The organism is Phycicoccus sp. Root101 (assembly GCF_001426245.1).
Lineage (GTDB): Bacteria > Actinomycetota > Actinomycetes > Actinomycetales > Dermatophilaceae > Pedococcus.
Map to the genome: position 1 here is coordinate 1 of NZ_LMCM01000010.1, position 111,953 is coordinate 111,953.

General features: G+C 71.7%; 111 protein-coding genes and 1 tRNA gene (1 of these 112 running past the window's edge). 68 read left to right on the top strand and 44 right to left on the bottom strand.

The window, feature by feature from the left end; genetic code table 11:
* Positions 1-238: 238 nt before the first annotated feature.
* The 3 genes from ASC58_RS16855 (at position 239) to ASC58_RS16865 (ending at position 2,645) form a co-directional block, all read left to right on the top strand.
* A complete protein-coding gene (locus ASC58_RS16855; protein WP_200947859.1) occupies positions 239-1,087 on the top strand; it encodes an NAD(P)-dependent oxidoreductase in 849 nt (282 codons plus the stop codon).
* Between the two features lie 47 nt (positions 1,088-1,134).
* Positions 1,135-1,326: a hypothetical protein gene (locus ASC58_RS16860; RefSeq protein ID WP_056920139.1), complete on the top strand. Its 192-nt coding sequence runs from the start codon at positions 1,135-1,137 to the stop codon at positions 1,324-1,326.
* 140 nt (positions 1,327-1,466) lie between these two features.
* A complete protein-coding gene (locus ASC58_RS16865; RefSeq protein WP_056920140.1) occupies positions 1,467-2,645 on the top strand; it encodes a serine hydrolase in 1,179 nt (392 codons plus the stop codon).
* Here ASC58_RS16865 and ASC58_RS16870 read toward each other — a convergent pair.
* Positions 2,642-3,463, bottom strand: a complete 822-nt coding sequence (locus tag ASC58_RS16870) for an MBL fold metallo-hydrolase (protein ID WP_056920141.1) — start codon at positions 3,461-3,463, stop codon at positions 2,642-2,644. The genes ASC58_RS16865 and ASC58_RS16870 overlap by 4 nt on opposite strands.
* A 30-nt stretch (positions 3,464-3,493) precedes the next feature.
* Complete coding sequence (locus ASC58_RS16875) at positions 3,494-3,886, bottom strand: hypothetical protein (protein WP_157598560.1); 393 nt, start codon at positions 3,884-3,886, stop codon at positions 3,494-3,496.
* A 72-nt stretch (positions 3,887-3,958) separates the two neighbouring features.
* Between ASC58_RS16875 and ASC58_RS16880 the strand changes: the two genes are divergently transcribed.
* The 4 genes from ASC58_RS16880 to ASC58_RS16895 all read left to right on the top strand — a co-directional run bounded on the left by ASC58_RS16880 (position 3,959) and on the right by ASC58_RS16895 (position 6,713).
* Positions 3,959-4,285 (top strand): rhodanese-like domain-containing protein, encoded by a 327-nt coding sequence (locus tag ASC58_RS16880; protein ID WP_056916016.1) that lies wholly within the window; start codon positions 3,959-3,961, stop codon positions 4,283-4,285.
* 6 nt (positions 4,286-4,291) lie between these two features.
* The gene (locus tag ASC58_RS16885; RefSeq protein ID WP_056920143.1) at positions 4,292-4,807 is read left to right on the top strand and encodes a DUF3806 domain-containing protein; all 516 of its coding nucleotides are present in this window, start codon (positions 4,292-4,294) and stop codon (positions 4,805-4,807) included.
* 145 nt (positions 4,808-4,952) lie between these two features.
* A complete protein-coding gene (locus ASC58_RS16890; RefSeq protein ID WP_056920144.1) occupies positions 4,953-6,164 on the top strand; it encodes an ATP-binding protein in 1,212 nt (403 codons plus the stop codon).
* A 6-nt stretch (positions 6,165-6,170) separates the two neighbouring features.
* Positions 6,171-6,713: a GNAT family N-acetyltransferase gene (locus tag ASC58_RS16895; protein WP_056920145.1), complete on the top strand. Its 543-nt coding sequence runs from the start codon at positions 6,171-6,173 to the stop codon at positions 6,711-6,713.
* Between the two features lie 57 nt (positions 6,714-6,770).
* Here the strand turns inward: ASC58_RS16895 and ASC58_RS16900 are convergent, their stop codons facing one another.
* Positions 6,771-7,715 (bottom strand): aminoglycoside phosphotransferase family protein, encoded by a 945-nt coding sequence (locus ASC58_RS16900; RefSeq protein ID WP_235529298.1) that lies wholly within the window; start codon positions 7,713-7,715, stop codon positions 6,771-6,773.
* Between the two features lie 140 nt (positions 7,716-7,855).
* Here ASC58_RS16900 and ASC58_RS16905 point away from each other — a divergent pair, with 140 nt between their 5' ends.
* The 5 genes from ASC58_RS16905 (at position 7,856) to ASC58_RS16925 (ending at position 11,386) form a co-directional block, all read left to right on the top strand.
* Positions 7,856-8,137, top strand: a complete 282-nt coding sequence (locus ASC58_RS16905) for a DUF427 domain-containing protein (protein WP_056916011.1) — start codon at positions 7,856-7,858, stop codon at positions 8,135-8,137.
* A 95-nt stretch (positions 8,138-8,232) separates the two neighbouring features.
* Positions 8,233-8,853, top strand: coding sequence for a DUF421 domain-containing protein (locus tag ASC58_RS16910; protein ID WP_082553420.1), 621 nt, complete (start codon positions 8,233-8,235; stop codon positions 8,851-8,853).
* 144 nt (positions 8,854-8,997) lie between these two features.
* Complete coding sequence (locus ASC58_RS16915) at positions 8,998-9,609, top strand: hypothetical protein (RefSeq protein WP_056916010.1); 612 nt, start codon at positions 8,998-9,000, stop codon at positions 9,607-9,609.
* Positions 9,606-10,367, top strand: coding sequence for a hypothetical protein (locus ASC58_RS16920; RefSeq protein WP_056920146.1), 762 nt, complete (start codon positions 9,606-9,608; stop codon positions 10,365-10,367). The genes ASC58_RS16915 and ASC58_RS16920 overlap by 4 nt, the downstream gene beginning before the upstream one ends.
* Positions 10,368-10,375: 8 nt before the next feature.
* Complete coding sequence (locus ASC58_RS16925; RefSeq protein WP_056920147.1) at positions 10,376-11,386, top strand: HEAT repeat domain-containing protein; 1,011 nt, start codon at positions 10,376-10,378, stop codon at positions 11,384-11,386.
* Between the two features lie 20 nt (positions 11,387-11,406).
* On the opposite strand, the gene ASC58_RS16930 is transcribed toward ASC58_RS16925, so the two are convergent.
* Together ASC58_RS16930 and ASC58_RS16935 are read right to left on the bottom strand one after the other, a co-directional pair.
* Entirely contained in the window at positions 11,407-12,030 is a 624-nt protein-coding gene (locus ASC58_RS16930) for a methylated-DNA--[protein]-cysteine S-methyltransferase (protein WP_056920148.1), read from the bottom strand.
* Positions 12,027-12,515, bottom strand: coding sequence for an RNA polymerase sigma factor (locus ASC58_RS16935; RefSeq protein WP_056916007.1), 489 nt, complete (start codon positions 12,513-12,515; stop codon positions 12,027-12,029). Before ASC58_RS16935 ends, ASC58_RS16930 begins: the two co-directional genes overlap by 4 nt.
* A 125-nt stretch (positions 12,516-12,640) precedes the next feature.
* Between ASC58_RS16935 and ASC58_RS16940 the strand changes: the two genes are divergently transcribed.
* The 5 genes from ASC58_RS16940 to ASC58_RS16960 all read left to right on the top strand — a co-directional run bounded on the left by ASC58_RS16940 (position 12,641) and on the right by ASC58_RS16960 (position 17,298).
* On the top strand, positions 12,641-13,477 hold the full coding sequence (locus tag ASC58_RS16940; protein WP_056916006.1) for a glycerophosphodiester phosphodiesterase family protein: 837 nt from the start codon (positions 12,641-12,643) through the stop codon (positions 13,475-13,477).
* A gap of 44 nt (positions 13,478-13,521) precedes the next feature.
* Positions 13,522-14,001: an ATP-binding protein gene (locus tag ASC58_RS16945; protein ID WP_082553421.1), complete on the top strand. Its 480-nt coding sequence runs from the start codon at positions 13,522-13,524 to the stop codon at positions 13,999-14,001.
* A 93-nt stretch (positions 14,002-14,094) separates the two neighbouring features.
* Entirely contained in the window at positions 14,095-14,997 is a 903-nt protein-coding gene (locus ASC58_RS16950) for a DUF5926 family protein (RefSeq protein WP_056916005.1), read from the top strand.
* 12 nt (positions 14,998-15,009) lie between these two features.
* Positions 15,010-15,753 (top strand): glycosyltransferase, encoded by a 744-nt coding sequence (locus ASC58_RS16955; RefSeq protein WP_056920149.1) that lies wholly within the window; start codon positions 15,010-15,012, stop codon positions 15,751-15,753.
* A 15-nt stretch (positions 15,754-15,768) separates the two neighbouring features.
* Positions 15,769-17,298, top strand: a complete 1,530-nt coding sequence (locus ASC58_RS16960) for a hypothetical protein (protein WP_056920150.1) — start codon at positions 15,769-15,771, stop codon at positions 17,296-17,298.
* On the opposite strand, the gene ASC58_RS16965 is transcribed toward ASC58_RS16960, so the two are convergent.
* Positions 17,237-19,444 carry a hypothetical protein gene (locus tag ASC58_RS16965; protein WP_056916002.1) on the bottom strand — a complete coding sequence of 736 codons (2,208 nt, stop codon included), beginning with the start codon at positions 19,442-19,444 and terminating at the stop codon, positions 17,237-17,239. The genes ASC58_RS16960 and ASC58_RS16965 overlap by 62 nt on opposite strands.
* A gap of 41 nt (positions 19,445-19,485) precedes the next feature.
* Here ASC58_RS16965 and ASC58_RS16970 point away from each other — a divergent pair, with 41 nt between their 5' ends.
* Both ASC58_RS16970 and ASC58_RS16975 read left to right on the top strand, forming a co-directional pair.
* A complete protein-coding gene (locus tag ASC58_RS16970) occupies positions 19,486-20,967 on the top strand; it encodes a glycosyltransferase 87 family protein (RefSeq protein WP_235529299.1) in 1,482 nt (493 codons plus the stop codon).
* A complete protein-coding gene (locus ASC58_RS16975) occupies positions 20,964-21,923 on the top strand; it encodes a D-2-hydroxyacid dehydrogenase family protein (protein WP_056920151.1) in 960 nt (319 codons plus the stop codon). The genes ASC58_RS16970 and ASC58_RS16975 overlap by 4 nt, the downstream gene beginning before the upstream one ends.
* Positions 21,924-21,935: 12 nt before the next feature.
* Here ASC58_RS16975 and ASC58_RS16980 read toward each other — a convergent pair whose 3' ends face one another.
* Positions 21,936-22,556, bottom strand: coding sequence for a TMEM165/GDT1 family protein (locus ASC58_RS16980; protein ID WP_056916000.1), 621 nt, complete (start codon positions 22,554-22,556; stop codon positions 21,936-21,938).
* A gap of 42 nt (positions 22,557-22,598) precedes the next feature.
* Here ASC58_RS16980 and ASC58_RS16985 point away from each other — a divergent pair, with 42 nt between their 5' ends.
* Together ASC58_RS16985 and pheA are read left to right on the top strand one after the other, a co-directional pair.
* Positions 22,599-23,012 (top strand): DUF4446 family protein, encoded by a 414-nt coding sequence (locus ASC58_RS16985; RefSeq protein ID WP_056915999.1) that lies wholly within the window; start codon positions 22,599-22,601, stop codon positions 23,010-23,012.
* Between the two features lie 2 nt (positions 23,013-23,014).
* Entirely contained in the window at positions 23,015-23,965 is a 951-nt protein-coding gene (pheA, locus tag ASC58_RS16990) for a prephenate dehydratase (RefSeq protein ID WP_056920152.1), read from the top strand.
* 123 nt (positions 23,966-24,088) lie between these two features.
* Here the strand turns inward: pheA and zwf are convergent, their stop codons facing one another.
* Positions 24,089-25,591 (bottom strand): glucose-6-phosphate dehydrogenase, encoded by a 1,503-nt coding sequence (gene zwf / locus ASC58_RS16995; RefSeq protein WP_056920153.1) that lies wholly within the window; start codon positions 25,589-25,591, stop codon positions 24,089-24,091.
* Positions 25,592-25,736: 145 nt separating this feature from the next.
* Here zwf and efeU point away from each other — a divergent pair, with 145 nt between their 5' ends.
* Genes efeU through efeB form a run of 3 tightly spaced genes read left to right on the top strand, consistent with a single transcriptional unit; the run spans position 25,737 to position 29,009 of the window.
* Positions 25,737-26,594 carry an iron uptake transporter permease EfeU gene (gene efeU, locus ASC58_RS17000; RefSeq protein ID WP_056920154.1) on the top strand — a complete coding sequence of 286 codons (858 nt, stop codon included), beginning with the start codon at positions 25,737-25,739 and terminating at the stop codon, positions 26,592-26,594.
* A 19-nt stretch (positions 26,595-26,613) separates the two neighbouring features.
* Positions 26,614-27,747: an iron uptake system protein EfeO gene (efeO, locus tag ASC58_RS17005; RefSeq protein ID WP_056920155.1), complete on the top strand. Its 1,134-nt coding sequence runs from the start codon at positions 26,614-26,616 to the stop codon at positions 27,745-27,747.
* Entirely contained in the window at positions 27,744-29,009 is a 1,266-nt protein-coding gene (gene efeB, locus ASC58_RS17010; protein WP_056920156.1) for an iron uptake transporter deferrochelatase/peroxidase subunit, read from the top strand. Before efeO ends, efeB begins: the two co-directional genes overlap by 4 nt.
* On the opposite strand, the gene ASC58_RS17015 is transcribed toward efeB, so the two are convergent.
* From ASC58_RS17015 to ASC58_RS17030, 4 genes are read right to left on the bottom strand one after another with little or no spacing between them, the layout of a single operon-like run.
* Complete coding sequence (locus ASC58_RS17015; RefSeq protein WP_056915993.1) at positions 29,002-29,691, bottom strand: phosphatase PAP2 family protein; 690 nt, start codon at positions 29,689-29,691, stop codon at positions 29,002-29,004. The two genes, efeB and ASC58_RS17015, sit on opposite strands and share 8 nt — an antisense overlap.
* Before the next feature lie 55 nt (positions 29,692-29,746).
* Entirely contained in the window at positions 29,747-30,442 is a 696-nt protein-coding gene (locus ASC58_RS17020) for a phosphatase PAP2 family protein (RefSeq protein ID WP_056920157.1), read from the bottom strand.
* Positions 30,379-31,089 (bottom strand): phosphatase PAP2 family protein, encoded by a 711-nt coding sequence (locus ASC58_RS17025; RefSeq protein ID WP_235529300.1) that lies wholly within the window; start codon positions 31,087-31,089, stop codon positions 30,379-30,381. The genes ASC58_RS17020 and ASC58_RS17025 overlap by 64 nt, the downstream gene beginning before the upstream one ends.
* Positions 31,089-32,201, bottom strand: coding sequence for a diacylglycerol kinase family protein (locus ASC58_RS17030; RefSeq protein WP_056915991.1), 1,113 nt, complete (start codon positions 32,199-32,201; stop codon positions 31,089-31,091). Before ASC58_RS17030 ends, ASC58_RS17025 begins: the two co-directional genes overlap by 1 nt.
* Before the next feature lie 48 nt (positions 32,202-32,249).
* Between ASC58_RS17030 and ASC58_RS17035 the strand changes: the two genes are divergently transcribed.
* Positions 32,250-32,807: a DinB family protein gene (locus ASC58_RS17035; RefSeq protein ID WP_056920422.1), complete on the top strand. Its 558-nt coding sequence runs from the start codon at positions 32,250-32,252 to the stop codon at positions 32,805-32,807.
* Here the strand turns inward: ASC58_RS17035 and ASC58_RS17040 are convergent.
* Positions 32,782-33,420 (bottom strand): LysE family translocator, encoded by a 639-nt coding sequence (locus tag ASC58_RS17040; RefSeq protein ID WP_056915990.1) that lies wholly within the window; start codon positions 33,418-33,420, stop codon positions 32,782-32,784. The two genes, ASC58_RS17035 and ASC58_RS17040, sit on opposite strands and share 26 nt — an antisense overlap.
* Positions 33,421-33,494: 74 nt before the next feature.
* Between ASC58_RS17040 and serS the strand changes: the two genes are divergently transcribed.
* The 8 genes from serS to ASC58_RS17080 all read left to right on the top strand — a co-directional run bounded on the left by serS (position 33,495) and on the right by ASC58_RS17080 (position 41,623).
* Positions 33,495-34,760 (top strand): serine--tRNA ligase, encoded by a 1,266-nt coding sequence (gene serS / locus ASC58_RS17045; protein WP_056920158.1) that lies wholly within the window; start codon positions 33,495-33,497, stop codon positions 34,758-34,760.
* A gap of 104 nt (positions 34,761-34,864) precedes the next feature.
* Positions 34,865-35,065 (top strand): hypothetical protein, encoded by a 201-nt coding sequence (locus tag ASC58_RS17050; protein WP_056915988.1) that lies wholly within the window; start codon positions 34,865-34,867, stop codon positions 35,063-35,065.
* Positions 35,066-35,087: 22 nt separating this feature from the next.
* The gene (locus ASC58_RS17055) at positions 35,088-36,299 is read left to right on the top strand and encodes an alpha-hydroxy acid oxidase (RefSeq protein ID WP_056915987.1); all 1,212 of its coding nucleotides are present in this window, start codon (positions 35,088-35,090) and stop codon (positions 36,297-36,299) included.
* 10 nt (positions 36,300-36,309) lie between these two features.
* Positions 36,310-37,104, top strand: a complete 795-nt coding sequence (locus tag ASC58_RS17060; RefSeq protein ID WP_056915986.1) for an HAD family hydrolase — start codon at positions 36,310-36,312, stop codon at positions 37,102-37,104.
* Positions 37,105-37,220: 116 nt separating this feature from the next.
* Positions 37,221-38,642, top strand: a complete 1,422-nt coding sequence (locus tag ASC58_RS17065) for a sensor histidine kinase (protein ID WP_200947860.1) — start codon at positions 37,221-37,223, stop codon at positions 38,640-38,642.
* A complete protein-coding gene (locus ASC58_RS17070; protein ID WP_056920159.1) occupies positions 38,639-39,364 on the top strand; it encodes a response regulator transcription factor in 726 nt (241 codons plus the stop codon). Before ASC58_RS17065 ends, ASC58_RS17070 begins: the two co-directional genes overlap by 4 nt.
* Before the next feature lie 106 nt (positions 39,365-39,470).
* Positions 39,471-40,370, top strand: coding sequence for an ABC transporter ATP-binding protein (locus tag ASC58_RS17075; RefSeq protein WP_369796255.1), 900 nt, complete (start codon positions 39,471-39,473; stop codon positions 40,368-40,370).
* Positions 40,367-41,623 (top strand): ABC transporter permease, encoded by a 1,257-nt coding sequence (locus tag ASC58_RS17080; protein WP_056920160.1) that lies wholly within the window; start codon positions 40,367-40,369, stop codon positions 41,621-41,623. The genes ASC58_RS17075 and ASC58_RS17080 overlap by 4 nt, the downstream gene beginning before the upstream one ends.
* A gap of 13 nt (positions 41,624-41,636) precedes the next feature.
* Here the strand turns inward: ASC58_RS17080 and ASC58_RS17085 are convergent, their stop codons facing one another.
* Positions 41,637-42,245, bottom strand: coding sequence for a hypothetical protein (locus tag ASC58_RS17085; protein WP_056920161.1), 609 nt, complete (start codon positions 42,243-42,245; stop codon positions 41,637-41,639).
* A 41-nt stretch (positions 42,246-42,286) separates the two neighbouring features.
* On the opposite strand from ASC58_RS17085, the gene ASC58_RS17090 reads away from it, so the two are divergent.
* Genes ASC58_RS17090 through ASC58_RS17100 form a run of 3 tightly spaced genes read left to right on the top strand, consistent with a single transcriptional unit; the run spans position 42,287 to position 44,786 of the window.
* A complete protein-coding gene (locus tag ASC58_RS17090; protein ID WP_200947861.1) occupies positions 42,287-43,243 on the top strand; it encodes a DUF2332 domain-containing protein in 957 nt (318 codons plus the stop codon).
* A gap of 31 nt (positions 43,244-43,274) precedes the next feature.
* Positions 43,275-44,102 carry an RNA methyltransferase gene (locus ASC58_RS17095; RefSeq protein ID WP_056915982.1) on the top strand — a complete coding sequence of 276 codons (828 nt, stop codon included), beginning with the start codon at positions 43,275-43,277 and terminating at the stop codon, positions 44,100-44,102.
* A 48-nt stretch (positions 44,103-44,150) separates the two neighbouring features.
* Positions 44,151-44,786, top strand: coding sequence for a VOC family protein (locus ASC58_RS17100; protein ID WP_056915981.1), 636 nt, complete (start codon positions 44,151-44,153; stop codon positions 44,784-44,786).
* A gap of 43 nt (positions 44,787-44,829) precedes the next feature.
* Here ASC58_RS17100 and ASC58_RS17105 read toward each other — a convergent pair whose 3' ends face one another.
* Together ASC58_RS17105 and purB are read right to left on the bottom strand one after the other, a co-directional pair.
* Positions 44,830-45,231 carry an MmcQ/YjbR family DNA-binding protein gene (locus ASC58_RS17105; RefSeq protein WP_056920163.1) on the bottom strand — a complete coding sequence of 134 codons (402 nt, stop codon included), beginning with the start codon at positions 45,229-45,231 and terminating at the stop codon, positions 44,830-44,832.
* Positions 45,232-45,430: 199 nt separating this feature from the next.
* On the bottom strand, positions 45,431-46,840 hold the full coding sequence (gene purB / locus ASC58_RS17110) for an adenylosuccinate lyase (RefSeq protein WP_056920164.1): 1,410 nt from the start codon (positions 46,838-46,840) through the stop codon (positions 45,431-45,433).
* A gap of 85 nt (positions 46,841-46,925) precedes the next feature.
* On the opposite strand from purB, the gene ASC58_RS17115 reads away from it, so the two are divergent.
* Complete coding sequence (locus tag ASC58_RS17115; protein WP_056915978.1) at positions 46,926-47,948, top strand: aldo/keto reductase; 1,023 nt, start codon at positions 46,926-46,928, stop codon at positions 47,946-47,948.
* Here ASC58_RS17115 and ASC58_RS17120 read toward each other — a convergent pair.
* From ASC58_RS17120 to ASC58_RS17160, 9 genes are all read right to left on the bottom strand, one after another.
* The gene (locus ASC58_RS17120) at positions 47,941-49,464 is read right to left on the bottom strand and encodes an LLM class flavin-dependent oxidoreductase (RefSeq protein WP_056920165.1); all 1,524 of its coding nucleotides are present in this window, start codon (positions 49,462-49,464) and stop codon (positions 47,941-47,943) included. The two genes, ASC58_RS17115 and ASC58_RS17120, sit on opposite strands and share 8 nt — an antisense overlap.
* A 23-nt stretch (positions 49,465-49,487) precedes the next feature.
* A complete protein-coding gene (locus tag ASC58_RS17125) occupies positions 49,488-49,877 on the bottom strand; it encodes a tetratricopeptide repeat protein (protein ID WP_056920166.1) in 390 nt (129 codons plus the stop codon).
* 123 nt (positions 49,878-50,000) lie between these two features.
* Positions 50,001-50,522, bottom strand: coding sequence for a low molecular weight protein-tyrosine-phosphatase (locus ASC58_RS17130; RefSeq protein ID WP_056920167.1), 522 nt, complete (start codon positions 50,520-50,522; stop codon positions 50,001-50,003).
* Between the two features lie 24 nt (positions 50,523-50,546).
* A complete protein-coding gene (locus ASC58_RS17135) occupies positions 50,547-51,467 on the bottom strand; it encodes a M56 family metallopeptidase (RefSeq protein WP_157598561.1) in 921 nt (306 codons plus the stop codon).
* Positions 51,468-51,514: 47 nt separating this feature from the next.
* Positions 51,515-51,934, bottom strand: coding sequence for a BlaI/MecI/CopY family transcriptional regulator (locus tag ASC58_RS17140; protein ID WP_369796256.1), 420 nt, complete (start codon positions 51,932-51,934; stop codon positions 51,515-51,517).
* On the bottom strand, positions 51,931-53,592 hold the full coding sequence (gene cydC, locus ASC58_RS17145; protein ID WP_056920169.1) for a thiol reductant ABC exporter subunit CydC: 1,662 nt from the start codon (positions 53,590-53,592) through the stop codon (positions 51,931-51,933). Before cydC ends, ASC58_RS17140 begins: the two co-directional genes overlap by 4 nt.
* The gene (gene cydD / locus ASC58_RS17150) at positions 53,589-55,190 is read right to left on the bottom strand and encodes a thiol reductant ABC exporter subunit CydD (protein WP_056920170.1); all 1,602 of its coding nucleotides are present in this window, start codon (positions 55,188-55,190) and stop codon (positions 53,589-53,591) included. Before cydD ends, cydC begins: the two co-directional genes overlap by 4 nt.
* Complete coding sequence (cydB, locus tag ASC58_RS17155) at positions 55,190-56,245, bottom strand: cytochrome d ubiquinol oxidase subunit II (protein WP_056920171.1); 1,056 nt, start codon at positions 56,243-56,245, stop codon at positions 55,190-55,192. The genes cydD and cydB overlap by 1 nt, the downstream gene beginning before the upstream one ends.
* A 61-nt stretch (positions 56,246-56,306) precedes the next feature.
* The gene (locus tag ASC58_RS17160; RefSeq protein WP_056915969.1) at positions 56,307-57,740 is read right to left on the bottom strand and encodes a cytochrome ubiquinol oxidase subunit I; all 1,434 of its coding nucleotides are present in this window, start codon (positions 57,738-57,740) and stop codon (positions 56,307-56,309) included.
* A gap of 152 nt (positions 57,741-57,892) precedes the next feature.
* Here ASC58_RS17160 and ASC58_RS17165 point away from each other — a divergent pair, with 152 nt between their 5' ends.
* Entirely contained in the window at positions 57,893-58,600 is a 708-nt protein-coding gene (locus tag ASC58_RS17165; RefSeq protein WP_056920172.1) for a gamma-glutamyl-gamma-aminobutyrate hydrolase family protein, read from the top strand.
* Here the strand turns inward: ASC58_RS17165 and galE are convergent.
* The 3 genes from galE to paaI form a co-directional block, all read right to left on the bottom strand.
* On the bottom strand, positions 58,588-59,604 hold the full coding sequence (gene galE / locus ASC58_RS17170) for a UDP-glucose 4-epimerase GalE (RefSeq protein WP_056915967.1): 1,017 nt from the start codon (positions 59,602-59,604) through the stop codon (positions 58,588-58,590). The two genes, ASC58_RS17165 and galE, sit on opposite strands and share 13 nt — an antisense overlap.
* An 80-nt stretch (positions 59,605-59,684) precedes the next feature.
* The gene (locus ASC58_RS17175) at positions 59,685-60,461 is read right to left on the bottom strand and encodes a peptidylprolyl isomerase (RefSeq protein WP_056920173.1); all 777 of its coding nucleotides are present in this window, start codon (positions 60,459-60,461) and stop codon (positions 59,685-59,687) included.
* Positions 60,462-60,561: 100 nt separating this feature from the next.
* Positions 60,562-60,984, bottom strand: a complete 423-nt coding sequence (paaI, locus tag ASC58_RS17180) for a hydroxyphenylacetyl-CoA thioesterase PaaI (protein ID WP_235529301.1) — start codon at positions 60,982-60,984, stop codon at positions 60,562-60,564.
* Between the two features lie 52 nt (positions 60,985-61,036).
* On the opposite strand from paaI, the gene paaN reads away from it, so the two are divergent.
* Both paaN and ASC58_RS17190 read left to right on the top strand, forming a co-directional pair.
* A complete protein-coding gene (gene paaN, locus ASC58_RS17185) occupies positions 61,037-62,800 on the top strand; it encodes a phenylacetic acid degradation protein PaaN (protein ID WP_056920174.1) in 1,764 nt (587 codons plus the stop codon).
* A gap of 17 nt (positions 62,801-62,817) precedes the next feature.
* Entirely contained in the window at positions 62,818-63,201 is a 384-nt protein-coding gene (locus tag ASC58_RS17190) for a phage holin family protein (protein ID WP_056920175.1), read from the top strand.
* Between the two features lie 227 nt (positions 63,202-63,428).
* Here ASC58_RS17190 and ASC58_RS17195 read toward each other — a convergent pair whose 3' ends face one another.
* Positions 63,429-64,163: a helix-turn-helix transcriptional regulator gene (locus ASC58_RS17195; RefSeq protein ID WP_056920176.1), complete on the bottom strand. Its 735-nt coding sequence runs from the start codon at positions 64,161-64,163 to the stop codon at positions 63,429-63,431.
* A 151-nt stretch (positions 64,164-64,314) separates the two neighbouring features.
* Here ASC58_RS17195 and hisC point away from each other — a divergent pair, with 151 nt between their 5' ends.
* Entirely contained in the window at positions 64,315-65,418 is a 1,104-nt protein-coding gene (gene hisC, locus ASC58_RS17200) for a histidinol-phosphate transaminase (protein ID WP_056920177.1), read from the top strand.
* A gap of 153 nt (positions 65,419-65,571) precedes the next feature.
* A complete protein-coding gene (locus ASC58_RS17205; RefSeq protein WP_200947862.1) occupies positions 65,572-68,874 on the top strand; it encodes a S8 family serine peptidase in 3,303 nt (1,100 codons plus the stop codon).
* A 107-nt stretch (positions 68,875-68,981) separates the two neighbouring features.
* Here ASC58_RS17205 and ASC58_RS17210 read toward each other — a convergent pair whose 3' ends face one another.
* Positions 68,982-69,422: a hypothetical protein gene (locus ASC58_RS17210; RefSeq protein WP_056920179.1), complete on the bottom strand. Its 441-nt coding sequence runs from the start codon at positions 69,420-69,422 to the stop codon at positions 68,982-68,984.
* 79 nt (positions 69,423-69,501) lie between these two features.
* Here ASC58_RS17210 and mgrA point away from each other — a divergent pair, with 79 nt between their 5' ends.
* The 4 genes from mgrA (at position 69,502) to ASC58_RS17230 (ending at position 74,560) form a co-directional block, all read left to right on the top strand.
* Complete coding sequence (mgrA, locus tag ASC58_RS17215; RefSeq protein ID WP_056915959.1) at positions 69,502-70,548, top strand: L-glyceraldehyde 3-phosphate reductase; 1,047 nt, start codon at positions 69,502-69,504, stop codon at positions 70,546-70,548.
* Between the two features lie 277 nt (positions 70,549-70,825).
* Positions 70,826-72,037, top strand: coding sequence for a pyruvate dehydrogenase (acetyl-transferring) E1 component subunit alpha (pdhA, locus tag ASC58_RS17220; RefSeq protein WP_056915958.1), 1,212 nt, complete (start codon positions 70,826-70,828; stop codon positions 72,035-72,037).
* A complete protein-coding gene (locus tag ASC58_RS17225; RefSeq protein WP_200947863.1) occupies positions 72,037-73,011 on the top strand; it encodes an alpha-ketoacid dehydrogenase subunit beta in 975 nt (324 codons plus the stop codon). Before pdhA ends, ASC58_RS17225 begins: the two co-directional genes overlap by 1 nt.
* Before the next feature lie 22 nt (positions 73,012-73,033).
* Positions 73,034-74,560, top strand: a complete 1,527-nt coding sequence (locus tag ASC58_RS17230; protein ID WP_056915957.1) for a dihydrolipoamide acetyltransferase family protein — start codon at positions 73,034-73,036, stop codon at positions 74,558-74,560.
* Between the two features lie 77 nt (positions 74,561-74,637).
* Here ASC58_RS17230 and ASC58_RS17235 read toward each other — a convergent pair whose 3' ends face one another.
* The 7 genes from ASC58_RS17235 to ASC58_RS17265 form a co-directional block, all read right to left on the bottom strand.
* Positions 74,638-75,348, bottom strand: coding sequence for an ABC transporter permease subunit (locus ASC58_RS17235; protein ID WP_056915956.1), 711 nt, complete (start codon positions 75,346-75,348; stop codon positions 74,638-74,640).
* The gene (locus ASC58_RS17240) at positions 75,345-76,265 is read right to left on the bottom strand and encodes an ABC transporter ATP-binding protein (protein WP_056920180.1); all 921 of its coding nucleotides are present in this window, start codon (positions 76,263-76,265) and stop codon (positions 75,345-75,347) included. Before ASC58_RS17240 ends, ASC58_RS17235 begins: the two co-directional genes overlap by 4 nt.
* A 13-nt stretch (positions 76,266-76,278) precedes the next feature.
* Positions 76,279-77,190, bottom strand: a complete 912-nt coding sequence (locus ASC58_RS17245; RefSeq protein WP_056915955.1) for an ABC transporter permease subunit — start codon at positions 77,188-77,190, stop codon at positions 76,279-76,281.
* Positions 77,183-78,118 carry an ABC transporter ATP-binding protein gene (locus ASC58_RS17250; protein WP_056920181.1) on the bottom strand — a complete coding sequence of 312 codons (936 nt, stop codon included), beginning with the start codon at positions 78,116-78,118 and terminating at the stop codon, positions 77,183-77,185. Before ASC58_RS17250 ends, ASC58_RS17245 begins: the two co-directional genes overlap by 8 nt.
* Before the next feature lie 149 nt (positions 78,119-78,267).
* On the bottom strand, positions 78,268-79,962 hold the full coding sequence (locus tag ASC58_RS17255; RefSeq protein WP_056915953.1) for an MDR family MFS transporter: 1,695 nt from the start codon (positions 79,960-79,962) through the stop codon (positions 78,268-78,270).
* A 1-nt stretch (position 79,963) separates the two neighbouring features.
* Positions 79,964-80,500, bottom strand: coding sequence for a MarR family winged helix-turn-helix transcriptional regulator (locus ASC58_RS17260; protein WP_056915952.1), 537 nt, complete (start codon positions 80,498-80,500; stop codon positions 79,964-79,966).
* 142 nt (positions 80,501-80,642) lie between these two features.
* Complete coding sequence (locus tag ASC58_RS17265; protein ID WP_056915951.1) at positions 80,643-81,497, bottom strand: maleylpyruvate isomerase family mycothiol-dependent enzyme; 855 nt, start codon at positions 81,495-81,497, stop codon at positions 80,643-80,645.
* 26 nt (positions 81,498-81,523) lie between these two features.
* Here ASC58_RS17265 and ASC58_RS17270 point away from each other — a divergent pair, with 26 nt between their 5' ends.
* From ASC58_RS17270 to ASC58_RS17280, 3 genes are read left to right on the top strand one after another with little or no spacing between them, the layout of a single operon-like run.
* Complete coding sequence (locus tag ASC58_RS17270; protein WP_056920182.1) at positions 81,524-83,563, top strand: cytochrome c oxidase assembly protein; 2,040 nt, start codon at positions 81,524-81,526, stop codon at positions 83,561-83,563.
* Positions 83,564-83,570: 7 nt separating this feature from the next.
* Complete coding sequence (locus ASC58_RS17275; protein WP_056915949.1) at positions 83,571-84,371, top strand: carbon-nitrogen family hydrolase; 801 nt, start codon at positions 83,571-83,573, stop codon at positions 84,369-84,371.
* On the top strand, positions 84,368-86,227 hold the full coding sequence (locus ASC58_RS17280; protein ID WP_056920183.1) for an NHL domain-containing thioredoxin family protein: 1,860 nt from the start codon (positions 84,368-84,370) through the stop codon (positions 86,225-86,227). The genes ASC58_RS17275 and ASC58_RS17280 overlap by 4 nt, the downstream gene beginning before the upstream one ends.
* 130 nt (positions 86,228-86,357) lie before the next feature.
* On the opposite strand, the gene ASC58_RS17285 is transcribed toward ASC58_RS17280, so the two are convergent.
* Positions 86,358-87,683 carry an HNH endonuclease signature motif containing protein gene (locus tag ASC58_RS17285; RefSeq protein WP_056920184.1) on the bottom strand — a complete coding sequence of 442 codons (1,326 nt, stop codon included), beginning with the start codon at positions 87,681-87,683 and terminating at the stop codon, positions 86,358-86,360.
* Positions 87,684-87,812: 129 nt separating this feature from the next.
* On the opposite strand from ASC58_RS17285, the gene ASC58_RS21165 reads away from it, so the two are divergent.
* Together ASC58_RS21165 and ASC58_RS17290 are read left to right on the top strand one after the other, a co-directional pair.
* Positions 87,813-87,986 carry a hypothetical protein gene (locus ASC58_RS21165; RefSeq protein WP_157581435.1) on the top strand — a complete coding sequence of 58 codons (174 nt, stop codon included), beginning with the start codon at positions 87,813-87,815 and terminating at the stop codon, positions 87,984-87,986.
* Positions 87,987-88,114: 128 nt separating this feature from the next.
* Entirely contained in the window at positions 88,115-88,378 is a 264-nt protein-coding gene (locus ASC58_RS17290) for a DUF6458 family protein (RefSeq protein ID WP_056915946.1), read from the top strand.
* A gap of 300 nt (positions 88,379-88,678) precedes the next feature.
* Here ASC58_RS17290 and ASC58_RS17295 read toward each other — a convergent pair whose 3' ends face one another.
* A complete protein-coding gene (locus tag ASC58_RS17295) occupies positions 88,679-90,556 on the bottom strand; it encodes an acyl-CoA dehydrogenase (RefSeq protein ID WP_056920185.1) in 1,878 nt (625 codons plus the stop codon).
* Positions 90,557-90,704: 148 nt separating this feature from the next.
* On the opposite strand from ASC58_RS17295, the gene ASC58_RS17300 reads away from it, so the two are divergent.
* Together ASC58_RS17300 and ASC58_RS17305 are read left to right on the top strand one after the other, a co-directional pair.
* Complete coding sequence (locus tag ASC58_RS17300; RefSeq protein WP_056920186.1) at positions 90,705-91,232, top strand: hypothetical protein; 528 nt, start codon at positions 90,705-90,707, stop codon at positions 91,230-91,232.
* The gene (locus ASC58_RS17305) at positions 91,225-91,947 is read left to right on the top strand and encodes a uridine kinase (protein WP_235529302.1); all 723 of its coding nucleotides are present in this window, start codon (positions 91,225-91,227) and stop codon (positions 91,945-91,947) included. The genes ASC58_RS17300 and ASC58_RS17305 overlap by 8 nt, the downstream gene beginning before the upstream one ends.
* Here the strand turns inward: ASC58_RS17305 and ASC58_RS17310 are convergent.
* Both ASC58_RS17310 and ASC58_RS21170 read right to left on the bottom strand, forming a co-directional pair.
* On the bottom strand, positions 91,933-92,808 hold the full coding sequence (locus tag ASC58_RS17310; RefSeq protein WP_056920187.1) for a DUF3626 domain-containing protein: 876 nt from the start codon (positions 92,806-92,808) through the stop codon (positions 91,933-91,935). The two genes, ASC58_RS17305 and ASC58_RS17310, sit on opposite strands and share 15 nt — an antisense overlap.
* Positions 92,809-93,312 carry a hypothetical protein gene (locus ASC58_RS21170; protein WP_157598563.1) on the bottom strand — a complete coding sequence of 168 codons (504 nt, stop codon included), beginning with the start codon at positions 93,310-93,312 and terminating at the stop codon, positions 92,809-92,811.
* A 145-nt stretch (positions 93,313-93,457) separates the two neighbouring features.
* Here ASC58_RS21170 and ASC58_RS17320 point away from each other — a divergent pair, with 145 nt between their 5' ends.
* From ASC58_RS17320 to ASC58_RS17335, 4 genes are all read left to right on the top strand, one after another.
* On the top strand, positions 93,458-93,763 hold the full coding sequence (locus ASC58_RS17320; protein ID WP_056920189.1) for a hypothetical protein: 306 nt from the start codon (positions 93,458-93,460) through the stop codon (positions 93,761-93,763).
* Positions 93,764-93,863: 100 nt separating this feature from the next.
* Positions 93,864-95,258 (top strand): NAD-dependent succinate-semialdehyde dehydrogenase, encoded by a 1,395-nt coding sequence (locus ASC58_RS17325; protein WP_056920190.1) that lies wholly within the window; start codon positions 93,864-93,866, stop codon positions 95,256-95,258.
* A gap of 1 nt (position 95,259) precedes the next feature.
* Entirely contained in the window at positions 95,260-95,775 is a 516-nt protein-coding gene (locus tag ASC58_RS17330) for a putative immunity protein (protein WP_056920191.1), read from the top strand.
* A gap of 24 nt (positions 95,776-95,799) precedes the next feature.
* On the top strand, positions 95,800-96,546 hold the full coding sequence (locus tag ASC58_RS17335; RefSeq protein ID WP_056920192.1) for an MOSC N-terminal beta barrel domain-containing protein: 747 nt from the start codon (positions 95,800-95,802) through the stop codon (positions 96,544-96,546).
* Between the two features lie 4 nt (positions 96,547-96,550).
* Here the strand turns inward: ASC58_RS17335 and ASC58_RS17340 are convergent.
* Positions 96,551-96,624: transfer RNA gene (locus ASC58_RS17340), tRNA-Gly, on the bottom strand.
* 94 nt (positions 96,625-96,718) lie between these two features.
* On the opposite strand from ASC58_RS17340, the gene ASC58_RS17345 reads away from it, so the two are divergent.
* The 3 genes from ASC58_RS17345 (at position 96,719) to ASC58_RS17355 (ending at position 99,468) form a co-directional block, all read left to right on the top strand.
* A complete protein-coding gene (locus tag ASC58_RS17345) occupies positions 96,719-97,966 on the top strand; it encodes a low temperature requirement protein A (RefSeq protein ID WP_056920193.1) in 1,248 nt (415 codons plus the stop codon).
* 99 nt (positions 97,967-98,065) lie between these two features.
* Positions 98,066-98,641: a dCTP deaminase gene (gene dcd / locus ASC58_RS17350; RefSeq protein ID WP_056920194.1), complete on the top strand. Its 576-nt coding sequence runs from the start codon at positions 98,066-98,068 to the stop codon at positions 98,639-98,641.
* 158 nt (positions 98,642-98,799) lie between these two features.
* Positions 98,800-99,468, top strand: coding sequence for a S9 family peptidase (locus tag ASC58_RS17355; RefSeq protein ID WP_056915935.1), 669 nt, complete (start codon positions 98,800-98,802; stop codon positions 99,466-99,468).
* On the opposite strand, the gene ASC58_RS17360 is transcribed toward ASC58_RS17355, so the two are convergent.
* Positions 99,465-100,922, bottom strand: a complete 1,458-nt coding sequence (locus tag ASC58_RS17360; RefSeq protein WP_056915934.1) for an aromatic amino acid ammonia-lyase — start codon at positions 100,920-100,922, stop codon at positions 99,465-99,467. The two genes, ASC58_RS17355 and ASC58_RS17360, sit on opposite strands and share 4 nt — an antisense overlap.
* Positions 100,923-101,010: 88 nt before the next feature.
* On the opposite strand from ASC58_RS17360, the gene ASC58_RS17365 reads away from it, so the two are divergent.
* The 6 genes from ASC58_RS17365 to ASC58_RS17390 all read left to right on the top strand — a co-directional run bounded on the left by ASC58_RS17365 (position 101,011) and on the right by ASC58_RS17390 (position 108,109).
* Positions 101,011-102,150: an ABC transporter ATP-binding protein gene (locus tag ASC58_RS17365; protein ID WP_056915933.1), complete on the top strand. Its 1,140-nt coding sequence runs from the start codon at positions 101,011-101,013 to the stop codon at positions 102,148-102,150.
* A gap of 9 nt (positions 102,151-102,159) precedes the next feature.
* Positions 102,160-102,807 carry an ABC transporter permease gene (locus ASC58_RS17370; RefSeq protein WP_056915932.1) on the top strand — a complete coding sequence of 216 codons (648 nt, stop codon included), beginning with the start codon at positions 102,160-102,162 and terminating at the stop codon, positions 102,805-102,807.
* Entirely contained in the window at positions 102,804-103,595 is a 792-nt protein-coding gene (locus ASC58_RS17375; RefSeq protein WP_056915931.1) for an ABC transporter permease, read from the top strand. Before ASC58_RS17370 ends, ASC58_RS17375 begins: the two co-directional genes overlap by 4 nt.
* Positions 103,596-103,644: 49 nt before the next feature.
* Positions 103,645-104,574, top strand: coding sequence for an ABC transporter substrate-binding protein (locus ASC58_RS17380; protein ID WP_369796257.1), 930 nt, complete (start codon positions 103,645-103,647; stop codon positions 104,572-104,574).
* 313 nt (positions 104,575-104,887) lie between these two features.
* Entirely contained in the window at positions 104,888-107,302 is a 2,415-nt protein-coding gene (locus ASC58_RS17385) for a LuxR C-terminal-related transcriptional regulator (RefSeq protein WP_369796261.1), read from the top strand.
* Between the two features lie 39 nt (positions 107,303-107,341).
* The gene (locus ASC58_RS17390; protein ID WP_162246872.1) at positions 107,342-108,109 is read left to right on the top strand and encodes a 1-acyl-sn-glycerol-3-phosphate acyltransferase; all 768 of its coding nucleotides are present in this window, start codon (positions 107,342-107,344) and stop codon (positions 108,107-108,109) included.
* 93 nt (positions 108,110-108,202) lie between these two features.
* Here the strand turns inward: ASC58_RS17390 and ASC58_RS17395 are convergent, their stop codons facing one another.
* Positions 108,203-110,500, bottom strand: coding sequence for a (Fe-S)-binding protein (locus ASC58_RS17395; RefSeq protein WP_056917315.1), 2,298 nt, complete (start codon positions 110,498-110,500; stop codon positions 108,203-108,205).
* Positions 110,501-110,749: 249 nt separating this feature from the next.
* On the opposite strand from ASC58_RS17395, the gene cysK reads away from it, so the two are divergent.
* Together cysK and cysE are read left to right on the top strand one after the other, a co-directional pair.
* A complete protein-coding gene (gene cysK / locus ASC58_RS17400; RefSeq protein ID WP_056915928.1) occupies positions 110,750-111,676 on the top strand; it encodes a cysteine synthase A in 927 nt (308 codons plus the stop codon).
* 17 nt (positions 111,677-111,693) lie between these two features.
* A protein-coding gene (gene cysE / locus ASC58_RS17405) for a serine O-acetyltransferase (protein ID WP_056920197.1) crosses the window boundary here: on the top strand, positions 111,694-111,953 show its 5' end (the start). Its footprint extends 340 nt past the window's final position; the window shows 260 of its 600 coding nt (coding positions 1-260); its start codon is at positions 111,694-111,696; the stop codon falls past the right edge of the window.

Sequence of the window (111,953 nt, forward strand, 5' to 3'; positions counted from 1 at the left end):
CCCCCGGACCCGCGGACCCGACGCTACGCCCGACAGCCGCGCCCCGGAAGAGTCCTCGGGAGGGCCTCAAAGCGACCGCTTGACAACAGAAGGGTGCCGGAGTGGGGAACCTGCTGATCGGCGGGCTTTCGCGCTGGCGGATAGCGTCGAGGCATGCGCGTAGTCGTCATTGGCGGTACTGGACACATCGGAACCTACTTGGCTCCCAGCCTGGTCGAGGCGGGCCACGCGACCCGTGGTGATCAGCCGGGGAACGCAGAAGGCGTACCGCGACGATGACCGCTGGCAAGACATTGAGATGGTCGTCTGCGACCGCGAAGCCGCCGAGCGTGACGGCACCTTCGGGGCCACGGTTGTCGACCTCAATCCCGACGCCGTCATGGACCTGACCTGCTTCACCCCCGACCAGGCACGTCAGCTCGTCGAAGCCCTGGACGGCCAGCACCTCATCCACACCGGCACCGTCTGGTCCTACGGCGCGAGCGCCTTGGTCCCGACGAAGGAAGACGCGCCCAAGCACCCATACGGCGAGTACGGCGTCAACAAGTTAGCCGTCGAGCAGTACCTCACGAGCCAGGACCGCGTCCGCGCCAGCGTCGTGCACCCCGGCCACATCTCGGGTCCGGGCTGGATGGCGATCAACCCGCAGGGCAACCTCGACCCCGGCGTCATCGACCGTCTCCGCGAGAACGGCTCCTGTCTGCTGCCCGACCGTGGCGGCGAGACGATCCACCACGTCCACGCCGAGGACGTCGCCGGCCTGCACCAGGCCTGCCTCGACCACCCGGACAAGGCAACAGGCGAGAGCTTCAACAGCGTCTGCACCGAGGCGCTCACCCTACGCGGGTACGCCGAGCTCGTCGCCCGCCACTTCGGCCACGAGCCCAAGCTCGAGTTCGCGCCGTGGGCCGAGTTCGGACAGCGCGTCCACGCCGAGGCAGCCCAGGCCACGATGGAGCACATCGGCCGCGCGCCCATGTTCTCGATGGCCAAGGCCAAGGACCTCCTCGGCTTCGAGCCGAAGCACAGCGTCGTCGACACGGTGCTGGAGTCCCTCGACGCCTGGGTCCCCACCAACCGCACCTGACAGGCTTAGGTCACCCGCCGAAAGACCACAGACACCAGGGAGATCCGATGGCCACGCCCGTGGACGGACGGCCCCCACTGCAGCGCGCGCTCGACGCCACCGCGGCCATGAAGCCCGGCACGTGGGAGAGCGTCGAGACGTTGGCGGTGCTGGCGATCGAGGCCAAGGACCTGCCCGACGGCCCACGTCTGCTGGCCTCGGCGCATACGGCGGCCGACGGGGCCAAGCCCGGCACCTAGGAGAGCATCCGGGCCCTGGCCTGGCTCGCGCGGGCCGACCGCGAGCTCGGCGACACCCCCAGCTGAGCCCACTCACACACCCGACCGCGGGCTCGACGACGCCGGACGCCAACGCCCGAGAGAGGCCTAGGGTCGCAACCATGACCAGCCCCGCCGAGCCGTACGTCGCCGAGGGCTTCGGCCCCGTCGCCGACGCGTTCCGCCGCAACTTCACCGACCCCGGCGACGGCGCCGCGGCTGTGACCGTCGTGCACCGCGGCCGCACGGTCGTGGACCTGTGGGGCGGCACCGACGTCGTCAACCAGCGGCCGATGCCCGCGGACGGGCTGATGATGGTCGCCTCGTGCAGCAAGGGCGTCACCGCGACCGTGCTGGCGATGCTCCTCGAGCGCGATGTCCTCGACCCCGAGGAACGCGTTGCGACCTGGTGGCCCGAGTTCGCCGCCGCAGGCAAGGACCACGTCACCCTCGGCATGGTCGCCTCCCACACCGCTGGCCTGCCCTACCCGCCGCTGGGCACCGGCCTGCAAGGCCTCGACCTGCACCGTGGGCCAGCCGTGACCGCGGCCCTGGCCGGTGCGACTCCCCTCTGGCAGCCGGGGACCGCGATGGCCTACCACCCGGTGACCTACGGGACGCTGCTCGACGAGATCGTCAAGCGCGCCAGTGGGCAGTCCATCGCCCAGCACGTGCGCACCCTCATCGCCGAACCCCTCGGCGTCGATCTCTGGATGGGGCTGCCGCCCGAGCTCGTCCCCCGCGTGGTGCCCGGCCTCTGGGAGCAGCAGAGCCCGATGACCCCCGACGACGACTCGGCGCCAGACCCAAATTCGTATGCTGCGCAGCGGCAGGCGTTCCTGCGCGAGAACCCGCCCATGGACCCCGACTTCGACGACCCCGACGAGGTCCGCGAGCACTACGCCGCCGAACGTCCCGCCATCGGTGCCATCACCGACGCCCGCGCCCTGGCCACGATGTATGCCGCGCTGCTCGGCCCCGTGGGCGGCGTCCGGCTCATCAGCAAAGAGACCCGGGCAACGGTGACCCGACCTCAGACCGACGGTGTCGAGACCCTGGTCGAGAGCGGCACGGCCGGCCCCGACATCCGGTTCGGCCTCGGCTACCAGCTGGCCTCGGCCAGCATGCCCGGCTTCGGCCCGACGTCCTTCGGGCACACCGGCGCCGGCGCTCGTCTCGGCATCGCCGACCCGGAGCACGAGGTCGGGTTCGGCTACGTCACCAGCCTGATGCGCAACATCGGCCCGGACGGCGACCCGCGCTGGAAGGCGCTCATCGACGCCATACGGGGCTGTCTCTAACCGTCGACCTGCAGGACGAAGTCGTCGAAGACATGGCGGCCGAGTCGGTCACCGACCTGCGCCACCGCCCGCTGGACGTCACGGAGCTGGTCGACGGTCATCTCCAGCGGCGGCTCGTCCGGCTGGAAAGTCGTGCGGATCGGGTAGTCGACGCCCGGAGTGGTGCTCATCTCGATGTGGCAGCCGACCACGTGGCTCACCGGGTGGGTGTCGGCGAACGCGACGAGCCGGTCGATGGTCTGCGCGAAGGCGACCCGGTCCTCGACGTAGAGCCTCCCCGGGTAGACCGTGTCGCCGGTCAGGAGGAACCCGGTCCGGGCGTCGAAGTACGTCACCGCTGCCGCGTCGTGGCCTGGGCTCGCGAGGCAGTCGACCACCCGACCACCGAGGTCGAGCCGGGCCGAGTGGTCCGGGTCCGAGGTCAGCCCGAGGAAGCCGTAGATCGACTCGCGGTCGGGGTCGACCACCGTGGTGTCGGGACGGTCGGCGAACTGACCGTCCCCCGCGACGTGGTCACCGTGCGAGTGCGTGTGCATTACCAGCAGCTCGTACCCGGGACGCGGATGGCGTTGCAGCCACTGGCCGACGAGCGCATCGACGATTTCGCGCAGCGGGAGCAGGGAGGCGTCGGCAGTGGCCCCGGTGTCCAGCAGCAGGGCGCGCTCGGCCCCGAACAGCAGGAACAGGAACGGCGCCTCGTAGTTGATCGCCTTGTTCTGCCGCAGGACCACCGTGGCGTCGTCGTGCCAGTGGACCTGCAGGTCGGGGTCGGTGTTGTGCTTGGCCGACTCGGACCCGTGGATCCAACGGACCTGCAACGGATCGGGGGTGGTCCACGGCGTCCGCGGTCAGGAGTAGGTGGGGCGGTCCGGGTGCTCGGGGTCGGCGGTCGCAGGGGCGGACGGGCGGTGAGCCGCAGCGGTCGCGTCCTCCTCGCCATACAGGAGCTGGTCCTTGTCGGTGATGATCGACAGCGGGGCGCCGCTGGCCTCGGTGAGCTGCTCGCCGAGCCGGTCGTAGGAGGTGGGCGGGAGCTGCACGCCGCCGGCCTCGAGGGCATCCTTGAGGCGCATGGCCAGGTCGGACGGGGAGGAGCCGTCGTTCGCCGCCTCACCCAGGGTGACGACGGTGCGGACGTAGTGGTCGAGCTGTTCGGGGCTGAGCGACTCGACGAACGGCGTGCTCAGGGTGATCGTGAGACCACGGTCCGGGGTGTGGCCGACAGGCACCTGTTCAGTCATGCGTCCGACCCTAGCCGCGGCCGCCCTGACATGCCTCGGCGAGCGTGGGGCGGCGGTGGCAGGATGGCGGCCATGAACATCCCCCAGGTGTCCGTGTCCGAAGTCGCCGACGACGCCGTCATGCTCGACGTCCGTGAGCAGGACGAGTGGGACGCCGGCCACGCCCCGGGCGCCGTGCACATCCCGCTGGGTGACCTCCCCGCCCGCCTCGACGAGCTGCCCGACACCGACGCCGGGACCCTCGCCGTCACCTGTCGCGGCGGTGGGCGCTCGGCCCGCGCCGTGGCCTGGCTGTCGCAGCAGGGCTTCGACGTGGCGAACGTGGACGGCGGCATGAAGGCCTGGGAGGCCGCCGGCAAGCCCCTGACCGCCGACTCCGGCACCGCGTCGGTCAAGTAGCCGACGATGGCCTGGTTCGGTCGCCGCAAGGACTCGGAGTCCGAGCCGGAGCCCGTGGGGGAGCTCGAGCTCGCCTCGGCCGGTGACCAGCTCGTCGACGACGGCGAGTCGCTGCGGCCGATCGTCAAGGGCCTCGGCCCCGACGAGAAGGCCCGCATCGACTCCGCACTCGCGGACCTCGAGGCGGAGGGCGTGGACGTCGACGACCTCTCCTCCCTGAGCGAGGGCCTCGACAAGGCGTATGCCGCGTGGGCGTCCGGCGACGAGGACAGCCGTCCCGACCATGCCGCCATCGTCGAGCGGTACGCCATCGGCATCGGCTCCCACCTCGACCGCAAGACCGACCTCGACTGGCAGGTGGTCACCGATGTGTTCGGCACCGACCTGTCGCTGACCGAGGGGTTCAAGGGGTCGTTCGTCGTCGTGCCGCACAACCTCGTGGCAGGACGGTGGATGCGCGGCGAGACCGGCTGGATCCCCGCGGTCGTCGGCCACATCATCCGCCGCCGCACCCGCCGCTGATCTGACCGACAGGGCCTCGATCACGGGGTATCGGTGAGTATCGCGATGAGGCTAGACAGCGGCATACGCGGGCATCGAGCGCGACACGATCGGCACGTATCCGCGCCTCTCGGGATATCCCTAGACACACGCATACCCTGCGATCGTGGACCCGATCCGTAACCCCTATGCCCCCGGCGCCGGCCAGCGCCCACCCGAGCTGGCGGGGCGCGACGAGCAGCTCCAGGCGTTCGACATCGTGCTGGAGCGGATCGCGCGAGGCCGGCCCGAACGCTCCATCGTCCTCACCGGCCTGCGGGGCGTCGGCAAGACGGTACTGCTCAACGCGCTGCGCTCGGCCGCGGTCCGCGCGCACTGGGGCACCGGCAAGCTCGAGGCACGCCCCGACCAGGGCCTGCGCCGCCCGCTGTCGGCCGCGCTGCACGTCGCAGTCCGCGAGCTCGGCCACCCGCAGGGCGACGACGTCGACCACGTGCTCGGCGTGATCAAGGCGTTCGCCCAGCGCGACTCCGCTCCCGGCGCAAAGCTCCGCGAGAAGTGGAACCCTGGCATCGACGCCCCCGCCGTCACGGGCCGCGCCGACTCCGGTGACATCGAGATCGACCTCGTCGAGCTGCTCACCGACGTGGGCGGGCTCGCCGCTGACGTTGGCAAGGGCGTCGCGATCTTCGTCGACGAGATGCAGGACCTCACTCCCGAGGACGTCTCCGCGGTCTGCGCCGCCTGCCACGAGATCTCGCAGTCGGGCCTGCCGGTGATCGTCGTCGGCGCCGGCCTCCCGCACCTGCCTGCGGTCCTGTCCGCGTCGAAGTCCTACTCCGAGCGCCTCTTCCGGTACCAGCGCATCGACCGGCTCGACCGCAGCGCGGCTGACCTCGCGCTCGTCGCGCCCGCCGAGGACGAGGGCGCCGACTTCACCCCCGAGGCCCTCGAGGCGATGTATGCCGCGACGGCCGGGTACCCCTACTTCGTCCAGGCGTACGGCAAGGTCGCCTGGGACGTCGCCCCGCGCACGCCGATCACCGTCGAGGACATCAAGGTCGCGGCGCCCGAGGCGGAGGCAGAGCTGGCGGTCGGGTTCTTCGGGTCGCGGTTCGAGCGGGCCACGCCGGCCGAGCGGGAGTACCTGCGCGCCATGGCCGATGCCGCGGTGGCGATGGTCGAGTCTGGCGAGGAGGTCGACGAGACCGAGTCGGTGCCGACCTCAGCGGTAGCGACCCTGCTCGACCGCAAGCCGCAGTCGCTGTCGCCGGCGCGGGACGCCCTGCTCAAGAAGGGGCTCATCTACTCGGGCGAGCGTGGCCGGATCGCGTTCACCGTCCCCCACTTCGGCCGCTACCTGCGCGCCACCGGCTGAGCGATCATGTCCGTCCTGCTGTCGACGGAGCGGCTGCTGCTGCGGCCCTGGCGGGTCGCGGAGGCGTTCGTCCAGCGGGAGCTGTGGACCGAGCGCGACCCGCGAGTCCCGCCGCACCGGCGCCTCAACAAGGAAGGCCACCCGACGCTCGCCGAGCTCGAGGAGTCGATCCGCACCGACGGTGTCTGGACGACCGGGCTGCTCGCCGTCGAGCGCCGGGTCGAGGGCGACGTCATCGGCTACTGCGGCCTGGTCCACTCCGGGCGCGGTTCCGAGGGTGGGGACGAGGGTGGGGACAAGGGTAGGGACGAGCCGGAGCTGGCGTTCGAGCTGCTGCGCCGCGTCCACGGTCAGGGCTATGCGACCGAGGCCGCACTTGCCGTCATCGAGCACGCCCGGGCCGACGGACACCAGCGGCTCTGGGCCACGGTCTGGGACTGGAACACCGCGTCGCGGCGAGTGCTGGCCAAGCTCGGGTTCACCGAGTCCGGGCGGACCGAGGTCGACCCCGAGCACGGCACGACCCTGTGGACCGTGCTCGACCTCTGAGCCCATGGGTGCAACGGGCCTGGGAGCTCTACGCGACCCTCGTGGAGCTGAGGAAGATCACCGACCCGTTCGCGTGAGGGCGCGGTGCTCGGCGACGACGTCCCCCAGGATGCGCAGGTTGGCGTCGACGTCCCGGTCCAGGTCCACCGCCGACTTCCACACGGCCCAGCCGCGCGCCCGTGCCCACGTGTCGGCGTCCAGCCCGATCGCGTCGCGGAAGACCTCGCGGGCCCGACCCGCCAGGAAGGTCCAGGCGATGACGAGGTCGCAGGCCGGGTCGCCGACACCGCTCGTGCCGAAGTCGATGACGGCTGCGAGCCGTTCGTCGCGCACGAGCAGGTTGCCGGCGGCGACGTCGCCGTGGAACCACACCGGGTCACCGGTCCACCGGGTCGTCAGTGCCGTCTGAAACACGTCGCGCGCGCCTGCCGCGAGGCCCCGTTCGAGGCGGCCGAACGCCTCCTCGGCCTCCTCGGCGTAGACCCCGAGGTCACCGCCGCGGTGGAACGAGTGCTCGCCGGCCAGGGGACCGCCTGCGGCGGGAGCAGCCCGCAGCGCCCCCAGGAAGTCGGCCAGATCCTGCGCGAACCGCGTCGACGCAGACCCCTCCGGGACCGTCGACGCCGAGGCGGTCGCCCCCTCGACCCACCGGCGCACCGACCACGGGTGCGGGTACCCCGGTCCCGGTCGACCGTTCGCGACGACCTCCGGGACCGGCAGGGGCAGGTATGGCGCCAGCACGGGAAGCCAGCGGGCCTCCTTCGCGACGCCCGCGACATACCGCTCGTGGGTGGGGAGGCGGACGGAGAGGTCCTCGCCGAGCCGGTAGGTGCGGTTGTCCCAGCCGTCGACCGGGACCGGCCGGACGGGCAACCCGGCCCACTGCGGGAACTGCTCGTCGACCAGCCGGCGGACCACGGAGGCGTCGATGCCTGCCCGGCCGTCGGGACCCGTGTCACCGGACGACATCGGCGGGGCGGACTGGTCCAGGCGGTCGGGCACGCAGTCCACCTTGGTGGGCGCGGCGACCCGGCTCAACCGGTTTGTTCACGGCCGGGGAACACGGTGGGGCTGTGCGAGGTTCGACCTGTCGACAGTCCGGCACTGCCGCGAGGGCCGTGCCACCAGCGAAGGAGCAGGGCATGCGCGCGATCTGGAACGACACCGTCATCGCCGAAAGTGACGACACCGTCGTCGTCGAGAACAACCACTACTTCCCGCGCTCCTCGGTGCGCGAGGACCTGCTGCAGGACTCCGACACGACGAGCGTGTGCCCGTGGAAGGGCACGGCGTCCTACCAGTCGATCGAGGTCGACGGGCAGGTCAACAAGGACGCCCTGTGGTTCTACCCCGAGCCCAAGGACGCGGCGAAGGAGATCACCGACCGGGTCGCCTTCTGGAAGGGCGTCACCGTCACGCCGTGACGGCCAGCTGAACGCCGGCTGAGCTCGGGGCCCGACTCCGGCGCGCGGGCCGCTCGACGCGATTACGTTGAGCGGGACCGACCCGAGGAGCCCCGATGATCGAGCACGTCCCCGCAGTCCTGAGCCACACCCTCGCCGCCGTGCCGACCGGGGTGGGGAGCGACCTGTTCGACCTCCAGATGCCGGTGCTGGAGAAGGTGATCCGCACCGTCGTCATCTACCTCGGCATCGCGCTGATCATCCGTGTCGCCGGCAAGCGCCTGATGGCGCAGATGAACTCGCTCGACCTCGTCGTCGTCCTGCTCCTGAGCAACGTCGTGCAGAACGCCATCATCGGTGAGGACAACTCGCTGGTCGGAGGGCTGATCGGAGCCGTGGTGCTCGTCGCGTTCAACGCCGTCCTCGACCACTGGTCGATGCGCAGCCCCCGGCTCGCCTGGCTGTTGAGCGGCAAGGCGACGCAGGTGGTCACGGACGGAGTGGTCGACCACCACCAGCTGCGCCGCCTGGGCATGACCGAGGCGGAGCTCACCAACTCGATCCAGCAGCAGGGCGCCACCACCCTGTCCGAGGTGCGCCACGCAGCGCTCGAGCCCGGAGGTTCGGTGACCGTCGAGCTGCGTCCGGACGCCCACACCGCGACCATCGCCGACCTGCGCCGGGCCGTCGACGCCCTCACCGCCCAGCTCCAGCAGGGCCGGCCGGAACGCCCGTGATGGCGCGCCTTCTGCGCGTTTGACCCCATACCGGTCGTATGCCGTGGCTGGACCCCGGATGCGTCCGTTCATGTATCAGGGGGGCACGGCCTCCGCTCCTCTCCCCGTCCGGTCACCCGACCGGGCACGGGGGAAGGAACAGGCATGACTGACATCAGGTTCGACGGGGACTGGATCCTCCTGGAGGGGGCCGTCACGAAGTCCGCGACAAGCGACTTCATGCTCGACACGGCGGGGCGTCGCTCGACGAACACGCCCTACCGGCGGGCGCTCGTCCACGACTTCACCGACGGGTTGACCGTCAACTGGGACCGGGACTACCCGGGGGGCGTCACCATCAACGACACCAAGACCCTCAAGGGGGCGACCAACGGCGACTGGATCGTCGTGCAGTCGCGGGTCACCCAGCACCTCGGCACCGACATCATGCTCGACGGTGGCGCCGAGCGACGCAGGACCACGACGATCTTCCGGCCGCGGGGCACCAAGTCCAGCCCGTACCGCCGCGCCCTGGTGCACGCCTGGGAGGACCAGCTCGTCGTCAACTTCAACCGCGACTACGTCGGCGGCGTCCTCATCGACGGCTCGGTCACGGTGCCGGGCTCGCTCTCGGTCGCCGGGCAGGACGTCGCCACCGTGCTGGCCTCGCTGCAGGCGCAGGTCACCGCGCTGACCGGTCAGGTCACGACGCTCACCACCCAGGTCACCGACCTGACGGCCCGCGTCACCGCGCTCGAGACGCCGGTCGGGCCATGACCGTCCTCTCGGTCCGGGAGGCCATGAACGCCATGGGGCTGGGAGGCGTGGGGAACCTCTCGGTGATGCGCGAGGTGATGGGGTTCTGGCAGGGCAAGGCGCCCAACGACCCGACGACGAGCACCCCGGTGGTCGTCAGCCTCGGGCAGGCCTTCACCGGCCTGAGCGGCCCCCACATCAACGTCAACATCATCAAGGTCGGGTACGACGTGCTGTCCGCCGGCGCTCTCGACACCGAGGAGGCCGCGGTCGACTACGGCATCCACCGGACCCGCCAGATCTACGGCGGGATCGGTCTCGGTGTCGGCCGGGTCGGCTACTACTGGATCACCGCGGCTGCCTCCAACGGGCGCGACGACCTCGGCAGCGACTCGGAGTCCGACACCCTGTCCGACGAGTGGAGCGTGCCGAACGACGGCCTCGACGTCTTCTGCGTCCGGACCATCACCTACGACAACGTCCTGGGCGTCTCACCGAAGCCCGGCGACTGCAGCAAGGGCGGCAAGAGCGACGGCATGATCGGCGGCGAGACCGGTCGGGGCGACCCCGACGGCTGGTCGCGCACGCTGGCGCACGAGATGGGCCACTACCTCGACCTGCCGCACAACCACGGCGACACCTGCCCGACGGCGACCACCGCCCGGGAGAACCTGATGGCCCAGACCCGGTGCTGCGTCACGACGCGCTCCTCGGTGCTCCTCACGAGCAGCCAGGGATCGACGATGCGTGGCCGGTGCCAGGTCAGGGCCGGGAGCTAGGAGCGACCATGCCCACCTACACACCCGTCGACCAGCGGCCGGACGCCGAGCTCGGCCGGTTGGCCCGGGCCATCCGGCCCGATGTCGCCAGGCAGAGCCTCGCGGTCCTCGCCCTGCGCGAGTCCGCGTCCCTGCCGGGCCTGTCCCAGGAGCTCGTGCTCGGTCACGGCGACGACCGCGTCAGGGCGCTGTCGGCCGTCATCCTCGGCCGGATCCCCGGTGCCGCGTCCCAGGAGGCGCTCCTCACCGCGCTGGGGGACCCCGAGCCGACCGTCCAGCGACGCGTCGCCCAGGCCCTCGGCCGGGTCGGCGACAGCCAGGCGCTCGAGACCCTCGCGCGCCTCCAGCCACCGGAGGACACCCCCGTCGGGAGGGACGTCCGTATGGCGCGCGTGCTGCTCAGCCACCGGCTGGGCGTCGCGGACAGCCTCGTCCAACCCGTCGAGATGAGCACCTTCACCCGCACGCGGGGGGTCCCGATCGCGTGGAAGACCCGGTCCCGGCTGGGCAAGGCGGCCGTGGTCGCCTCGGCCGAGCGGGAGCTGCCGGGGATCGCGTTGACCACCCGCAGCGTCCAGACCTTCACGTGCGGGGACACCCCGGGCGCGCTGGCCGTGGACGCGGGCCTGCGGGGGCAGGCGCAGGAGGGCCGCGACCTGTTCGCCAGTCCTCGCCTGGTCGGGGCCCTGCTGCGGGAGCGGGCCTGCTCCGAGCGCTACACGCTCGACGGGTACGTCCTCACCGACGACCGGGACGGCACGGGTGGTGCCGACGTCCACGTCTGGGTGGTGCGCCCGGACGGGACGGTCGTCCACGAGGGCCGGGCCACGGTCGAGGGCACCTCGGTGCGGTTCTCGGTGGACCGGTCGCAGGCGCCGTACGGGAGCCCGGTGCGCGTGAGCGGCACCTACGACACGGCGACCGGGGCGCTCTCGGTCGACGAGGCGATCGTCGGGCTGCCGAACGTGCGAGCGGCCCAGGCCGCCGCACCGTCACCCCAGGTGCCGGCCGGCGGCTGAGTGAGGGGGCAGCCGACCGGCTACCCGGTCGGCTGCCCCGTCTGCTGCGCTGTCGGCTGCCCGGCCTCGAGGTCGAGGAGGAAGCGCTTGGCGGCCAGCCCACCGGCATACCCGGTCAGGGAGCCGGACGACGCGACCACCCGGTGGCACGGGAGGACGACGCACAAGGGGTTGGCGCCGAGGGCGGCCCCGACGGCGCGGGCGGCCTTGGGGCGATCCACGCGCGCGGCCAGCTCGCCGTACGTCGCCTTCGTGCCGTACCCGACCGAGGAGGCGAGGGTGGGCAGGACGATCCGCTGGAAGTCCGACGCCAGTGCCAGGTCGGTGTGCAGCGTGAACCCGCGCGTGCGCCCGGCCAGGAAGTCGTCGAGCTGGCGACGCGCCTCGTCGAGCTCGCGGGGGTGGCGCAGCACCCGCGGGGAGACCTTCGACGCGAGCCGGGCCAGGACGACGTCCTCGTCCTCGGTGGAGGGGACGAACGTCGAGGCGACCAGAGCGCCAGAAGCGTTGCGGGCCAACAGCATCCGGCCGACAGCGGTGTCCTCGACGACGTACGACACGTCGCTGGGCTCGAGCGTCGGGGGTCGCAGGTCCGGTGTCCACCCGGTCAGGGCGGCGGCGGGATCGGTGGACAGGGTGTTCATGGCAGGTCCTTTCGCAGTGTCGCGAGGGCGTCGCTGACGAGGCGGCGGCTCATCGCGGGCGAACAGCCCAGCGCGGCCGCGATGGTGGGGTGGTCGAGGTCGGCGACGTACTTGAGCACCACGGCCTCCCGCTGCCGCGGTGGCAGGGCGTCGACCGCGGACCACAGCGGTCCGTCGGGCAGGTGGGCGTCGGCGGCCGGTGCTGCGGGTGTGCGGGTGACCAGCGACGCGGGGTCGTCGTGGGGGACGGCCCGGCGGCCGCGACCGCGGTGGGCGTCCATGGCGCAGCGGTGGGTGATGGTGAGCAGCCACCCGCGCAGGTTGGTCGCCGAGCGCAGCGACGGGTAGGCCGCCAACGCCTGGGTCCACGCCTGCTGGGCCACGTCGTCGCCGTCCACCGGCCCGGCCAGGGCGTGGGCGAGGCGGGCGACGTCACGCCAGTGCGCGTCGACGAGGTGCTGGAAGGCGGGGAGGTTCACAGCCATGGAACGCGCCACCCCTCCTCGGTGTGAGCCCTGCCTTGAGCCTGCCGGTGCGCCCGACGTGCGAGCCGCTGACGGGTCTCGTGGGTCACCGGCGCGACCGTGTCCGGGTATGGAACCATGGTGACGTGCTCGACGACGCCGTCTCCGCGCGGCCCGCTGCTGTCCCCCGGCGTACCCCGCTGGTGATCGCCCACCGAGGTTCGAGCCTCGCCGAACCCGAGCACACGCTCTCCGCCTACCGGCGCGCGATCGTCGAGGGGGCCGACGCGCTGGAGTGCGACGTGCGGCTCACGGCCGACTCCCACCTGGTCTGCGTCCACGACCGCCGGGTCAACCGCACCTCCAACGGTCGGGGCAGCGTCTCGACGCTGGAGCTGGCAGAGCTCGAGGGGCTCGACTGGGGTTCGTGGAAGGAGGAGCACCGCGGCGACCTCGAGATGCCCGACCGCGACCGCAACATGCTCCTCACGCTGCGCGCCCTGCTGACCATGGTCACTGCCAGCGACCACCCCATGGGGATGGTCATCGAGACCAAGCACCCGACGCGGTACGCCGGGCTGGTCGAACGGCAGCTCGCCAAGGTGCTCAAGGAGTTCGGGCTCGACGGGCCGAGGAAGCCGGGCGAGCACTGGGTGCGCGTGATGTCGTTCTCCCAGCTCGCGGTCCAGCGGATGCGCCAGCTGTGTCCGGACGTGCCGGCGGTGCTGCTCGTCGAGGACTCCGTGCCCCTGCGCTTCCGCGACGGGTCGTTGCCCCGAGGGGTCCACGCGGTCGGCCTCGACATCCAGATCGTCCGCAAGTGGCCGCAGACCGTCGCCCGCCAGCACCGCCACGGGCACGAGGTCTACGTCTGGACCGTCGACGAACCGGCCGACGTGCAGCTCTGCCTCGACCTCGGCGTCGACGCCATCATCAGCAACCACCCCGCCGCGGTACTCGACGCTGTGCGTGCAACTCGATAGTCTCCGTCCCTAATCGCCCGCAAACGATGGGATCTGGGCACGGCATGAGCGCAGGACCCCACCCCGACCGCCCCGTGCGGTCCGTCCCGGCTGCTGCCCGCAAGAGCAGCGGCACGGACTCCTCGCGAACCGTCCGCGTCCCGTGGCGTGCGACGAGCGTCGCCCAGGTGCGCCGGACCCTCGTGGAGGACCTCGAGTCCCGCGATGTCGAGTCCGACGTCGTCGACGAGGCCGAGATCGTCATCTCCGAGCTCGTGTCCAACGCCGTGCGTCACGCCCGACCCCTCTCCGACGGCAACCTCCGGGTGCACTGGAAGGTCAAGTCCGGGGTCGTCGAGGTCGAGGTCACCGACGGCGGTGGCGACAGCACGCCCCGTCCCGCTCCGCGCACCATCTGGGCCCCCTCGGGCCGCGGCCTGCGGATCGTCCGCTCCCTCGCCCACGAGTGGGGTGTCACCGAGGACCGCGCCGGCTGCACCGTGTGGGCATCGGTCGGCGGCCCGTCCCGCCGCCGCAGCCGCTGACGCCACGTCGTCCGGCCGCTCCACCCCCGACCCCGGCGCCCACACCCCGCCGCCCCGGCCCCGCGGCTCGGAGCGCCCACTAGGGTTTGCGCCATGGGTAAGGCATCACGCCGCCGCAAGCACGGCGCAGACCAGGGTTCCACCGACGCGGCACGCACGAAGGTCGCCCCCGCACCGTTCGTCGCCCGCCCCTTCGAGGGCCTGCCGAACGAGACCGACTGGGTGGCGATGCGCGAGATCCTCCCGGCCGCCACGGCATCGGTGTCGTTCGCGAAGGGCAAGGCCCCCGAGGGTTCCCCCACCGACGTGACCGTGGCGACCGTGCTGCCGATGGCCTGGCCGGGCCTGCACCGCGCCGACGGCACCGTGTTCTTCGGCACCCAGTCCGGGTCGGTCTCCGGCGACGCCTCCCGCGACCTGGCCCTGTGCCTGCTCGCCGCGGCCGCCGCCGAGCAGGGCACCCCGATCACCAGCACGCCCGCCGCCACCGAGGAGAGCCCGCGCCTCCAGGACCTGCTCGACCCCGCGACGCCGTTCGAGGTCACGGTCCACGAGGGCTTCGACTTCTGGGTCGGCGACAGCGAGCTCGACGACGACGCCAGGTCGTCGCTGGAGCGGGCCAACGAGTCGGTCATCCCCACGGTCAAGATGGACGCCGCCGCCTCGGCCTACTGGTGCCGGATCGGCGAGCGGACCCACATCCGCCTCGTGCTTCCCGAGGACGAGGACACCGCGACCGACGCCCTGGCCCGGCTGCACGCCGCGGGCGAGAGCGGCCTGGGTGACCCGACCCGCCTCCTCGGCGCCTTCCGTGCCTGCGGCCTGCTGGTGCCGGTCTGGGACCTCGAGCCCGACAAGACCTCGGCCGACTACGAGGGTCCCCTGGGTGACTTCATGACGCGCTACGCCAAGGCCGTCGCCTCGACCGACTCCCTCACCGCGGAGGAGCGCCGGGCGAAGTCCGGGCTGCTCAGCCGCCAGGTCACCCTCCGCTGACGGCTCGCTGAGATGACGTCCCCGGGGAACGCGTCCGGCGTCGCGACGCACGTCGCGGCGATCCTGCCCGCCAAGGACGAGGCGGAGCGGATCGGGGCCACGGTCGCGGCCGTCCGCGCCATACCGGGGGTGGACCTCGTCGTCGTCGTCGACGACGGGAGCAGCGACGCCACGGCGGAGCTGGCCGCGGCAGCCGGTGCCGAGGTGGCCAGGCACGCGCGCAACCGCGGCAAGGCCGCCGCGATGACCACCGGCGCTGCGTACGTCGCCCGCCACGAGGGCATCGAGGGCGGCGAACACCCGCGGCCGCTGCTGTTCGTCGACGGAGACCTCGAGGGCTCGGCCGCGAACCTCGGCGTGCTCGTCCCGCCCGTCCTCGAGGGCCGCGCCGACATGACGATCGCCACCCTGCCGCCGCAGAGGACCGCGGGGGGCGGCCACGGGTTCGTGGTCCGGCTGGCGCGCAAGGGGATCGAGGACCTCACCGGATTCTCCGCGGTCCAACCCCTGTCGGGTATGCGGTGCATCTCCCGGGCCGCCTTCGACGCGGCCACCCCGCTCGCCCGGGGCTGGGGGGTCGAGGTCGGCCTGACCGTCGACGTCCTGCTCGCAGGGCTCCGGGTCGAGGAGGTCCCCTGCGAGCTGCACCACCGGGTCAGCGGCAGGGACTGGCGCGGCCAGCTGCACCGGGCCCGGCAGTACCGCGACGTGGCCCTGGCCCTGGCGCGTCGTCGGGCGCGACGCGGCCTGCGCTGAACCACACTGCACCTCATGGGGAACTCGGTGCGCGCGCGGGCGGGTGCTGCCGCTGTCGCCCTGTCCTTCGCCCTGCTGCTCCTCGTGGGGGTCGCCGGCCCCAATGCGGCCAAGCCCGGCCTCGGACCCCGGGGGTGGGCGCCGGGTGACCTGGCGTGGGCCCCGTCACCGGCGCTGGTCACCGCCCTGCTGTGGACGGCATACCTGCTCGGTGGTGGCGGGGTCGCGCTCCGGCTGGTGACCGCCGGCCGGACCGCCGCAGCGCGGGCGGCCACCCACGCCGGGGACCACGCCGGGGACCGCGCGGGGACCCTCGGCGGGGCCCTCGCCGCACAGGCAGCCGCCCGGTGGCCGGGCTGGCGCTGGCCCCTGCTGCTGGCTGTCGGTGCCCTGCTGACCGGCCCCTTCGGGTCGGCCGACCACACGAACTACGCCGCGTACGGGCGGATCGCGGCCCAGGGCGGCGACCCCTACCTCACCGCCCCGGACGCCTGGCCCGGCTCCGACCCCGTGACCAGCGCGGTCGAACCGCCGTGGAGGGGGACGGTGAGCATCTACGGCCCGTTCGCGACCGCGCTGCAGGCGCTCGCCTCCCTGGTCGGCGGGGCCAACCTGCGCCAGACGGTGTGGGTGTGGCAGCTGCTGGTCGTCGTCGCGTGGCTGCTCGTGCGCTGGCTGCTGCTGCGGGCCGGTGCGGCGCAGCAGCGCGTCGACACGCTGTGGACGTTCAACCCCCTCGTCTTCGGCATCGGCGTCCTCGGCGCCCACGTCGACCTGCTGGCGGCAGCGCTGGCGCTGGCTGCGATCGTGCTCGCAGCGCGGAACCCGTGGCTGGGTGGGCTGGTCGGCGGCCTCGCGGTCTCGACGAAGGTGACGTTCGGCATCGCGGGGGTGGCGCTGCTGGTCGCGTGGTGGGGCCACGAGCGGAGCGGGTTCGCCCGCAGGGCCGTCGCCCTCGTGGTGGGTGCGGTGGTCGTCGTCGTGCCGCTGCACCTGTGGGCCGGGCCGCACGTGTTCGACCAGCTCGACCGGGCCCGGCGGTCCATCTCGCTCGCGACGCCGTGGCGGCTGGTGTTCGAGTGGCTCGCCGGAGGGCCGATGGCCGCGAGCACCGCCCGAGACCTGGTGTCGGTGGCCTCGGTGGTGCTCGCCGTGGTCTTCGTCGTCCTGCTCGCGCGGCTGACCCGCGGCCTCGCGCCCGACACCGCCACCGGGACGGCCGCGCGCTGGGTCGTCGTCCTCAGCGCCGCCTACACGCTGGCCGCGCCCTACTCGCTCCCCTGGTACGACCTGTTGGCCTGGGTCGCCCTCCCCGTGCTGGCACCGGGTGTCGTCGACCTGCTGCTGCTCGGCCGGCTCACGGCGATGGCCGTCGCCTACGTCCCCGGACGCGTGGTCGGGATGACGCGGACCGTCCAGGACCTCACCCTCGGGGTCCGTCGACGAGTGGTGCCGTACGCCGTGCTGGCCGTGTGGGGGTGGCTCACCCTCGCCGCGACGCGCGCGTCTTCGCGAGCGAGCGCGCCTCGTCCTCCAGCACCCTGACGCTGACCGCGATGATCAGGGGGACGGCGATGATCGCGCCGTTGGCCGGGATGGCCACGCCCGAGTCGTTGATCGCGAACCCGATCGTGAGCATGACGAGCAGTGCGATCAGCCCCGGACGCAGGGTGGGGCACGCCTCGTACGACCGCTCCAGGGCCCGCGAGCCCCACGAGGTGGGCCGGGCGAGGATGTAGATGACGAAGACGAGCGCGATGGGGACCAGCAGCGCCAGGCGGTAGTTGCCGAACAGGATCGAGATGTTCTGCTCGAGCTTGCGGCTGACGATGTCCCACGCGCCACCGGTGAACAGGGTGTCGAAGAAGCGGCCGAGGTGGGACTGGTTCTCCACCGCCCGCAGCGAGTCGATGAACCCGACGAGCAGGAACAGGCCGACGGTGACCCCACCGATGAGGGCGCCGCGCCGCCAGGTCATCCGGATGCCGAGGATCGCGAGGACGAGGTAGGCGAGGCCGGGCAGGAGGGCGGGTGGTCCGCCGCCGTCCGCACCCCACCCGGGGTAGCCGTCGACGACGACCGCGGCCAGGCCGATGACGAGGGTGGCCAGGGCGGCGCGTCGCTGCTCCCCGCGCTTGACGTAGTAGCTGGAGACCGCGATGCACAGCAGGAGCGCGGAGGTCGCGAAGAGCGCGAACGTCACGTTCCCCATGCCGTAGAACCGGCCGCCCACCACGGGCTGCAGGCCCATGAGCGAGGAGATCTGCAGGCGGCCACCGAGCATGACGTCGCCGCCCAGGACGAGCATCGTCGCCAGGGACACGACGGCCAGGGGGCCGGTCAGGCGCCGCCCCCACGGCCCGAGGAACGCGATCGCCGAGATGATCGCGACGAAGAGCCCGACCGAGGCGACGATCGCCAGCAGCGGCACGGGGAAGCGCCACCACGGGATGAGGTTGGCGAGGAAGGTCGAGGCCGGCACGGTCGACGCGACGATGGCGACCCGCCGGGTGATCCGCAGCAGGCGCAGGCGCAGCGCGGTCGAGCCGAAGTCGCGGCGCCACACGATGGCAGTGAGCAGGTAGATCGCGAGCTGCGTGTAGACGACCCCGTTGAAGAAGGTCGGCACCAGCGGGTGCACCTCGTGGCTCGCCTCGTCGAAGTCGACCAGCGCCCGCAGCCGGTCCCGCGCTGCCTCGGCGGAGTTCGCGCCGGCCGAGCCGCGGGTCAGGGTGGCCCCGCCGAGCGAGCCGGGCACCGGGACCGCGGCGGCGCTGAGCAGCGTCACGGTGAGGTCGGCCGACTGCACGAGGCCCGGCTGGCGGGTCGACTTCGAGGTGAGGGTGCCGGGTCCGTAGCTGGGGCCCTTGGCGGCGATGAGGCGCAGGCGCTCGCTCGACCCGGCGTCGGAGAGGCTGGCGACGATGACGTCCGACCCGCTCGGTGCCGCCTGCAGGACCTCGCCGATGCGGGTGTCGATGGCGCCGGCCTGCCGGGCGCGGTCGCCGGCCCCCTGCGGCGCGGCCTCACCCTTCGGCAGGTCCGAGGGGTCGCGCAGCGCGCCCACGTCGACGAGCGTCACCCGGCACGCGGACAGCAGCCCGGTGAGCTTCCCCGCGTCGTAGTCGGCGTAGCGCGGCACCGCGCCGGAGGAGTAGGCCGCGCCCACCCCGGCACCGGGCCCGACCGCCTGGACGCACTGCTTGTTGGAGGCGAGGGTCTCGCCGAGGGTGCCCAGCGTCGAGTCGAACTTCTTGTCGGTCGCCGACTTCACGTAGCCGTTCCAGCCGGGCACGACCCCGCTGTCGACGGTCGGCACGGGCGGGCACGGGTCGGTGGTGCTGCGGGCGCCGTTCTTGCCCGGCCCGTCGGCTGCGGCACGGTTGCCCGCCGAAAGGCTCAGCCAGCCGTCGATCGGGCAGGTGTTGGTGAACACCGAGCGCACCGAGATCGCTGCCGTCGAGCCGTCCCGCAGCAGCGACCACAGGGCGGGGGTGGACTTCTCGCTGACGTCGCTCCACGTGAGGCCGCCGGTGCCGACGAGGATGACGGGCTTCGCCGCGGGGAGCGGTGCCGCCGCCGAGAATGACGGGGCTGTGGTGCCGGCGGCGCTGCTGGTGGCGACGGGGACGAGCACGGCCGACACGGTGGCGAGCAGGCCGACGAGGCAGAGCAGGGCGCGGCGGGTCACCGGTACAGGCTACGGGTCGACACACGCGCAAGAATGGGGGCGTGACCACGACGACCCGCCCTGCGGCACCTCCCGGCAGCCGCGACGTGCGGTGGTGGTCGTCGTTGGCCCGTGCCGCCGGACGCCTCGGCTCCGCCGTCGCGGGCCCCGCGTCGCGCGCCGCCGCCCGGTATGCCGCGTGGTCGCCTGCCGTCCGCTGGTCAGTCGCCACCCTGGTGATCGCCCTGGCCGCCTCGATCCCGGTGCTGCGGTACCTCGTCTTCTGGCCGATGGACCAGTGGCAGGTCGACGTCGAGGTGTACCGCGAGGCCGGGGTGTCGATCCTCACCGGTCGGCCGGTCTACTCGGCGATGACCGAGGCGCCCCAGCTCCTGCCGTTCACCTACCCGCCGTTCGCGGCGATCATCGCGATCCCGTTGGCACTGCTGCCCTTCGGGGTGATCGGGTGGCTGTGGACCATCGCCCAGGTCGCGGCGACGACCGCCATCGTCTGGTACGCCGGGTGGCGCCTGATCCACCGCACCGGCTCCCTCGCCCCCCTCACCCTGGCGCTGCTCACGGCGCCGATGCTGTGGCTGCACCCGGTGTCCGACGGCCTGCGCTTCGGGCAGGTCAACGCGTTCATGGTCCTGGCGTGCCTGATGGACCTGCGCCGGCCGCGCCCGGGGGTGCTGCGCCGCATACCGCCGGGGGTCCTCGTCGGGCTCGCCATGTCGATCAAGCTCACCCCGGGCGTGTTCGTCGTGCACTACCTGGTCAACCGGCGCTGGAAGGAGGCCGCGACCGCGGTCGGCACCGCCGTCGCGGTGACCGTCGGGTCGTGGCTGCTGCTGCCCGAGGCGTCCTTCGCGTTCTGGGGAGGCGCACTGCAGGACCCGGCCCGGCTCGGCCCCAACGCCGGCACGTCCAACCAGAGCATCCGTGGGTTCCTCCTGCGGGTCGGGCCCGACGGCCTCGCCGGCAACGTCCTGTGGCTCGTCCTCGTCGCGGTCGTCGGGGTCATCGGCTACTCGCTGGCCCGCCGGGCGTACCGCGCGGGCGACTCGATCAGCGAGGTGGCCGCCGTCGGGCTGATGGCCGTGCTGCTCTCGCCCGTGGCCTGGATCCACCACCTGCACTGGATGGTCGTCGTCGTGTTCGCCGTCCTCGGTGCCGACCCGCTGCGCGACCGCCGACGGGTCTGGGCGGCGGCCGCGATCACCGGGTTCTTCCTCTGCCGGATGCCGTGGTGGGGGATCTCCTGGCTCAACCAGCGCAGCTGGCCGCAGTGGCCCGGCCGGATCCTGCAGAACGCCGACACGTTCGGGTCGCTGCTCGCCCTCGGCCTGCTCTGGTGGGCCCTGCACCTTCCGGCAGCAGCCCGTCGCTCCGACGCTGACGTGGGTGCCGGCGGGGCCTCTGAGGTGGGCACCGACGGCGCTGACGGCGCTGACGGTGCGGACCCGGGTCTCTACGGCGCCGACCTGGGCGCGGCCGGCGCCGGCTCACCGGCCAGCGACCGCTCGGCGGTGGACGCACGATGAGGGTCGCCGTGCTCGACGACTACCAGGCCGCCTTCGGCCAGCTGGAGGCAGCGCGCCGTCTCGCCGAGGCCGGCCACGAGGTCGTGACGTTCGCCGACTCGGTGTCGGGCCCGGCGTTGGCGGGACGGCTCAGCGGGTTCGACGCGGTCGTGCTGCTCCAGCAGCGCACGGCCCTGCCGCGTGAGGTCGTCGACCACCTCGACACCGTCCGCCTCGTCAGCCAGACCGGCCGCAACACCGGTCACCTCGACCTCGCCGCACTGGCCGAGCGGGGCATCACCGTGAGCGCCGGCGGTGCCGGGTCGGCGTCGACGACCGCCGAGCTGACCTGGGGCCTGATCCTCGCCTCGCTGCGCCACCTGCCCGCCGAGGTCGCCCGCCTCCGCGCCGGCCAGTGGCAGGGTTCGGTGGGCACCTCGGTCGCCGGGAAGACCCTCGGCATCTACGGTCTCGGACGGATCGGCAGCCAGGTCGCCGTCGTCGGCAGCGCCTTCGGGATGCGGGTGCTCTGCTGGGGTCGAACGGGTTCGCAGGAGCGCGCGCGGGAGGCCGGGTTCGAGGTGGCAGGGAGCCGCGAGGAGTTCTTCTCGTCGGCCGACGTCCTGTCGCTGCACCTGCCCCTCAACGACGACACCCGCGGCATCGTCACCGCTGCGGACCTCGCCCTGATGAAGCCGGGCGCCCTGCTGGTCAACACCTCGCGCGCCGGCCTGATGGAGCCGGGCGTCCTTGCTGCCGCCGTGTCCGCGGGACGCCCCGGCCGCGCCGCGGTGGACGTCTTCGAGGACGAACCCGTCCTCGACGCGTCCGACCCGCTGCTCGCCCTGCCCGCCGTGACGGCGACACCCCACCTCGGCTACGTCGAGTGGGACGTCCTCGACAGCCTCTACACCGCTGCCGTCGACCAGGTCCTCGCGTTCGCCGCCGGCGAACCGATCAACCTCGTCACCCCCTGACCCGGCCGGGCGTCAGCCGCCGAAGACGCCGGCGATCTCGAGGGCGGTGACGGCTGCGAGCAGGAGGCAGACCCCGCCACCGACGCGGCGGATCGTCGCGAGCTTCACCCGCGACAGCAGGACGCGACCGATGATCGTCGCCAGGCCGGAGATGGTGACCAGCGCGAGGAACGCACCCACGAACACCGAGATCGGGTCGTGGTAGCGCAGCACCAGGGTCGCCGTGAGGATCTGGGACAGGTCGCCCCACTCGGCGAGGAACAGCACCCCGAACGACACCCCGATGGCCTTGAGCCCGACCGCGGTGGCCGCGCCCTTGTGCGAGAACTCCTCCTCCGCCTCGGCCTCCTCCTCGTCGGCCTTGGACGCACCGCGCAGCAGCAGCACCCCGCCGATGAGGAACATCGCAGCAGCGAAGACCTCGACCGGGGTGCGTGGCAACCGGGCGAGCAGCCCACCCACCGAGACGGCCACGAGGGTCTGGACGAGGAACGCCAGCGACACCCCGATCCACACGAACAACGGCCGGAACCGGGTGGCCAGCACGAGGGTGGCGATGAAGGTCTTGTCGGGGAGCTCCACGAGGAAGATCGCGCCGAAGACGATGGCGGCGGTGACGAGGCTCAATTCCATATCGCGTCGACTGTATCGACGTCGCGCCAATACGCTTCCGGGGTGTCCGACTCCGCCCTGACCCTCGTCGCGCTGGTCGTCGCGGTGCTCGCCCTGGCCGTCGCCGCGCTCGCCGTCGCGCAGGCCGGTCGGGCCCGTGCCCAGGTCCGGGTCCTCGAGACCCAGCGACCCGTCGGTGCCGGCGACCTCGCGGCCCTGCGGGCCGACATCGCCCAGGCGCTGCGCCACGTGGCGGTGGTGCGCTACGACGCCTTCGGCGACATGGGCGGACGGCTGTCCTTCAGTGCGGCCGTGGTCGACGACCGCGGCGACGGCCTCGTCTTCTCCGCCATCCACGCACGCGGCGAGTCCCGCACCTACGCCAAGGGTGTCGTCGGTGGAGGCTCGGACGCGACCCTGACGCCCGAGGAGCAGCAGGCGCTCGCCGCTGCCCGCACCGGATCCCAGAAGGCCTGACGATGACCGAGACGACCGACGCCGGCTCCCGCACCTACGCCTACCTCGGGCCCGAGGGCACTTTCACCCAGATGGCCCTCGCCGCCTGGGCCCCGTCCGCAGGCGCGCAGCACCGCCCGTGCGGCTCGGTCGACGCAGCCCTCGCCCTGCTGCGGGCCGGGGAGGTCGACGGCGCGATGGTGCCGATCGAGAACTCCGTCGAGGGCGGTGTCAGTGCCACGCTCGACGCCCTCGCCAGCGGCGACCCGCTCGTGGTGGTCGCCGAGGTGCTCGTCCCCATCACCTTCGTGCTCGCCGCCCGCCCCGGTATGGCGCTCGCCGACGTCCGTGCGGTCGGCACCCACTCGCACGCCTGGGCGCAGGTCCGCGGCTGGATGGACGCGAACCTCCCCGACGCGACCTACGTCCCCACGCTGTCGACCGCCGCCGCGGCGGCGGGGCTGGTCGGGACCGCCGGCGAGCAGGCGGCATACCAGGCGGCGGTCTGCGCGCCGGTGGCGGCGAGCAACCACGGGTTGGAGGTCCTGGCCGAGGACATCGGTGACAACGCGGCGGCGGTGACGCGGTTCGTCCTCGTCGCGCGGCCGGGCGACCTCCCCGAACGCACCGGAGCCGACAAGACGACGCTGGTGCTGTTCCAGCGCGACGACCACGCCGGTGGCCTGCTCGAGCTGCTGGAGCAGTTCGCCGTGCGTGGGATCAACATGTCGCGCCTGGAGTCACGCCCCACGAAGGCGTCGATGGGCAGCTACTGCTTCTCCATCGACATCGAGGGCCACGTCCTCGACGAACGCGTCGGCGAGGCGCTGCTGGGGCTGAAGCGGGTCTGCGCGGAGGTGCGGTTCCTCGGCAGCTACCCGGCGGCCCACGGCACGGCGGTGCGCGTCACGCCGCACACGACCGACGAGGCGTTCGGCGAGGCCCGCACCTGGCTCCACTCCCTGCGCGCCTGAGCGCGCCACCCCGCCCCCACCCCATCCGCAAAGCGGGTGTCCTTCGGGAAACCCGGCACAAATAAGTCCCGTGTTGCACAACGACACCCGCTTTGCGCGAGTAAGCGCGAGCCGGGGGTGCGGTTACTTCTCTCGCCAGACGCGTTCGAAGGGCAGGCGCCAGGCGTGCGGGGCGATGAGCTGGTGGATGGCGTTCGGGCCCCAGGTGCCGGGCGGGTAGGACTTCACCTCGGGCGGGTTCTCCAGCAGCGGCGCGGACCGCTCCCACAGCGACTCGATGCCCTCGGCCGTCGTGAACAGGGTGTGGTCGCCGCGCATGGCGTCGAGGATGAGCCGCTCGTACGCCTCGAGGACGTCGCCGGCGCGCTCGGTCTCCTGGGTGGAGAACTGCATCGACAGCTTCTCCAGCCGCATGCCCGGCCCGGGGCGCTTGCCGTAGAACGACAGCGACACCTTGGACTCGTCGGCCAGGTCGAAGGTCAGGTGGTCTGGTCCGGCGTTCCCCACCCCGGAGTGCGCGGGGAACATCGACCGCGGCGCCTCCTTGAACGCGATCGAGATGATGCGCGCGCCCTCGGCCATCTTCTTGCCGGTGCGCAGGTAGAACGGGACGCCTGCCCAGCGCCAGTTGTCGAGGCCGCACTTGAGCGCGATGAAGGTCTCGGTGTCGGAGTCGCGCGGCACCCCGTCGAGGGCGGTGTACCCGGCGAACTGGCCGCGCACGACGTGCTGCGGCTCGATCGGCAGCAACGACCGGAAGACCTTGTTCTTCTCCTCGGAGATGGCCCGGGGCTCCAGCGCGGTGGGCGGCTCCATCGCCACGAACGCCATGACCTGGAACAGGTGCGTGACGACCATGTCCTTGTAGGCGCCGGTCGCCTCGTAGAAGTTGGCCCGCTGGTCCAGCCCGAGCGTCTCGGGGATGTCGATCTGGATGTGGTCGATGAAGTTGCGGTTCCAGATCGGCTCGAACAACCCGTTGGCGAAGCGGAAGGCGAGGATGTTCTGGGCCGCCTCCTTGCCGAGGAAGTGGTCGATCCGGAAGACCTGCCGCTCGTCGAACGTCTCGTGCACCTGGTCGTTGAGCGCGATCGCGCTGGCGAGGTCGGTGCCGAACGGCTTCTCCATGACCACTCGTGAGCGGTCCACCAGGTCGGCCTCGCGCAGCATCTTGATGACGGCGATCGCCGCCTTGGGCGGGACCGACAGGTAGTGCAGTCGCAGGGCGTTCGGGCCGAGGTGCTCCTCGGCGCTGGCCACGGCCGCGGCCAGCGGTCCGGGGCCGGCGGACTGCGGGACGTAGACGAGGTGGTCGTCGAAGGCATCCCACTGCTCGGGCGTGAGCCGGTGGCTGCCGAACTCCTCGACCGCCGTCCGCGCGAACTCGCGGAACTCCTCGTCGCTCATCTCCTCCAGCGACGTCCCGACCACCCGGATCGCCGGGGCGAGCTCGGAGGCGGCGAGGTGGGCCAGGCCGGGGAGCAGCTTGCGGCGGGCCAGGTCTCCCGTCGCCCCGAACAGGACGACCACGTGCGGGTCGGCCCGCTCCAGCGCTCCTCGCGAGGCCCGCGCGTCGGAGGCCGGGTAGGAGATCGTCTGCGCACTGGACGGCGTGGGGTCGGACACGTGCCGATACTCCCACCGCCACCGGCGCCGTGCACCCGGGTTCGGAGCGCGGGCCAAGGGGCGGGGACCGACTTGACGTCATGCCTTAGGGAAGGCTTACCTTAGTCTTAATACGCAACGTCCCCATGCCGGAAATCAGGTCACCGTGCTCGTCAGCAACGCGCTCATCGGACTCAGGGAGGGCCTCGAGGCCGCCCTCGTCGTCGTCATCCTCGTCGCGTTCCTCGTGAAGACCGACCGGCGGTGGGCCCTGCGGCAGGTGTGGACCGGCGTCGCGGTGGCGGTCGCCCTCTCGGTCGGCATCGGAGCGCTGCTCACGTATGGCACGCGCCAGCTCTCGTTCGAGGCGCAGGAGCTGATCGGGGGGACCGCGTCGGTCGTCGCCGTCGCCTTCGTCACCGCGATGGTCTTCTGGATGCGCACAGCTGCCCGCACCATCTCGGGCGAGCTCAAGGGGCGCCTCGACCAGGCCCTGTCGGTCGGTGGCTGGGCTGTCGCGCTCGTCGGCTTCCTCGGTGTCGGACGCGAGGGCCTCGAGACCGCCCTGTTCTTCTACGCCAGCGTGCAGACCGCCGGGGCCGGGACGACGCAGCCGCTCGTCGGGTTCGTCATCGGCCTCGCCGTGGCGGTCGCCCTTGGCGTCCTCATCTACCGCGGAGCCGTGCGGATCAACCTGTCGAGGTTCTTCCGGTGGACCGGGATCGCGCTCGTCGTGGTCGCCGCCGGCATCCTGTCCTACGGTCTGCACGACCTGCAGGAGGCAGCCCTCCTGCCCGGCCTGAACAGCCTCGCGTTCGACGTGAGCGGGGCCGTGCCACCCGACTCCTGGTACGGGGTGCTCCTCAAGGGCACGGTCAACTTCACGCCGAACACGACGTGGCTGCAGGCGGTCGCGTGGACCCTCTACACCGCCACGGTCCTCACCCTCTTCCTGCGCCCGCAACGCAGCGCTGCCGCCGCATCCTCCTCGCAGGCAGTCACCCCTGCCGCGACCGCACACTGACCCCAGGAGCACCCGCACCATGCGCACCCCCACCCTCACCGTCGCCCTCACGGCGCTCGTCCTGGCCGCGACGGCTGCCTGCAGCTCGGAACCGACGGAGGGGAACGCCGCCGTCGTCGGTGGCCCGATCACCGTCGAGGCGACCGACACGTCCTGCACGGTGGCGCGCACGAGGGCGGCCGCCGGCACCATCGAGTTCACCGTGCGCAACACCGGCTCCAAGGTCAACGAGTTCTACGTCTACGGCGAGGGCGACCAGATCCTCGGCGAGGTCGAGAACCTCACGCCGGGCCTGACCCGCAGCTTCCACGTCGAGGTCGCCACCCCCGGCACCTACCAGACCGCCTGCAAGCCCGGGATGAAGGGCGACGGGATCCGCGGCGACTTCACGGTCACCGGCGCGACCTCGAGCCAGGCGCCCGACGCCGCCATGGCCACTGCCGTCGCCGACTACCAGGAGTTCGTGTCGGCCCAGGCCGACGCGCTGCTGGCTCGCACCACCGAGTTCGTCGACCTGGTGAAGGCGGGGAAGGTGGCCGACGCGAAGAAGGCCTACCCGCTGGCCCGCGGTCCGTGGGAGCGGATCGAGCCCGTGGCCGAGTCGTTCGGCGACCTCGACCCGAAGATCGACGGGCGTGAGGACGTCGTCGAGGAGGGCATGCAGTTCACCGGGTTCCACCGTCTCGAGAAGGACCTGTGGGCGAGCGGCCTGCAGCCTGACACCTCGGTGGTGGCCGACCAGCTGCTCGTCGACGTGAAGGAGATCGTCGCGAAGGCCAAGGCCGTGACCCTCAACCCCCTCCAGCTGGCCAACGGCTCCAAGGCCCTGCTCGACGAGGTCGCGACCGGCAAGATCACTGGCGAGGAGGACCGTTACAGCCACACCGACCTCTACGACTTCGACGAGAACGTCAAGGGATCCAAGGCTGCGATCGACGCGTTGCGTCCGGTCCTCAAGGCTCGTGACGCCGCGCTCCTCGCGACGATCGACAGCCGCTTCGCCGCCCTCGACACGGCTCTGGACGCCCACCGCACCGACACCGGGTTCGAGTCGTACACCGCCCTGAGCCCGGCCGAGGTCAAGGCGCTCGCCGTGGCGCTGGACGCCGTGAGCGAGCCGATCTCCAAGGTCGCCGCCGTGGTCGCGAAGTGACCGACCTGACCCGACGCAGCTTGCTCGGCGTGGGTGCCGGGGCAGCAGCGCTGGGGGCCGTCGCCGGCGTCGGTGGCGCGTATGCCGCGCAGCGAACGGACGGGTCGGGTCCCGCGACTCCTTCGGTGGACGACCAGGTGGTCGCCTTCCGCGGGGAGCACCAGGCCGGTATCACCACCCCGGCGCAGGACCGCATGCACTTCGTCGCCCTCGACGTGACGACGACCGACCGCGACGAGCTGCGCGACCTGCTGAAGACGTGGACGCGGGCCGCCGAACGCATGACCGCCGGCGCCGAGGCGGCTCCGGGCGGGGTGGTCGGCGGGGGGCCGTACGGCGTGCCCGAGGACACCGGCGAGGCCTACGACCTCGACGCGGCGGACCTCACCATCACCATCGGGTACGGGCCTTCCCTGTTCGACGGACGCTTCGGTCTGGCGGACCGGCGACCGGAGGGCCTGCGCGAGCTGCCGGCCTTCGTCGGCGACGACCTGGACCCCGCACGCAGTGGTGGCGACCTGTGCATCCAGGCCTGTGCGAACGACCCGCAGGTGGCCGTGCACGCGGTGCGCAACCTCGTGCGCCTCGGGTTCGGGGTGGGGTCGGTGCGCTGGAGCCAGCTCGGGTTCGGCCGGACCTCGTCGACCTCACGCAGCCAGACGACCCCGCGGAACCTGTTCGGGTTCAAGGACGGGACGAACAACGTGAAGTCCGAGGACGGCGCCGCCCTCGACGACCACGTCTGGGTGCAGCCCGAGGACGTGCCGGGCGCCACCTCCTGGCTGGCCGGGGGCTCCTACCTCGTCGCCCGCCGGATCCGGATGCACGTCGAGGTCTGGGATCGGACGACCTTGCAGGAGCAGGAGCAGGTCGTCGGCCGCACCAAGGGCGAGGGTGCGCCGCTCGGCCAGAAGGCCGAGTTCGACACCCTCGACCTGACCACGCCGGGTGCCGACGGCCAGCCGGCCATCCCGGCCGACGCGCACGTCGCGCTCGCGCACGAGAGCCGGCTCGGCGGCATACGGATCCTGCGCCGGGGGTACAACTTCACGGACGGGTCGGACGGGCTCGGGCACCTGGACGCAGGGCTGTTCTTCGTCGCCTTCATGAGGGACGCGCACAGGCAGTTCGTGCCGATGCAGAAGGCGTTGGCCGCCAAGGACAGGCTCAACGAGTACATCGAGCACACCGGGTCGGCGGTCTTCGCGTGCCCGCCCGGGCTGACCGCCGACGAGCACTGGGGCCAGCGGCTGTTCAGCTGACGGCGGCCCTTGCGCGGTCGGTGACCTTGCGGCGGCTGGTGAACCGCCACCAGCCCCACGCCAGCAGCGCGCAGGCGATCCCGTTGAGCATCCCGACGGAGACGTCCGTGACGTGGTGCATGCCGCGGTAGAGGCGGGCGAAGGTCACGAGCAGCGGGAGGGCCAGGCAGACCACGGTCGTGAGGACCCGCAGCCACGTGCGCTCGATGCGCGCGGCGAGGAGGGCGAGCGAGAGGTACAGGGCGGTCGAGGCGCCGACGTGGCCGCTGGGGTAGCTCGACGTCGGAGGCGCCGGGTCGAGGTGGGGGACGGTGGGCCGCGGGCGTCCGACCACGAGGGTGGCCAGGACGAAGATGGTCGCCTGCAGCGAGATCGCGATGACGGGGACGATGCTGAACAACCAGTCGCGCGTGCGCCACAGCAGGATCAGGCTGATGAGGATGCACACCGCGATGACGTACTCGGTGTTGCCGACGTGCGACCAGAGCATCGTGATCTGGTTCCACGTGGGCGTGCGGTCCGAGGCCAGCGTCTTGTTGACCGACTCCTCGTCCTTGGACAGCCCGGTGAGTGGGCCGGTGATGAGCAGGCCGAAGCCCACGATCGCCCCCCACACGACGACGCCGGGCGCGATGGCCCGGACGAGGAGGTCGGTGAGGTTTTCCTTGTGAACGCTGGCCATGAGGCGAAGGTAGTGGCCCCGGTGCAGATCTGCGCGGGTCGTTCTCAGGGTCCGTTCAGGTGGCGAGCGCGGCCTTGGCCCGCCCGGTGGCGGTCTGCGTGCGGGTGGCCTTCCACCAGTGGAACGCCAGCAGGGCGCACGCGATGCCGTTGAGCATCGCGACGACGACGTCGGAGATGTGGTGGGCACCGCGGTAGAGCCGGGCCAGGCCGACCAGGACCGGCAGGACGGCGCAGACGCCGATCACCAGCCGGCGCAGGCCGGCGCGCTCGATCCGGGTGGCCGCCATGAGCAGCAACGAGACGTAGAGCGCCGTCGAGGCCCCGGTGTGCCCGCTCGGGAAGCTGGAGGTCGGCGGTGAGGCGTCCATCGGGATGGCCGGGGGCCGCTGGCGCCCGACGGCCATGGTCGCGAACAGGAAGATCAGGGCCTGCAGGGAGATCGCCACCAGCGGGACGACCGACCAGCGCAGGTCACGCGTGCGCCAGTACAGGATCCCCACGGCGACCAGGCAGATCGCGATGACGTACTCGGTGTTCCCCACGTGCGAGAACACCGCGCTCACCGGGTCGAGCGCATCGTTGCGGAACCGGTTGAAGTCCGCGGAGATGCGGTCCTCCTTGTGGTCGATCACCGCCAGCGGCCCGGTGATGAGCAGCCCGAGGGCGACCACCACCGCGAAGACGCCTACGCCGGGGACGACGGTCCGGGTGAGGAGGTCGCGGCCTTCTTGCCAATGAATCCGAGCCATGAGGAGAACGTAGTGCCCACGCCGAGGATCCACCCCGCGAGCACGTCCGACGCGAAGTGCACACCGAGGAAGATCCGGTCCAGGCCGACGAGCACCACCACGACGACGGCCACCGTGGTGGCCACGCGGCGCCCGGCGTGCGACAGCAGCGGCCACAGCAGGAACACCATCGCCGTGGCGATGATCGCGGCGTTGGATGCGTGACCCGACGGGAACGAGTACCCCGGGGCGTGCGAGATCGGGTCGTCGACGACCGGTCGGGCCCGCTGCACCAGGAGCTTGGCGTCCAGGGCGAGGTTCCAGCCGATCATCATGGTGACGAAGGCCCACAGTGCGCGGTTGCGCAGCTTCTTGACCAACCACGCCCACAGGCAGACGAGCGTCGCCGCGATGTAGAGCACCCACGGCTGGCTGATCGCCTGGAGCGCGATGAGCGCGTCCGCCGCGCCGATCGACCGCGTGATGTCGGTGGCCCGGTCGGCCATGGCCTCGTCGAAGCGGATGAGCGGGCCGAACTGCTGGCGCACGGCGAACCCGATGAGCACGAACGGCACCGCGAACAGCACCATCGCGATGACCCCGCGACCGAGCCGGGCCAGTCGGGTCCGGCCGCCGGAGCGCGACGGCGCCTGTGCGTGGCCCGCCATCAGTCGGGGGAGCCCACGCGGACGACGAGGGCGCCGGGGACGATCTCTGCGTTGACGGCGCGGGCCTTGCCGAGGACATCACCGTCGATCTGGACCTCCTGCGGGCGGTCGGCGCGGATGCGGATCGTGTCGTGGGTGTAGTGGTCGACGCGACTGTGGCCCTTGCGCTTCTTGGAGGCGAGGCGCGCGGCGACGGCGGCCCAGCCGACGACGCCCTGCGGGGACAGCACCACGGTGTCGAGCTTGCCGTCGTCGAGCTCGGCCTCCGGCATCAGCACCAGCCCGCCGAGGAGCTTGCCGCAGTTGCCGATGATGACCGTGCGCGCGCGACGGGTGAACTCCTCCTGGTCGTCGATCTTCATGCGGACCTTGAACTGCGGGCCGCGCAGGTTGCGGGCACCCGAGACGACGTAGGCAGCCGGACCGACCTTGGCCTTGAGCCCCTCGGGGGCGTCGGCCATGATCGCCGCGTCGAAGCCGAGCCCGGCCATGACGAGGAAGACGTGCTGGGCGGGCCGCTCGTGCTCGCCGGACTGGTCGATGGTGAGGCGGCCGACGTCGACGCGCTTGTTCTGTCCGGTGAGGGCGACCCGCAGCGCGTCCCCGAGGTCGTCGACGGGCAGGTCGAGGTTGCGGGCCAACAGGTTGCCGGTGCCCCCGGGCAGCAGCCCCATCGGGGTGTCGGTGCCCACGAGCACCTCTGCGACCGCGCGGACCGTGCCGTCGCCACCGAGCGGGCAGATGAGGTCGACCTGGCGCTCGAGCGCCTCGCGGGTCTGGCCCTGACCGGTGTCCTCGGCCGTGGTCTCGATGAACAACGGCTCGGTCCAGCCGAGGGCCTGCGACTCCTCGGTGATCTGCTTCTTCACCGCCGGCAGGTCGTCGAACTTGGTGGGGTTGATGATGATCGCTGCGCGACGCGTGGGTGTCTCGGACACGGTGCCCTCCGGGCGGAACTCGTTGCGGTGCGGGCGGCGCCCCCACCGGCGTCCTCGGTGGGCACCTCCGGAGCTGTTGACCCGCATCCCTGCCCAGCCGGCGATGCCGAGGGCGAGGAGGATGACGAGGACGATCGCCGCGAAGGCGATCCAGCCGGAGTGTTCGTGGAGCACGGGGCGACGCTACCGGCTCCCGTGGGCGTTCGCGTCTACGGTGTCGTCATGGGAGCAGCGGACGACGCGGTCGAGCCGGACACCAAGGACTGGACCTGGACGCTGGAGCGCGCCTGCCCCGAGTGCGGGTTCGAGGCGGCCGCCGTCGCGGCCGAGTCCGTCGCCGGGCTGACGGTCGAGCTCACGGTGCCGTGGCAGCAGGTGCTCGCCCGCGATGACGTCGCGAACCGTCCGGGCCCCGGGGTCTGGTCGCCGCTGGAGTACGCCTGCCACGTCCGTGACGTGTGCCGGGTGTTCGGAGGACGGGTCCGGCTCATGCTCGACGAGGACGAGCCGACGTTCCCCAACTGGGACCAGGACGAGACCGCCCTGGAGGAGGGGTACGGCGCGCAGGACCCGCTGCTCGTCGGGCGCCAGCTGGCCGAGGCCGCGGACGCGGTGGCGGCCTCGTTCGCCGGCGTCGAGGGCGACCAGTGGGCACGACGCGGACTGCGCAGCAACGGGTCCGCGTTCACGGTGGAGTCGCTGGGTCGCTACTTCCTGCACGACCTCGCCCACCACCTCGTGGACGTGGGGGCGGTCAGGCCCTGGTCGGGTGACCGGTGAGGGCGGCCGCCCCACCCATGACGAGGAAGATCGACCCGGAGACGTACTTCTGCCGCTCGACGGCCCGCGGGTGCCGGCCGAGCCACCGGCCGATGGAGCCGGCACTCAGGGCGTAGACGCTGTCGAACACGGCGCCGATGACGACGAAGACCGCCCCCAGCACGAGGACCTGCGACCAGATCGGGCCGGCCTCGCGGTGCAGGAACTGCGGGAAGAACGCGACGAAGAAGACCGCAGTCTTCGGGTTGGAGATGCCGACGAGGAACGCGTCGCCGAACGCGCGGCCGGTGTTCGTGACCGGTGCCCGGTCGAGGGCGAAGTGCCCCTTGCTGCGGAACTCCCGGACCGCCAGCCAGACGAGGTATGCCGCGCCGGCGTACTTCACGACGGAGAAGGCGAGCACCGACGAGCTGATGACCGCGGACAGCCCGAACGCCGTCGCGACCACCATCACCGCGGTCGCCGTCTCGATGCCGGCCATCGACGCGACGGCCAGCCGACGGCTGCCGTGGCCGATGCCGCGCGAGATGAGGAACAGCATCGCCGGCCCCGGCAGGAGGATCAGCGCGGTGGCGGCGACGGCGAAGGCACCCAGGGTGGCGGCGGACGGCATACGGGAAGGATGGGCGGGGAGGGCGTCGGGAGGCAACGGAAAATCGGATGGCGGACGCTCGGTAGGCTGACGCCGTGATCGACATCAAGCTCCTGCGCGAGGACCCGGACCGCGTCCGCACCTCGCAGCGCGCCCGTGGTGAGGACGAGGGGATCGTCGACGCGATCCTCGCTGCCGAGCAGACGCACCGCTCCTCCCTGACGGAGTTCGAGCAGCTGCGCGCCCAGCAGAAGTCCCTCGGCAAGCAGGTGGCGCAGGCGCAGGGTGACGAGAAGCAGGCGCTGCTCGCGCGGACCAAGGAGATCTCGGCGCGGGTCAAGCAGCTGCAGGCCGACGCCGACACTGCTCAGGCCACCCTCGGCGACCTCATCCGCCAGATCGGCAACATCGTCGAGGACGGCGTGCCCGTCGGCGGCGAGGACGACTACACGCTGCTCGAGACCGTCGGCGAGATCCCGGAGTTCGACTTCGAGCCCAGGGACCACCTCGCCCTCGGTGAGTCGCTCGCGGCCATCGACATGGAGCGCGGCGCCAAGGTCGGCGGCTCGCGGTTCTACTTCCTCACCGGTGTCGGTGCTCGGCTCGAGCTGGCGCTGCTCAACATGGGCATCGCGCAGGCCGTCGAGCACGGGTTCACCCCGATGATCACGCCGACCCTGGTCAAGGCCGACGTGATGGCCGGGGCCGGGTTCATCGACAAGCACGGCGACGAGGTCTACCGCCTCGAGGCGGACGACCTCTACCTCACCGGCACCTCCGAGGTGGCGCTCGCCGGCTACCACGCGGACGAGATCCTCGACCTGTCCGCGGGCCCGAAGCGGTATGCCGGCTGGTCGGCCTGCTACCGCCGCGAGGCCGGGTCGCACGGCAAGGACACGCGGGGGATCATCCGCGTGCACCAGTTCCACAAGGTCGAGATGTTCACCTACTGCCGCGTCGAGGACGCCGCAGCCGAGCACCAGCGGCTGCTCGGCTGGGAGAAGGAGATGCTCGCCAAGATCGAGGTGCCCTACCGCATCATCGACACGGCGGCCGGCGACCTCGGTGGCCCGGCGGCGCGCAAGTTCGACTGCGAGGCGTGGGTGCCCACCCAGGGCCGCTACCGCGAGCTCACCTCCACCTCGAACTGCACGACCTACCAGGCCCGACGGCTCAACACGCGTGAGCGTGACCCCAACGGCCAGGGCACCCGCGCCGTCGCCACGCTCAACGGCACGCTCGCCACCACCCGCTGGATGGTCGCCATCCTCGAGAACCACCAGCAGGCCGACGGCTCGGTGGTCGTGCCCAAGGCGCTCCAGCCGTTCCTCGGCCTCGAGGTGCTGCGTCCCGTCGCGTGAGGGCGGCTGCACTCCCGAAGGGCCGATGGTCTTACGACCATCGGCGTGGAAAGGGGCCCGGGTGGGCCATGGATTCCGCGGCCCGACGGGTCGAACCTGAGGGGATGGGCACACCGCTCGACGACCGAGACCTCGCTGCCGAGATCGCTCTTCTCGGTGAGGTCATGGCTGCGGTCGCAGCGGCGGCGGACGAGCTCAGCGACTCCGAGGTCGACGACGTCCTGGGTGTGTCGCCGGCCGCTGGGACCGGCGCGGACGAGCCCGTAGGGGGCCGGCAACCGGCCCAGGACCAGCTCAACCGGTAGCCCACCCGGTTAGGTTGGACCGATGAGTGATCGACAGCTGCCCAGGTGGTCCGAGCTCAAGCCACTCCTTCGACCCAAGCCGCTCGAGCTCGACGCCCGCAAGCGCCGCCTCGACGCGGCCCTGACGATCGCCGACCTGCGACGGGTCGCCAAGCGCCGCACGCCGACCTCGGTGTTCGACTACACCGACGGCGCGGCCGAGGGCGAGATCAGCCTGCGGCGGGCCCGGCAGACCTTCGCGGGCCTGGAGTTCCACCCGGCGATCCTCCAGGACGTCTCCGAGATCGACCTGTCCACGAGCTTCCTCGGCCGGCCGTCGCAGCTGCCCTTCTCGTTCGCCCCCACGGGGTTCACCCGGATGATGCAGCACGAGGGCGAGCGGGCGGTGGTGCGCGTCGCCGACCGGATCGGCATCCCCTACGCCCTCTCGACCATGGGCACGACCTCGATCGAGGACGTGGCCGCCGCGGCCCCGAACGCCCGGAAGTGGTTCCAGCTCTACGTCTGGAAGGACCGCAGCGCCGGGGAGGACCTCATGCGCCGGGCCGAGGAGGCCGGGTACGAAGCGCTCATCCTCACGGTCGACGTCCCGGTCGCGGGGGCCCGGTTGCGCGACGTGCGCAACGGGTTCTCGATCCCGCCGGCCCTGACGGTGAAGACGGTCGCCGACGCGGCCCTGCACCCCACCTGGTGGGGCAACCTGCTCACGACCGAGCCCCTGACCTTCGCCTCGCTGGCGTCGTGGGACGGCACCGTGGCCGAGCTGCTCAACACGTTGTTCGACCCGACGATGACCCTGGCCGACCTGGAGTGGGTGCGCTCGTTCTGGAAGGGCCCGCTCATCATCAAGGGCGTCCAGACCGTGCACGACGCGAAGATGGTCGTCGACGCAGGGGTCGACGCGATCGTGCTGTCGAACCACGGCGGGCGCCAGCTCGACCGCGCGCCGGTTCCGTTGCGGCTGCTGCCCGACGTCCGCGAGGCGCTGGGTGACGATGCCGAGATCATGATCGACACCGGGGTGATGTCCGGCGCCGACGTCGTGGCGGCGGTCGCTCTCGGTGCCAGCAGCGTGATGGTCGGCCGCGCCTACCTCTACGGGCTCATGGCCGGTGGCGAGGCCGGGGTGCAGCGGGCCGCCGACATCCTCACCGCCGAGGCGCGGCGCACCATGGCCCTGCTCGGCACGCGCCAGATCTCGGACCTGGGGCCGCAGCACGTGCGCCTTCCGTAGGCTCGGGCCCATGGCCCACCCCCACCTCGTCGCCCTCGACGTCGACGGCACGACGATCAACCACGCCGGAGAGCTGTCGCCTGCCGTGCGTGATGCCGTCCACGCCGTGGTCGCCGCCGGTCACCACGTGATCATCGCGACGGGGCGCTCCATCCCTGCCACCACCTCCATCCTGGAGGAGCTGGGGATCACGACCGGGTATGCCGTGTGCTCCAACGGCGCGGTCACCCTCGAGCTGGATCCCGCTGAGGACAAGGGGTTCCGGATCATCGAGGCGGTGACGTTCGACCCCGCGCCGGCGCTGACCCTGCTCCGGGGCGAGTGGCCGGACGCCGTGATCGCCGTGGAGGACCTCGGCGTCGGGTTCAAGCTGAGCGCGCCGTTCCCCGACGGCGAGCTGCAGGGCGAGCTCACGGTGGTCTCGTGGGAGGAGCTCGTCGCCGAGCCGGTCACCCGCGTGACCTTCCGCTCGCCGACCGGCACCGCGGAGGACTTCCTCGCCCTGACCGAACGGATCGGCCTGCACGGCGTCAACTACGCCGTCGGCTTCAGCGCCTGGCTCGACCTCAACCCCGAGGGTGTCTCGAAGGGTTCGGCGCTGGAGATCCTGCGCCGCCACCTCGAGGTCGACCCGCAGTTCACGGTCGCCGTGGGCGACCAGCGCAACGACCTCGAGATGCTGCAGTGGGCCGCTCGGGGAGTCGCGATGGGGAACGCCCCCGACGAGGTGAAGTCCGCCGCCAACGAGGTCACCGGCGACGTCGACGACGACGGCCTGGTGCCGGTCCTGCGCTCACTGCTCTGACGCCGCACGCGCCATACCGAATCGGCGTGACCGCGCCATGGCGATCGGCGCGACGGCGCCGGATCTCCGACTCGAGGGGGAGGACCGCCGGGTGGCGTCCGACCTAGGGTGGAGCGGTGACCGCCGAACCTGCCACCACGGTGCGATCACGGCTCGCCGCGTTCTTCGCCGTCGACGACCCGTGGTTCCGGGGTGCCGAGGTGTCCCGCTGGGACGTGGTCGTGGGCGTGGGGACGTTCGGGCTGTCGGCGGTGACGTTCGAGATGTCCCGCAGCATGGGCGCCCTCGAGAGCATCGGCGAACCCGTCTGGCTGCAGTACCTCGCCGTCGCGCTCGGCGCCCTCCTGCTCGTCGGCCGCCGTCGCTGGCCGCTCACCGTCGCTGTGCTCGCGGCGCTGCACATGTTCGTCGTCGGGGTCACCATGCCGGCGGTGATGGGCCAGCTGGCCCTGCAGATCGTGTACTTCGTCGCCATCTTCAGCGGGGTCGCCTGGAGCCGCAGCCGCCGCGACATGCTGGTCGTCATGGGTGGCGTGGTGCTGTTCATGTTCGTCTGGCTCGCGTGGACGTTCGCCATCGGGAGCGGCATCGACAGTATCCGCGAGAGCCTCGGCGAGGACGCGTCGCGCCGACCGGGACTGGTCAGCCCGGTGGCCGCGAGCGTCGTCGTCACCGCGGTCGTCAACGCCCTCTACTTCGGTGGCGCGATCATCGGGGGCCAGGTCGCCTGGCGCGGTGCCCGCCAGCGGGCCCGGCTCGCCGACCAGGCGCGGACCATCGGGGAGCAGAGCGCCGACCTCCAGCAACGGGCCGTGCTGGGCGAGCGGCTGCGCATCGCGCGCGAGCTGCACGACGTCGTGGCCCACCACGTGTCCGTGATCGGGATCCAGGCGGCCGGGGCACGGCGACTGCTCACCAGGGACCCCGAGGCGGCGGCCCGCGCGCTCGCCTCGGTCGAGGGGTCGTCCCGGGAGGCCGTGCACCAGATGCGCTCGCTGGTGGGTGCCCTGCGCGAACCCACCGACGCCCGGGGCGCCGGCGCGGGCGACCCGACCCACCGCGCCCCCGAGCCGGGGCTCGGGGACCTGCCTGCCCTGGTCGGCGAGGTGTCGGCGCCGGGGCTGCGCGTGACCTACCAGCTCGTCGAGTCGCCCGAGGGGGCGGCGGCCGCCCTGCCCGCCGCCCTCGGTCTGTCGCTCTACCGCATCGCCCAGGAGGCGCTGACCAACGTCCGTCGTCACTCCACCGCCGCCAACGCCTCGGTGGTGCTGCGGGTCGAACGCTCCGCGCGGACGCCCTTCGTCGAGGTCGAGGTGACCGACGACGGCCGCCCCGTGCCGGGTTCGTCGGGCTCCGGGCTGGGCCTGCTGGGGGTGCGCGAACGAGCCGCCTCCCGTCGGGGTCAGGTCGACATCGGCCCGCGCGTCGGTGGTGGGTTCCGGGTGCGGGTGCGCTTCCCGCTGCAGGACGTCCCGACCGGTGACGTCGTGGCGCAGGACGAACCCGCGAGCGGGGCCGCCGTGGGAGGTCCGCGGTGAGCGACCCGTTGCGGGTGCTCATCGTCGACGACCACCAGCTCGTGCGGTCGGGGTTCGCGATGATCCTGTCCGTGGAGGACGACCTCGAGGTCGTGGGTGAGGCGGCCGACGGCGCGGCCGCGGTCGCCCAGGCCCGTGCCCTGCGCCCGGACGTCGTGCTCATGGACGTGCAGATGCCCGGCACCGACGGGATCGAGGCGACCCGTCAGGTCGTCGCCGAGGACCTGGGCCGGGTCATCATCCTCACGACGTTCGACCGTGACGACTACCTCTTCGACGCGCTCGAGGCGGGTGCGAGCGGCTTCCTGCTCAAGAACTCCGACGCCGACACCCTCGTCGACGCCGTCCGCGCCGCGGCCGGGGGCCACGCCCTGCTCGCCCCCGAGGTCACCCGCCGTGTCATCGAGCGGATGACCGCTGCCCCCCGCCCCTCCGCCCCCGGTATGCCGCCCGCTCCGGACCGCGGCGGCCCCACCTCCGCGGCCGCTCGTGAGGGCGTGGCCGGTGACCCCGGCTACGCCCTGCTCACCGAGCGCGAGCGCGAGGTGGTGGTCCTGGTCGGGGAGGGGCTGAGCAACGCCGAGATCGCCACCAGGCTCTTCGTGGGGGAGGCCACCGTGAAGACCCACGTCTCGAACTGCTTGGCCAAGCTCCACCTGCGCGACCGGGTCCAGGCCGTCGTCTGGGCCCACCGGGCCGGCCTCATCCCCCAGGGGGAGTGAGTACCACCGTCCACGTCCGCCCCGAACCCGGGGCGCTCCGCACACCTGTGCACATCTCCTCCTCCAGAGGGATGTCCCGCCCGGCCCCCCTGCCTAGCGTGGAGGCATGGACACAGGGGACACGATGCTCGAGACGCGGGGACTGACCAGGCGGTTCGGGGAGAACACCGCCGTCGACGGGGTGGGCTTCCCCGTGCCGGGGGGTGCGATGACCGGGTTCGTCGGGGGCAACGGCGCCGGGAAGACCACGACGATGCGGATGGTCATGGGGGTGCTCGGCATCCACGCGGGGGAGGTCCGCTGGGACGGGCGGCCGATCACCGCGGCAGACCGTCGGCGGTTCGGCTACATGCCGGAGGAGCGCGGGCTGTACCCCAAGCAGCCGATCGTCGACCAGCTCGTCTACCTCGCGCAGCTGAGGGGGATGGACGCGGCAGCCGCCCGGACCTCGGTGGTGGAGCACCTGGAGAGGTTCGGGCTCGGTGACCGGCAGCGCGACCCGGTGGAGAAGCTGTCGCTCGGCAACCAGCAGCGCGTGCAGATCATCGCCGCCCTGGTGCCGACGCCGGTGGCGCTCGTCCTGGACGAGCCCTTCTCCGGCCTCGACCCGACGGCGGTCGACTCGATGGCCGACCTGCTGCGCGAGCACACCCGGCGCGGGACGCCGGTGCTGTTCTCCTCGCACCAGCTCGACCTCGTCGACCGGCTGTGCGACCGGCTCGTCGTCATGGCGCGCGGCAAGGTCGTCGCGCAGGGCTCGGCCGACGAGCTCCGGTCCGGTGGTCCCGTGCGCTACCGCCTCGTCGTCGGCGGCGACGCCGGCTGGACCCGCGACCAGCGCGGTGTCCACGTGGCCGACGTCGACGGGGGCACCGCCCTCATCGAGGTCCTCGAGCCCGGCGCCGAGCAGCACGTCCTCGGCGAGGCGGCCGCGCGCGGCCCGGTGCACGAGTTCCGGCGCGTGGTGCCCAGACTCAGCGAGATCTACCAGGAGGTGACGGCATGAGCACCCGGACGGACGCACTGGCGCAGCAGCCGGTGCAGGACACGACGACCGGGCAGGGTCCGGCCCGGCTGCCGGCCCGAGCCTCAGGGGGGAGCGCCTGGACGTTGGTGGCCCGCCGTGAGGTGATGGTCAAGCTGACCGACAGGTCCTTCCTCGTCGGCACGGCCGTCACCCTCGCCCTCATCGTCGGGGGGCTCGCCCTGCAGGTCGTGCTGAGCGGGCACACGAGCACCTCGAAGATCGTCGCCTCGTCGCCCGCCGCGGTGACGATGGTCGACAAGCTCGCCGGCCAGGCCAGCACCCTGGACAAGTCGGTCAAGGTCGAGCTCGTCCGGTCACCCTCGGACGCCGCGGCCAGGGCCGCCGTCCAGGACGAGGACGCCGACGCGTGGCTGCGGCAGACGTCGAGCGGCTGGGAGCTCACCACGAAGGAGAGTGCCGACACCTCGCTCCTCACCGTCGTGCAGCAGGTCGTGCGCGCCGACACGATCGACCGCAACGCCGACGCGGCGGGCACGACCCTGGCCGCGCTCGAGCAGGGCAGCACGGTCGCCACCACCCAGCTGGTCGGCGACGCCAAGGAGTCGCAGCTGAGCCAGCTGATGGGGTTCGCCTTCGCCTTCCTCTTCTACATCGCCGCTCTGACCTTCGGGATCACGCTGGCCAGCAGCGTCGTCGAGGAGAAGCAGTCGCGGATCGTCGAGATCATCGCCGGCGCGATCCCGTTGCGGCAGCTGCTCGCCGGCAAGATCGCCGGCAACACGGTGCTGGCCGTCGGGCAGATGGCGATCTACGTCGGGGTGGCCATGGTGGGGCTCGCGTTCACCGACTACAGCGGCCTCATCGCGGGGGTGTCGGGGACGGTCGGCTGGTTCCTGGCGTTCTTCCTGGCCGGGTTCGTGGCGCTGTCGTGCCTCTGGGCGGTCGCCGGTGCGCTCGCCTCGCGGACCGAGGACCTGCAGTCGACCCAGATGCCGGTGACCATGCTCGTCATGCTGATGTTCTTCGGTGGCATGTTCCTCGACGGGACGTTCCGCACCATCGCGTCGTTCGTGCCGCCGGTCTCCGCGCTGCTCATGCCGATCCGCATGCTCGACGGCGGGGTGGCCTGGTGGGAGCCGGTGCTGGCGATGGTGCTGCTGGTCGGGTTCGCCCTGCTGCTGGTGCTGGCGGCCGAGCGGGTCTACCGCCGCGCGCTGATGCAGACCGGCGGCAAGCTCAGCCTCAAGGAGGCCTGGCGCCTCGAGGACTGAGCCCGGTCGTCGGTCAGCGGGACTGCAGGGCGTCCAGGGCGACGGCCATCGCGAGGCCGACCCGCCAGTCGAGCTGCCAGCCGTTGCTGGCCTGCGGCAGGTGGATGTCGTAGCGGTCGCGCAGGGAGCGCTTGCGCTCCGAGGTCAGGACGACGCTGCCGTCGGAGGCGGTGAAGTCGAAGTGGAACAGGAACGGCAGCGGGATCTCTCCGACGTAGGGCACGAACTCCCAGACGCGACGCGCGATGGCGACGTTCTTGTTGCGCTCGGTGCCGAACGCAGCGAGTCCGTCCGGGGTGCCGAGGTGCCACGAGGAGCGCAGCAGCGACTTGCCGAAGTCCTTGCGGAACCAGCCGATCGGCGCGCCGCCTGCGTCGAACACGTCATACGTCGCACCGAGGTCCATCCGCTGGCGGGCCTTGAACGAGAAGACCGGCTGCTTGCGCGCCTCGTCGGCGTAGAAGGTGACCTGCTCCTTGAACGCCATCCGCTTCTGCTGGGCGACGGCGATGACGGCGCCCTCGTTGCCGGCCGCGTCGACGGTCCGGATCTCGTAGCGGTTCACCATCATGGTGATCTTCTGTCGGAGGGCGTAGCGCTCGGTCACGGCAGGATGGCTCATGGCGGACAGTGTGCACGACGGGCCCGTGCCATCATGCCGGGGTGCTGGAAGTGCCCGACCCCGAGTACCTCGCCTTCGCGCGCGGCCAGGCGGCCGGTTCGTCCCCCACCTACGAGCGCCTGGCGTATGCCGTGGCCTCCGATCCGCAGGCACAGCAGGCGCTCGCGTCGGTGCCCGTGGCCAAGCGGCAGCCCAACCTCCTGTTCGGCACCGCCCGGCTGCTCGGCGCCCCGGTCGACGACCCGACGGCGTTCCTCACCTGGCTCGCCGGGAACTGGACCCGGGTCCGTGCCGAGCTGCTGACCCGGTCCACCCAGACGAACGAGGCAGGCCGCTGCGCCACCCTCGTCCCGGCGCTGAACCTGCTGCCCGGGCCGCTGGCCCTCCTCGAGGTCGGCGCCAGCGCAGGGCTGTGCCTCTACCCGGACCGCTACCGCTACGACTGGGGTGACGGCGTGGTCGGCGACGGTCCCGGGCCGGTGCTGGCCTGCACCTGGTCCGGTGATGCTCCGACCCCCACGGCGGTGCCCGAGGTGGTCTGGCGGGCCGGTCTCGACCTGCACCCGCTCGACCTCACCGATCCCGAGGACCTGGGCTGGCTCGAGTGCCTCGTCTGGCCGGAGCACGACGAGCGCCGTCGTCGGTTGCAGGCGGCTGCCGGGCTCGTCGCCGCAGAGCCGCCCCTGCTCGTCACCGGCGACCTCGTCGACGACCTGCCCCGGCTCGCTTCCCTGGCTCCCGCGGGGGCGACGCTCGTCGTGATGCACAGCGCGGTCCTCGCCTACGTCGACGCGCAGACGCGGGCGCGGTTCGTCGAGGTGGTCCGGTCCCTCGGGGCGCACTGGCTCGCCAACGAGCACCCGAGCCTGATCGACCTGCTGGTCGCCGCACCCGAGCCGCCGGACGTCGTGGGGCCGCAGCCGTTCCTCACGGCGCTCGACGGCACGCCTATCGGCTGGTCCGGGCCGCACGGGCAGTCCTACCGTGCGCTGACCTGACCGGGCGATGACCTGACACACTGATCCGGCCATGGCTGACCTCCACATCACCTCGCCGTCCAACCCGAGGCTCAAGTCACTTGCCGCGCTGCGCCGTCGCCGCACGCGCGAGGAGACGGGGCAGACGCTCATCGAGGGGTACGAGGAGCTGACGCTGGCCCTCGACGCCGGGGTGCTCCCCGAGGCCCTGTACTACTGCCCCGACCTCATGCTCGACCCCGCGGCGCAGACCGGGGTGGTGGACCAGGTGCGCCGCTCGGGGGTCGACACCGTGCTCGTCTCGCGGGCGGCCTTCGAGAAGGCCGCCTACCGCGAGGGCCCCGACGGCTTCATCGCCGTCGTCCCCGCCGTGGCCCGCACCTGTGCCGACCTCGTCGTCGGCCCCCACGCCCTCACCGTCCTGTGCCAGGGCGTCGAGAAGCCGGGCAACCTCGGCGCCATGCTCCGGACCGCCGACGCCGCGGGCGTCGAGGCCGTCATCGCCGCCGACCCGGTCACCGACTGGGGCAACCCCAACCTCGTCCGCGCCTCCAAGGGCACGGTCTTCTCGGTGCCGGTGGCCAGCGACTCGACAGCGGCGACGCTGGCCTGGCTCGACGCCCACGGCATCGCCCTGGTCGCGACGACCCCGGACACCGACGTCGACTACACGGACGTCGACTACACCGGCCCGGTGGCCGTGGCGGTGGGTGCGGAGAAGTACGGGCTCACCGACGAGGTGCTCGCCCACGCTGCTCACAAGGTCCGAATCCCCATGGTGGGCAAGGCAAACTCCCTCAACGTGGCGACATCAGCAGCAATCGTCATCTACGAGGCCGTCCGCCAGCGCGCGGCACTGGGAGCACCGCTGCCCCACTGACCACACCCGTGTCAAGAGCACTCCCCGGGGTGTGCCACGATGTCGGGTATGCGAGTTGACCATGTTTCGTATGCAGCTGAGCACGACGGTTTGAAGGCCACCGCTGCTCGCTTGGCGAAGGTCATCGGGGTGGACGCAGTCGACGGGGGCATCCACCCCCGCTTCGGCACTCGCAACGTGATCCTCCCGTTGGCCCACGAGCGGTACGTCGAGGTCGTCGAGGTGCTCGACCACCCGGCCTCCGACAAGGCCCCGTTCGGCCAGGCCGTCCGTGCGCGCTCCGAGGCCGGCGGTGGCTGGCTCGGCTGGGTCGTCGCGGTCGACGACCTCGCGCCGTACGAGCAGCGCATCGGCCGCGAGGCGGTCGTCGGCAACCGGCACCGCCCCGACGGTGTGGAGCTGCGCTGGCGCCAGCTCGGCGTCAAGGGCCTCATGTCCGACCCGCAGCTGCCGTTCTTCATCAAGTGGGACGACCCCGCCCTGCACCCCTCGACCGCGGCCCACACCCAGGTCACCATCGACGGCCTGCAGATCGCCGGGGACCCGGCCCGGGTCCGCGAATGGCTCAACATGAAGGCCGACGACACGTCCTCGGTCATCGACTTCACCTTCGTCGCCCCGCACGGCACCCCCGGGCTGCTGTCGGTCACGTTCGACACCCCCACGGGCAAGGTCACCGTCTGACGGCCCCTTCCAGCGGCTCGACCCACCCGGGGAGCCGCTCCGCTCACGCCTCGTCGAAGAACTTCTCGACGAGGCGTTTGGGCGCCTTGGCGGCCCACGCGTCGGTGATGACCTCCTCGAGCTCGCGCCGGGTCAGCTTCCCGAGATCGCGCTCGCGCACGAGGATCGCGTTGTAGCCGTCGAAGTGCGGTGTGGTGAACCACGGTCCGTCCGAGGCGACGAGGGCGTCCTTGTCGTTCTGGTCCGCGACGCTGAGCAGGATGACGTCCTGCATGCGTTCGCCGGTGTCCGGGTCGATGGCATCCGGTCGCGGTTCACGGAAATGCAGGAACGACTTCTTCCGCACGACGTAGGCCGGGCGCCCCCAGGACGTGCCCTCCTCCACCTCGGGCAGTGCCAGGGCGATCTCGGCGAGGTCGGCCAGTCGGGCCTTGCGTGCCGTCATACCTCGCCACGCTAGCCGTGCCCACCGACGAGCGCGACGGTATCGCGCCCACGCCCGACCGCCGCTCGACCGCCCCGCGCGCCCGCCGCTCGACCGCCCCCGCCCGCCCGACCACGCGAAGGGTGGGAGGTTTCCGCCTCAGGTGGCCGGAACGCGGCAACCACCCACCCTTCGGCGACAGGTTTGCGGGGGTGAGGGGTCAGTCGAGGTAGTCGACGAGCTCAGGCGCAGCGCCGATGTAGGTCGCCGGCGTCATCGCGGCGAGCCGGGCGGCGACGTCGTCGGGCAGGCCGAGGCCGCCGACGAACTCGCGCAGGTCGTCGCCGGTGATCCGGCGGCCGCGGGTGAGCTCCTTGAGGCGCTCGTAGGGGTTCTCCATCCCGGCCACGCCCTGGGCGCCCAGCGCCCGCATCGCGGACTGGACCGCCTCGCCGAGGACCTCCCAGTTCCGGTCGAGGTCGGCGGCCATCGCGGCGGGCACGGCGTCCAGGCCGGCCAGGCCCCGCTCGGCGTTGTCGATGGCGAGCAGCGAGTGGCCGAACGCCGACCCGATGTTGCGCTGCATCGAGGAGTCGGTGAGGTCACGCTGGAGGCGGCTGTTGACCAGGGTCGAGCCGAGGACGTCGAGGAGCGCGTTGCTCACCTCGAGGTTGGCCTCGGCGTTCTCGAACCGGATCGGGTTGACCTTGTGCGGCATCGTCGACGAGCCGACGGTGCCCTGGCCGCGGACCTGGGCGAAGTAGCCCATGGAGATGTAGGTCCACACGTCTGTGCAGAGGTTGTGCAGGATGCGGTTGAACCGCGCGACGTCGGCGTACAGCTCGGCCTGCCAGTCGTGGCTCTCGATCTGGGTGGTGAGAGGGTTCCACTCCAGGCCGAGGGACTCGACGAACCCACGGCTCAGCGCGGGCCAGTCCGCCTCAGGGACGGCGGCGAGGTGCGCGCCATACGTGCCGGTGGCGCCGTTGAGCTTGCCGAGGAAGTCGGCGCCCTCGATGCGGCGCAGCTGGCGGCCGAGGCGGTGGGCGAGCACCGCGAGCTCCTTGCCCATCGTCGTCGGCGTCGCCGGCTGCCCGTGCGTGTGGGCGAGGAGGGGCACGTCGCGCAGGTCCGAGGCCATCGTCGCGACGGCCTCGACCAGGCGGGTCGCGCGGGGGAGCCAGACCTGCTGGACGGCGCCCTGCACCATGAGCGCGTAGGACAGGTTGTTGATGTCCTCGCTGGTGCAGCAGAAGTGGATGAGCTCGGCGAGGCCGGCGTCCTCCTCGGCGGGGGCGATCGTGGTGAGGCGGCGCTTGAGGAAGTACTCGACGGCCTTGACGTCGTGCAGCGTCTCGCGCTCGATCGTCGCGAGCTCCTCGATCTCGTCGGCCCCGAAGTCCGCGACGACCTGGCGCAGCTCGTCCTGCTCCTTCTCCGTGAGCGAGCGGACCCCCGGGACGACCTGGTGGGTCGTCAGCCAGATCAGCCACTCGACCTCGACCCGGACACGGGCCCGGTTGAGGGCCGGCTCGGACAGGTGGTCGACCAGCGGGGCCACGACACCGCGGTAGCGGCCGTCGAGGGAACCGAGGGCGATGGAGGGGGTCGCGTCAGCAAGCGAAGCCATGGCCCCAGTCTCCCAGAGGAACCGACCCCTCCCGCACACCCGTCCAGTCGAGCGGCGCCCGGCCGCGCGGCATACGGTGGAAGGCATGCGCTACACCACACTCGGATCCACCGGCACCGTCGTCTCCACCCAGTGCCTCGGCACGATGACCTTCGGGGCGGAGGCCGACGAAGCCACCTCCGGCGACATCATCACGGCCTACGTCGAGGCGGGCGGCACGTTCCTCGACACGGCCGACGTCTACTCGGCAGGCGTCTCGGAGGAGATCATCGGCCGCTGGCTCAAGGCCCACCCCGACGACGCCAAGAACCTGGTCATCACCACCAAGGGAAGGTTCCCGATGGGCGAGGGGCGCAACGACCTCGGCCTCTCCCGTCGGCACCTGCGCGAGGCCCTCGACGCCTCGCTGACGCGCCTCGACGTCGACCACATCGACCTCTACCAGATGCACGCCTGGGACGCGGTGACCCCGCTCGAGGAGACGCTGCGCTTCCTCGACGACGCGATCAGTGCCGGCAAGATCTCCTACTACGGCTTCTCCAACTACCTCGGCTACCAGGTGACCAAGGCGGTGCACACCGCCCGCGAGCACGGGTGGACGCCGCCGGTGACGCTGCAGCCGCAGTACAACCTGCTGGTCCGCGACATCGAGCACGAGGTCGTCCCGGCCTGCCTCGACGGTGGCCTCGGGATGCTGCCGTGGTCGCCGCTGGCCGGTGGCTGGCTGACCGGCAAGTACCAGCGCGACACCACGCCGACGGGCGAGTCCCGCCTCGGCGAGGACCCGGAGCGCGGCATGGAGGCGTGGGGCCCGCGCAACAAGCAGGAGCGGACCTGGGCGGTCATCGACGCCGTCGGCGAGGTTGCTGAGGAGGCCGGCGCGACGTCGGCGCAGGTCGCCCTCGCCTGGGTTGCCGCCCAGCCGGCCGTCACCTCGGTCATCCTCGGCGCGCGCAACGTCACCCAGCTCGCCGACAACCTCGCGGCTGCCGACCTGGACCTGACGGCGGAGCAGCTCGACCGGCTCTCCGAGGTCAGTGCCCCGCAGATGGACGACTACCCCTACGGCACCGCCGGCATCGGCCAGCGCCACCGCTCGATCAGCTGAAGCCGTGGCGGGAGAGGGCGGGGATGAGCTCCCGCTCCTCGTAGGACAGGTGTGACAGCAGGGTGGCGCCGAGGAGGTCCACGGCGTCGCGTACGACCGATGTGCCCTTCTCGCCCGAGACCATCTGGACGAGTGCGTGGTCGACCTGCTCGAGGACGTCGTGGATGACGTGGTGCTCCGCCTCGAGCCGGTCGATCACCGGGGCCAGCTGGGGGTCGCTGTGCCGCAGGTGCGGGAAGACCGAGCGGTCCTCGAGCGTGTGGTGACCGGTGACGACGCGGCAGTACGACGCGCAGTAGGCACCCAGCGTCCAGTTGTTCTGGCGCATCGTCAGCTCGTTGATGATGTTGCGCGCCCGCCCGGCGTCGGTCTCGCCGGCGGCGACCTGCTCGACGACGTCGCGGAGGCGTTCGAGCTCGCCGCGCAGGTGGTCGTGGACGTCCACGAGGTGCTGCCCGGTCGCCTGCTGGGTGGCGGTGAAGCGCTCGTCCGGGTCGACCGGCGCGCTGGGTCGGGTCGACTCGTCCCACACGTCGGCCGGCACGTTGGTGCGCGGGGCCTGCGTGGCCCGGACCTCGAGCGTCTCCCCTCGGGTCGGTGCCGCCGCCTCGGGTGCCTCCGGCTGGACAGCGGCGCGGGCGCGCTCGGTGTCGACGAGCTCGCGGGTCAACGGAGCCACCTCGGCGGCGAACCGCTCGACGTCGTCGAGGCTGCTCACGGCGAGGATGTAGGTGCTCATTCCTTGGTCGAGGGTGATCTCGGCGAGCTGCTCGGCCCAGTCCCGCGGCTGGCCCTCGAGCAGGCCGCCGCCGGACCCGAACCGGCCGTGGATGTTGTAGAGGCGACGGATGTCCACGGGCGACCGGCCGGCCTTCTCCGCTGCCTCGTCGATCGTGGCGTTCATCGCCGAGAGGGCCTCCGGCGCGGCATACCCCAGGCTCGGGAGCCAGCCGTCGGCGAGGCGACCGGTGACGCGGAGCATCCGCGGCTTGTACGCGCCGACCCAGATCCCCACGTCGTGCGCCGGGACCGGGCCCGCGTGCAGGCCCCTGACCGGGTAGTGGTCGCCGTCGAGGGTGACCGAGCCCCGCCCCGACCAGAGGGCACGGATCACCGCGATCGCCTCCTCGAGGGCCTCGACCGCCTCGCCGGGGGTCCGGCGGGGGCCGCCGGCGGCGACGATCGCGTCCCAGAACGCCCCGGTCCCCAGACCCAGCTCGGCCCGCCCGCCGCTGAGCTGGTCGAGCGTCGCGACGCTGCGCGCGAGGACGACAGGTGGGCGCAGCGGCAGGTTCGCGACGTTGGGGGCGACCCGGACCGAGGTCGTGCGGGCCGCGATCACCGACAGCAGGGTCCAGGCGTCCAGGTGCTTGGCCTGGTACGGGTGGTCCTGGATCGTCACGAGGTCGAGGCCCCCGACGTCGGCGGCCTCCGCCATCGCGAGGGTCTCGTGGAGGCGGTCGGCGTCCGGGCTCGGGAAGATGCCGAACTCCAGCTCGTGTCCGTAGTCGGTCATCGTCGTCCTCTCACGCGGGTGGATCAGGCCGATCGGCGGGTGCTCGCCTCACCGTAGGCGGTGGGGCGTTCGTGGTCGCCGAGGATGCTGGCCAGGGCCAGGTGGCGGCGGGCGTCGTCGTGGCGGCGCTGACGCTGCAGGGTGCGGCCGAGCAGGAGGTGCAGGTAGCCGTCGTCCGGCGCCTGGTCGACCAGCTCGCGCAGGACGGCCTCGGCCCGGCCGAGCTGGGCGGAGCCGAAGTAGGCGCGGGCCAACTCGGTGCGCAGGGCCGTGGTGCCGTGGCCCATGTCCTCGCGGGTGGTCTCCTCGACGAGCTCGGCGTAGGCCGTGGCCGCCGCCGCGTGGTCACCGCGGTCGGCGAGCCCTTCGGCGAGGGCCAGACGGAGGCTGAACGGCGTCGTCATCGTGGTCATGCCACCACAACATCGTTTCAATTTCAACTATTCCGGGAGGTTGGCCGCCGAGTTTGAAGCGGCAGCACAGCCCAGGCGTCGCTGCTGCTTCAAACTCGCGAACGAGGGTCGGTGGACCGGCGGTCAGTTGCGGCGGGAGGTGAGCTCTCGCCGGACGTGCTCCACGACGCCGTCCGCCGCGGCCGTGACCTCGGCGTAGGTCTGGTCGAAGGCGCTGTCGTCGCCGTACCAGGGGTCGTCCATGTCGAGGTCGTCGGTCTCGGCGGAGACGGGGTCGAAGGACCGGAACATCCGCACCTTGGCCCGCTGCTCGTCGGTGCGGGCGAGCTTGGTCAGCTCGCGGTGGTGGCCGGCATCGGCGGCCAGGACCAGGTCGACCTCGTCGAACCACGACCGCTCGAACCTGCGGGCCACGTGGTCGCTGCCGCCGAGGTCGTCGTGGCCGTTGCGGGCGAGGACCGCCAGCGTGCGTGGGTCGGCCGGGTTGCCGACCTCCCACGAGTGCGTCCCGGCGGAGTCGACGACCACCTCGTCCTCGAGCCCGGCGTCGGCGAACCGCTCGCGCAGCAGGAACTCGCCCATGGGGGACCGGCAGATGTTGCCGGTGCAGACGACGGTGACGCGGTAGGGCCGGTTGGTGCTCATGCGGCCATTCAACCCTGCCGCGGTTCAGCCCAGTGCGACGGCCAGCAGCGCCACGGGCGTGGTGAGCACCAGCGCTGCGAACGCGAGCATCGCCATTCGAAGGGCGGGGCTGGCGTCGGGTTCGGTGAGCAGCAGCATGCGGTCGCGGGTGGCCGACGACGCCCCGGCAGACCTGTCGGCGGCGCCCCCGTCGCCGGCGCTCCCGCCCACGGCACCGCCGTCGGCAGCGTCTCCGTCGGTCGTGCCGTCGGTGGCTCCCAGGGCCGTGTCCGGGTGCGCGCCCCTGGCCAGCGACACGAGGGCGCGGGCGAGCGGAACCGGTCCGGCGACCTTGCGGGCGGCCCGGTCGGCCAGCACCTCGACGAGCAACCGGACCTCGCGCAGCGCCTCGACCGCCCGCAGCCGCGACGGCACCGCCTCGTGCAGCACCGCGAAGAACTCCAGCACCAGGTCGTGCCTCGCCCGCAGGTGCGCCCGTTCGTGCGCGAGGACCGCGGCGAGCTCGTCGGCGGGCAGGGCCAGCAGGGTGCCCTCGGTGAGGACCACCCGTCGTCGCCGCCCGGGCAGGCAGTATGCCGTCGGCGTGGGGTGCGCGAGGACGCGCACCTCGCCCCCGGCCAGGCCCGCGGTGCGGCTGTCATGGGTCCCGAGCGCGTCGACCAGCTCGCCGTGGCGACGGCGCTCGCTGCGCAGCCGGGTGCCGACCCGGTGACCGGACCACAGCACGCGGGCGAGCATGCCGCCGCTGAACAGGAGGGCGACGACCGTGGCCCACCCCGGCAGCGTGGTGCTCGCGACAGCCGCCGGCGCCACGGCGAGGGCGGCCACGACCCCGGCCAGCGACACGCACTGCCACACGACCAGCGCCTCGAACGGTGCCCGCCTGAACCGCGTCAGCCCGGCCATGACCCGCGGACCCGGCCCGGCCAACGACCCGGCGGCCACGGCCAGCGCGACGGTGGCGGCCGGAGCAGCGGAGGCGAGCTCCCCGGTCAGGGTCGCGGGCCCTCGGAGTGCCGCTGCTCCACCTCGGCGAGGGCCGCCTTGAGGTCGGCGATCTCCTCTGCCGTGGCATCCCCGAGGAAGTGCAGCATCGCGGTCCGTCGGTCGGGGGCCGCCATGCCGCTCAGCTGGGCCCGCATCGAGGTGGCGGTGAGCTCCTCGCGGGAGTCGGCCGCGGCATACAGGTAGGCCCGTCCGCTGCGCTCCTGCGTGAGGAGCCCGCTCTCGGCAAGGCGCCCCATGACGGTCATGACCGTCGTGTAGGCGAGGTCGCGGCTGCGGCTCAGCTCGTCGTGCACCTCGCGGACCGAGAGGGGGGCGCGACCGTCGGCCCCGGCCGCCCAGACGGCGTCCATCACCGCACGCTCGAGCTCGCCGAGCTTGTTGATCGCCTTGTGCGGCATCGTCATCCCACCTGTCCCACGAGCCCGACCTCCGGGCTCGTCAGGTCCATGATGCCGTCCGCGTCCGTGAGCCCCTCGGGCCGGTGGCTGACGACGACCACGGTGCGCCCGCCGCGGGACCGGACGAGGTCCCGCAGGACCGCGACGGCGGTGGGGTGGTCGAGGTGGGCGACGGGCTCGTCGAGCAGCACCACGGGTCGGCCGGACAGCAGCGCGCGGGCGATGGACAGCCGGGCACGTTCGCCGCCGCTGACGCCCTGTCCGCCGCTGCCCAGGACCGTGTCGAGACCGTTCGGGAGCGACGCGAACCACTCGCCCAGCCCGGCGTCGTCGAGCGCCTGCCCGACGGCCCGGTCGTCGGCACCCGGTCTGGCGAGTCGCAGGTTCTCGCGCAGGGTCGTCGCGAACACGTGCGGCTCGTCGTCGACCACGGCGACGAGGTCGCGGACCGTGGCGGCAGGCAGGTCACGGACGTCGACCCCGTCCACGAGGAACCGCCCGTCCGACGGGTCGAGCTGTCGCGCGAGGACGGCGAGGAGGGTCGACTTGCCGCAACCGCTCGGCCCGACGACGGCCTGCACGGTCCCGGCCGGCAGGTCGAGGTCGGTCGTGGGCAGGTGGGTGCGGGTGCCGTCCCAGGTCGCGCTGACCCCGCGCAGCTCGAGGTGGGGCGTGCCGCCCGGCCGGCGCGGGCGCAGCCGACCGGACAGGGGCTGCGGGTGGTCGACGACGGCGGGTTCCGCGTCGAGCAGGAAGTCCAGACGCGTCGCGCTCGCCTGCGCGCGGGCCCATGAGCGGGCGACGTCCGGCAGGGAGCCGAACACCTCGGCCAGGGCGAACGGCGCCAGCACCAGGAGGGCCGTCACGGGGTCGGAGTGCCCACCGCGACGGGCGACGACGGCGCACGCGACCGTGGCCAGCGCGGTCGCGAGCGGGAGGGCGGCCGCGGCGAGGGCGCGGCCGACGGCCTGGCGTCGCGTGCTCGCCGCGACGGCTGCGTGGGCCTCGTCGACCCGGGCCAGCGCAGCGGCCGTGGCCCCGATGGCCTGCAGCTCGTCGACCTGCGAGGCCACCAGCTCGGTCACCCGGGTCAGCTCCTCCCGGGCCGTGCCGAGCTCGACCTGGCTTCGTGCCTCCACCCGCCAGGCGACCATGGTGACCGCCGCGACGGTGGCGAGGAGGCCAGCGACGACGATGCCGGCCGCGGGTTCGACGAGGGTGCACAGCACCAGGGCACCGGCGCCGGTCAGGGTCACCGCGAGCACGGGCACCGTCACCCGGACCTGCGCCTCGACCCGGTCGGTGACGTCGTCGACGACGCCGCGCAGCGACGCTGCCCGACCCCGGCGGGGCAGGCGGGCGGGAGTCAGCGGCACCAGCGCGGCATACACGTCGGTGCGCGCCCGGGCCAGGTCGTCGAGGGCGGCGTCGTGCGAACGCAGCCGCTCGCGGTACCGCAGCACCGGCCTCGCCATCCCGAACGTCCGGACGGCCACGATCGCGGTGAGCAGGGTGAGGATGACGGGGCGCTCGCTGGCGCGGACGATGAGCCAGCCGGAGGTCGCGGTGAGCGCCACCCCCGACCCGAGTGCGCCGGCGCCGATGACCCCGGCGAGGACGACGCGGGGCGAGGCCACGCGCCGGCCGACCCGGGGGCTGCTCATGCGGTCACCCCGACCGGCTGCAGGTGCACGTGCTGGTCGGCGAGGGCGACGAGCTCGGGGCGGTGGGTGACGACGATGACGCAGCGGCGTTCGGCGAGGGTGGCGATGACCTCGTGGGTCAGGGCGGCGGTGGCCTCGTCGAGGTGGGCGGTGGGTTCGTCGAGGAGCACGACGGTGGCCCGGCTGAGGGTGGCCCGCGCGAGGACGAGGCGGGCCCGCTGCCCGGCCGACAGCCCGCGGCCGTCGTCGCCGAGCGGGGTGTCGAGACCTGCGGGCAGGGCGGCGACGGGGCCCTCGAGGCCCACCTCCCGCAGCGCCGCCCACAACGACTCGCCCGGTGTGCTGGAGTCGCCTCCGAGGGTGAGGTTGCTGCGGATGCTCTCGGTCGTGAGGAACGGGCGTTGCGTCACGAGGTGCGTCGCCGGCGCCGTGACCGTCCCCCGGGAGGGTGTCCGCAGGCCGGCCACCAGCGCGAGCAGGGTCGACTTGCCGACGCCCGACGGACCCGTGACGACGGTGAGGCCGACGCCGGCGGCGAGGTCGAGGTCGTCCAGGACCGGGTGCGTGGCTCCGGGGTGGGTGTACCCGAGCCCGTGCACCTCGACCCGGGCGGCCTTGGGCACCGTGTGGACGAGGACGCCGTGGTCCTGTCGTTCCTGCGCCCCGTCGCCGAGCCGGGCGGTGACCTCGGCCAGGGCGGCGGCACCGTCGGCGGCGCTGTGGAACTCCGCGCCCACCCGTCGCACCGGCCAGTAGGCCTCGGGCGCCAGCAGGATCGCGACCAGGGCCGTCCCGAGCTCCAGGCCGCCGTGCGACAGCCGCAGCCCCACGATGACGGCGACGATCGCGACACAGATCGTCGCGAGCAGCTCGAGCGCTGCCGAGCTCAGGAAGGCCAGCCGCAGGGTGGCCATGGTGGTCCGGCGGTGCCGCTGGCTGACCTCGCCGATGACGGCGGTCTGTCGCTCGGCCCGACCGTAGGCCGCCAGCGTCGGCAGCCCGCGCACCACGTCGAGGAAGTGCCCGGACAAGGAGGCCAGTGCCTTCCAGCGCTGCTGGGTCGCGTCGCGGGTCGTGGCCCCGATCAGGGCGGCGAACACCGGGAGCAGCGGCAGGGTGAGCACGACCACGAGGGCGCTGCGCCAGTCGACGACCGCGAGGACCACGACGGCCAGCGGCGGGACGACGCAGGCGGTGACGAGGGCGGGCAGGAACCGTGCGACGTACGGCTCGATGCTCGTCGCTCCCTGGTCGGCGAGGACCAGGGCGGTCGCCGGGTCGGGGCGCCGCTCGGCCGGGGCGGCGGCCCAGTGGCGCAGGAGGCGGCTGCGGGCCCCGGCGCTGACCGCGGCACCCGCCGACGCCGCCACGCGTTCGCCGGTCAGGGCGAGCAGCCCGCGGACCACGAACAGTCCGAGCAGGTATGCCGCGGGGGCGCCGAGCGGCACACCCCTCACCGCCGCGACCACCACGGCGGACAGGGCGAACGCCGTGGCGACGGTCGCGATGCCCTGGGCCACGCCCACGGCGCCGAGGGTGGCGAGCGGGCGTCGGGCCTCGGGCAGCGTGCGCAGGACCTGCGGGTCGAACGGACGCATCAGCGGGTGGCCGGGCTGGGCTCGGCGTGGTCGTGCCTGGTGGCGCCCGGGATGTGCTGCGTGCCGATGCGCTTGCGGAAGATCCAGTACGTCCACGACTGGTAGAGCAGCACGATCGGCGTGAACACCACCGCCACCCACGTCATGATCTTGAGCGTGTAGGGCGTGCTCGAGGCGTTGGCGGTCGTCAGCGACCACGCGGCGTCGAGGGTGCTGGGCATGACGTTCGGGAAGAGCAGGAGGAAGTACGTCGTCACGGCCATCGCGATGGTCACGAAGGTGCCGACGAAGGCCCAGCCCTCGCGGCCCCGCAGGTTGGCCGCCAGGGAGGCGACGAGGGCGCCGGCGGCGACCACGGTCGACACCCACGAACCGATGTTGCCGTCAGCGGCGCCGAGGATGGCGAGGAGGGCGACGGCGAGGACGGCGGTGACGACGCCGGTGCGGGTGGCGACGCCCCGGGCGTCCTCACGGATCGGGCCGGTGGTCTTCAGGGCCACGAACAACGCGCCGTGGGTGAGGAAGAGGCCGACGGTGACGAGGCCACCGAGCAGCGAGACCGGGTTGAGCAGGGTGAACAGGTTGCCGGTGAACTCCTTGCTCGCGTCGATCGGCAGGCCCCGCACGACGTTGGTCAGGGCGACGCCCCAGAGCAGGGCCGGCACCGCCGAGCCGACGATGATCGCGGCGTCCCAGCGGGCCCGCCACGTGGCGTCATCGCGCTTGCCGCGGTAGTCGAACCCGAGGTTGCGCACGATGAGGGCGACGAGGATGAGCAGCAGGGGGAGGTAGAACGCGCTGAACATGGTGGCGTACCAGTGCGGGAAGGCGGCGAAGGTGGCCCCACCCGCCGTCAGCACCCAGACCTCGTTGCCGTCCCACACCGGGCCGATCGTGTTGATCATGACCCGGCGGCGCTTCTCCGTGGTCTCGTCGTCCTCGCCCCGTCCGAGGACGGGGAGCAGCATGCCCACCCCGAAGTCGAAGCCCTCGAGGACGAAGTAGCCGGTCCACAGGACGGCGATGATGATGAACCACACGGTGCTGAGTTCCATTGCGGTGCAATCCTTTTCAGTCAGTCAGTCAGTCAGTCAGTCAGTCAGTCAGCGACGGCGGTCAGTAGGCGAAGGCGAGGGGGGCGTCCTCGTCCTGGTCGGCGGCGACCACGGGGTCCTCGAACGGCGGCGCCCCGGCGCGCAGGTAGGTGAGGAAGAGCTTCACCTCGATGACCGCGAGCACGCCGTAGAGCAGCGTGTAGACGACCATCGACGTGACCACCTCGCCGGCCGAGACCGACGGTGAGACCCCGGTGCTGGTCGACATCACGCCGAACACCAGCCACGGCTGGCGACCGGCCTCGGTGAAGATCCAGCCGAAGCTGTTGCCGAAGATGGGCAGCAGCGGTGTCGCGATGACGACCCAGTGCCACCAGCGCGCGCGGGGAACGCGACCGCCGCGAGTCGTCCAGAGGACCGCGAGGGCGATGAGGCAGGCGGCCATGCCGACGCCGATCATCAGCCGGAAGCTCCAGTAGGACAGCGGGATGTTGGGCGTGTAGGTCGCGTCCGCGGTGAGCGGGTTGCCGGTGCCGTACTTCTGCGCGTACTCCGCCTTGAGCTCGTTGATGCCCTGGACGCTGCCGTCGAAGTGCCCGGTCGCCAGGAAGCTCAGCAGCCCGGGGACGGTGACCGCGAACTTCTCCTCGCTGCCGTCGAGCGAGCCGATCGTCAGCAGCGAGAAGGGGGCGTTGCCGTCGGAGCTGTCGTACAGCGCCTCTGCCGCAGCCATCTTCATCGGCTGGACGTCGGTCATGATCTTGCCCTGGATGTCGCCGGTCACGGCGAGGGCGAGACCCGCGACGAGGGTGACGACGGCTCCCAGGCGGGTCGCGCGCCGGTACATCCCCTCGTCCGTGCCCACGTCGACCCGGCGCAGGTGCCACAGCGCGACGGCCATGACGACCGCGCCCCCGACGAGGTAGGCCGCCGCGACGACGTGGGGGAACGTCACGAGCTGCACCTTGTTGGTGAGGACCGCGCCGAAGTCGGTCAGCTCGGCCCGCTTGGTCACCGGGTTGAGGCGGTAGCCGACGGGGTTCTGCATGAACGAGTTGGCGCTGAGGATGAAGTACGCCGACAGCAGCGTGCCCACGTGCACGATCCACATGCAGGCTGCGTGCAGCTTCTCGGGGATGCGGCCCCAGCCGAAGATCCACAGCCCGAGGAAGGTCGACTCGAGGAAGAACGCGAGGAGCGCCTCGATCGCCAGCGGTGCGCCGAAGATGTCTCCGACGAACCGGCTGTAGTCCGACCAGTTCATGCCGAACTGGAACTCCTGCACGATGCCCGTGACGAGCCCGAGCGCGAAGTTGATCGTGAAGAGCTTGCCGAAGAACTTGGCGAGCCGCAGGTCGTCCGGCCGGCGGCGCCGCACCCACGAGGAGTGGTACCAGGCCACGAGGGCGGACAGGCCGATTGTCACCGGCACGAACAGGAAGTGGTAGACGGTGGTGATGGCGAACTGCCACCTGGCCAGGTCGAGGTTGTCCATCGTTGCTCCGGGGTTCTCTGCACGACTGCGGGGCACTACTACGGTTCGTAGTACATACTACGCCGCGTCGTAGACCTGGTGACAGGGGCGAAGGTCCCGACCACCCGTGACTCGCGTCTCACCGCCCGCTCCGGCTGGTTAGGGTCCTGCGTATGCCGCGTCCGCTCGTCCTCGTGCCCGCTCGCTGGGCGGGGCAGATCGAGGGACGCCCGCGCCCGGGCGTCTTCGCCCCGCGGTCCCTGGTGGACGCCATCGTCCGCGCCGGCGGGGAGCCGGTGCTCGCCTGGCCCGAGTCCGTCGAGCGGGCGAGGGACCTCGTGGCCCACGCCGGCGCCGTGGTGCTCCAGGGAGGCGAGGACCTCGACCTCCGACCGTTCGGTGTCCCGGACGTGCACCCGCGCGAGACGCACCCACCGGCCGAGCAGGACGCCGCGGACGTGGCCGTGACGCGTGCCGCGGTCGAGGCAGGGCTGCCCGTGCTGGCCATCTGCCGCGGGATGCAGGTGCTCAACATCGTCCTCGGCGGGACGATCCACCAGCACCTCGAGGAGACTTCGGTCGCCCACGCCGACAACTCCCACGCCGTGGACGTCGTTCCGGGGACCCTGCTCGAACGCGTCCTGGTCCGCGACGGTGGTGGGCTCCGGCGTGACGGCTGGTCCAACCACCACCAGGCCTGCGACCGGCTGGCCGACGGCTACCTGCTGTCAGCCACCACCCCCGACGGCTGCGTCGAGGCGATGGAGTCGTCCGACGGTCGCGTCATCGCCGTGCAGTGGCACCCCGAGGTGGACGCTGCCACCGTGCCGCACCAGCAGGCGCTGTTCGACTGGGTCGTCGAGGCCGCTCAGTCCGGGTAGCCGACCGGGTTCTCGCGCTGCCAGCGCCACTGGTCGGCGCACATGTCCTCGATCGTGCGGGTGGCCTTCCAGCCCAGCTCGGCCTCGGCCCGGCTGGGGTCGGCGTAGGACGCGGCGATGTCGCCGGCGCGGCGCCCCACGACCTCGTGCGGCAGCTCGTGGCCGCAGGCCTTCTCGAACGCGTGCAGCACCTCGAGGACGCTGGTCCCGTGCCCGGTGCCGAGGTTCCACGTGGAGACGACCTCGTCGGTGGTGCCGAGCCTGGTCAGGGCGGCGAGGTGGCCGGCGGCGAGGTCCTCGACGTGGATGTAGTCCCGCAGGGCGGTGCCGTCGGGCGTCGGGTAGTCGTCGCCGAAGACGCTCAGCTTCTCGCGCGTGCCGACCGCGACCTGCGCGATGAACGGCATGAGGTTGTTGGGGATCCCCTGCGGGTCCTCGCCGATGGTGCCCGAGGCGTGGGCCCCGACCGGGTTGAAGTAGCGCAGCAGCGCGATCCGCCAGCGCTCGTCGGTGCGTGCGACGTCACGCAGCACCTGCTCGATCATCACCTTGGTCCAGCCGTACGGGTTGGTGGCCGAGGTCGGGAACTCCTCCTTCATCGGGACCGGGGCGTTCTCGCCGTACACGGTCGCGGAGGAGGAGAAGACGAGCCGGAAGCAGCCGTGGCGCTGCATCGCCCGCACCAGGGCGAAGGTTGAGTCGAGGTTGTTCTGGTAGTACTCCAGGGGCACCTCGACGCTCTCGCCGACGGCCTTGAGCCCGGCGAAGTGGATGACCGCGTCGAACTTCCGCTCGGCGAACAGGTTCTCGGTCTTGTCGCGGTCGGTCAGGTCGAACGCGTGCACCTCGAGCGGCCCACCGATCAGGGCCTCGAGCCGCGGCACCACCGTCGGCTTGGAGTTGGCGAAGCTGTCGATGACGACGACCTCGTGCCCGGCCGCCACGAGCTGGACGACGGTGTGGGATCCGATGTAGCCGGCACCGCCGGTGACCAAGACGCGCATGCCCTCACCGTATTGCGTGCCGCCGGCTCCCAGCCACGGGTACCCGAGTGGTGGGCCGGGAGCCGGCGGCACGGACCGGCTCAGCGGCCGTGGTGCCCGCTGAGCCTGGCGCGCTCGATCTCGGTGCGCAGGGCCGGCATGCCGTCCTCCGGGGTGCCGTCGGTGCCGGGGTCGATGCCACCGGCCGCGATCGCGTCGAGGACCTTCATGCCCTTCTCGGTGACGTGGCCGAAGACCGTGTAGTCGGGGCGCAGCCGCGAGTCCCGGTAGACGAGGAAGAACTGGCTGCCGTTGGTGTCCGGCCCGGCGTTCGCCATGGCCAGGGTGCCGCGCGGGTAGACCTTGCGGCTGCCGTCGGGGAATCCGGGCCAGTTCTGCAGGGCCTTGGCGGAGTCGAGCTCGTCCTTGAAGGAGTAGCCGGGGTCTCCGTACCCCGTGCCGAGCGGGTCGCCGCACTGCAGGACCGACAGGGCCGCCGGCGGGGTCGTGTACGAGGTGAGGCGGTGGCAGATGGTGTCGTCGAAGTACTTGGCGCGTGTGAGGAACGCGAAGCTCTGCACGGTGCAGGGTGCCGCCGCGCGGTCGAGCACCAGCGGGATGTCGCCATGGTTCGTCTTCAGCGTGACGCCCAGGCTGCCCCGGTCCGGCGTGTGCCGCGGGTCCTTGGGCAGCCCCACGAACGTGGAGTAGGTGGTGTCCTCCATCGGCGTGTACGCACACGGACCCTTGGTGGGCTGCGTCGGTACGGCCGGGGGTCTGCCGTGGTGGTCGGTGCCGGCGGTCGCCGACGTGGTCGGCGCGAGGGCGACGGCTGCGGTGACTGCCGCGACGGCGGCGAGGCTTCTCAGTGGGCGCATGGTTCCTCCGGTGGTCGGGGGTCGACACGGTCGGTGCCGACCTCCTCGGACCCTAGGGACAAAACGGACGCCACGCTCGGCGAGATCCAGCGCCCGCGAGCTACCGGGGCGGGAGGCTGCGCGACCGGCCACGGAACTCTGCGACGACCGCCCCGTCGGCCTCCCGCGTGACGGTGACGTCGGTGAGACCGCTGCGGGCGAACGTCCGGCGCTGGTGGGCCTCCGCGACCAGGACGTCGCCGAGCCGCCCGGCGGACACGAACGTGATGTCGGCCACGGCGGCCACGGTCAGCGTGCCACCGCTGTTGCAGGCCAGCGCGAAGGCCGAGTCGGCCAGGGTGAAGACGAACCCGCCGTGCGCGATCGCGTGGCCGTTGACCATGGCCGGGGTCACCTCCATGCGGACCACGGCGTGGTCGAGCTCGATGACCAGCGCCTCCATGCCGAGTCCCCGCGAGGCCTCGTCGTCCGCCCACATCCGCTGCACGTGCCCCAGGTCCGTCTCGGCCGCCTCGTCGCTCACCCGCCCATCATGACCGGTCGGCACGAGCAGCGCCCGCGCCTACGATGACGCCATGACCCAGGCAACGGCGCCCACGCAGCCCACCGAGCCCCACGAAGGCCCCGGCGGCACCCCCCACCCCCTCGTCGCGAAGCACGCGGACGTCCTCGAGCAGGCCACCGCCGCGCTCGCCGCCCGCTCGTACTTCTCCCGCTACCCCGAGTCCCCCTCGCCGCGCGTCTACGGTGAGTCGGCCGCGGCCGACGGCCAGGCGGCATACGAGTCGTTGCTGGACAAGGCGTTCGGCGCCCTCGGTGCCGTGGCCACGGACGGGTCGTGGGTCGGCGAGGAGACCTCGCCGTACGGCCCGGCGCTGGGGATCACCTACCCCCACCTCGGCCTCGACGCCGCCATCGCCGCGGCGCAGGAGGCCCTCCCGGTATGGCGCGACGCCGGCGCCCGCACGCGTGCGGCCGTCTGCGTCGAGGTGATCGAGGGCATCAACCGCCGGTCGTTCGAGATCGCCCACTCGGTGATGCACACGACGGGACAGCCGTTCGTCATGGCGTTCCAGGCGGCCGGTCCGCACGCGCAGGACCGTGCCCTCGAGGCCGTCGTCGCGGGACTCGTCGAGCAGGAGCGCGTGCCCGCGTCCGTCGTCTGGGAGAAGCCCGGGAAGGACCGCCAGGGGAACCCCGCGCCGCTGCGGATGCAGAAGGACTACCGGATCGTGCCGCGAGGCCTGGCGCTCGTCATCGGGTGCAACACCTTCCCGACGTGGAACGCCTACCCGGGGATCTTCGCCTCGCTCGTCACCGGCAACCCCGTGATCATCAAGCCGCACCCCCACGCGATCCTGCCGCTGGCGATCTCGGTCGCCGTGGCCCGCGAGGTGCTGGCTGCCGCCGGGTTCAGCCCCGACCTCGTCCAGCTCGCCCCGGAGGCCGAGGGTGAGGGCCTCGCGAAGGTGCTCGCCGAGCGCGACGAGGTGCGGATCATCGACTACACCGGCGGCCCGTCGTTCGGGACCTGGCTCGAGGAGGCCGGCGCGGCGAGCGGCAAGCTCGTCTACACCGAGAAGGCCGGGGTGAACTCGATCGTCGTCGACTCGACCGACGACCTGCGCGGTGTCCTCGGCAACCTGGCGTTCTCGCTCACGCTCTACTCCGGCCAGATGTGCACGACCCCGCAGAACCTGTACGTGCCGCGCGACGGCATCAGCACCGACGAGGGACCGGTGTCGTTCGCGGAGTTCGGTGAGAAGCTCGCGGCCGCGGTCGGGAGGCTGACCGGCGACGACGCCAAGGCGGTCGAGCTGCTCGGTGCCACCGTCAACGACGGCGTCCGCGAGAACGCGGGCGGTCTGGCCGACCTCGCCGCGGAGGCCGGCGGCACGGTGGTGCTGGACTCCCGAGCCGTCACCCACCCGACCTGGCCCGACGCCGTGGTCCGCGCCCCGGGGCTGGTCAGCCTCGACGCGAGCCGCGAGGACGTCTACACCCAGGAGTGCTTCGGACCGGTCACGTTCCTCATCGCGACCTCGGGCACCGACCAGTCGCTGGCGCAGTTCCGCGACACCGTGCGCGAGCACGGTGCCATGACGGCTGCGGTCTACTCGACCGACGAGGCCGTCCTCGAGGCGGCCCGGGACGCTGCAGCCGACGCCGGGGTCGCCCTCTCGGAGAACCTCACCGGCCAGGTCTTCGTCAACCAGACGGCGGCCTTCTCCGACTTCCACGGCACCGGCGCCAACCCGGCGGCGAACGCGGCCTACACGGACGCCGCGTTCGTGGCGAGCCGCTTCCGCGTCGTCACCAGCCGACGGCACGTGGCCTGATCTGGAAGGATCGAGCCATGAACTTCATCATCAAGGTCGCGGTCAACGCGGTCGCCCTCTGGGTGGCGGCGTGGCTGCTCCCCGGCATCTCCTTCGGCGACGGCAAGTTCGGGTCCAAGTTCGCGACCGTGCTGCTCGTGGCGGTCGTGTTCGGCATCGTCAACGCCATCGTCAAGCCCGTCGCGAAGTTCCTGAGCTTCCCGTTCATCATCCTGACGCTGGGGCTGTTCACGTTCATCGTCAACGCCTTCATGCTCCAGCTCACCGAGTGGATCGCCGACCCGCTCGGCCTGAGCTTCACGATCAACGAGTTCTTCTGGGACGCGGTCCTGGGTGCCCTCGTGGTCACGGTCGTCTCGATGGTCCTCAACTGGGTCCTGCCCGACGGCGACGACGACTGACGCCGGCGCCACCACGACGACGAGGCCGCACCCCTTGGAGGGGTGCGGCCTCGTGACGTGTGCGGACCCGCCACCTGCCCCTGCACGGAAGTGGTCTGCGGGTCCCCGACGACATCCGTCCCCCCGGAGGAAGTCGCCGAGGCAAACTCTGACAGGACGATCTCGCCCGTGCCAGCCGACCGCGCTCCTTTTGCGTGAACACGCAACTGCGGGACCGATCGCCCCGTTCAGGCGCGGGCGCGTCCCCTGCGCAGGATGAGGACGGCGTCGACGCGGCTGTTGGCACCGAGCCGCGCGACCAGCTGGGCGATCTCCGACACGACGGTGCGCACGGAGACACCGAGCTCGCGGGCGATGCTGGCGTCCTTGGCCCCGCGGGCCAGCAGGATCGCGGTCTGCACCTGGCGCGGGGTGAACGGTGGGGCCTCACCCTCGGCCAGGGCGGGGCGCGAATCCGCCAGCACGAGGTCCCACAGCTCGAGGGCCGGGTCGACCACGTCCGGTGTCGTCGCTCTGTAGAGGGTCGGGGAGCCGTCGAGCTCGAGCGGGCCGGGCAGCACGACGCAGGAGCGGTCGATGACCCACATCGTGGTGACGGCGTGGCCCACCCGGGCGGTGGGGTCCAGCGAGGTCAGGAGCGGGTTCACGCGGAAGGCCCGCTCGCTGAAGATCGAGATCAGCTCGATCCCACGGTCACGCGACCGCCGGTCCAGCTCTGGTCCCGTGTCCCACGGTTCGAAGGGGATCACGGGCATGAGGCTGCCCATCTGCGTCGTGCAGGAGGCCTCGAGCGCGGCGAAACCGGCGTCGACCTGCTGAAGCCCGGTGCCCATCAAGCGGAAGCCCGGGGTGGGCTGGCCGATGGCGACCTCGATCGCCAGCTCGTTCACCATCGTCGTGAGGCGGGCCGCCCGCCGAGCCAGGTCGAGCCGGAGGTCGTCCTCCGTGTCGCCCGTTGCCACCGTCCTCGACCCCCGATCGTGTCCTCGTCGCGGCCCCCGCCGCGACCGAATGATCACACAGGTCGGGCCCGTCCGCGCGCAGCGAACCACCCTTCGGCGCCGGACGCGACTCGCCGTCACCCGGTCCGGGACGCCACCTACAGTGGAGGCCATGAGCGACACCGCCCGTGACACCGACGTCCAGCTGCGCAGCGCCCTCGACCAGGTCCCTGCCTACGTCCCCGGGAAGCCCGCGTCGGCCCCCGACGGGGTCGCGGCATACAAGGTGTCGTCGAACGAGAACCCGTTCCCCCCGCTGCCCTCCGTGCTCGAGGTGATCACCGAGGCGGCCGGCAACGTCAACCGGTACCCCGACATGGCCGTCACCGACCTCACCGACGCCCTCGCCCAGAGCCTGGGCGTCCCGATCGAGCACATCGCCACCGGCACGGGCTCGGTCGGCGTCCTCGGCCAGGTGATCGCTGCCACCTGCGACCCGGGCGACGAGGTGGTCCACGCCTGGCGCTCCTTCGAGGCGTACCCGATCGTCACGGCGCTCGCCGGTGCCACGTCCGTCAAGGTCGGGCTCGACGACCACGAGCGGCACCGCCTCGACGCGATGCTCGCCGCGATCACCGACCGCACGAAGGTCGTCATCGTCTGCACGCCCAACAACCCGACCGGTCCGATGGTGACCCACACCGAGCTCGAGCAGTTCCTCGAGCAGGTCCCGTCGAGGGTGCTCGTCGTCATCGACGAGGCGTACGTCGAGTTCGTCACCGGCGCCGACGCGCCGCGCTCCCTGGAGCTCTACCGCGACCGGCCGAACGTCATGGTGCTGCGCACCTTCTCCAAGGCCTACGGCCTCGCCGGGCTCCGCGTCGGGTATGCCGTGGCGCACCCGTCCGTGGCCGGTGCCCTGCGCAAGACCGCGACGCCGTTCGGCGTGAACTCGATCGCCCAGGCGGCGGCGATCGCGTCGCTGCGGGCGTTCGACGAGCTCCAGGAGCGGGTCGACCAGCTCGTCTCCGAGCGGGAGCGGGTGGTCGGCGCCCTGCGCGGCCAGGGCTGGTTCATCGCCGACACCGAGGCGAACTTCGTGTGGTTCGGCCTCGGCACGCGGTCCGGCGACTTCGCCGCCGCCGCCCAGGCCGCAGGGCTGACCCTGCGCCAGTACGGCGACGACGGGGTCCGCGCCACCATCGGCGAGACCGAGGCGAACGACGTCCTCATCCGCGTGGCCGGGGACTTCCTCGCCGACCAGCCCGCCGACTGACACCCAAACACCGGCAAACGGCCCTTCGACCGCCCTGACCGGGAGTCTTGGGACAACCTTTACCTTTCGGGCGGGAGCAACACCGTGTCCACCGGGCGAGACTGACCCGGATCGCCCGCCACCCGTGGGCGTCGGAGGGAAGGGGAATCCCACGTGACCGCACGACACACGAGGCGCCGCGGACTCACGATCGTTGCCGGGATGGCCGTGGCGGGGGTGGTCGCAGCAACCGTTGCGTCCGTCGCGTCGGCCGACCAGGGCAGCGGCGTGGGCTCGGCACCCGCGGCGAGGGCCGAGAAGGACCAGGTCAAGAAGGTCCAGAAGAAGGACAAGCTGGGCCAGCACGACCGCCAGCTGCTCAGCGCGGCCCAGCAGAAGGGGACCAAGCGGGTCACCCTGATGCTGGCCACCGAGAAGGGCGCCACGAAGGACGTCGTCAAGGCGGTCAAGGCGCAGGGTGGCTGGACCGGCATGGTCAACGACCGCATCGGGTACGTCCGGGCCAGCGTCCCGACCACCAAGGTGGACAAGGTGGCCGGCATCCTCAAGGTGATCGCCGTCGACCTCGACGAGTCGATCCCGCTGCCCAACCCTGCCGTCGAGCGCAGCAGCAAGACGGCCGCGGCAGCCGCCGTCGCCGCGCCGGGCAAGGGCACCCCCGACTCCAACCCCTACATGCCGACCCGCGACCAGGGGGCGACCGACTTCAAGACGAAGAACCCCGCCTGGGACGGCCGCGGCGTGACCATCGGCATCCTCGACTCCGGTGTCGACCTCGACCACCCGGCGCTGAAGACCACCTCGACCGGCGAGCGCAAGATCGTCGACTGGGTGACGGCCACCGACCCGATCTTCGACAACGACTTCACCTGGCGCCGGATGACCACCATGGTCACGGCTGCCCCGACGTTCACCTACGCGGGCTCGACCTGGACGGCCCCGGCGTCCGGCGACTACGCGGTCAGCCGCTTCTCCGAGGCCATCACCGAGGGCAGCGAGCCCGAGGGCGACGTCAACCGTGACGGAGACACCACCGACCAGTTCGGCGTGCTCTACGACTACGCCACGAACAACATCTGGGTCGACGCCAACCAGGACAAGGTGTTCACGGCCGACGAGTTCATGCGCCCCTACAAGGAGCGCTTCGACGTCCACCACTTCGGCACCGACGACCCCAAGACCGCCGTCGTCGAGCAGATGCCCTTCACGGTCGAGTTCCGCAAGGGTGTCGACCTCTCCCCGTACCAGGACCCGTCGCTGCCGCCGACCGCCGACTTCGTCAACATCGGCATCGTCGAGGACGCGCACGCCTCGCACGTCACGGGCATCGCCGCCGGGCACAGCCTCTTCGGCGGCAAGATGGACGGCGAGGCGCCCGGCGCCAAGATCGTCTCGTCCCGTGGCTGCACCTGGGGTGGTGGCTGCACCGCCGCGGCCCTCACCGACGGCATGGTCGACCTCGTCGCCAACCGTCACGTCGACGTGGTCAACATGTCGATCGGTGGCCTGCCCGCGCTCAACGACGGCAACAACGCCCGTTCGGCGCTCTACAACCGCCTGATCGACGAGTACGGCGTCCAGCTGTTCATCTCGGCCGGCAACAGCGGCCCTGGCGTCAACACCATCGGTGACCCGTCCGTGGCGACCGACGTCGTCAGCGTGGCGTCCTCCATCACCAAGGAGACCTGGCTGGCCAACTACGGGTCGACCGTGTCGACTCCGCTCACGCTGCACAACTACTCCTCGCGCGGACCGCGTGAGGACGGCGGCTTCAAGCCGAACATCATGGCCGCCGGCTCCGCGATCTCGACCGTCCCGCGGTGGCTCAAGCAGCCGGACGTGGCCGAGACCGGGTACACGCTCCCGGTGGGCTACGCCATGTTCAACGGCACGTCCATGGCCTCCCCGCAGGCCGCCGGTGGCGCCGCACTGCTCCTGTCCGCCGCTTTCGCGACGGGCACCGACACCTCGCCGGCACAGCTGCGGAACTCGATCTACTCCTCGGCGAAGTTCGTCAAGGGGCTCGAGGCCATCGGTCAGGGTGCCGGGCAGATGAACGTCCCTGCAGCGTGGACGCTGATCAAGAAGCGTCCGATGACCCAGGGCTACACCGTCTCGGCCCCGGTCTGCACCCCGATCTCGGACTTCCTCGCGACGCCCGACGTCGGCACCGGTGTCTACAACCGGTGTGGCAGCAACGAGGGTGGCCAGGTCGCGGGTGTCGCGAAGACCTACACGGTCTCGGCGACCCGCACGAGTGGTCGTGCGGGCGCGGCGCTGCACCAGCTGCGGCTGGTCGGCAACGACGGCACGTTCACCCTCGGGGCCACCAAGGCCCAGATGGCCAAGGGCACCAAGGTCAGCATCCCGGTCACGGCGAAGACGTCCACCCAGGGCGCGCACTCGGCGATCCTCGAGATCGACGACCCCGCCACCCCGGTGGTCGACCACCGCGTGCTCCTGACCGTGGTCCTCGCCAAGGAGCTGGCCAAGCCGTCCTACGCCACGTCGACCAGCGACAAGGTGGGCCGCAACCTCACCAAGAAGCTCTTCGTCAACGTCCCGGCGGGCACCAAGGCCCTCCAGGTCAACCTCGCCGGCACGGCGACCAAGAGCCAGGTGCGCTTCATCGGGATCAACCCGTATGGCGTGCCGGTCGAGTCGACCTCCTCGCTGGAGTGCTACACGAACTTCAGCGACCCGAGCACGTGCAAGCCGACGTCGCGCAACTACGCCAACCCGCTGCCCGGCATCTGGGAGTTCGAGGTCGAGGCCCGGCGCACGTCGCCGTTCCTGGACAACCCGTTCCGCCTGACGGCTGCGGCGCAGGGCGTCGTGGTGAACCCCGAGACGCAGACCCTGCCGTCGGTGACGGCGGGTGAGCCGAGCCCGGTGAGCTGGAGGGTCAGCAACTCCTTCGGGCCGGTCACGGTGACGCCGAAGGGTGGGTCGCTGGGCAGCTCCTCGTCCAGCCGCAAGACCATCGCCGACGGTGACCAGCAGACGTTCGAGGTGGTCGTGCCCGCGGGTGCCGAGCGCCTCGACGTGGCCATCGGGAACACCTCCGACCTCGGGGCCGACCTCGACCTCACGGTCAAGAACGCTGCCGGGGCCGTCGTCGGCTCCTCGGCCGACGGTGACTCGGAGGAGTCGGTGAGCCTCGCCGCCCCGGCGGCCGGCACCTACACGGTCGTGGTCGACGGCTACTCGGTGCCGGCAGGCACCACGCAGTACGACTACCTCGATGTGTTCTTCTCGCCGGCCCTGGGCACACTCGACGTGCCCGGCACCGCGATCGACCTGCCTGCGGGCGGCTCGACCACGGTGACCGGTCAGGTCACGGCCCAGCAGGCTCCGGCCTCGGGTCGCCGCCTGTTCGGCGAGATGAACGTCGTGTCCTCCGAGGGCGCGGTGCTCGGCACCGGGTCCGTGGTGATCGGCGCCGTCACGCAGTAGTCGGCACGCACAGGACACCGGACCCCGCGAGCACCACGCCCGCGGGGTCCGGTGCGTCCGGCCCCGGGGCCAGGTGTCCTCGCTCCCCGGGTCCGGTGCCTCCGGCGTCAGCCCGTGACGACGGCCTCGACGCGGAACGGCCGCCCCTGCTGGCACGTGCTGGCCATGTCCTCGACGCGGTACCCGCGCACGGTCACCTGCTGGCCAGCAGCGATCCCCGCGACCTTGCCGATGAGCAGCCACGGTCCGTTGGGGTCGGTCGGGATCGGGGTGAGCAGCAGGCAGCCCGCCTCGACACCGTCGGACACCGACCCGGTGACGGTGACGAGCCGCACCTTGCTGCCGGGGCGGGCAGGCACGCTCGGGTTCTCGGGATCGGGTGATGTCGTGGTGTCGGAGGTGGGCGGGGTCGCTCCGCCCGAGGTGCTCGACCCGGTCGTGCCACCGCCGGTCGTCGCGCCGGTCCCGCCGGTCGTCCCTGCGCCCGTCCCGCACGCGCCGAGCAGGGTGACGGCGGACAGGGCCAGGATCGGGCGAACGGGTCTCATCCACCCATCCTCACCCGGCGGTGACGCGGCGCGCCATACCCCGCTGGTCGCGGGAGGTCGCCCACGACAGACTGGGGGCATGGTCGACACCTGGCTCCCCGCCTACCTCCCCAGCCCTGACCGCTACGGCCCCATGCCCTACCGCAAGGTGGGCCAGAGCGGCCTGCACCTACCCGCCGTCTCCCTCGGGATGTGGCACAACTTCGGTGACGACAAGCCGTTCGACGTGCAGCGCGCGATCCTGCGCCGAGCCTTCGACATCGGCATCACCCACTTCGACCTCGCGAACAACTACGGCCCGCCCTACGGCTCGGCCGAGAAGAACTTCGGCCGCCACTTCGCCGCCGACTTCAGGCCCTACCGCGACGAGCTCGTCATCTCCTCCAAGGCGGGGTACGACATGTGGCCCGGGCCGTACGGCATCGGCGGCTCGCGCAAGTACCTGCTCGCCAGCCTCGACCAGAGCCTGCAGCGGATGGGCCTGGACTACGTCGACATCTTCTACAGCCACTGCCCCGACGAGGACACCCCGCTCGAGGAGACCATGGGCGCGCTCGCGACCGCGGTCAAGCAGGGCAAGGCGCTGTATGCCGGCATCTCCAGCTACTCCCCGGAGCGCACCGAGCGCGCGGCCGAGGTCCTCGCCGACCTGGGCGTGCCGCTGCTCATCCACCAGCCGAGCTACTCGATGCTCAACCGCTGGGTCGAGGGCGGCCTGCTCGACACCCTGGGTGAGAAGGGCATCGGCTGCATCGCGTTCAGCCCGCTGGCGCAGGGGATGCTGACGAACAAGTACCTCGGCGGCGTCCCGGAGGGCTCCCGGGCCTCGCAGGGCAAGTCCCTGTCGCCCGACCTGCTCACCGACGAGTCGCTGACGCACGTCCGCAAGCTCAACGACCTCGCCTCGGAGCGCGGGCAGTCGCTCGCGCAGATGGCGCTGGCCTGGGCGCTGCGCGACGAGCGGGTCACCTCGGTCCTCATCGGGGCGTCCTCGGTCGAGCAGCTCGAGGACTCGGCCGCTGCCGTGGCGAACCTGCGGTTCAGCGACCGCGAGCTCGCCGAGATCGACGCCGACGCCGTGGAGGCCGGGATCGACCTCTGGCGCGGCAAGTCCGAGATCAGCTGACCTGCGCCCCACGCAAGACGCTGGTTGCGCGGCATACCGCGGGAAAGCAACGCGACCTTTGCCGCGCAACCAGCGTTTTGCCGGGGTTGGGGAGTCCGGATTCTGAGATTTCCCGGGGTCCGGTTATCTTTGGCCTCAGCAAGGCCCTATGTGAGCGCCGCCACAACCGGTGCAACCAGCCTGCCGCGCAACGCCAGCAGCGGTGACCCCGCGGGGGTTGCCGTGGCCCGAGCCGAAGGTCCCGCCATGAGTGGGGCCGGAGGAAGAAGGAGTGCCTGTGAGCGACAACGCTGTCGCCAGTACCGGTGAGAAGGCCGGCACCACCCCCCACGAGGAGGAGGTGCTCGCCGAGCTGACCGCCCCCGTCCCGGAGGTGGGTGACGGTGGACCCGAGATGGTCCAGCTGCTCACCCCCGAGGGCCAGCGCGTCGAGAACGTCGAGTACGACGAGTACGTCAAGGACCTGAGCGACGAGGACCTGCGCGGCTTCTACCGCGACCTCGTGCTCATCCGCCGGGTCGACGCCGAGGCCACGGCACTCCAGCGCCAGGGCGAGCTGGGCATCTGGGCCAGCCTGCTCGGCCAGGAGGCGGCCCAGGTCGGCTCCGGTCGCGCGATGCGCCCGCAGGACTACGCCTTCCCGACCTACCGCGAGCACGGCGTCGCCTGGTGCCGCGGGGTCGACCCGCTCAACCTCCTCGGCCTGTTCCGTGGCGTCAACCACGGTGGCTGGGACCCGAACGAGAAGAACTTCCACCTCTACACGATCGTCATCGGCGCGCAGACGCTGCACGCGACCGGGTACGCCATGGGCATCCAGCGTGACGGCGACGTGGGCACCGGCGACCAGGACCGTGACGCGGCCGTCATCGCCTACTTCGGCGACGGCGCGACCGCGCAGGGCGACGTGAACGAGTCGTTCGTGTACGCCGCGGTCAACAACGCCCCCGTGGTGTTCTTCTGCCAGAACAACCAGTGGGCCATCTCCGAGCCCAACGAGCGCCAGACCCGTATCCCGCTCTACCAGCGGGCGCGCGGGTTCGGCTTCCCCGGTGTGCGGGTCGACGGCAACGACGTCCTCGCGGTCTACGCCGTGACGCAGCAGGCGCTCAACGCGGCCCGCAGCGGCAACGGCCCGACCTTCATCGAGGCCTACACCTACCGCATGGGTGCGCACACGACCTCGGACGACCCCACCAAGTACCGCGTCTCCGCCGAGGTCGAGGTGTGGAAGCACCGCGACCCGATCGAGCGCCTCAAGTCCTACCTCGTGCACACGCAGAAGGCCGACCAGGACTTCTTCGACGCCGTCGAGGCCGAGGGCGACGAGCTGGCCGTCACCGTCCGTGAGGGCTGCCTGAACATGGCCGACCCGACGCCCGACTCGATGTTCGACCACATCTACGTCGAGGAGCACCCGGTCGTCGAGGCCGAGCGCAAGGAGTTCGCCGCCTACCACGCCGGCTTCGAGGGTGAGGGGAGCCACTGATGGGCACCATGACGATCGCCAAGGGCATCAACAACGGCCTGCGCGCCGCCATGGAGCGCGACCCGAAGGTCGTGCTCATGGGTGAGGACATCGGCAAGCTCGGTGGCGTCTTCCGCGTCACCGACGGCCTCCAGAAGGACTTCGGCGAGGACCGGGTCATCGACACCCCGCTCGCCGAGGCCGGCATCGTCGGCACCGCGATCGGTATGGCGCTGCGCGGCTACCGCCCGGTGGTGGAGATCCAGTTCGACGGCTTCATCTACCCCGCGTTCGACCACATCGTCAGCCAGGTCGCCAAGATGCGCGCGCGCTCCCTCGGCAAGATCAAGCTGCCGATGGTCATCCGCATCCCCGTCGGCGGCGGCATCGGTGCCGTCGAGCACCACTCGGAGTCCAACGAGGCCTACTTCGCCCACACCGCGGGCCTGAAGGTCGTCTGCTGCTCCAACGCCGAGGACGCCTACTGGATGATCCAGCAGGCCATCGAGTCCGACGACCCGGTGCTGTTCTACGAACCCAAGCGTCGCTACTGGGACAAGGGTGAGGTGGACGAGTCGGCCGCGCCGCGCCCGCTGCTCAAGGCCCAGGTCGTCCGCGAGGGCACCGACGCCACGCTCGTCGCCTACGGGCCGATGGTGAAGACCTGCCTGCAGGCCGCCGAGGCCGCCGCCGCCGAGGGCAAGAACCTCGAGGTCATCGACCTGCGCACGCTGAGCCCGCTGGACCTCGACACCGTCGCGGCCTCGGTCGAGAAGACCGGTCGCACGATCGTCGTCCACGAGGCCTCGACGTTCCTCGGCCTCGGCGCCGAGGTCGCCGCGGCACTGCAGCAGCGCTGCTTCTACCACCTCGAGGCCCCGGTGCTCCGTGTCGGCGGCTACAACCTGCCCTACCCGCCGAGCAAGCTCGAGGAAGAGTTCCTTCCCGACCTCGACCGCGTCCTCGACGCCGTCGACCGCTCGCTGGCCTTCTGAGAACCCCGAGGGATGACAGCCTGTGTCCGTTAAAGAGTTCAAGCTTCCCGACCCCGGTGAGGGTCTGACCGAGGCCGAGATCGTCACCTGGAACGTCAAGGTCGGCGACACGGTCAAGGTCAACGACATCGTCGTCGAGATCGAGACGGCGAAGTCGCTCGTCGAGCTGCCCGTGCCGTTCGCCGGCACGGTCACCGCGCTGCACGTCTCCGAGGGCGACACGGTCGAGGTCGGCACGCCGATCATCTCCGTCGAGACCGCGGGCGGCGCCGCCCCGGTGCAGGACGCCCCGGCCGCTGGTGCGGTCGAGCCCGGCATCGAGGGTTCCCCGGCTCCGAAGATGGCTGCCGCCGCTGCGGCCGCCGAGGAGGAGGAGATCGAGGAGGGCAAGATCGGTGGCACCACGTCGACCGGTCGCACCGCCGTCCTCGTCGGGTACGGCGTGAAGCAGACCGAGGCCGTCCGTCGTCCCCGCAAGGGAGCGCCGGCAGCGGCGGCCCCCGCAGCGACGGCTCCTGCGGCGGCCCCGGCAGCGGTGGCTCCGGCCGCCCAGCCGAAGTTCACCCCGCCCGCCCAGGAGCGGGTGGCTCCGGTCGTCCGCGAGGGGGGCGCCCGTGCGCTGGCCAAGCCGCCGGTGCGCAAGTACGCGAAGGACCTCGGCGTCGACCTCGCCGCGGTCGCCGGGTCCGGTGAGGGCGGCATCATCAGCCGGGCCGACGTCGACGCCCACGCCAACGGGGCGGCCGCAGCCACCGAGGCGCCCTCCTCGGCGACGTCCGGCACCCGGGCCGCACCGGCGGCATACCAGGCTCCGGTGTTCACCCGTGGCGGGGAGCGCGAGACCCGCGTCCCCATCAAGGGGGTCCGCAAGATGACCGCCCAGGCGATGGTCGGCAGCGCGTTCACGGCGCCGCACGTCACCGAGTGGGTCACCATCGACGCGACCGCCACCATGGAGCTCGTCGAGCGGCTCAAGAAGGATCGCGAGTTCAAGGACGTCAAGGTCACACCGCTGCTCGTGCTGGCCAAGGCGATGGCCGTGGCCATCCGCCGCCACCCCGAGATCAACGCGACGTGGGACGAGGCCGCCCAGGAGATCGTGGTCAAGCACTACGTGAACCTCGGCATCGCCGCCGCCACCCCGCGCGGCCTGATCGTCCCGAACATCAAGGACGCCGACCAGATGTCGATGCTCCAGCTCGCCGAGGCCATCGGCGCGCTGACCGCCACGGCACGCGAGGGACGCACCCAGCCGGCCGACATGTCCGGTGGGACGATCACCATCACCAACGTCGGCGTCTTCGGCGTCGACACGGGCACCCCGATCATCAACCCCGGTGAGTCGGCGATCATGGCGTTCGGTGCCATCCGTCGCCAGCCGTGGGTGGTCACCGCGGCCGACGGCACGGAGACGATCGAGCCGCGCTGGGTCACCCAGCTGGCCCTGTCGTTCGACCACCGCCTGGTCGACGGCGAGCTCGGCAGCAAGTTCATCGCCGACGTGGGCGCGATCCTCGCCGATCCCGCGCGCGGCCTCGTCTGGGGCTGAGCCACCGCCCGGACATGACGAGGGCCCGCACCGTCACCGGTGCGGGCCCTCGTCATGCGGCAGGAGCCGGCAGTCGCCTACTCGTCGCCGCGCAGGGTGAACGAGCGCAGCCGGTCGCCGGTGAACCACAGCCCGAAGGCGCTCAGGACGACGGACGCGACCACGGCGTACCCGAGGCCCAGCCCCGGTGCGGGGACCAACGAGCTGATCGACGAGGCGACCTCGCGCCCCCAGGCGCCGACGGCCACCCAGCGGATGCCGTCGAGGACGTTGCCGAGCACGCCCTCCCACAGCAGCGAGAACAGCAGCCCGATGACCACCGCGTGCCGGGTCAGGGCAGCCATCGCGAGGAACAGTGCGGTGTAGGCCGTCCCGGCCACCGCCGCGCCGGCGCCCCAGGCGACGGCGCGCCTCGGGTCGGACACGTCGAGGACGAGACCGGTCACGAGCACCGGCAGGGCGCCGAGGGCCATGGTGGCCGCCCAGGCGACGACGTACTTGCTGGTGGCGATGACGTGGCGGCTGACCGGCTTGGACAGGAGGTACACGATCGACCCGTCGTCGACCTCGGGGCCAAGGACGGCCGTGGCCGCGAGCAGGGCGACCAGGGGCAGGGCGAGGCTGAACCCGAGGTCGGTCACCGCCTGGTAGCCGACCGAGGCGTCGCTCGTCAGGGCCCGGACCACCACGGCCAGCACCAGCAGCACGAGGGGGATCAGGCCGAGCACCAGTCCGCGGCGGCGACCCAGCAGCGCCTGGGCCGACAGGCGCAGGATCGTGGGGTTCACCGGTCGCCCCCGACCAGGTAGGAGAAGACACTCTCGAGCGACTCGTCCGTGGGGGTGAGCTCGAGGACCCGTATGCCGTGCTGCCGCGCCACCCGGGGCAGGCGGACCGTGAAGGCGCCGAAGTCGCTGACCGCGACGTCCACCCCACCGGACGGACGCAGTGCGACCGAGACCACCGAGGGTTCCGCGATCAGGGCGCTGGCGAGGCCGCGGTCGTCGTCGCCCACGACGACGTACTGCACGGGCCGGTCGGTCATCAGCCGCCTGATCTGGCCGAAGTCGCCCGAGGCCGCGTGCCGACCGGAGACGACCACCTCGATCTGGCGGGCGACCTGCTCGACCTCCTCGAGGATGTGGGAGCTGAACAGGACGGTGCGGCCCTCCGAACCCATCTGGCGCAGCAGCGTCATCAGGTGCAGGCGCTGGCGGGGGTCGACGCCGTTGAAGGGTTCGTCGAGCAGGACCACCGACGGGTCGTGGACGAGCGCGGAGGCGAGCTTCACGCGCTGGCGCATCCCCTTGGAGTAGGTACCGATCCGACGGGTGGCGGGCTCGGTCATCTCGACCACGGCCAGGGCCCGCTCGGCGGCCGCACCGGGGTCGGCCAGCCCGTGTAGCTCCGCGTTCGCGACGACGAACTGTCGGCCGGTGAGGTAGCCGAAGCTGAGCTCCCGCTCGGGGACGAGCCCGATGGTGCGGTAGGCGTCCGTGTGCCGCCAGATCTGCTCGCCGTCGAGGGTGACGCTGCCTGCCGACGGTGCGAGGAAGCCCGACATGAGGGCGATGAGGGTGGTCTTGCCGGCTCCGTTGGGCCCGAGCAGACCGGTGACCCCGGGCCGCACCGTCATCGAGATGCCGTTGACGGCGACGACGTTGCCGTACCAGCGCGAGGCCTTGTCGATGGTGACGATGCTCATCGGACGCCCCCGCTCATGCCGTCGCAACCTTCCGGTAGCGCCAGACCAGGCCGCCGACGCACGCCGCCGACAGGGCGACCAGGACCACCAGGTAGGCGGCCTGCATCGCGGTCCCGGTAGGGGGTGTGGGCCCGTCGGTGTCGGTCCAGGTCGACATCAGCCCGCGGTACAGCGAGTACGGCGAGAAGAGTCCGGCGACCTCGCCCACGCGTGGATGGCCTTCCTCACCGGAGATCCCCTGGATCGCGGTCACGATGCCGTTGCCGATGAGCAGCAGGGCGATGGTGGCGACGACGGCGAACCCGCGCCGGGTCGACCAGGAGGCGACCAGGCCGGCGACCCCGGTGAGCGACAGGGCGAGCAGGACGGCGAGGGCCACCGCGACCGCGGCGTCACCGGTCTGCGTGCCGAAGTCGAGCTCACCGAGCAGCGCCACGGCATACAGGAGCAGGATCGGGAGCAGCAGGAACACCAGGGTTGCCCCGAGCAGCGAGGCCCAGCGGGCCAGGGCGTAGGTCCGGGAGGGGAGCGGACGGGCGAGGTACAACGAGATGGTGCCGTGGCGCAGGTCGCGGGAGAAGAGCACGGGGGCCTGCGACGCGACGAAGATCCCGAGCAGGACCTGGGTCGTGGAGGCGTACTGCGCGTAGCCGATCGGCAGCTCCTTGAGCCCGACGAACACCATCACCCCGCCGATCACGAGGGCGGGCATGAGGTTGATGCCCAGCAGGATGAAGGGCAGCACCTTCGACTTGCCGGAGCGGCCCAGGCCGAAGGCGTTGCGGAAGCCGGTGACGACCAGGGCCCGGGCGATGGCGGCGGGCCCGAGGCGGGGCCCGGTGTAGGGCCGGTACCCGAGGTCGTGGATGACGCTGGCGCCCGCCGGGGTCGCGGCCGTCGGGTCGGTCGAGGGCTGCTCAGCCACGGAGCACCTCGCCGTCGGCGAAGACGTCCTCGATCCGGCGGTGGTCGACCTGCAGCCGGACCAGTCCCAGGCCGAGGTCGCCGGCCGTGTCGCGGATGAGGTCGTGCACGTCGGTCTCCCCGGACGTCCGCGCGGCCGCGTCGACCGTGAGCATCCGGCCCCGCGGGACGGTGGCCACGCCCGCACGGTTCAGGGCGTCGGCCATCCGGGCCTGTGCGTCCTCGCCGAGGACCTCGACGAGCAGGACTCCGGTGGCGTCGAGGAACTCGTCGGTCCGGGAGGCGCGCAGGAGCCGGCCACCGTCGAGCACGACGACGTGGTCGCTCACGCGCTCGAGCTCGCCGAGCAGGTGCGAGGTCACGATCACCGCGATCCCGAAGTCGCGCCCGATCCGCTGGACCAGCCCCAGCATCTCCTCGCGTGCGGCCGGGTCGAGCCCGTTGGTCGGCTCGTCCAGCAGCACCAGCCGCGGGTCGTGGGCCAGGGCCTGGGCGAGCTTGGCCTTCTGCTTCATGCCGGTCGAGTAGCCACCCATCGGCCGGTACCGCTCCTCGGCGAGCCCCACGTGGCGCAGCACCTCGGCGGCCCGCTCGCGGGCGGCCACCCGGGGCAGGCCCGACATCATCGCCAGGTGGACCACGAAGTCGCTCGCGCTCACGTCGGGTGGCAGGCAGTCGTGCTCCGGCAGGTACCCGACCAGTCCGCGGATCGCCGGCCCCTCGGTGGCGATGTCGTGCCCCAGGACCCGGGCGCCGCCCCCGGTCGGGGGGACGAGGCCGAGCAGGATCTTGAGCAGCGTGGACTTGCCGGCCCCGTTGGCCCCGACCAGGCCCGTGGTGCCGGCGCCGATCTCGAGGTCGAGCGAGTCCAGCGCGAGGACCGGACCGTAGTCCTTGGTCAGTCCCCGGGTCTGCACGACGGTGTCCACACGGGTCACAGTAACCACGAACCCCGGGGGGGCCGATGGGCTCACCCGGGGTTCAGGGGACGTTTCGGGGTCAGGTCAGGGTGGACCCCCACGGTCGGGGTATGGCGCGGGGTGTGGCGCGGCCTCGCCCCGCGCCACACCCCACCCGGTCAGTGACCGACGGCAGGCGGAGCAGCTGCAGCAGCCGCTTCGTCGGCCCTGTCCTCCGCGCCGCGCTCGGAGTACGCCGAACCGCCCCGCAGCTCGACGTGCGGCAGGAACAGCATCACGAGGAACCCGATGACCATGACCGAGCCACCGACGAGGAACACGGTGTCCATCGCCTGGGAGAAGCCCTCGAGGAACGGCTTGGCCAGTCGTGGGTCGAGCTGGTTGAGGAACGACGAGTCCTTCAGCACGCCACCGGCGGCCCCGCCGCCACCGGCCTGCTGAGAGGCGGCCATCGACTTGGCGAACTCGGCGTTCGCCGGGTCGGCGAGCGCGGCCTTGAACTCCGACGTGCCCTGCGCCTTCTGCAGTGCCGTGGCGATCTTGTCGGGGACCGTCGAGAACAGGATGGACAGGAACACCGCGGTGCCGAGCGTTCCACCGATCTGGCGGGTGAAGGTGGCCGAGGACGTCGCGACACCGATGAGGCGTGGCGACACGGCGTTCTGCACGGCGAGGGTCAGCGGCTGGAAGTTGAACCCGAGCCCGAGCCCGAAGAAGACCATGACGATCATCGTCTGCCACAGCGGGGTGTCCGCCTTGACGAAGTGGAAGACGAACAGGGCCACGGCGAGCAGGGCGGAGCCGACGATCGGGAACAGGCGGTACTTGCCCGTGCGGCTGATGATCTGGCCCGAGAGGATCGAGCCGAACATGATGCCCAGGGTGAGTGGCAGGAGCAGCAGCCCGGCCTTGGTCGGCGACGCGCCCTTGACGATCTGCAGGTAGAGCGGGAGCGACGCGAGGCCACCGAACATCGCCATGCCGATGAGGACGGAAGCCGCGGAGGCCACGCCGACGGTGCGGTTCTGGAACAACGTGAGCGGCAGCAGCGCCTCGTCCTTCATGGCGCGCTCGACGAGCAGGAAGGCGATCACGCCCACCCCGCCGATGACGTAGCAGGCGATCGAGCGACCCGAGCCCCAGCCCCAGTCGCGGCCCTGCTCGGCGACGAGCAGCAGCGGCACCAGGCCCAGGGTCAGGGTGGCGGCGCCCCACCAGTCGATCCGGTGGTCCAGGCGCGTGTGGTGCAGGTGCAGGGTGCGTGAGACGACGAGGAGGGCGGCGATGCCGATCGGGACGTTCACGAGGAAGACCCAGCGCCAGCCGTCGATGCCGAGCAGCGAGCTCTGGCCGGCGAAGAAGCCGCCGATGACCGGGCCGAGGACGCTAGAGGTGCCGAACACCGCAAGGAAGTAGCCCTGGTACTTGGCGCGCTCCCGCGGCGGGACGATGTCGCCGATGATCGCGAGGGCGAGCGAGAAGAGACCACCGGCGCCGAGGCCCTGGACCGCGCGGTAGAACGCGAGCTGGAGCATCGACTGCGACAGGGTGCACAGCACCGAGCCGACGATGAAGATCGTGATCGCGGTCGAGAAGAACTTCTTGCGACCGTAGATGTCCGAGAGCTTGCCGTAGAGCGGGGTGACGATCGTCGAGGTGATGAGGTAGGCGGTGGTCGCCCAGGCCTGCTGGTCCAGACCCTTGAGGTCGTCGGCGATCGTCCGGATCGCGGTGGCGACGATCGTCTGGTCGAGGGCGGCGAGGAACATCCCCATCATCAGGCCGATCAGGATCGTGACGATCTGTCGGTGGGTCAGGGGGCCATCGGGCCGCGCGGGGGCGGTGGCTGCCATGTCAGTTCTCCGTGGTGCTGGTGTCGCCGGTGTCGGCGACAGGTGTGGGATGGGGTGCGCGGCGGCGCAGGAGGCTCTCCCGGTTGGTCTCCAGGGCGGAGCCGAAACGTTCGAGGTGGGCGGCGAAGTCACTCGCCTGGTCGGGGGTCCAGTCGTCCATCAGCTCGCGGAACCACTCGTTGCGCTGCCGCTGGATGTCCTTGAGCAGGGCGACCCCCTCGTCGCTGAGGCGGACCACCTGCACCCGGCCGTCCTCCGGGTCGCTGACCTTGTCGAGCAGACCGTGGCCGACGAGGGTGCTCACCTGGCGGCTCACGGTGGAGACGTCCGAGTGGATGGCCTCGGCGAGGGCCGACACCCGGCGGGGTTCGGCGAGGAGGTTGAACAGGAGCGGGTACGCCGTGGCGTCGACTGCCGGGTGGAGCCGTGGGGCGTGCAGCTTCATGGACTGGAGGAGCTTCATGAGGCGGACGAGGCCCAGGCTCACCCGGTCCGCGGTCTCCCGGTCGAGGTGGTGCGAGGGGTCGTGCTCAGGCATGGGGTGACCTAGGGGACGGAAGGTTGCTTGCGGCATACAAGTATCACGAGATAGTTGTGCGGCACAATCAGTTGTCCGCTTCTGAGCACGACGGTGCTACGGGAACCAGCCGTTCGGACGAGCAGGAGGGGTCGCGCGCGCCTCAGGGGACCAGGACGAGGTGCTCCAGGACGCGGTGGGCGACGGCTTCGTCCCCGACCACGCTGAAGTGGATGTCGTCGAGCCCGCCCCGGCCTGCGGCCCGGCGGGTCAGGCAGTCGGTCGAGAGCGTGATGGTCGTGAACACGTCCTCCGGGTCGCCGTCGTGGGCGATCCCCGAGAAGAGCGGTATGCCGCGCGCCTTGCCCTCGTCGCCGGGCTCCACCCAGACGCCGGCGCGCCCCATCACGGGCCCGGTGGAGTCGATGATGACGACGTTGCCGGGTTCGATCCCGGCCTCCTTGGCGACCAGCCGCGGCAGGGCGGCGAACAGCAGGTCCATGAACACCGCGGCCCCGCCGGAGTCGAGGTTGCCGGGGCGGCCGAGGGCATGGCGCAGGTCCTGCTCGTGGGTCCAGATGTCGAGGATCCGGCGCCGGAGCGTCTCGCCGACGGGCGCGGGGCCCCATGGACCGCGGACGACGGTCTCGAGGGTGACCTCGGGTGCGGAGAACTCTGCCACCCGTCGGGCCGCGACGGTCTCGAGCTCGTCGACGATCTTCTGGCCGACCATCGGGCGGCGCAGCTCGACCGACTTCTCGATGAACTGCCCTGCGTCGTTCCTGATGTGGCCGTAGGCGGGCACGTCCACCCGGGGCACCTCACCGGTGTGCAGCCAGGACTCCAGGCCCACGACGTGCGAGATCTGGTCCTTGACGGTCCAGCCCGGGCAGGCGGTCTCCTTGGCGAAGTCGGCCTCGGTGCAGGACCGACCCAGGTCGACGATGGCCTGGGTGGTCGCCTGGTAGGCCGAGACGAGTCCGGCCAGGTCTTCGGGTGCTGCCGGATGCAGGGGCATGCCCCCACCCTACTTAGGCTGGGGGCATGACCTCACCTGCCGCGGTGTCCGTGAGACCGCAGGCGGCCACCCCCGCGCGGCTGCCGGGCGTCGCCCTGGTCGTCGCCGTGCTGCTCGCGCTGCCCCTCGCCGCGGCAGTCGGCCAGGCCGCCGTCGCCCCCGTCGTGGGCGACCCGGGCGGGGTCGTCCGCTGGGGCGTCCTCTACGCCCGCGTGCTGCACGACGTCGCCGCCGCGGTCACCGTCGGCCTGCTCGTGCTCGCCGCCTTCCTGGTCCCGGAGACCACCCGGACGCGACGCCGGATCACCGCGACCCGCCTGGCCGGCGTCGCCGCCGGCGTCTGGGCCGTGGCCGGGGCGGTCGGCGCCGTGTTCGGCATGGCCACCCTCATCGGGATCCCGGTGCGCGACCCGGGCTTCGCCCAGCAGTTCACGACGTTCGCGTGGCAGCTCCTGCCGATCCGGGAGGTGCTCCTCACGAGCGGCCTCGCGGCCCTGGTGTGCATCGGCGCCCTCGTGGCCACCACCAGGGCGGGCATGGCGTGGCTGGCGACGATCGCCGTGGTCGCCCTGCTGCCCCTGGCTCTCGCCGGGCACGCGGCCGGCGCCACCGACCACGGCACGGCCGTCAACGCCCTCGCCGTCCACCTCGTCGCCGTCACCGTCTGGGTCGGCGGCCTGCTCGCGCTCGCCGTGCTGCGGCCGCTGCTGGCCGGCTCCGACCTCGCCGCCACCGCGCAGCGCTTCTCCGTCCTCGCCGGCTGGTGCTTCGCGGCGGTGGCCGCCTCGGGCGTGCAGAGCGCGTTCCTGCGGGTCGGCACGTGGTCCGACCTCGGCACCCGCTACGGCGCGCTCGTCATCGTCAAGACCCTGGCCCTGGTCCTGCTCGGCGTCGCCGGGTACCTGCACCGCCGCAGCCTCCTGTCCCGCCTGCGGGGTGCCTCGCCCGGCACGGCGTTCGCCCGCCTCGTCGTCGCCGAGCTCGTGGTCATGGGGATCGCCATGGGCACCGCGGTCGCCATGGCCCGCAGCGCACCGCCCGTCTCCGAGGCGCCGGTCGCCGACGCGACCCCTGCCTACAACCTCACCGGGTACCCCGAGCCGGTTCCGCTCACCGGTTCGAGCTGGTTCACGACGTGGACCACCGACTGGTTCTGGCTCGCCGTGGCCCTGGTCGCCGTCGGCCTCTACGTCGCCGGGGTCGTCCGCCTGCGCCGCCGCGGCGACGCCTGGCCGGTCCACCGCACCATCGTGTGGGTGCTCGGCTGGGCGGTCCTGCTGTATGCCGTGTGCGGCGCCCCCGGCGTGTACGGCCGGGTGCTCTTCTCGATGCACATGGTCATGCACATGGTCGTCGCGATGCTCGTGCCGCTGTTCCTCGTCCCGGCCGCGCCGATCCTGCTGGCGCTGCGCACCCTGCCGTCGCGCCCCGACAAGACGTGGGGCCCGCGGGAGGTGGTGCTCCAGGTCGTGCACTCCCGCGTCTTCCGGGCGATCGCCAACCCCGTCGTGGCCGCGGCGCTGTTCTTCTTCAGCCTGGCGATCTTCTACTACTCGCCGTTGTTCGAGCTGGCGCTGCGCACCCACACCGGGCACATGCTGATGATGTTCCACTTCCTGCTCAGCGGGTACCTGTTCGTCTGGGTGCTGGTCGGCATCGACCCGGGCCCGAAGAAGTGGTCGCCCCTCATGCTGCTCGTCATCCTCTTCGCCACGATGAGCTTCCACGCGTTCTTCGGGGTCGTCATGACGGGGAGCACGACCATCCTCGCGCCCGACTTCTTCGAGGTCGTCAAGCTGCCGTGGATGACCGACCCCCTGCAGGACCAGAAGGAGGCCGGGGCCGTGGCGTGGGGGATCGGCGAGGCGCCGACCCTCGCCCTGACCCTCATGGTCGCCGTCGCCTGGGTCCGTTCCGACCGCGACGAGACCCGTCGGAAGGACCGCCAGGCGGACCGTGACGGGGATGCCGAGCTCGCGGCATACAACGCCCACCTGGCGGAGCTGCGACGCCGCGAGGAGCGGCAACGTCGCCGGGAGCAGGGCGACCAGGGCGACGGGAGATGATGGGCCGATGAGAGTCGCGGTGCTGCAGGTCGCCTACGGCGACGACGAACCCATGGACGACCGCGTCGAGCGGGTCGCGGCCCTGGTCCGCGAGCAGCAGGGCCACGACCTCGTGGTCCTGCCCGAGCTCTGGGCCCCCGGTGGCTTCTCCTACCGCGAGTGGGCCGGACGGGCCCAGCCCGTCGACGGCCCGATCGGCACCGCGATGGCCGCGGCGGCCCGCGACGCCGGGGTCATGCTGCACGCCGGGTCCATCGTCGAACGGCCCGGCGACGGCGAGACCGGTCCGGAGGGACGTGGGCTCTGGAACACCTCCTTGGTCTACGCCGCGGACGGCAGCCTCGTCGCGACGTACCGCAAGATCCACCGGTTCGGGTTCGGTGCCGGTGAGCCCAGGCTCATGGACGCCGGTGAGGACGTCGTCCTCGTCGACCTGCCGGGCGGGGCAGGGCGAGCGGGCCTGTCCACCTGCTACGACCTGCGCTTCCCCGAGCTCTACCGACGCCAGCTCGACGCCGGGGCGACCGCCTTCGTGGTCCCTGCCGCCTGGCCGGCCGCCCGCGTGCGGCACTGGACCCTGCTGGCGCATGCCAGAGCGATCGAGGACCAGTGCGTCGTCATCGCCTGCAACACGGCCGGCACCCACGCCGGCACCGAGATGGGTGGCCACTCGCAGGTCATCTCGGCCACGGGCGAGGCGCTCGCCATGGCCGGGACTAGCGAGGAGGTGCTCAGTGTTGAGGTCGACATGGATGCCGTGACGACCTGGCGTGAGCAGTTCCCCGTGCTGCAGGACCGGCGGCTGTGACGCCCCAGCTCGCGTCGCCCCGTGCGGCCACCCGCCTCCGTGCGCCCGAGCTCTCAGGTCGCGGCTGGCTCAACACCGGCGGGGCGGACCTCTCGCTCGCCGAGCTCCGCGGCCGGATCGTCGTCCTCGACTTCTGGACGTTCTGCTGCGTGAACTGCCTGCACGTCCTGGACGAGCTGCGCCCGCTCGAGGAGAAGTACGCCGACTCCCTCGTCCTCATCGGCGTCCACTCACCGAAGTTCGAGCACGAGGCCGACCCCGACGCGCTGGTCGCCGCCGTGGAGCGGTATGCCGTGCACCACCCGGTCCTCGACGACCCCGACCTCGTGACGTGGCAGGCCTACACCGCACGAGCCTGGCCGACCCTGGTCGTCATCGACCCCGAGGGGTACATCGTCGCCTCGATGTCCGGCGAGGGCCACGCCCACGGCCTGGCCGTCCTCGTCGAGGAGCTCATCGCCGAGCACAGCGCCAAGGGCACGCTCCGCCAGGGCGATTCGCCGTATGCCGCGCCCGAGCCCGCGGAGACCGCGCTGCGGTTCCCCGGCAAGGTCGCCGGGTTGCCCGACGGCTCCTTCGTCGTCTCCGACACCACGCACCACGAGATCGTCTGGCTCGAGCCCGACCTGGTCACCGAGCGTGGCAGGTTCCGCGGGGCGGAGGTCGGCGACCTCGCCGAGCCGCAGGGCGTCCTCGTCCTTCCGGCGGCCACTGCGCAGCGAGTCGGCTATGACGTCGTGGTCGCCGACTCGGTGAACCACCGGGTCCTCGGCTTGCGCCTGTCCGACGGCACCTGGACCGTGCTGGCCGGCACGGGGGAGCAGCTGCGCGAACGTTCCGGCAGCGGCCCGGCCCTCCGGCAGCCGCTCTCGACCCCGTGGGACCTCGCCTGGTTCATCGACCGGGTCGTCATCGCCATGGCCGGCGTCCACCAGCTCTGGGCCCTGCACCTGGCCACCGACCCGGCCGACAACACGGTCGCCGTCCTCGGCGGGACCTCGGCCGAGGGGGTGCGTGACGGCGCTGCGGACGAGGCGTGGTTCGCCCAGCCCTCGGGCCTCGCGGTCTCGGCTGACGGCACCCGCCTCTGGGTCGCCGACTCCGAGACCTCGGCCCTGCGTTCGCTCGACGTGACCGACGAGGGGTTCGTCGTGACGACCCACGTCGGGAAGGGGCTCTTCGACTTCGGTCACCGCGACGGCGCAGCAGACCAGGCGCTCTTCCAGCACCCCCTGGGGGTCACCGTGCTGCCGGACGGGTCGGTCGCCGTCTCCGACACGTACAACGGGGCCATCCGACGGTTCGACCCGGTCGCGGGAGAGGTGAGCACGCTCGCCAGCGGCCTGCGCGAGCCCTCCGACGCCCTCGTCGAGAGCAGCGACTCGGGGACGAGCCTGCTCGTGGTGGAGTCGGCAGCGCACCAGCTCGTGCGGATCCCGTTGCCGGACAAGGCGACCCGCGTGGACGGCCTCGCCCGCCAGACGCAGCGGCCCCGGACCAGCATCGCGGCGGGCGAGGTGCGCCTCGAGGTCACCTTCACCCCGCCCACCGGCCAGAAGCTCGACCATCGTTGGGGCGACCCGACGCGACTGGTCGTGTCGGCCACCCCGGAGCACCTGCTGCGCTCCGGGGGCGGGAGCGCCCAGGGCCTCACCAGGGTGCTCGACCTCGACCCCTCGGTCGGCGACGGCGTCCTGCACATCTCCGTGCAGGCAGCCTCGTGCGACGGCGACCCGGTCACCGGCGAGGTGCCCGAGCACGCCGCCTGCCACCTCTACCAGCAGGACTGGGGCATCCCCGTCGTGCTCGTCGCCGACGCCCCCGCCGAGCTCACCCTCGACCTGCGCGGCGTCTGACGAGACGTCTCACGTCACGTCGGACGGCACACGTCTGCTCCCGCCCTGCCTAGACCTGCCGACGCGCATGCCACCTTCCCTGGACAGCGCCGGCCACCTCACGCCCTCCCACGGCGTCTGAGGGCACCCGTCACCTCCGGAGGGCGAAGGTGACGGTCTTCCTCCCCTGGACGTCGGTGACGACGTGGTGCGAGTAGCGGCCGTCGTGGGCTCGGCGGTGGTGGTGCCCGCACAAGGGCACTGCCTTGGCGAGATCGGTCCGGCCGCCACGTGACCACGGGTCCTCGTGGTGCAGCTCGGACCACGCATAGGGCCGATCACATCCGTGCGCCGCACACGAGTCGTACCTCGTGGCGAGGGCCGTGCGCTGCGCCTCGGTGAAGAACCGCTCCTGCCGCCCCAGGTCGAGCGGCACCGATCGTCCGCCCAGGACGGCTGGCAGGATCCCGGCGTTGCATGCCAGGCGTCGCACCTCTCCGGCCGAGAGGTCCTGACCGGTGTCGAGGTGGGCAGCTCCCACGGCGGCCTCGAGGCGGTCGTGGTCGATGGTCACCACGACGGTCGCCGCCACCTTGCCGGACAACGAGTCGGTGGGCAGGTGCTCGAGCAGCTCGACGAAGGCCTTGCCGTAGCGGTGGGCCCAGTCGCCGTCCGCCGTCCGGAAGGCGTCCCACGTGGCCACCTCGACCTCGGCTCGCGTGCCGGCGCCAGCCGCCTTCGCCACCGTGGCTGCCCTCTGGGCGAACCGGCGCGGTGAGGCGATCTGCTGGACGGTCTTGGCCAGGATCGCCGCAGCCAACGACGGCAGGGTGAAGTGCCCGGTCGTCGTCCCGTCGCCGTTGTGGTGCCAGGTCAGTCGCGACTTCGCGAGGGCGGCCTCCTCCTCGGCACGGAGCACGTGGTCCTCGTGCGCGTCGACCTCGGCCCGGGAACGCTCTGTCGCCGACAGGATCCGCCGCCCCTCCTTGCGCAGGGTGGCCGGGTCGACGAGACGGGCGCGGCGCACCAGGTCGCCCTCGATGGCGGCGCGCTCGTGCAGGCTCAGACCGTCGGGCAGCTGTGCCGTCGCCCTCGCGATGACGTGGGCGTGCTCGGTCGACACGTCCCCGGCCGCCAGCGCCGCACGGGTGGCCGGCAGGTCACTGTCCAGGGCAGCTGCCAACCGCACGTCACGCGCAGCCTGTCCCCCATCCCTGCGGGTGCTGAGGGCCAACCAGGCAGAGGTACCCGTCAGCCCGGACCCCGAGGCGATCTCCGAGCGGTCTGCCTCGGCGACCAGGGACAGGCGCACGGACTGCAGCCGCGCGATGAGCCGATCGACCTCTCCGAGGCTGAGCGCGGCTGCGGCCCCACCTCGGACGTCACCGGTGTCGAGGCGGTCCAGCAGTCCGTCGATGCGGCGCAGCGTCTCGACCGTCCCCAGCGGGGCGGTGCGGACGGTGGCGATCGCGGCCATGCGACCAGTGTATTCGAACACCTGTTCGAACTCAAGGGGGTTGGTTCAGCACGTTTCGCACCGTTCACCGTGGCCGCGGCCTAGTCTCGAGTCCTCGGCCCTGTCGGGGCCACGGAGAGGTGGGGAACCATGCTCAAGCTGATCCTGCTCCTGCTCATCGTCATCGCGGTCCTGGCGTTCCTGCTCAACCGGCGCGGTGCGACTTTCGAGAAGAAGGGCGACAACCCCTACCAGGGCCGCTCGGCCGAGGAGCACCGCATCACCGGCAACGGCCCGACCGGCGGCATGGGCCCGGGGGCCTGAGCGCCCCACCTTCGCCGGGCGTCATGCTTTCGGCTGTCCCTGCGCGCCATTCCTGCAGGTCAGGCGCGCCGGGTCTACGCTCGCACCCACTGGGTGCAGCCTGCGCCCGCGACCTTCCAGGAGTGAACATGTACATCGGACTGGGCATCTTCCTCATCGTCGTCGGCGCCGTCCTGACGTTCGCCCTCAACGCTTCGGTGTCCGGGATCGACCTCGCCACGGTGGGGTGGATCTGCATGGCTGCCGGAGTGCTCGCCATCCTGCTGTCCCTCGTCGTGACGCGTCGGGCCACGACCGGAGGCGGCTACTCGGCCCGTCGGGTCAGCCACACCGACCCGGCCACGGGCACCCGCGTCGACGAGGTCGACGTCGACCGCGACCGCGGCATCTGAGCACGACGATGCACCACTGAGGGCGGGCCGCTCGTGAGCGGCCCGCCCTCAGTCATGTGCGGATCCGTGTCAGGCCCGGGGGTGACCAATCCGTTCACGGGGGTGGGTCCGAAGAGCATGCAGAGGTCGTGGTTCCGTCGCGCACGGGGGTGCCGAGGGGGTGCGACCGCAGGGGCGTCGAAGGGCTGGATCCGCAGGGGGATGCCAGCCCTTCGCACGCGCCGGGAGCGGACGGCATACCCGTCCGCTCCCGGTGGCCACCCGCTGGTGGCCCCAGCGTCGGTCGCGGGGCCGCGTGGCTCAGAAGGCCGACTCGGGCACGTCCATGAGGGCGTTGTCGGTGGCCTCGGCGATCGCGCGCTCGGCGGCGATCTTCGGCAGGATCGTGCGGGCGAAGAATGACGCGGCGGCGACCTTGCCCTGGTAGAAGTCGCGGTCCTTCGCGGACGCGGTGCCGGACTCGAGGGCCTGGTGCGCGACCTCGGCCTGGCGCAGGAGCAGCCAGCCGATGACGAGGTCGCCGGCGGCGAGCAGCAGCCGGGAGGTGTTCTGGCCGACCTTGTAGAGGTTGGTGACGTCTCCACCGTCCTGGCGCGGGTCGGACTTCATCAGCTCGCCGACCATGAACCCGAGGATCCCCTGGACGTCCTCGAGCCCCTTGCCGAGCAGCTCGCGTTCGCGGTCCAGGGTGCCGCCGATGCTCCCGAGGTCCTTGGCGAACTCCTGGATCTGCATCGCGAGGTAGGACAGGGCCTGAGCCTTGTCCTTGATGATCTTGCGGAAGAAGAAGTCGAGGCCCTGGATCGCCGTCGTGCCTTCGTAGAGCGTGTCGATCTTGGCGTCGCGGATGTACTGCTCGATCGGGTAGTCCTGCAGGAACCCCGAACCGCCGAGCGTCTGGAGCGACTCGGTGCCGAGGAGGACCCAGGCGCGCTCGGACCCGACGCCCTTGACGATCGGCAGCAGCAGGTCGTTGACGCGGCGGGCCGTGTCGGCCGGCGAGTCGGGGGCGATCTCCTCCGAGCCGCTCTCGAGGAACGCCTGGTCGACGATGTCCTGCTGGGTCGCCGTGTACACGACGAGCGCGCGCAGGCCCTCGGCGTACGCCTTCTGCGTCATGAGGGAACGGCGCACGTCGGGGTGGTGCGTGATCGTGACGCGAGGCGCGGACTTGTCGGCCTGCTGCGTGAGGTCGGCACCCTGGACGCGCTGCTTCGCGTAGTCGAGGGCGTTGAGGTAGGCCGTCGACAGGGTCGAGATCGCCTTGGTGCCGACCATCATGCGGGCGTGCTCGATGACACGGAACATCTGGGCGATGCCGTCGTGGATGTCACCGGTGAGGGTGCCGACCGCCGGCTCCTTCTCGCCGAAGGTGACCTCGCAGGTGGTGGAGACCTTGAGGCCCATCTTGTGCTCGAGGTTGGTGACGTAGGCGCCGTTGCGCTCGCCCAGCTCCCCGGTCTCGAGGTCCACGTGGAACTTCGGGACGATGAACAGGCTCAGGCCCTTGGTGCCGGGTCCGGCGCCCTCGGGACGGGCGAGCACGAAGTGGATGACGTTCTCGACCATGTCGGACTCGGCCGAGGTGATGAACCGCTTGACGCCGGTGACGTTCCACGTGCCGTCACCGTTGTCGGTGGCCTTGGTGCGACCGGCGCCCACGTCGGAACCGGCATCGGGCTCGGTGAGCACCATGGTGCAGTGCCACCCCTTCTCGACGATCCACCGGGCGAGCTTCTTCTGCTCGTCGTTGCCGAGGATGTGCAGGAGCTTGGCGAAGGAGTAGGACGCGGCGAACATTGCGATCGCGGGGTTCGCGCCGAGCACCATCTCGTTCATGGCCCACTTGAGCGACGGCGGGACGACCGTGCCGTCGAGCTCGCCCGGGACGTCGACGGCCCAGAAGCCGGAGTCCGTGTAGGCGGCGTACGACTTCTTGAAGCTCTCGGGCATCGTCACCGAGAAGGTCTTCGGGTCGTAGACCGGGGGGTTGCGGTCGGCGTCGGTGAAGGACGCGGCGAGCTCGTTCTCGGACAGCCGCGAGACCTCCTTGAGCATCTCGCGGGCGGTGTCCTCGTCCACCTCGGCGTAGGGGCCGTGGCCCAGGACGTCCTGGCGGCCGAAGACCTCGAAGAGGTTAAACTCCAGGTCTCGCAGGTTGCTCTTGTAGTGGCCCATCGCGGGCACCTCCGCACGGTGTCGAACAGCGTTGTCCCGACCGTACTGGTCGGTAACTTCCATGGTGCTACTGGCGGGTAATGATTGCAACCCCCTGTGGCGAACCCCACCAGAACGGACGATCCGCCGGACGCGGCATACTCGCGGTGTGACTGACCAGAGCCCGACCGAAAGCCGCAGCAGCGCCGCCGATGCTGTCGTGACCAGCGCGCGGGCCGACCTCGAGGCCGGACGGGAGTGGAAGGCCCGGGACGTGCTCGTCGGTCACGTGGCTGGCACCTACGACCCTGAGGCCCTCGCCCTGCTCGGTGACGTCCACGCAGCGATGCGGGACCTGCCGTCGGCCGGCGCCGCCTGGTTCGGCACCAACCGTCGTGGTGCCGATGTCGACGCCGCCGTGGACGCCTGGCGCGACCGGCACGCCGACAACTTCGTGCAGATGTGGCACAGCCTGCCGCGGTCCGTCCGCGACCACGAGGGCAACAAGCGGGTCGACGCGCTGCGCCGCCGCGTCGAGAAGGACCAGCCTGCCGCCGGTCTCGATGCCGCCGAGGGGGACAGCGAGGGCGGCGTCGACACCGCCGTGATCATCGCCGTCGCCGTGGGCATCCTGTTCGTCATCTGCGCGGTGATCGGGTTCGTGACGCTGCTGAGCTGGCTCGTCCCCGGTGTCTGAGCCGGTCCGCCCCGGCCCGCCCGGTTCGCTCGGTTCGCTCGGCGAGCAGGAGTATGGCGCCCGCGCCGCCCTCGTCGCGAAGGTGGCCTCCCTCGTGCCCCAGCCCGTGGGCGACGACTGCGTCAGGGTGGGCGTGGACGGGGTCGATGGAGCGGGGAAGACGGTCTTCGCCGCCGAGCTGGCCGGTGCCCTGCGCGACCTCGGTCGGCCTGTGGTTGAGCTCTCCGTCGACGGCTGGCACCGGGTGCGGGCGGAGCGTTACCGCCGTGGCAGGACGTCACCCGAGGGGTTCTGGCTCGACTCGTTCGACTATCACCGGCTGCTCGCCGAGGCGCTGGTCCCGTTGGGCCGCAACGGTTCTCGTCAGTATCGACCAGCCGGGCACGACGTCGTGACCGACGAGGTCCTGCAGGGTCCGCTCCACGTGGCGCCGGCTGGTGCCGTCGCCGTGGTCGACGGGCTGTTCCTGCACCGGGACGAGCTCGAGGGCGCCTTCGACTTCACGATCTTTGTCGAGGTGCCGTTCGAGGTGTCGGCGGCGCGGATGGCGGTGCGCGACGGGTCGCCCCCCGACCCGGCGCACCCGGAGCTGCGCCGCTACGTCGAGGCCCAGCGCACCTACTTCGCGCAGCGTTCTCCGTGGGAACGCGCTGACCTCGTGGTCGACAACAGCGACCTCGAGCACCCGGTGCTCGTCGAGTCAGCCCGCGACTGAGGGCCCTGCGTCGGCGGAGTCAGGGGCGCCGAATCGAGCGAGGTGGTGCCACACCTGCTTGAGCGCCTGCCGGTCGTGCCGTTCGGTCGCCGCCGCGTGACCGATGACGTCGGGGGTGAGCCACCCTTCGACGGCGACCCGCTCGGCGAGCGCGACGACGTGCTCGCCGCGGTACTCCGGACGGGCGCGGACGACGTCGAGGCCCAGCCGGAAACCGTCGTGCCACTCGACCGTGAGCGGAAGGTCCCTCGCCGCCGACTCGACCGCGGTCCCCCGGAACGACGGGTCGAGCACCAGTGCGTCGACGTCCCGGGCGAGGTCCACGACGCCGTGCACGTGCGCCTCGACATAGCTGTCGAGGTCGTCGGTCATCCCGCTCGCAAGGTCGGCGTCCGCACGAGTCGCCAGGTCGAAGTGGTCGGCGGTCGCGAAGAGGTCGGGCTCGAAGACGGAGTCCGGGTAGCAGAACGTGGTCCGGGCCAACGATTCCCGGGTCAGGCGCAGGTGGGCCGATCCGAACCGGGGAGCTCCGCCGACCGCCCGCCGACGATGGTTGAGCGCGCCATACCTGGGCCGCTCGCGGTCCGGTGCCTCGGCGTACGCGCCGCCGAAGATGCGCTGCTCCCAGCGCCAGCGGGCGCCTCCCGGGTGGGCGGTGAGGCCGCCGTTGCCCGTGCCCGTCTCGAACTGGGAGCGGTAGGTGCCGGCAGCGGCCATCGCCCGCAGGATCGGCGTGCCGCGGAAGTCGCGGTCCGGGTGGAAGTTGAGGGTGACCCGGAGCTCGGTGTCGAGCGGCTCGCCCACCGCCGAACGCTCCACGTGGGCGACGGCAGCCGCTGCCCACCGCGACAGCCCGGTCATTTAGCTCGGGTCGGGCAGGCAGACGACGACCGGCGCGTAGGCGGGGTCGTACGCGATGTCGTGGGCGGGTTCGGCGGTGGACCACTGGGAGGCGGCGCCGTCGACCGCCAGGACGGGGGAGGCGAAGTCCGCGGCGCGAGGATCCTGCGCTGTCGCCCAGATGCCGAGGGCTCCTTCGCCTGTTCCCGCAGGCCCGCCGAAGGCGCCCACCACGAGCCACATCCCGGAGTCCACGTCCCGCTGCGCGCCGGCCCGGGTCACGGTGTTGTTCTCGCCCTTGTCTCGGACGACGCGGTCGACAGCCTTCAGAGCAGCCTTCGACACGGTGACGCAGGGTTCCGCCGGTGCGGGTGGAGTGCTCGTGGTGGAGGCGGTGGGGCTGGCTACCGGGTGGCTCCCGGCGTTCGCGGATGCATCGAGGTCGATGACCTCCGCTCCGAACGCCGAGCACCCGCTCAGGACCAGAACTGCAGTCGCCCCCGCGACCCACCCCCATGTGCGCATGTCTGGAGGTTACCGATTGACCCGGTGGAGCGTGGTCGTCCGCGCATCGGCCCGTTCGGGGGAGGTCGTGCAGGGCCAGGCGCTGGAAGGATCTGCGCCGGATCGGCCCGAGGGGGTCCGACCGCGACAGACCCGAAGGAACGACATGCCCCTGCCACGCCCGACGCCCTCGACGTCGCCCAGGATCGAGCCAACGTGGTGGGCTCCGATCGCCCTGATCTGCGTGTTCGGCTTCTACGCCCCCATCGTGGTCCTCGAGGCCACCCAGCGCGGGACCATCCTCGAGCCTTGGGTCTGCGTCGTCGGTCTCGGAGCGGCGGTGATGGCGATTCGTCACGAGCGTCGCCCCGGTTGGAAGGTGGTGGCGATCCTGGCAGGGCTGTTCCACGTGGTCGTCGTGGGCGTCTTCCTCTTCCTCGGCGCCCTCATGCGTGGATGGGTCTCGCCCTGATCAGTGGCCGGGGCGCCTCGGCACGATCCGGGCACCTCGGCAGGGCACGGCCCGAGGAGATAGTTTCGGGAGGAGAGTCCCGAGCAACAGGAGAAGTGCGATGAGCGACACCCAGACCTCCCCCACCTACGCGATCACCAACCCGGCCACCGGTGAGGTGGAGAAGACGTTTGACACGGCGACCGACGAGCAGGTCGAGGCTGCGCTCGCCGCCGCCCACGCGGCATACACGTCGTGGAAGGACGTGCCGATCGAGGAGCGGGCCAAGGTCGTGCACCGGATCGCGGAGCTGTTCGTCGAGCGCAAGGACGAGCTGGGCGCGATCGCCACCCGCGAGATGGGCAAGCCGCTGAGCGAGGCCATCGGCGAGGCGGAGTTCTGCGGGGAGATCTTCGACTACTTCGCGAACGAGGGCCCGACCCTGGCCGCGGACCAGCCGATCAAGACGTTCTCCGGCGGCAAGGCGGTCGTGCAGAAGCTCCCGATCGGAGCGCTGCTCGGGATCATGCCGTGGAACTACCCCTTCTACCAGATCGCCCGGTTCGCGGCCCCGAACCTGATGCTGGGCAACACGATCATCCTCAAGCACGCCGAGTCGGTGCCCGGTTCCGCGCTCGCCGTCGAGCAGATCATGAAGGACGCAGGACTGCCCGAGGGTGCCTACGTCAACGTGTTCGCGGACCACGGGCAGATCGAGACGATCATCGCCGACCCGCGGATCGCGGGCGTCTCGCTGACGGGATCGGAGCGTGCGGGCGCGGTCGTCGCCTCGATCGCGGGCAAGAACCTCAAGAAGTGCGTGCTCGAGCTCGGTGGCTCGGACCCGTACGTCATCCTCGACACCGACGACGCGGCTGCTGCGGCCGACACCGCGTGGGAGACCCGGATCAGCAACACCGGCCAGGCCTGCAACTCCAACAAGCGGATGATCGTCATGGACGACGTGTTCGACGACTTCGTGGCCCGGCTCACGGAGCACGCGATCGACCTCCGCCCCGGCGACCCGGCGGCCGAGGAGGAGGGGACGTTCGCGCCGCTCTCGTCGCGCAAGGCCGCCGAGACCCTCGCCGAGCAGGTCAAGGACGCGGTCGACAAGGGCGCCACCCTGCACGCCGGCGGCGTCCTGAGCGACGGTCCCGCGGCGTACTACTCGCCCGCCGTCCTCACCGGCATCACCAAGGAGATGCGCGCCTACCGCGAGGAGCTCTTCGGCCCGGTCGCGGTCGTCTACAAGGTGACCGGCGACGAGGAGGCCCTCGAGCTCGCCAACGACACGCAGTACGGCCTCGGCGGCGCGGTGTTCAGCAAGGACCCGGAGCGTGCCATGAAGATCGCGCAGCGTCTCGAGGTCGGCATGTCCAACGTCAACACCCCGGCCGGTGAGGGCGCCGAGGTGCCGTTCGGCGGGGTCAAGCGCAGCGGCTTCGGTCGCGAGCTCGGCCCGCTCGGCATGGAGGAGTTCGTCAACAAGCGGATGTTCTACGTCGCCGACTGACGTGATCCTCCCGTCGGTCAGGGATCCCCGCTTCGTCACCATCCGGCGAGGCGGGACCCTGACCGACGAGCACCACCACCTGCTGGCGCTGTGGGCGGCTGACTGCGCGGAGCATGTGCTCCCGCTGTTCGAGTCGCAGTTACCGGACGACCCCAGACCGCGGGCGGCCATCGAGGCCGCCCGCGCCTGGGCGCGCGGGGAGCTGCCGATGATGAGGACCCGCGCTGTGGGCGGCCACGCGATGGGAGCCGCCCGGCCCCTCGTCGGGGCACCACGCTTCGCCGCGTATGCCGCCGGGCAGGCGGCCGTCGTCGCCCACGTCGCCGAGCACGACCTCGGGGCAGCGGCCTACGCGATCAAGGCCGTTCGGGCGTCGGTGCCTGCCGGGTCGGCCGACGAGGCAGGTTGGCGCGAGTGCGCGTGGCAGCGCGAGCGGCTGCCGTCGGCGATCCGGGGGCTCGTCCTCGAGGACCAGGCTCGGCGCAACGAGATCTGCTGGAACGTGTTCGTCGACTGACCCCGGCCGTGCGAGGGTGCACAGATGCGTGTCCAACGGGTCGGTTTCGCCGCCATCAAGGGGACCCGTCACCTGACCCGGTCGTCGGTCCACCTGACGGCCGACGGTGCCGAGGGCGACCGCAGGTTCGCGATCGTCGACCCGGCCACCCACCACGTGCTGCGGACCGTGGCCCACCCGTCGCTCGCCCGGGTCGAGGCTCGGGTGGACGCAGATCTGCTCACCCTGCAGTTCCCTGACGGCACAGCGTTCTCGGGCTCGACGGATCGGACCGGGGCGCCCGTTACTGGTGACTACTGGGGTCGCCCTGTGCTGCTCCACCCCCTCGACGGGGCGCTGGCCGCGTGCCTCTCCTCAGCCCTGGGGCGCCCAGCCACGCTGTGTGCCTCCGATCCCGGTCAGGTCGTGTGGGGCGCACCCGTCTCCGTCGTCACGACCGGCGCCCTCCACCAGCTCGAGCACGCCCTTCGAGCAGCTGGCCAGGACGTCCCGACGGACCTGGCCGAACGGTTCAGGGCGACCATGACGCTCGAGGCGGCCTCGGATCCAATGCCGGGGAGTCGCCTGCAGGTCGGTGCGGCGGTGATCGAGATCGTCGGCGCGATCGACCGGTGCGCCGTCGTGGACGCAGATCCGCGGACCGGCCTACGCGCTGGCGGTCTACTGGCAGCGCTGGCCCGCCCCGACGGGCCGCCGCTGTTCGGCCTCGGTGCGCGGGTCGTCGAGCCCGGGACGGTCGTCCCGGGCGACCGGGTCGTCGTGATGCCCTGACGCGTGGAGCCGGTGACGAGAATCGAACTCGCGTGTCCAGCTTGGGAAGCTGGCGCTCTACCATTGAGCTACACCGGCGCACGCCGCCCCGAAAGGGCGACGCGGCAGGCAGTCTAACCGACGCCACGCGGCATACCGGACACCCCGTCGCCGGGGGTCGTACGCTCCACTCGTGAGCGCCCTCAACCTCATCCCGCTGGTCCGCCGCATGGGACCGCGGGACCCGCACGAGGCGCACCGCGTCGCCTCGCCGCTCGAGCTGTTCTTCGACCTCGTGTTCGTCGTCGCCATCGCGAGCGCAGCCGCCGAGCTGCACCACGGGCTGTCGGCGGCGCACTACGAGGCGATCCCGGGCTTCGTCCTCGTCTTCTTCGCGATCTGGTGGGCGTGGATGAACTACGCCTGGTTCGCCTCGGCCTACGACTGCGACGACGTGGTCTACCGCCTGCTCACCTTCGCGATCATGGCCGGCTCGCTGCTGCTGGCGGCGGGGGTGCCGGACCTGTTCGACGACGGGCAGTCGGTCGCCGTCGTGACGGGGTATGCCGTGATGCGCCTCGCGATGGTCGCGCTCTGGCTGCGCGTGGCCAGGGGCGACACCCCCCACCGAACCACCGCCATGACGTACGCCGTCGGTATCACCGTCGTCCAGGTCCTGTGGATCGCGCGGCTCGCCCTGCACGGCGACGGCGTGCTCTACCTGACGTTCGGTCTGCTCGTCCTCGCCGAGATCACCGTCCCGGTGGTCGCCGAACAGCGAGGTGGGGCAACGCCGTTCCACCCGCACCACATCGCCGAGCGGTACGGCCTGTTCACGATCATCGTCCTCGGCGAGGTCATCCTCGCCAGCGTCCAGGCGATCCAGGGCGTCCTCGCCAAGCCCGTCGTCGAGGGCAGCAACGCCGGCCACGCGGTCGGGCCGGCCGCGGAGGGTGGAGGTGGTCAGGGGCTGACCCCGGGGCTGGTGATGCTCGCGGTCGGAGGACTGCTCATCGTGTTCTCCCTGTGGTGGCTGTACTTCAAGCGCGAGCACGTCGACCTCATCGGCCAGGGCCGCACGATGACGTGGGTCTTCTCCTACGCCCACGTGTTCGTCTTCGCGGCAGTCGCGGCCGTGGGTGCGGGTCTGGCAGCGGCGGTCGACGTCGTGGAGCACGATGCCGTCGCGTCGTCGCGGGCGATCGCCTTCGCCCTCGCCGTGCCCATCGCCGTCTACGCCATGGTCCTCGCGGCCCTCCACGCCGGAGCCGACCACGACCCGCGCACCGCGGTGCCGGCCGTCGCGCTGTCGGTCGTCGTCCTCGGGGTCGCCGTCGTCGGGCCCGACATGCCGCTGGCCGTCCTCCTCATCGGCCTGGCCATGGCCGGTGCAGTCGCCCAGCACGTCGTCGTCGCCCAGCGCCGCCTCGCCGCGGCCTGACCACCCCGCCTTGCCGCGGCCTGCCAACCGGCAGCGCTGGGGCCGCCGCGGGCTGGCGAACCCGGCCACGCGCCATACCTCGGGCGTTAGTCTCTCCCCGTGCTGCTCAGCGACCGTGACATCAAGGCCGAGATCGACTCCGGACGGGTGGTCCTCGACCCGTGGGACCCCGAGATGGTCCAGCCGTCGAGCGTGGACGTGCGGCTCGACCGGTTCTTCCGGTTGTTCGACAACCACAAGTACCCCTACATCGACCCGGCGGAGGACCAGCCCGACCTGACCCGCCTCGTCGAGGTGGAGAAGGGTGAGCCGTTCGTGCTGCACCCGGGGGAGTTCGTCCTCGGCTCGATCTACGAGGCCGTCACCCTCCCCGACGACGTCGCCGCCCGCGTCGAGGGCAAGTCCAGCCTGGGTCGCCTCGGCCTGCTGACCCACGCGACGGCCGGGTTCGTCGACCCCGGGTTCACCGGCCACGTCACGCTGGAGCTGAGCAACGTCGCCACCCTGCCGATCAAGCTGTGGCCGGGGATGAAGATCGGCCAGCTCTGCTTCTTCCGCCTCTCCTCGCCGGTCGAGAACATGTACGGCAGCGCCAAGTACGGGTCGCACTACCAGGGCCAGCGCGGGCCGACGGCGAGCCGTTCGTTCCAGAGCTTCCGCACCACCGACGTCTGAGCGCAGGCGGGCGGCGCCCGGACGCGGGCGGGCTGTGTCCGAGCGCACGGCATAGTCGCGCGGGTCCGGGCGTTGAACCGCACGATGCCCTCGAGCCATCCGGGGGCGCCCCGGCGTCGAACACCAGACGTCGTCCCTGTTCGAGGAGAACCACGCCCATGCCCGCCGCACGCCTGCTCTGGCCCACCGAGGTCGAGAACCCCCGCGCGATCGTCCTGGTCCTGCACGGCGGCCGTTCCAAGGGTCGCGGCCCCGTGCGCCCGTGGCAGGGAGCGGTGCTGCGCATGCGACCCTTCGCGGCCGCCGTGGCGCGTGCCGGTGAGGGGGAGGTCGCCGTGGCCGAGCTCCGGTATGCCGTGCGTGGCTGGAACGGTGCCGAGGCCAGTCCCCTCGCGGACACCCGACTGGCGCTCGAGCAGATCGCCGCGAAGTACCCCGGTGTCCCGATCGGCCTGCTCGGCCACTCGATGGGCGGCCGGGTGGCGCTGCACCTCGCCGACGACGAGCGCATCCACGCCATCGTGGCCCTGGCGCCCTGGGTGGAGGGACCGGACCAGCCGCGCTGGCACCCCGACCTGCACCTGCTCGTCATGCACGGGTCGCTGGACCGGATGACCTCCGCGAAGGCCTCCCGCGCGATGGCGACGGCGATGGAACGGCTCGGTGCCGACGTCACCTACGAGCGCGTCGACAACGACACCCACGCGATGCTCCGCCGAGCGGGGCACTGGCACGAGCGGTCGGCCGACTACCTCGTGCAGCACCTGCTCGTGGAGCCCTACCGGGCCGACACCCGGGTCGGACAGGACGAGCACCGGTCCCGCTAGCGCTCCTGTGGGGTGTTGACGGCATACCCCTCGACGATGCGTTCGGCGACGACGAGCTCGGGGGACAGGTCCCGGTCCTCGAAGCCCGAGGGGAGCTGCGCACACTTCGCGAGCGCGGCGGCGAGCTCACCGACCGGGGCGACGCCGCGCATCCGGAGCGCCCGCACGGCACACACGAGCTCGACCGCGAGCATCCGGCGGTAGGCGGCGGTCGCCTCGCCGAGTCGCACCGCTGCCATGCCGGCGAAGGACGCGTCGTCCTCGATGCCCGCCGACACCCCGGCGGTCTGGACGCTGGAGGGAGTGGAGGCGTGCCCACGGATCGTCGAGAGTGCCGACGCGGCAACGTATTCCGCGATCAGCACACCCGACGAGCCGGCCGTGGCGTCCGACAGGAACAGCGGCAGGCCGCTCGCCGAGTCGGTGAGCACGTGGCTCACCCGTGACTGGACCGCCTGCGCCGAGCGCGTGAGCGCCAGCAGGGCGGAGTCCACAGCCAGGACGAGGTATGCCGCGTGGAAGCCACCGTGGTGGGTGACCCGCCCGCCGTCCTCGCTCACCGTGAAGAGCGGGTTCTCCGAGGCCGTGTTGGCCGCGGTCTCGACCACCGCCTTGAGGTCGGTGACCGTGTCGAGGACCGGGCCGTGGACCTGCGGCCACGTGCGCAGGCCGAAGAAGTCCTGCAGGTGCGCGGGTTCGCCCGGCTGGCCGTCGAGGAGCTCGCGCAGGACGCGGGCGACCTCGCGGGCGCCGTGGAACGGGGTCGCGTCGGCGGCGGTGGTGCTGACGGCCTCGGGGTTGCCGCGCAGGGCGACGAAGCTGAGGGCGCAGACGGTGTCGGCGGCCCGGGCCAGCGCGTGCAGCGACGCGGCATGGAGGCCGGTCTCTGCGATCGCGAACGCGTTCGAGGACATCAACGGCAGGGCGTCGGCCGAGCTGAGGGCGAGGTCGGCACGACGGTGCCCCCCGACCCGGTCGCGTTCGCCGATGAGCGCCAGGCCGACCTCGGCCAGCGACGTGAGGTCGCCGGTGCCCAGCGACCCGTACCGGTGGACGACGGGGAGGTCGGCGGACGGTGCACCGACGAGGGCGGCCAGCGCGCTCGCGAGCTCCGGGCTGGCGCCGCTCCCACCCGCCAGGAGCTGGTTGGCGCGCACCGCGAGGGCTGCCCGGACGACGTGGTCCGGGACGACCGCGCCCCAGCCGGCGGCGTGCGAGCGCAGCAGCCTCAAGCCGTGGTCCACGGCGGAGTCCGTGCTCTCCTCGCGGGCTGCGCCGACACCGGTGGTGCGGCCGTACACCGGGCGCTCGGCGCTGATGGTCGCGGCCAGCTCGTGCGAGGCGGCGGCCCGCGCCAGGGCCACCGGTTCGGCCGTGGTGAAGGTGCCCGCAGCCGCGAGGAGGAGGCCGTCGAGGTCGAGGCTGCTGCCGTCGAGCGCCAGGGTGTGGTCCACCGCGCCAGTATCGCGCGAGGGGCCGGCAGGTCTCGGTCCGGTCTCAGGAGGACTGCGCTGGTCAGTGCCCTGCATTAGGTTGGCACGCATGATCGTCTTCGACGGGGTGACCAAGAGGTATCCGGATGGCACCGTGGCCGTCGACGAGCTGAGCCTCGAGGCACCCACGGGCCAGATCACGGTGCTCGTCGGCCCCTCGGGCTGCGGCAAGACCACCTCCCTGCGCATGATCAACCGGATGATCGAGCCCACCTCCGGCACGATCACGTTGGACGGCAAGGACACGAAGCGGATGAAGGAGGCCGAGCTGCGACGCGGCATCGGCTACGTCATCCAGCACGCGGGCCTCTTCCCGCACCGCACCGTCCTCGACAACGTCGGCACCGTGCCCCGCCTGCTCGGGATGGACCGTCGCGAGACCGAGAAGCGCTCGATGGAGCTGCTCGAGCGCGTCGGCCTCGACCCGGCGTTCGCGAAGCGGTACCCCGCCCAGCTGTCCGGTGGGCAGCAGCAGCGCGTCGGCGTCGCCCGTGCGCTCGCGGCGGACCCGCCGGTGATGCTCATGGACGAGCCGTTCAGCGCTGTCGACCCCGTCGTGCGGGAGCAGCTGCAGGACGAGTTCCTGCGCCTGCAGGGGGATCTCGGCAAGACGATCGTGTTCGTCACGCACGACATCGACGAGGCGATCAAGCTCGGTGACCAGGTCGCGGTGCTGCGCGTCGGGGGCAAGCTCGCCCAGATCGCCGAGCCCGCCTACCTGCTGTCCCACCCGGTCGACGACTTCATCGCCGACTTCGTGGGCCGTGACCGCGGCTACCGCGCGCTGTCGTTCCAGCAGACTCCGCGACTGCCGCTCGCGTCCGAGCGCACCGTGGCCATGGGCGAGTCGGTCAAGGACATCGACGCCGACTGGGTGCTGGTCGTCGACGACGGCAACCGCCCGCTGGGCTGGGTCGAGCCCAAGCGGGTCGCCGGTGACGTCACCACCGAGGTGCTGCACCGCGGTGGCACCGTCGCGCGGGCCAGCGGTCCGCTGCGCGCCTCCCTCGACGCGGCCCTGTCGAGCCCGAGCCGCCGCGGCGTGATCGTCGACGACGCGGGCGCGCTGGTCGGCACGGTCCGCGCGCACGAGGTGCTCACCGCCATCGAGGAGACCGACCGCCCGGAGCTCGAGGACCCCCAGCGCCCGGGTGCCGCCCAGGCGGCCCCGCGGACGTCGGGCGCCTGAGGCGTTGCCATGACCTGGTTCATCGACCACCTCGACCTGGTGTGGACACGCACCCTCCAGCACGCCTACCTCGCCGGCCTGCCGCTGGTGATCGGCCTGCTGCTCGCGCTCCCGCTCGGGTGGCTGGCGCGTCGTTACCGCCCGCTCTTCGTGCCACTCATCGCCGGGTTCGGGCTCCTCTACACGATCCCCAGCCTCGCGCTCTTCGTGCTCATGCCGGCCATCATCGGCACCCAGATCATCTCCCCGACGAACGTCATCGTCGGCCTGACGCTCTACACCCTGGCCCTGCTCGTGCGCACCGTCGCCGACGGCCTGGGTGCGGTGCCGGAGTCGGTCAAGCAGTCGGCCACGGCGATGGGCTACACGCCGGTCAAGCGGTTCTTCGCGGTCGACCTGCCGCTGGCCGTCCCCGTGATCTCGGCCGGGCTGCGGGTCGCTGCGGTCAGCAACGTGAGCATCGCCAGCGTCGCGACCATCATCGGCATCCCCCAGCTCGGGTTGTTCTTCTCCGACGGTTTCAGCCGTGACTTCTACGACCCGCTCATCGTCGGGATCGTCGGTTGCGTGGTGCTCGCCCTCGTCTTCGACGGCGTGATCCTGCTTCTCACCCGGGCCTTCACGCCCTGGGTCCGGGCGACGGGGAGCCGCGCATGATTCCCAACATCCTCGGCTGGCTGTTCGACCCGGCCCACTGGTCGGGCTCGGACGGCATCGCGTCGCGCATCGTCGAGCACCTCTGGTACTCCGCCCTGGCGATGGTGCTCGCCTGCCTCATCGCCATCCCGGCGGGCCTGGCCATCGGGCACACCGGCCGCGGCCGGTTCCTGGCCGTGAACCTCGCGGGTGCGGCCCGCGCCATACCCAGCCTCGGCCTGCTCTACCTCATGGTGCTCTGGCTGTTCCCGAAGCTCGCGGGGGACTCCGCGTTCCTCGTGCCGGCGATCATCGTGCTCGTGGTGCTCGCGATCCCACCGATCATGGCCGGCGCCTACTCCGGGGTGGAGGGTGTCGACCCGGGAGCCCGCGACGCGGCCAAGGGCATGGGGATGACGGGGATGCAGGTGCTTCGGCAGGTGGAGGTGCCCTGCGCCCTGCCCCTGATCTTCTCCGGGGTCCGCTCCGCCATCCTCCAGGTCATCGCGACCGCGACCCTGGCGGCCGTCGCCGGCACCGGGGGGCTCGGCCGGTTCATCATCGACGGCCAGAAGGTCCACGAGTTCGCGCAGATGGCCTCCGGCGCGATCCTCGTCGCCGTGCTGGCCCTGGTCATCGACCTGCTCATGTCCCTGGTGCAGCGATCGGTCGTCTCACCCGGCCTCGGCGCCGGCCCGGCCACCTCCGGGAGGGCGGGGCGCCGATCGCGGACAGCCCCTTCCGGGAATACCCCTGTCGATGTAGAGATTGACTCCTCCGGGCGTACCGTTGACGCTCCGGCCCGTTGACCACCGAGTTCATCGATTCGTCGAAGTCACCACACTGAGGAGCAGGACCGTGAAGCTGAGTCGCATCACCCTGACCATCGCCACCGCTGCGGCCCTGATGGCCACCGCGGCGTGCGGCAACTCCGGGGGCGACCCGCTCGCCTCCACGAGCAGCTCGTCGTCGGGCAGCGCGGCAGCCGGGGGCATCACCGTCGGCTCGGCCGACTTCCCCGAGAGCGCCCTGCTGGCCGAGATCTATGCCGGAGCCCTCGAGGCCAAGGGCGTCAAGGTCACCAAGAAGCTCAACATCGGTGCCCGTGAGGCCTACATCCCGGCGCTCCAGGACGGGTCGATCGACCTGATCCCGGAGTACACCGGCGTGCTCCGTGACTACTTCAAGAAGGGCCAGACCGGCACCGACGCCGACGCGGTCTACACCGAGCTCAAGTCCTCGGTACCGGCTGCCCTCACCGTCCTGGACAAGTCGGCCGCCGAGGACAAGGACGCGCTGGTGATGAAGAAGTCCCGCGCGGACGAGCTCGGCGTGAAGTCGATCGCCGACCTCAAGGGCAAGAGCCAGGACCTCACCGTCGGTGGTCCCCCGGAGTGGAAGACCCGCGACACGGGCATCCCCGGGTTCAAGAAGATCTACGGCCTGGAGTTCAAGCAGTTCCGTCCGCTCGACGCCGGCGGCCCGCTGACCCTTCAGGCGCTCAAGAACGGCCAGATCGACGCCGGTGACCTGTTCACCACCGACCCGAGCATCGCCGAGAACGACCTCGTGGCCCTCGAGGACCCCAAGAACATGTATGCCGCGCAGAACGTCGTGCCGCTCATCACCAAGAGCAAGAGCAACCCCACCGTCGAGGGTGCGCTCAACGCGGTGTCCGCCAAGCTCGACACCACGACCCTGGCGGCCCTCCTCAAGGAGGTCGTGAGCGACAAGAAGGACCCCGACGCGGTGGCCAAGGAGTTCCTCTCCAAGAACGGCCTCGGCTGACCGCCCCGTCCATCGGCGGCCGCCTGACGGCGCCGGACGCGCGCGGACGGACGCCTGACCGCGTCTGACGGGCCCGGACGTGACAACGGCCGAGAGAGGATCCCCCCGGAACCTCACTCGGCCGTTGTCATCGGGTCCCCCGACCCACATGAGCCGGGTCCGTGGCCGCCGGACACGCCCCTCCACGTCTCCCGTGGCCACAGGTCCTGCTCGTGTCGGGTCCAGCCTGTCGGCGGCCGCCCGGGAGGGCATCGGTAAAACCACCGATATTGGCCGGGTGTCTGGGTAGCCTGATTGGGTGCTGACACCGTGCGTGGGGCGCGATGACGTTCTCGATCGCCTCCGCCTACTCCTCGGGAGCCACCGGTGGGTGACCCTGACCGGCGCCCCGGGCTGCGGCAAGACCCTGGTCGCCCGGCACGTGGCGGCATCGGCCGCGGCCAGCGCCTGGGTGAGTGGGCACACGAACCCCACCGCCGACACCCTCGTCACCGCCTGCCTGGACGCGCTCGGCGCGGAGGTCGCCCCCGGGGACTCGGCGGCGATGGCCCTCAAACGAGCCCTCGACGGGCGCGACCTCCTGCTCGTCCTCGACGGGGTCGACTCGATTGACGGGCTGGGCGAGATCGTCAACGACCTCGTCGAGGACGCTGCGGCGTTCCGCCTCCTGTGCACGGCGACGACGGTGGCGGGACGCACCCACGAGAACGTCCTGCGGATCCAGCCCCTGCCGGTCCCCACCGCGTCGCAGCCCCTCGAGGGAGCCGCGGTCGAGCTCCTCCTAGCCCGCGTCGCCGCAGCAGGCGGGCACACGGTGGACGTCGTCCAGCACGACCGCACCCTGCGTCGGCTGCTGCGGGCCAGTGGTGGCCTGCCGTCCCTGATCGAACAGCTCGCGGTGCAGATCGCCCTGATCGGCGTGAGCGACGTGGCCCCCGTCGGGACGATGGGTGAGGCCGTCCGCGGTTCCTACGACCTCCTTGACGAGGACCAACGCAGGTGCTTCCGTCGCCTCGCGGTCGTCGGTCGACCGGTCGGCCTCGATGCGCTGGCCGACCTGTGCGAGGTGTCCCGGCCCGCGGCGGTCCAGCTCGCCTCGGCCCTGGCCCGCCGCAGCCTCGTGGAGGTGCAGTCCGACGGACGGTTCGACATGCTCCCGCCGCTGCGCGAGGTGGGACGGGAGCTCGCTCGGGCGACCGCGGACGAGCAGGAGGCGATGGACGGCCTCCTGCGCTGGGCCGACCGGGCCATCCCGGAGGGCTACAACACCGGAGCCGCTGATGCGCCGTGGCTCGCCGAGGTGCCGCTGGTCGCCGCCGCCGTCCGGCATGCCGCGGCCGACGACGCTCGACGCCCGGAGGCGTACGACCTCGCCAACCGTGCCTTCTCCTCGCTCTACACCGCGATGCGCGCCCGCGACGCGGTGGACCTGCTCGAGTCGGTCCTCGACAGCGGTGACGGCCCGGCGACCATCGGCTCGCAGCTCGCCCGGCGGGCCGGGATCTGTGCCTCCGAGGTTCGCGGCACGTACGAGGGCCTGCGCCTGCTCGACCGGGCGGAGCAGCACGCCTCGGGTCTCGAGGACGGAGCGCGCAGCCTGGAGTTCGCCCGCAACGCCGCGATCCGCGCCGAGATGCACCTCGACGCCGGCAACCTCGCGCAGGCACGCGCCGACGCCGAGCGGACCCTCCTGCTCGGCCAGCACGACCCGTACGTCGTCCGCCAGGTGCGTCGGACCCTCATGGACGTGTGCGTCGCCAGCGGTGACCTGGCGGAGGCCGAGCGGCTCGGTGCCCTGATCGTCGACGCCCCACCTGCCGACGAGCGGTGGATCGCCCTGTCGGCGCGCACCCTGCAGGCCAAGGTCGCCTGGGAGCAGGGTCGACTGGTCGAGGCGGAGTCGTTGGCGCTGTACGCCCTCGCCCAGGCCCAGGAGCTCCACGAGGACCGCATCGCCTTGCTCGCCGACACCGTCGTGCGGCTGGTGACCGGCCGGCCGGGTGCCGAGCTCGACGTCGACATCGAGAACCTCCCGTGGGCCGTGCGCGTCGTCGTCCAGCTCCAGGACGCCCGCGACCTGCTCGCCGCCGGTGACCTCGGCCGCGCCGCCGGCCGGGCGGCGGACACGGTGGTCCTCGCCGACAGCAGCCGGCTCGGCCGCGACGGCGTGGAGGGCCGGCTGCTCGTCGCCGACGCCCTCATGGCCACCGGCGACCCCACCCAGGCCCGCCCGTCCTACCTGTCCGCCCTGCGTCGGGCCACTGACATCCCCATGCCCCTGCGCGCGGCCGATGCGCTCGACGGCCTCGCCGCGGCCGCGGAGCCGGGCACGGCGGCATACCGGCAGCTGGCGGGAGCTGCGGCAGCGCTGCGGGCGCCGCGCGGGGCGGCCGGCCGCACCCGCCCCGGTGTCCCGTATGCCGCGGGCTCACCGCGCGACTGCCCGTCGAGCTGGGTGTCCGGTGGTCACCTCACCCCCGCCGGGCTGGCGGCCGTGACCGACCTCGCGACCGGCGACGAGCCCGAGGTCGTCTCGGCGCTGGGGGTGCTGACCCGGGCGGAGCGGGCGGTGGCCGAGCTCGTGGCCGAGGGCCTGACCAGCCGGCAGATCGGCGAGCAGCTGTTCGTGTCGCCGCGCACTGTGGACGCGCACCTGTCGCACATCTTCCGCAAGCTCGAGATCAGCACCAGGGCCAAGCTGGCCGCGCTGATGGCCGAGGTGGCGTGAGGGTCCAACCGTGAGCGGCGTCGGCTCCGAATGACCGGCGTGCCCGACCTGACCTACCGACTCGTGATCCGCGCCTGCCACGTCCTGTTCCGGGCGCTGGGGCTGCGGATCGACGTCCGGGGTGCGTACCGCCTGCCGCAGACCGGACCGGTCATCGTCGCGGCCAACCACAGCAGCTTCATCGACTTCATGTTCGTCGGGCTGGTGGCGACGGCCAGGGGGCGGCTGGTGCGGTTCATGGCCAAGAAGTCGGTGTTCGACGCACCGGTCTCCGGTCAGCTGCTGCGCGGGATGCACCACATCCCGGTCGACCGCGCCCACGGCGAGACGGCGGCCCGTGCGGCGTACCGCGCCCTGCTCGCCGGCGAGGTCGTCGGCATCTACCCGGAGGCGACGATCGGTCGGGCGTTCGTCGTCAAGGACCGGGTGGACGTCAAGCGCGGCGCCGCCTACCTGGCCCTGCGGACCGGGGCGCCGATCGTGCCGGTCGCGCACTGGGGGGTGCACCGCATCTTCACCGTCGGGGGACGCTGGAGCCTGCGCCGGGGCACCGCCGTCCAGGTGCTCGTCGGCGACCCGATCACGCCGATGCCGGGCGAGGACGCCGAGGCGCTGACGACGCGGGTGCACGACGTGCTCGTGGGGATGGTCGAGCGGCTCGTGGACGCCTACCCCCAGAAGCCGGCGCAGCCGCATACCGCGTGGTGGTGGCCGGCCACGCGCGGTGGCGCGGCCCCCGCAGCAGACGAGGCGCGCCACCTCGACGAGGAAGCGCGCCTCAAGGCCGACGCCGGCCGCCGCGGCTGACGGGTCCGGACGACCCCGACCCTCGCTTTGGGTGCCCAAGTGGTCGGAAATCCGACCGTCTGGACACCCAAAGCCGGGGTGGGGGGCGAGGGGTCAGACGGGGGCGGGCTCGCTCGTCGCGGCCTCGGTGGGCACGTCGTCGCCGGGGCGCTTCACCGCGGCGAGCAGCATCTGCGCGACGTCGACGACCTCGACCTCTTCGGCCTTGCCCTCGGACTGGGCCGCGGTGAGGCCGTCGGACAGCATCACCCGGCAGAACGGGCAGCCGATGGCGATCCGCTCCGCCCCGGTGGCGATCGCCTCCTCGGTGCGGTTGGTGTTGATCCGCGTGCCGAGCTTCTCCTCCATCCACATGCGGGCGCCGCCGGCGCCGCAGCAGAACGACTTCTCCTTCGTGCGCTCCATCTCCTTGAGCTCGACACCCGGCAGGGCGCCGATGAGCTCGCGGGGCGGGGCGTAGACGCCGTTGTGGCGACCGAGGTAGCAGGGGTCGTGGTAGGTCACGGTCTCCGCGGTCGAGGCCACGTTCTTCAGGGTCGACTTGCCGGGGGCGTCAGCAGGCCGGGCCACCGGGACGAGCTTCTTCTCGCGCACGAGGCGGTTGAGCAGCTGGGTGTGGTGGACGACCTCGTACTTGCCGCCGAGCTGCGGGTACTCGTTCTTGATCGTGTTGAAGCAGTGCGCGCAGGTGACGACGATCTTGGTCGCTCCCACCTCGTTGAGCGTCTCGACGTTCTGCTGGGCGAGCATCTGGAAGAGGAACTCGTTGCCGGCGCGGCGTGCGGAGTCACCGGTGCACGACTCGCCGTCACCGAGGATCGCGAACGAGACGCCGGCTTGGTCGAGCAGCTCGGCCACGGCGCGGGTCGTCTTCTTGGCGCGGTCCTCGTAGGCGCCGGCGCAGCCGACCCAGAACAGGTAGTCCACGTCGTCGGCAGAGTCCACGTCCTGGCCGAGGATCTTCACCGGGAAGGGCAGGTCCTTGGCCCAGTCGAGGCGGGCGCGGGCGGCCATGCCCCACGGGTTGCCCTTGTTCTCGAGGTTCTTGAACAGGCCTCCGAGCTCGTTGGGGAACGCGCTCTCGATGAGGTTCTGGTACCGCCGCATGTCGACGATCGCGTCCACGTGCTCGATGTCGACGGGGCACTGCTCGACGCAGGCACCGCAGGTGGTGCACGACCACAGGACGTCCTGGTCGATGACGGCGTCGGGGCCGTGCGGGTTGTAGGCCGCGAGCGGGTCGGTGATCGAGTAGCCGGTGTCGCCGATGAGCGGCACCTCGGCGAGGGCGGCCGCGCCCTCACCCAGACCCTCGCGCTCCGACTCCGACGCCAGCAGCCACGGCGCCTTGGCGTTGGCGTGGTCGCGCAACGTCATGATGAGCATCTTGGGGGACAGCGGCTTCTCGGTGTTCCACGCCGGGCACTGCGACTGGCAGCGGCCGCACTCGGTGCAGGTGGAGAAGTCGAGCAGGCCCTTCCAGGTGAAGTCCTCGACCTTGCCGACGCCGAGCGCCGCGTCCTCGTCGAGCTCCTCGATGTTCTCGAAGTCGACCGGCGCCCCGCCGACCATGAGCGGCTGGAGCTCGCCCAGCGACGTGCGTCCGTCGGCGTGACGCTTGAAGAAGATGTTGAAGAACGCGAGGAACCGGTGCCACGCGACCCCCATGGTCGGCGTGAGCGAGATGGTGATCATCCACGCGAACGAGATGAGGATCTTCACCGCGGCGACCACGACGATCACGGTCTCGAGCGTCGACGCCGACCCGCCGAACCCGGCACCCAGCCAGGCGGTCAGCGGGTAGTGCAGGGCCGTCGCGTGCTCGTCGCCGGTGGCCTGGCCCAGGGCGTACTCCAGGGCCCGCAGGCTGATGATGCAGATCGTGACGCCGAGGATGGTGAGCTCGACGTAGTAGGCCTGCCAGAAGTTCGAGCCGAAGAACCGCGAGCGCCGCCCGCCCTCGCCGGCGGCGCTGCGCGGGTGGTTCTTCTGCCGGATCGCCATGAGGGTGAGGATGCCGACCAGGCCGGTCCACGCGAAGAACTCGGTGACCCACTCGTAGGGGAAGAAGTGCCCGATGAGGGGGAGCGCGAAGTCCGGCTTGGCCAGCTGCCCGAAGGCGTTCACCAGCGTCAGGAACAGCACGCCGAAGCTGATCATCGTGAACCAGTGCGCCACCGCGACGACCGGGAGCCGCGACATGCGGGTGTGCCCGAGGAACTCGCGCAGCAGCGTCACGGTGCGCGTGCCCTTGTCCCCGGTGCGGGTCGCGTCCGGCGAGCCGAGGCGGAACACGGACAGGAAGTGGCGGATCACGCGGGCGAAGAGGGCGATGGCCACGAGCGTGACCACGCCGCAGACGACGAGCGCGACGATCTGGAGGGCAGACATGGCGGTCATGCTACCCGCGGGTAAGCGTCCGCTTACCGGTTTGTGACCCGGCTCAACCGCGTGGCGTCGGACCGGTCCCCGTGCCGGTACCGGACCCGTAGCGGCCGGGGCGCGGACGGCCGTTGCACCCGTCATAACGATCTGTTGGAATATCCATAACGCGTTCTTCGCTTGCCTGAGAGAAGGACACGACAGCCTGCCCAACGCCGCGCTCGAGGTGAGCCCGCGGCATACCGAAAGTAGAGGCGCATGCCGATCCACGACGACGTGACCCAGCTCATCGGCAACACCCCGCTGGTGCGCATCAACCGCCTCATCGACAGCGACGCGACCGTCGCCGCGAAGCTGGAGTTCTACAACCCGGCCTCCTCGGTCAAGGACCGCATCGGCGTCTCGATCATCAACGCCGCCGAGGCGTCCGGCCAGCTCGAGCCCGGTGGCACGATCGTCGAGGCGACGTCCGGCAACACCGGCATCGCGCTCGCGATGGTGGGCGCCGCACGCGGGTACAAGGTCGTGCTGACCATGCCCGAGACCATGTCCAAGGAGCGCCGGGCCCTGCTGCGCGCCTACGGTGCCGAGCTCGTCCTCACCGAGGGAGCCCTCGGTATGAAGGGTGCGGTCACGAAGTCCGAGGAGATCGCCGCCGAGCGTGGCGGCGTCCTCGCGCGCCAGTTCGCCAACGAGGCCAACCCGGAGATCCACCGCAAGACCACGGCGGAGGAGATCTGGAAGGACACCGACGGCGAGGTCGACATCGTCGTGGCCGGCATCGGCACCGGTGGCACGATCACCGGCATCGGCCAGGTGCTCAAGCCCCGCAAGCCCGGTCTGCAGATGATCGCCGTGGAGCCGGAGGAGTCGCCGATCCTCAACGGCGGCCAGCCCGGCCCGCACAAGATCCAGGGAATCGGCGCCAACTTCGTGCCCGAGATCCTCGACCGCGACATCTACGACGAGGTCATCGACATCAACGCCGAGACCTCCGTCGAGTGGGCTCGGCGAGCCGCTCGCGAGGAGGGCCTGCTCGTCGGCCTGTCCTCCGGCGCGGCGCTCGCTGCCGCCGACCAGGTCGCCCGTCGCCCCGAGAACGCCGGGAAGACGATCGTCGTGATCATCCCGTCGTTCGGCGAGCGCTACCTGTCGACCATCCTCTTCTCCGACCTCCTCGACTGACCGGCGGCGCACCCCTCGTGACCCTTGCCCTGTACGCGCGGCGCGCGCGGAGCCGCATCGTCGACGACCTCGACGCGGCCATCGCGCGCGACCCCGCGGCGGCCTCCCGGCTCGACCTGGCGCTCAACTCCCCGGGGTTGCACGCGATCTGGGCGTACCGCGCGGCGCACCGGCTGTGGTTGCGCGGGGGTGCGGCCAAGCCGTTCGCCCGGCTGCTGTCGACAGTGGTGCGGTCACTGACCGGCGTGGAGATCCACCCCGGTGCCACCATCGGCCG

Coding starts and splice junctions, on each gene's coding strand:
- ASC58_RS17100 (WP_056915981.1), top strand. CDS start 44,151: ATGCGAGTTGACCATGTTTCGTATGCAGCTGAGCACGACGGTTTGAAG.
- ASC58_RS17190 (WP_056920175.1), top strand. CDS start 62,818: ATGAACTTCATCATCAAGGTCGCGGTCAACGCGGTCGCCCTCTGGGTG.
- cydC (WP_056920169.1), bottom strand. CDS start 53,592: ATGAGCAGCCCCCGGGTCGGCCGGCGCGTGGCCTCGCCCCGCGTCGTC.
- pheA (WP_056920152.1), top strand. CDS start 23,015: ATGACCGAGACGACCGACGCCGGCTCCCGCACCTACGCCTACCTCGGG.
- ASC58_RS17105 (WP_056920163.1), bottom strand. CDS start 45,231: ATGACGGCACGCAAGGCCCGACTGGCCGACCTCGCCGAGATCGCCCTG.
- ASC58_RS16865 (WP_056920140.1), top strand. CDS start 1,467: ATGACCAGCCCCGCCGAGCCGTACGTCGCCGAGGGCTTCGGCCCCGTC.
- ASC58_RS17265 (WP_056915951.1), bottom strand. CDS start 81,497: ATGCCCCTGCATCCGGCAGCACCCGAAGACCTGGCCGGACTCGTCTCG.
- ASC58_RS17355 (WP_056915935.1), top strand. CDS start 98,800: ATGCCCGCCGCACGCCTGCTCTGGCCCACCGAGGTCGAGAACCCCCGC.
- ASC58_RS17060 (WP_056915986.1), top strand. CDS start 36,310: ATGGCCCACCCCCACCTCGTCGCCCTCGACGTCGACGGCACGACGATC.
- hisC (WP_056920177.1), top strand. CDS start 64,315: ATGAGCGACACCGCCCGTGACACCGACGTCCAGCTGCGCAGCGCCCTC.
- ASC58_RS17080 (WP_056920160.1), top strand. CDS start 40,367: ATGAGCACCCGGACGGACGCACTGGCGCAGCAGCCGGTGCAGGACACG.
- ASC58_RS17325 (WP_056920190.1), top strand. CDS start 93,864: ATGAGCGACACCCAGACCTCCCCCACCTACGCGATCACCAACCCGGCC.
- ASC58_RS17320 (WP_056920189.1), top strand. CDS start 93,458: ATGCCCCTGCCACGCCCGACGCCCTCGACGTCGCCCAGGATCGAGCCA.
- cydD (WP_056920170.1), bottom strand. CDS start 55,190: ATGCGTCCGTTCGACCCGCAGGTCCTGCGCACGCTGCCCGAGGCCCGA.
- ASC58_RS17365 (WP_056915933.1), top strand. CDS start 101,011: ATGATCGTCTTCGACGGGGTGACCAAGAGGTATCCGGATGGCACCGTG.
- purB (WP_056920164.1), bottom strand. CDS start 46,840: ATGGCTTCGCTTGCTGACGCGACCCCCTCCATCGCCCTCGGTTCCCTC.
- ASC58_RS17015 (WP_056915993.1), bottom strand. CDS start 29,691: ATGGCCAGCGTTCACAAGGAAAACCTCACCGACCTCCTCGTCCGGGCC.
- ASC58_RS17140 (WP_369796256.1), bottom strand. CDS start 51,934: ATGACGATGCCGCACAAGGCGATCAACAAGCTCGGCGAGCTCGAGCGT.
- efeO (WP_056920155.1), top strand. CDS start 26,614: ATGCGCACCCCCACCCTCACCGTCGCCCTCACGGCGCTCGTCCTGGCC.
- ASC58_RS17025 (WP_235529300.1), bottom strand. CDS start 31,089: ATGGCGGGCCACGCACAGGCGCCGTCGCGCTCCGGCGGCCGGACCCGA.
- ASC58_RS21170 (WP_157598563.1), bottom strand. CDS start 93,312: ATGCGCACATGGGGGTGGGTCGCGGGGGCGACTGCAGTTCTGGTCCTG.
- ASC58_RS17040 (WP_056915990.1), bottom strand. CDS start 33,420: ATGCCGTCCGCCGCCACCCTGGGTGCCTTCGCCGTCGCCGCCACCGCG.
- ASC58_RS17175 (WP_056920173.1), bottom strand. CDS start 60,461: ATGCGCCCACTGAGAAGCCTCGCCGCCGTCGCGGCAGTCACCGCAGCC.
- ASC58_RS17075 (WP_369796255.1), top strand. CDS start 39,471: ATGGACACAGGGGACACGATGCTCGAGACGCGGGGACTGACCAGGCGG.
- ASC58_RS17260 (WP_056915952.1), bottom strand. CDS start 80,500: ATGCCTGAGCACGACCCCTCGCACCACCTCGACCGGGAGACCGCGGAC.
- cydB (WP_056920171.1), bottom strand. CDS start 56,245: ATGGAACTCAGCACCGTGTGGTTCATCATCATCGCCGTCCTGTGGACC.
- ASC58_RS16895 (WP_056920145.1), top strand. CDS start 6,171: ATGTCCGTCCTGCTGTCGACGGAGCGGCTGCTGCTGCGGCCCTGGCGG.
- ASC58_RS17095 (WP_056915982.1), top strand. CDS start 43,275: ATGGCTGACCTCCACATCACCTCGCCGTCCAACCCGAGGCTCAAGTCA.
- ASC58_RS16975 (WP_056920151.1), top strand. CDS start 20,964: ATGAGGGTCGCCGTGCTCGACGACTACCAGGCCGCCTTCGGCCAGCTG.
- ASC58_RS17050 (WP_056915988.1), top strand. CDS start 34,865: ATGGGCACACCGCTCGACGACCGAGACCTCGCTGCCGAGATCGCTCTT.
- ASC58_RS16860 (WP_056920139.1), top strand. CDS start 1,135: ATGGCCACGCCCGTGGACGGACGGCCCCCACTGCAGCGCGCGCTCGAC.
- ASC58_RS17335 (WP_056920192.1), top strand. CDS start 95,800: ATGCGTGTCCAACGGGTCGGTTTCGCCGCCATCAAGGGGACCCGTCAC.
- ASC58_RS17275 (WP_056915949.1), top strand. CDS start 83,571: ATGAGAGTCGCGGTGCTGCAGGTCGCCTACGGCGACGACGAACCCATG.
- ASC58_RS17165 (WP_056920172.1), top strand. CDS start 57,893: ATGCCGCGTCCGCTCGTCCTCGTGCCCGCTCGCTGGGCGGGGCAGATC.
- ASC58_RS17035 (WP_056920422.1), top strand. CDS start 32,250: ATGGGAGCAGCGGACGACGCGGTCGAGCCGGACACCAAGGACTGGACC.
- mgrA (WP_056915959.1), top strand. CDS start 69,502: ATGGTCGACACCTGGCTCCCCGCCTACCTCCCCAGCCCTGACCGCTAC.
- ASC58_RS16935 (WP_056916007.1), bottom strand. CDS start 12,515: ATGGCTGTGAACCTCCCCGCCTTCCAGCACCTCGTCGACGCGCACTGG.
- ASC58_RS17120 (WP_056920165.1), bottom strand. CDS start 49,464: ATGACCGACTACGGACACGAGCTGGAGTTCGGCATCTTCCCGAGCCCG.
- paaN (WP_056920174.1), top strand. CDS start 61,037: ATGACCCAGGCAACGGCGCCCACGCAGCCCACCGAGCCCCACGAAGGC.
- ASC58_RS16930 (WP_056920148.1), bottom strand. CDS start 12,030: ATGAACACCCTGTCCACCGATCCCGCCGCCGCCCTGACCGGGTGGACA.
- ASC58_RS17020 (WP_056920157.1), bottom strand. CDS start 30,442: ATGGCTCGGATTCATTGGCAAGAAGGCCGCGACCTCCTCACCCGGACC.
- ASC58_RS17375 (WP_056915931.1), top strand. CDS start 102,804: ATGATTCCCAACATCCTCGGCTGGCTGTTCGACCCGGCCCACTGGTCG.
- ASC58_RS17125 (WP_056920166.1), bottom strand. CDS start 49,877: ATGACCACGATGACGACGCCGTTCAGCCTCCGTCTGGCCCTCGCCGAA.
- galE (WP_056915967.1), bottom strand. CDS start 59,604: ATGCGCGTCTTGGTCACCGGCGGTGCCGGCTACATCGGATCCCACACC.
- ASC58_RS16880 (WP_056916016.1), top strand. CDS start 3,959: ATGAACATCCCCCAGGTGTCCGTGTCCGAAGTCGCCGACGACGCCGTC.
- ASC58_RS16960 (WP_056920150.1), top strand. CDS start 15,769: ATGGGGAACTCGGTGCGCGCGCGGGCGGGTGCTGCCGCTGTCGCCCTG.
- ASC58_RS16955 (WP_056920149.1), top strand. CDS start 15,010: ATGACGTCCCCGGGGAACGCGTCCGGCGTCGCGACGCACGTCGCGGCG.
- ASC58_RS17085 (WP_056920161.1), bottom strand. CDS start 42,245: ATGAGCCATCCTGCCGTGACCGAGCGCTACGCCCTCCGACAGAAGATC.
- ASC58_RS17370 (WP_056915932.1), top strand. CDS start 102,160: ATGACCTGGTTCATCGACCACCTCGACCTGGTGTGGACACGCACCCTC.
- ASC58_RS16950 (WP_056916005.1), top strand. CDS start 14,095: ATGGGTAAGGCATCACGCCGCCGCAAGCACGGCGCAGACCAGGGTTCC.
- ASC58_RS21165 (WP_157581435.1), top strand. CDS start 87,813: ATGCTCAAGCTGATCCTGCTCCTGCTCATCGTCATCGCGGTCCTGGCG.
- ASC58_RS16910 (WP_082553420.1), top strand. CDS start 8,233: ATGATCGAGCACGTCCCCGCAGTCCTGAGCCACACCCTCGCCGCCGTG.
- ASC58_RS17270 (WP_056920182.1), top strand. CDS start 81,524: ATGACCTCACCTGCCGCGGTGTCCGTGAGACCGCAGGCGGCCACCCCC.
- ASC58_RS16980 (WP_056916000.1), bottom strand. CDS start 22,556: ATGGAATTGAGCCTCGTCACCGCCGCCATCGTCTTCGGCGCGATCTTC.
- ASC58_RS17225 (WP_200947863.1), top strand. CDS start 72,037: ATGGGCACCATGACGATCGCCAAGGGCATCAACAACGGCCTGCGCGCC.
- ASC58_RS17285 (WP_056920184.1), bottom strand. CDS start 87,683: ATGGCCGCGATCGCCACCGTCCGCACCGCCCCGCTGGGGACGGTCGAG.
- ASC58_RS17160 (WP_056915969.1), bottom strand. CDS start 57,740: ATGGACAACCTCGACCTGGCCAGGTGGCAGTTCGCCATCACCACCGTC.
- ASC58_RS17310 (WP_056920187.1), bottom strand. CDS start 92,808: ATGACCGGGCTGTCGCGGTGGGCAGCGGCTGCCGTCGCCCACGTGGAG.
- ASC58_RS17395 (WP_056917315.1), bottom strand. CDS start 110,500: ATGTCTGCCCTCCAGATCGTCGCGCTCGTCGTCTGCGGCGTGGTCACG.
- ASC58_RS17295 (WP_056920185.1), bottom strand. CDS start 90,556: ATGGGCCACTACAAGAGCAACCTGCGAGACCTGGAGTTTAACCTCTTC.
- ASC58_RS16915 (WP_056916010.1), top strand. CDS start 8,998: ATGACTGACATCAGGTTCGACGGGGACTGGATCCTCCTGGAGGGGGCC.
- ASC58_RS17290 (WP_056915946.1), top strand. CDS start 88,115: ATGTACATCGGACTGGGCATCTTCCTCATCGTCGTCGGCGCCGTCCTG.
- ASC58_RS17240 (WP_056920180.1), bottom strand. CDS start 76,265: ATGAGCATCGTCACCATCGACAAGGCCTCGCGCTGGTACGGCAACGTC.
- ASC58_RS17115 (WP_056915978.1), top strand. CDS start 46,926: ATGCGCTACACCACACTCGGATCCACCGGCACCGTCGTCTCCACCCAG.
- ASC58_RS17210 (WP_056920179.1), bottom strand. CDS start 69,422: ATGAGACCCGTTCGCCCGATCCTGGCCCTGTCCGCCGTCACCCTGCTC.
- ASC58_RS16905 (WP_056916011.1), top strand. CDS start 7,856: ATGCGCGCGATCTGGAACGACACCGTCATCGCCGAAAGTGACGACACC.
- ASC58_RS16885 (WP_056920143.1), top strand. CDS start 4,292: ATGGCCTGGTTCGGTCGCCGCAAGGACTCGGAGTCCGAGCCGGAGCCC.
- ASC58_RS16920 (WP_056920146.1), top strand. CDS start 9,606: ATGACCGTCCTCTCGGTCCGGGAGGCCATGAACGCCATGGGGCTGGGA.
- cysK (WP_056915928.1), top strand. CDS start 110,750: ATGCCGATCCACGACGACGTGACCCAGCTCATCGGCAACACCCCGCTG.
- ASC58_RS17255 (WP_056915953.1), bottom strand. CDS start 79,962: ATGGCAGCCACCGCCCCCGCGCGGCCCGATGGCCCCCTGACCCACCGA.
- ASC58_RS17130 (WP_056920167.1), bottom strand. CDS start 50,522: ATGAGCACCAACCGGCCCTACCGCGTCACCGTCGTCTGCACCGGCAAC.
- ASC58_RS17055 (WP_056915987.1), top strand. CDS start 35,088: ATGAGTGATCGACAGCTGCCCAGGTGGTCCGAGCTCAAGCCACTCCTT.
- ASC58_RS16875 (WP_157598560.1), bottom strand. CDS start 3,886: ATGACTGAACAGGTGCCTGTCGGCCACACCCCGGACCGTGGTCTCACG.
- ASC58_RS16925 (WP_056920147.1), top strand. CDS start 10,376: ATGCCCACCTACACACCCGTCGACCAGCGGCCGGACGCCGAGCTCGGC.
- ASC58_RS16945 (WP_082553421.1), top strand. CDS start 13,522: ATGAGCGCAGGACCCCACCCCGACCGCCCCGTGCGGTCCGTCCCGGCT.